The sequence below is a fragment of the Paraburkholderia sp. GAS206C genome, assembly GCF_050435645.1.
Taxonomy (GTDB): Bacteria; Pseudomonadota; Gammaproteobacteria; order Burkholderiales; family Burkholderiaceae; genus Paraburkholderia; species Paraburkholderia phenazinium_B.
On the sequence record NZ_JBNDKR010000007.1, the window covers coordinates 402,498 to 517,061 of the forward strand.

Sequence of the window (114,564 nt, forward strand, 5' to 3'; positions counted from 1 at the left end):
CCAGCTTGTTGCGATATGCCGGATCGATCAGCGTGGCGCCGAGCCGGTCTATCTGCGTCAGGCCATAAGGCGTTTGCACCGGCATCTGGAATTGGATGGCGGTGGGTTCGATGGTGGCCAGCGGGCGCACATAGTAATAAGGATGGCCACCGTCGTTTTTCTGCTCGCCCGGATCCGGCGCGAAGATCGCGTCAGGTTTGCCGAACTTGGCGGCGATTACCGCGGGCAACGCTAGCGCCCGGTTAAGACCTTGGCAATTGAGCTGACCGAGCCCTTGCGCGGGCTTCTCGCCGTGACGGACAAACACCAGCGTTTCAACGGCGGTGCCGGCCGCCTGGCTGCTGGCCGCATGCGCGGTGACGGGCAACATGGCGGTGCCACACGAGGCCGCGAGCCAGAATGCGACGCCTTGCAGGAATCGACGGGAACGGTTCATCGGGAGCCTCTTTGCGAGCCGTGTGAAAGTCGGACGATTCTAGCAGTGGCGCTACGCCTTGCCGCGCGCCGGGCTGCATCAGCGGTCGCTCGTCCGCAGGCCTGACCATAAAAGCAGAAGCGGGCGCCACAGCGCCCGCTTTGCAGATAGATTCGCCCTTTGGCGCTACGGATTCGTCAATCGGCCAGCGCAGAGCGCGACTCGAGCGGCGCACGGTTCGCCGCGACAACTGGATACACGAGACCGGCAATCACAGCGCCGAGGATCGGCGCGACCCAGAACAACCAGAGCTGGTCGACAGCTGCGCCACCCACGAACAGCGCCGGACCCGTCGAGCGGGCCGGGTTGACCGAGGTATTGGTGACTGGAATCGAGATCAGGTGGATCAGCGTCAGGCACAGTCCGATGGCGATCGGCGCGAAGCCAGCCGGCGCGCGCTTGTCGGTGGCGCCGAGAATCACGAACAGGAAGAAGCCAGTCATGACCACTTCGCAGATAAACGCCGCCATCAGCGAGTAGTGGCCGGGCGAGCGATCGCCGTAGCCATTGCTGGCGAAGCCGCTCGACACGAGGTCGAAGCCCGGTTTGCCGCTGGCAATCAACGACAGCACGAAGGCGCCGAGTACGGCGCCGACCACCTGGGCAACGATATACGGTACGAGGTCACGTGCCGGAAAGCGGCCCGCCACGGTCAGGCCGACGCTCACCGCCGGATTCAGGTGACAGCCCGAGATATGGCCGATGGCGTAGGCCATGGTCAGCACCGTGAGGCCGAATGCAAACGCGACACCGACAAAGCCGATGCCCAGCCCATGGACCGGACCGGCGAAGTTGGCGGCGAGGACCGCGCTGCCGCAGCCCCCGAGGACGAGCCAGAATGTGCCGAACAGCTCGGCAGCGAGGCGCTTTGACAACTGCATGATATGGAATCCTAAAAAGTTTGACTTGCTGGAGGCGGTACATGGGTATTCGGGTACCCACCTCCGAGCGCCAAATTCTAGGGAAATATCGGCGAATCAGGTGTCAAGAATTGTCAATGTCGCCGTAGGCAGTTTGGATTATTTACCGATAAAGTCCGAATCGATTTAACAATTCATCGCTCTTTAATAATTATCAGACGATACCTCAATTGTGAGTATTACTGTCCATTGCGAAATTCGGTAATTACGGCTAGTCTGCGTCACAATGAGTTCTACAAAAAGGGAGTAGGGAAATGTCGCAATATGCAGAACTTAAGGCGCAGATCGCCAGACTGCAGGCTCAGGCGGACGAAGCACGACGCACTGAACTCGGCAATGTAATCGAGGAGATCCGCGGCAAGATTGCCGAGTATGGATTGACTGCCCAGGACCTGGGTTTTGCGGTTGCCGCCCGGCGCGGACGCCCGCCCAAGAAGGCGCCGCTGCCGCCCAAGTATCAGGATCCGAAGTCCGGTAATACGTGGAGCGGACGAGGCAAGCCGCCCAAGTGGATTTCCGGCAAGAATCGCGAACGCTTTCTGATCGAACAGGTTTAGTCGCGGCGGTTAATTGTCACGGCGAAAGCTTCCTGAAGGTTAATGGCATTCGGGAAGCTTAAGCGGCGAAATATGTATCAGATTTGTGCTGGAATTGGGCGGTAAAAAAGCCGCCTTTGAGAGGCGGCTTTTATGAAGATGAGCGGCTAATCGACGCGGTTCCGCTCGCGCAAACGATTCACACGGTGGTTTTCGCGTATTTAGCGGGCATCAGATGCATAGGCCGTTCAGCCTACCGCTACCTGGCGCAACATCGGACGGCGTTCAGCTTCGATAAGCGCGGTATAGCCGTCGAGATAGTTCTGCGCCATTGTCTTCGCGCTGAAGCGGCGTTCGAACTGGGCGCGGATTTCCGTACGTGACAGGTCGCCCAGCCGCTGCAGCGCCGCGACCGCACCTTGCACGTCCTCGACCACGAAGCCGGTTACGCCGTGGTCGATCACTTCCGGCACCGAACCGCGGTTGAAGGCGATCACCGGCGTGCCGCAGGCCATCGATTCGATCATCACGAGACCAAACGGCTCCGACCAGTCGATCGGGAACAGCAGCGCCTTGGCGCCCGACAGAAACTCCGGCTTTTGCGCTTCGTTGATCTCACCGACGAATTCGACGTGCGCCTGCGACAGCAGCGGTTCGATTTCCGTCTTGAAGTATTCCTGGTCGACCTTATCCACCTTGGCGGCGATCTTCAGCGGCAGACCGCTTTGTGCAGCGATCTTGATGGCTGTATCGACGCGCTTCTCCGGACAGATACGGCCGAGGAACGCCAGATATTCAGGCTTCTTGTGCGTCTGCGGCGTGAGCAGATTCTCCGGCAGACCGTGGTAAATGGTGTTGAGCCAGTTGGCCTGCTTGAGCGGCAGACGCTGCGAGTCCGAAATCGACACCACCGGCGCCTGCGAGAACGTGTCGAAAATCGGCTGCAGTTCGGGCAGGTCGAGACGGCCGTGCAGGGTGGTCACGAACGGCGTGTCCATCGTCGAGAACAGCGGGAACGGCAGATAGTCGAGGTGGAAGTGCAGTACGTCGAACTCATGGGCGATGCTGCGCACCCGTTCCATCAGCAGGACGTGCGGCGCCATGGCGTCGCGCACCGTCGGGTCGAGGCGCAGCGCGCGCGGCCAGGCGGCCTCGAGTTTGGCGGAGGTGACCGAATCGCCGCTCGCGAACAGCGTCACGTCGTGACCGAGCTCGACCAGAGCCTCGGTCAGGTACGACACGACGCGCTCAGTGCCGCCATAGAACTTGGGCGGAACGGCTTCGTATAGGGGCGCTATTTGTGCGATTCGCATGCGTACTCTCCTGTGACGGCTGGAGTCGGCCCTTAAGAGCAAACACTCCAGCCCATGCAACATAAGTTGCGGTTCATAACGGCGTTCGCAAAATCTGCCCGGATCGGGCGAAGAGCGAATACCTTTCGGACGGACGGACGCGGTAGGCCGCCGCCCGGTGGCAACCCGGCACTGCATCGGGTTATCCCTTAAGGCCATTATCGGGATCGACCGGCGCAATTCGAGTTATTTTTCAAACGCTTAATGTTGTTACAGCGCGAAACACCGTGCGTAACAGGTGAGACCGGGGCGCAGCATAGCCGGCACGACACCCCTCAGCAAGCACCGTGCCGCGCCTTGTGCCCCGGCCTGAAAGGCGGCGCGATGCGTCGCGAATAGCAAGCGATTGTTGCCGCAGCGTGAAAAACATCTATAATTTGCTCGCACCTGTAACGGTGCAAAAAACCGCGCGGGGTCGCGCACCGATCGATCCCCAAAAGCTTTCTCCCGCCTTTCATTCCCTCCCCAATAGGCGTTTTGTAGGAAAAATTCCTACAGAATTTATGGAACATTCCGGCAATCAGACGGGGTGTCTGTCCGATTTCAGTCGCAGTTACATTTAGACACAATGCTTGCAAGACCATAAACGAGCCGTTCGTGCGGTGTGCGGTGCGCGCGTTCGAGCAAACGTTTCCGTAACGGCCTGACCAGCCAGATCGACTCGGGGGAATCATGAGCACCACTAGTGACATGCTCAATGAGATACGAGAAGTGAACCTCTCCTATCTCCTGCTCGCTCAGCGTCTGCTGCGTGAGGACAAGCCCATGGGGATGTTCCGCATGGGTATATCGGATCAGTTGGCCGATGTGATTGCCAATCTGTCTCTGGCACAGACCGTCAAGCTGGCTGCATCCAGCCAGGTTCTCTGCCGCTTTCGCTTCGACGATCACGCCGTCCTGTCCGCACTTGCGGACAAGGGCAAGACCAGCAGCGCCGTTGCTCAGGCGCATACCGCGATTTTGATGGCAAGCCAGCCCGTGGAACAGATCGGCTGAGGCCGGCATTCTACGGCGGCAAAACCGACCAGCAACACCAGGACGCGGGAAGCGCAGCGCATGGCCACTAAAAGCGTAGTACTCGAAGTCAGGGAAATTACCCTGGCGATCGAATTGATCGAACTCGGCGCGCGTCTGCAGTTGCTCGAGGCCGAGACCAGCCTGTCACGCGACCGGCTGATCAAGCTTTACAAGGAATTGAAGGGGGTTTCGCCACCCAAGGGCATGCTGCCGTTCTCGACGGACTGGTTCATGACCTGGCAGCCGAACTTTCACTCCTCGCTGTTCTATAACATCTACCGCTTCATGGCGGACCATGGCGGTTGCGAGACGATCCAGTCGATCGTCAAGAGCTACCGGCTGTATCAGGAACACGTCCATCTGCACGACGACGAGCCGGTCCTCAGCCTGACCCGCGCATGGACTCTGGTGCGCTTTTTCGACTCCGGCATGCTGCAGATGACCTCGTGCTGCCGCTGCGGCGGCCAGTTCGTCGCCCATGCGCACGATCCCCAGCACGGATTTGTCTGCGGACTGTGCCAGCCGCCGTCCCGCGCCGGTAAGACAAAGAAAGTTGCCGAAGCGAAAGTACGCGCGAACCAGCTCGCCGAACTGGACGCTGAACTGGAAGTTTGAGGCGCGGGCGGCCAGGCCCGCCCCGCTTGCATCGCAGCCCAGGCGTCCGCCTAGCGCTCGCGTCCCCCGCCTGTGGTTTACACCGGCTCGCCAACTTGCTTTTCCACCAAAGTTTTCCGCCCGGTTGCCGTAAACCAGTCTAACGACGGTCTCCGTCGCTTCCTTGTGAGGGCTCGGCTGTGCTGATTTTCGTGGGAACACTCGTGACGCTGTTGTCCGTTTTCGGCGGTTATGCGCTGGAAGGCGGACACTTGGGCGCGCTGATGCAGCCAGTCGAACTGCTGATGATCGGGGGCGCCGGCGTCGGCGCGTTCGTTCTCGGCAACGGGATGAAAACCATCAAGTCGACGCTGGGCGTGCTTCCGACCCTCTTCAAGGGGTCCAAATACAACAAGGACGTCTATATGGAGCTGATGGCGCTCCTCTACGTCCTGCTGGCGAAAGCGCGCAAGGAAGGCACGCTGACGCTTGAAGCCGATATCGACGATCCGTCGAAGAGCCCGATCTTCACGCAGTATCCGAAGATCCTCGCCGACAAGCACATCATCGAATTCCTGACCGACTACCTGCGTCTGATGGTGGGCGGCAACATGAACGCCTTCGAAATCGAAAGCCTGATGGACGAGGAAATCGAAACCCATCACACCGAAGGCGAAGCCCCGGCGCATGCACTTGCCAAGGTCGGCGACGCCATGCCGGCGTTCGGCATCGTCGCGGCGGTGATGGGCGTGGTGCACACCATGGCCTCCGCCGACAAACCGCCTGCGGTGCTCGGCGAGATGATTGCCCAGGCGCTGGTCGGCACCTTCCTCGGCATTCTGCTTTCGTACGGTCTGATCGGGCCGCTCTCGAGCGTCGCGGAACAGCGCGTCGCCGAGTCGACCAAGATGTTCCAGTGCATCAAGGTGACGATCCTCGCGAGCCTGAATGGCTACGCGCCGGCGATCGCCGTCGAATTCGGCCGCAAGGTGCTCTTCTCGACTGAACGCCCGTCGTTCAGCGAGCTGGAAGAGCACGTGCGCCGCGTGAAAGCCAAGTAACCGCGCGGACCAGGGGCTGACTCGATGAGCAAGGATAAAGACCGCGCAATTGTCGTCAAGCGTTCCGCGCCGAAGAAGGCGGGGCACCACGGCGGCGCCTGGAAACTCGCCTACGCGGACTTCATGACCGCGATGATGGCGTTCTTCCTGCTGATGTGGCTGCTCAGTTCGGCGACCACGGTGCAGTTGCGCGGTATCGCGGACTATTTCAACCAGCCGCTGAAGATCACGCTGTGGGGCGGTGACCGCAGCGCCGAAGATTCGAGCATCCTGAAGGGCGGCGGCCGCGATATTTCGACCGACTCGCAGGGCATCACGCGTCAGAGCGACGGCACGACCGCGCGCGCGCAGCATACCGTCGCGCATAGCGACGACGAAGCGGTGAACCAGGCGCAGGGGCAACTCGAGCGCCAGGAGCAGGCCCGCCTGCACGATCTGCAGGTCAAGCTGATGGCCGCGATCGAAGCCAATCCGGTGCTGCGTCAGTTCAAGCAGCAGATCCGTATCGATTCGACCTTGACGGGGCTGCGCATCGAGATCGTCGACTCGCAGAAGCGGCCGATGTTCGACACCGCCAGCGACGAGGTCCAGCCGTATATGCGCGACATCCTGCGCGCCATCGGCAACACGCTGAACGACGTGCCGAACCGCATCATCGTGCAAGGTCACACAGACGCCGTGCAGTACGCCGGCGGCGAGAAGGGTTACAGCAACTGGGAGTTGTCGGCGGACCGTGCGAACGCTTCGCGCCGCGAGCTGATCGCGGGCGGCATGGACGAAGCGAAGGTGATGCGCGTGATCGGCATGGCGTCGTCGCAGAACCTGAACAAGAGCGATCCGCTCGACCCCGAAAACCGCCGGATCAGCATTCTGGTTCTGAACAAGAAGTCCGAGGACGCCATGATGCACGACGACTCGACCACGACCACCTTGTCGGACGATGCCGCCGGTTCGGGGCAGGCGCCCCTGCTGCAACAGATTGCGCAACCGCCGACGGTTGCACCGAAGGCGCCCACCGTGGCGCCGCATTGAAAGACACGATGGCCTGACTGTGCCGCCGCGCATCCGCGGCACAGTCAGGCGATTCATAGTGAGCGCAGCGAGGATTTAATGATCAGGCACATTCTGGCAATCGACGACTCGGCATCGATGCGGCAGATTCTCTCCGCCACGCTGACGACGGCCGGCTATGAGGTGACGCTCGCCGCGGACGGCGAAGAGGGCCTCGAGAATGCGCTCGCGATGTCGTTTGACCTCGTATTGACGGACCAGCATATGCCGCGCAGAACTGGCCTCGATCTGATCGCCGCGCTGCGCGGCAACCCGGCTTACCAGGCGACGCCGATCCTCGTCCTTACGACGGAATCCGGCGAACCTTTCAAGGAGGCGGCGCGAGCGGCGGGGGCGACCGGCTGGATTGAAAAACCGCTCGACCCGGACATGTTGACCGAGCTGGTCGCGGCGCTTGCCGAGCCCGGCGAGGCCTGAGCCACACAACTTTTTAAACAGCGCCTTTAGACAAGCGGCACGGCTGCCAAAGCCCAGACAGGATCTCTCGCGGTGACCCAGGCATGACACTCGATATCACTCAGTTCTATCAGACGTTCTTCGACGAAGCGGACGAACTGCTCGCGCAGATGGAGCAGTTGCTGCTCAATCTGGACATTGGCCATCCGGATCCGGAAGACCTCGCGGCGATTTTCCGTGCGGCGCACTCGATCAAGGGCGGCGCAGCGACCTTCGGCTTTACGGCACTGACCGAAACGACCCACATCCTCGAATCGCTGCTCGATCGCGCGCGCAACAACGAACTCGTGCTGCGCAAGGACATGATCGACACGTTCCTCGAGACCAAGGACGTGCTGTCCGGCCAGCTCGCCGACTACCGCGCGAGCGCCGAGCCGGACGCGGCGGTGGCGAAAGCGATCTGCGCCAAGCTCGAACATCTCTACGCGGAAAGCATCCGCGGCGAGAGCGAGCCGGCACCGGCCGCTGCGGCAGCACCGGAAGTGGCTGCGTCGGCTCCGGCAGTCGTCGAGGCCGATGACGGCCCGCCGCCGGCGCACGTGGTCGATCAGGCCGTCGACGTGGCGAGCGAGATATCAGGCATTGAACCGGCCCAGACCGGCGTGACAACAACAGCAACAGCGACAACAGCAACAACCGGGACCGCCGCCGAAGACAGCGGCCCGCATCTGAAAATCACGCTACGGGGTGTAGGTGAGAAGGACCAGGAACTGCTGGCCGAAGAGCTCGGCAACCTGGGGCATATCGTTGGGCAGGTCAAGGCGGGCGGCGATTTCACGCTGTGGCTGCAGACCGATGTCACGTCCGACGACATCATCGCCGTGTGCTGTTTCGTGATCGACGACAGTCAGATCTCGATTGGCCGCGGCACAGCACCGGTGGATGAATCGCAGCAAGGCGAACCTGGAACGCCTGCCGCTGCGGAGCATGCACCGGCGCCTGCACCGGCACCGGCCCCCGCGCCGGTTGCCGCGCCGCAGGCAAGCACAGCAGCGCCGACGCACGGATTGTTCGAAGCGCCAGCGCAGGCAGCACCGGCTGCGGCTCCGGCGCCCACGCCGGCGGCGGTCGCACCGGCCCCTGCTCCCGCGCCGGCACCGGCCGCGGCAGCAGCGGGCGCAGGCGAATCCGACCGCAAGAGTGGGCGTCCGGCGGCTGCGGCCGCGGCCGAAGGCAGTTCGATCCGGGTCGGCGTCGAGAAGGTCGACCAGCTGATCAACCTGGTCGGCGAACTGGTGATCACCCAGGCCATGCTGGCCGAGACCACCAGCACCTTCGATCCGGCATTGCATGACCGTCTCTTCAACGGCATGGCGCAACTGGAGCGCAATGCCCGCGATCTGCAGGAAGCGGTGATGTCCATCCGCATGATGCCGATGGATTACGTGTTCAGCCGCTTCCCGCGTCTGGTGCGCGATCTGGCGGCGAAGCTCGGCAAGGAGGTCGAACTCGTCACCTTCGGTCAGGCGACCGAACTCGACAAGAGCCTTATCGAGCGGATCATCGACCCGTTGACCCACCTCGTGCGCAACAGTCTCGATCACGGTATCGAAACGGTGGAAGCACGGCGCGCGGCGGGCAAGGATTCGACCGGCCAGCTGGTGCTGTCGGCCGCGCATCACGGCGGCAACATCGTGATCGAAGTGAGCGACGACGGCGCCGGTCTGCGCCGCGACAAGATTCTCGCCAAGGCGGCCAAGCAGGGCATGCAGGTCAGCGAAAGCATGACTGACGACGAAGTCTGGAACCTGATTTTCCTGCCGGGCTTCTCGACCGCCGAACAGGTGACCGATGTGTCGGGCCGCGGCGTCGGCATGGACGTGGTGAAGCGCAACATCCAGGCGATGGGCGGTCACGTCGAGATCAGCTCGCAGGCAGGCAAGGGCAGCACCACGCGCATCGTGTTGCCGCTCACGCTGGCGATTCTCGACGGCATGTCGGTGAAGGTCGGCAACGAGATTTTCATTCTGCCGCTGAACTTCGTGATGGAGTCGCTGCAGCCGCAGGCAGAAGACATTTACACGGTGGCCGCCGGCGAACGCGTGGTGCGCGTGCGCGGTGAATACCTGCCGCTCGTCGCGCTGCACGAAGTGTTCTCGGTGGAAGACGCCAAGAAGGAGCCGACCCAAGGCATCGTCACGATCATGCAGACCGAAGGACGGCGCTTCGCCATGCTGATCGACGAACTGGTCGGCCAGCAGCAGGTGGTCGTGAAGAATCTGGAAACGAATTACCGCAAGGTGCACGGCATTTCCGCCGCGACCATTCTCGGCGACGGCAGTGTCGCGCTGATCGTGGACGTGGCGGCGCTGAACCGCGAGACGCGCAACGCGCACGGCGCAATGAGTCTCGCATAGGCCTCGGGCAACCTCGGGCAACTTTTTACTTAACTTATTTCATCCCAACCGTTTGGGGGCTAACGTGGCAGAAGTCCAATCCATCAATTCGAGCGTCAGCCGCCGCGATGCGTTGCAGGCAGACGCTGGCGGCCAGGAGTTTCTCGTCTTCACGCTCGGTGCCGAAGAGTACGGCATCGACATCCTGAAGGTGCAGGAAATTCGTGGCTATGACAGCGTGACGCGCATCGCGAACGCACCGGACTTCATCAAGGGCGTGATCAATCTGCGCGGCATCATCGTGCCGATCGTCGACATGCGCATCAAGTTTCATCTGGGCCGCGTAGAGTACGACCACCAGACGGTGGTGATCATCCTGAACGTCGCGCATCGCGTGGTCGGAATGGTGGTGGACGGCGTGTCGGACGTGCTGACGTTGCAGGTGGACCAGATCATGCCGGCTCCCGAATTCGGCGCGACGCTGACCACTGAATACCTGACGGGTCTCGGTACGGTCGACGGCCGCATGCTGATCCTGATGGACATCGAAAAGCTCATGACCAGCCGCGAAATGGCTTTGATCGAAACGATCGGCGGATAACCGCGATCGGCATGCATGTGACGGGACATTAGGGAGCATCAAGATGCTAAGCAGGTGGTCGATTCGAACCTCGTTAACCGTGGTCGGGATCGTTCTGGTGGCGCTCACGCTCGTAGTCGGCGCGCTCGGCCTGACCGCGCTCAGCCGCGCCAGCCAGTCGCTCGACGGCATTGCGCGCGGCGATCTGGTGGCTATTCACGCACTCGACGATGCCTCGTCGTATCTGTTGCGCTCGCGCGTTGCGGTCGACCGGTACAACACGCTCACTGCCGCCGGCAATGCCGACGAAGCGAAAAAGGTACTGGACCGTGGCCAGGAGCTGCTCGGCAAGGGCAATGAGAGCTGGCAGACGTTTCTCGATGCGCCCAAATCCGGCATCGATCAGGCCTTGCTCGACGACCTGCTGGCGCGCCGCGCAACCGTGATGCACGACGGCGTGGAGCCGGAGTTCGCAGCGCTGCACGCAGGCGACCAGGCCGCCTTTCACGCCATTGCCGATACGAAAATCAGCCCGCTCTTTATCGCCTACGACAACTCCGCCTCGGCGGTTGTGAAGGCACTGCAGCAACGCGCGGCCGATCAGCAGACGGCGGCGCAGTCGAACGTCACGCTGATGACCTCGCTGATCATCGCGGTGGGCGTGTTCGCGCTGGTGCTGGTGGTGGTGATCCGCATCGCGCTGCGCGGCCTGATCGTGCAGCCGCTCATGGACGCCACCGAGTGTTTCGAGCGGATCGCCGCAGGCGACCTGACGCACGCGGTAACGGTGTCCAGCACCAACGAAATCGGACGCCTGTTCCGCGGCATCAAGCAGATGCAGGACAGCCTCTCGACGATGCTCAAAGGCGTGCACGGCAGCACCGAATCGATCGACACCGGTGCGCGCGAAATTGCCATGGGCAACACGGATCTGTCGCAGCGCACCGAGCAGCAGGCCGCTTCGTTGCAGCAGACCGCATCGAGCATGGAGCAACTGACGGGCACCGTGCGGCAGAACGCCGAAAACGCCCGCCAGGCGAGCCAGCTCGCGGTCAACGCGTCGGACATCGCGACGCGTGGCGGCGACGTGGTGGGCCAGGTCGTGCATACGATGCAGGACATCGCCACCAGCTCGAACAAGGTGGTGGACATCATCAGCGTGATCGAAGGGATCGCCTTTCAGACCAACATCCTCGCGCTGAACGCTGCTGTGGAAGCAGCTCGCGCGGGTGAGCAGGGCCGCGGCTTCGCAGTGGTGGCCGGCGAAGTGCGCAACCTTGCGCAGCGCAGCGCCAGCGCCGCCAAGGAAATCAAGGAACTGATCGGCGACTCGGTCGACAAGGTGCAAAGCGGCTCGGCCCTGGTGGGCCGCGCAGGCTCGACCATGGAAGAGATCGTCCAGGCCGTGCGTCGCGTGACCGACATCATGGGCGAGATCAGCGCGGCGTCGGAAGAGCAGTCGACCGGCATCGAGCAGGTCAACCGCGCCGTGGTGCAGATGGACGAAGTCACGCAACAGAATGCAGCGCTCGTCGAACAGGCGGCCGCAGCGGCGGCGTCGCTCGAAGAGCAGACGCGGCAATTGCGCAGCGTGGTGGGCGGCTGGCGCGTGGAAGGCGGACAACGCGCCGCCGGCGCTGCCGCGGCACGCAGCAAAGCCGCGCCGCGCCCGGCAGCTCAACCTGTGGCAGCCGCACCGAAGGCGGCCGCAGCGTCAGGCCATGCGCCGGCAGCGGCAGCCAGACACGACGCGAAGCACGATACAAAGCACGACGCGAAGCAGGACATCAAGCACGACGCACCGCGCGCAAGCGCACCGGCACGTACCGAACCCGCGCTGCGGCCGAAGACCTCGGCCAGCGCCGCGGCGCCCGCAGCACGGCCGGCCGCAACAGGCGCATCCGCGGCAGGCCCGGATGCAGATTGGGAAACGTTCTAAGGGAAGATGGTTAGTTATGCAGGCTTTCGGCTCCTCGCCGCAGTACGGGCGATTCATTGAAGCACGCTCGCAAGGCGTGGTTCGAGCCGTCGGTCAGGAAACATTCGCGGGCAGGCGCGACCCCGCGATGCACATCACTCGCCCCGCAGGGAATTCTCCTGAGGCCGCGAGCGACGCTTCGTATCGCAGGCAGGAACTTTGATAATGGTAACGCGCGCACAGCTTCGTCCCGACAAGGCCGAACCGGCGAAAGCCGCTGACCCGGGACGTGATTTCGAATTCACCTCGGCGGATTTCGCTCGCATTCGCGAACTGATCCACCGCGGCGCCGGCATTTCGCTGTCGGACCATAAGCGCGACATGGCGTATAGCCGGCTCGCGCGTCGTTTGCGTGCGCGCGGTCTCGACAGCTTCCGCGAATACCTCGATCTGCTCGAATCGGAGAACGATCCGGCCGAGTGGGAAGCGTTCACCAATGCGTTGACCACCAACCTGACCGCGTTCTTTCGCGAGGCGCACCATTTCCCGATCCTCGCTGAATTCGTTGCACGCCGTCAGGCTCCCGTGTCGGTGTGGTGCTCGGCGGCTTCGACCGGCGAAGAGCCGTATTCGATCGCGATGACGCTGATCGAAGCGCTCGGCGACAGCGCCGCGCGCCAGGCCACGGTGCTCGCCACCGACATCGACACCCAGGTGCTCGCCAAGGGTGAAGCAGGCATGTACCAGTTCGATCAGGTCAAGCACCTCTCGCAGGAACGGCTCAAGCGTTTCTTCCTGAAGGGCACCGGCGCGCACGCGGGCATGGTGAAAGTGCGCCCTGAAGTGCGCGCGATGATCCGTTTCCAGCAGCTGAACCTGACCGACCGCGACTACGGTTTGCGCTCGCAGTTCGATGCGATCTTCTGCCGCAACGTGATGATCTACTTCGACAAGCCGACCCAGTCGCAGGTGCTGTCGCGCTTCGAGCCGCTCATGAAGGGCGGTGGCCTGCTGTTCGCCGGTCACTCGGAGAACTTCACCTACGTGACCCAGGCGTTCCGCCTGCGTGGCCAGACTGTTTACGAACTGACCCGCGACGGCGGCGCAGCGCGCGCCGGCCAACGCGGCCAGACCCAACCGGCTCACTCGTCGACTAGCGGGGTGACTGTATGAGTAGCGCCCTGCCGATCGCCACCAATCTGTACTTCGACAATCACTTCCAGCGCCCCGGCGTGAAGTTGTTGCCGAACGAGTTCTATACGACCCACGACGACATGGTGCTTGTTACCGTGCTCGGCTCGTGCGTGGCCGCCTGCATCCGCGACCACACGGCAGGCATCGGCGGCATGAATCACTTCATGCTGCCGGACGACGGCGCTGACGTCGGCCAGGCCGCCTCGGATTCGATGCGTTACGGCGCCTATGCGATGGAAGTGCTCATCAACGAGCTGATCAAGGCGGGCGGCCGGCGCGAACGTTTCGAAGCCAAGGTATTCGGCGGCGCCGCGGTGCTCGCCGGCATGACGACGATGAACATCGGCGATCGCAATTCGGAATTCGTGCGCCGCTATCTGGCGCTCGAAAAAATCCGCATCACCGCCGAGGATCTGCAAGGCGGCCATCCGCGCAAGGTCGCCTTCATGCCGCGCACCGGCCAGGTGATGGTGAAAAAACTGCGCCTGCAGCAGGAAGCCGGGGTGGCCGAGCGCGAACAGGCGCTCGCCCGGCAGACCTCCGAGCAGCGCGCCGAGCGTCTCGCAAAGGCCCGCGAACGCGTCGAGCTGTTTGCCGCGCCGGCTGGCGGCCGGCCAAAAATCGAGCTGTTTGGTGCAAGGGCCGCTGCTGGTTCAGGGACGGGCGCCCCGGCTGCGAAGCCGCGCATCGAGCTATTTGGCGCGAGCCCGCGTCCGAATAATTCAAACAACGCCAGAACTGCCGAGGAGGCGTGAGAGCTGTGCAAAAGATCAAGGTATTGTGCGTCGACGATTCGGCGCTGATCCGTAGCCTGATGACCGAAATCATCAATGGCCAGCCGGACATGACCGTCGTCGCAACCGCGCCCGACCCGCTGGTCGCGCGCGAACTCATCAAGCAGCACAACCCGGACGTGTTGACGCTCGACGTTGAAATGCCGCGCATGGACGGTCTCGACTTCCTCGAGAAGCTGATGCGTCTGCGGCCGATGCCAGTGGTGATGGTGTCGTCGCTGACCGAGCGCGGCAACGAAATCACGCTGCGCGCGCTGGAACTGGGCGCGGTCGATTTCGTGACCAAGCCGAAGGTCGGGATCCGCGACGGCATGCTCGACTACTCGGAGAAGCTTGCCGACAAGGTCCGCGCCGCTGCGCGCGCCCGCGTACGCCAGGCTGCCCCGGTGCATCACGCCGGCACGGCGGCCGGCCACGCGGCGGGTGCCCAGGCTGCGACGCCGGCGCCGAACTTCAACAACCCGCTGCTGAGTACGGAAAAGCTGATCATCGTCGGCGCCTCGACGGGTGGCACCGAAGCGATCCGCGAAGTGCTCGTGCCGCTGCCGCCAGACGCCCCCGCGGTGCTGATCGCACAGCATATGCCGCCAGGGTTTACAAAATCTTTTGCTCAACGCCTTAATGGCTTGTGCAGAATTACCGTTAAAGAGGCAGAGCACGGCGAACGTGTGCTGCCGGGACACGCGTATATTGCCCCCGGTCACGCTCACCTGTTGCTAGCACGTAGCGGCGCGAACTATATTGCACACCTCTCCGACGACCCGCCGGTAAACCGGCACCGTCCGTCTGTCGACGTGTTGTTCCGCTCCGCTGCGCAGCACGCCGGCAAGAATGCGGTGGGCGTGATTCTCACGGGAATGGGCCGCGACGGTGCGGCTGGACTGCTGGAGATGAAAAAAGCAGGCGCGTATACGCTTGCGCAGGACGAAGCGAGTTGCATTGTGTTCGGCATGCCGCGCGAGGCGATCGCACTCGGCGCTGCCGACGAAATCACCTCGCTGCCCGAGATGAGCCGGCGCGTCATGGCGCGTCTTTCGTCAATGGGTGAACGCGTCCAGCGGGTATGATGCGCGCCGGGTCAGAACGCAGGCGTCTTGCATGGGACCTGAGTCAGCGCTGAAACGCGGACTCCAGTCGACACACTCGCTGCACCATCTGGGATTAGGGAAAGGGAATTGAAATGGATAAGGGAATGAAGATTCTGGTCGTAGATGACTTTCCGACGATGCGCCGGATTGTCCGCAATCTGTTGAAGGAGCTGGGCTATTCGAACGTCGACGAGGCGGAAGATGGCCAGGCGGGTCTCGCGCGTCTGCGTAGCGGCAAGTACGACTTCGTGATCTCCGACTGGAACATGCCGAACCTCGACGGTCTGGCCATGCTCAAGGAAATCCGCGCGGATGCCAGCCTCACGCATTTGCCGGTGCTGATGGTGACGGCCGAGTCGAAGAAGGAAAACATCATCGCGGCGGCGCAGGCCGGCGCGAGCGGTTATGTGGTGAAGCCGTTCACAGCGGTAACCCTCGACGAGAAGCTCAACAAGATTCTCGAGAAGATGGCGAAAGCCGGGAGCTGACGTGAACCAGCCGACCAACGCGGCAGCCGTCGAAGCGCAAGACGGCGGCGACCTTGCAAGCGATCGCATCCTTGCCCGCATCGGGCAACTGACGCGCACACTGCGCGACTCGATGCGCGAGCTCGGCATCGACAAGCACGTCGAGCGCGCCGCCGAAGCGGTGCCCGACGCACGCGACCGTCTGAAGTACATTGCCAACATGACCGAGCAGGCAGCCGAAAAGGTACTGAGCTCGATCGAGGTCGCCAAGCCGTTGCAGGAGCAGTTGCAGCAGGACGCAGCGGTGCTCGACGCGCGTTGGGAGCAATGGTATGCGGCGCCGATCGAACGCGAGGAAGTGCGCGCGTTGATGAACGACACGCGGACCTTTCTGCGTGGCGTGCCCGAGGTGACGACGGCCACCAACCAGCAGCTGCTCGAGATCATGCTGGCGCAGGACTTCCAGGATCTGACCGGCCAGGTCATCAAGAAGATCACCGAGGTCGTGTATCTGATCGAGCAGCAACTGCTCGGCGTGCTGATCGAGAACATCGCGCTCGAACGGCGCGAGCAGTTCGCGGCAACGGCGGCGGCGCTGGCGGCCGAACCCTCGTCGACCGGCAGCCCGGAGAACCTGCTGAACGGGCCGCAGATCAACCCGGAAGGCAAGGCCGACGTGATGCAGGATCAAGGCGAAGTCGACGATCTGCTGGCGAGCCTTGGCTTCTGACACGGCTTTCGAACAGCTTTCCACATCTGAACCGCGCCGGCTCCCGGCGGTCGAACATGGCACGCGCCCCGCTCCACAGCGTTCGGCGCCGCCGTGTACCGTCCCGCACTCCGGGCGCAGGTTTCTTGCCGGCTAGCCATCGCGCATAGCGGATACCCCGGCCAGGCACCCTGGAGGAAACCTTCCTGCGGAGCAGTGGCCCGGTACCGTATGATCTTGGATAAATGCGAGCGCACGTGCGATGCACGGGCCGTATCGCAGTTGACCGGGAGGAGTGTGGCTATGCTGAGTCGTGTACGCCGCGCCGTCGTCATGACAGCGCTCGGATTGTCCTGCGTGGTGCCCGCCGTTCAGTCCGCTTACGCGGCGCTGGGCGGGAGTCCGATGACGCCGCCCGCCGGCGCGTCCGTCAGTTCCCAGACCGTTTCCCCTGTCGCCGTTCTACACGCCGCATCCGGCGCCGCCTCCGCAGCCAGCAGCAGTTCTTCATACACCGTACGGCAGACGACCTACGGCAGCGGTACGGTCGTGCGCGAGTATCTCGCCGCGGACGGCACCGTCTTCGGCCTCGGCTGGAACGGACCGCAAATGCCTGATCTGAACAATCTGCTGGGTACTTATTTCCCGCAATACCTGGCCGGTGTCGAGGCCGTGCGCGCGGTGCGCGGCGGCCACGGTCCGGTCGCGGTCGAGCAGAGCGGCCTGGTGGTCCATTCCGGTGGCCATATGGGCGCATTCTCGGGTGATGCATGGCTGCCGCAGGCGCTGCCTGCCGGCGTCAGCGGTTCCGACATCCACTGACAGTGACGGACGGGAGACGAGACATGCAATTTGCAGCAAAGCTCAGAGGGTGGGCGCAGGTCGCGGTGACGGTCGCGTTGGTGTCGCTGGTTGCCGCGTGCGGCGGAGGCGGTGGCAGCAACAACAGTTCCAGTTCGTCGAGTGCGAATAACGGCTCGTTGCCGGCCAGCCCGACCGCACAGCCGGTTGCGGCGACTGCGGCGAACACCGCCGCGATCACGGTGAGCACGGGCGTGGCGAACGTCATCAACATTCCGACGGTGAGCGTCACGGTTTGCGTGCCAGGGACGAGTACCTGTCAGACCATTCCAAATGTGCAGGTGGATACCGGTTCGTATGGGCTGCGGATCGCCAGCGGCGTGTTGAGCGTTGCGCTGCCTGACGCTGCTATCCCCAGCGGTGCGTCCGGCACGCTGGCTGAATGCACGAATTTCGCGGATGGCTTTTCGTGGGGCTCGGTACGCACGGCAACCGTAACAATTGGCGGCGAGACCACGACCGCCGGCATTCCGGTCCAGGTGCTGGGTGACCTGAACAACAGTGTGCCGACAGGCTGCGCCAACGGCTCCGAAGAGAACACTCCCAGCGCGCTTGGCGCCAATGGCATTCTTGGCATTGGCAACGCACCTTACGATTGCGGCGCGACCTGCGCGAGTTCGACGACCTTTGCCCAGTTCAGCAACTATTACGCGTGTACGACCTCAAGCTCGAGCTGCACGACCGCTCAGGTGCCGACGGGCGACCAGGTGGCGAACCCGGTCGCACACTTCCCCACCGACAACAACGGCGTGATTGTCGAGATGGCGCCCGTTTCGAACAACGGAGCCGGATCAGCCACCGGTACGCTGGTGTTCGGCATCGGCACGCAGTCGAACAACGCGCTCGCGGCGGCGAAGACCTTCACGACCGATGCCTTCGGTGACCTTAACAACAGCACGTTCAACGGCAGCACGTTGTCGGCCTTCTTCGATTCCGGCTCGAACGCTTACTTCTTCACCGACAGCACCCTGGCGTTGTGCGGCAGCAATTTCAGCGGCTTCTACTGCCCTTCGACGGCGCAGACGCGCACGGTCACCGTGGTTGGCCTGAACGGCGTCTCCGCTGCGGCTAACGTCGGGATCCTGAGCGCGTCGACGTTGTTCAGCAACGGCAACAACTACGCCTTCAACGATCTCGCTGGCCAGATCGGCACCTCGGGTAGCTTCGACATCGGCCTGCCGTTCTTCTACGGCCGTTATATGTACTTCGGCATCGACCAGACTGCGAGCGGCGGCCAGGCACCTTACGTCGGCTACTGATCCAGGGTCCACCGCGACCCGTTCCGCCCGTTCCACGCCTCCCGGCCCCGGAACGGGCGGCCCTCGGCGGCAGCGCGCCCGGCTCCTCGCCCGGCCCCTCCCGGTCCCGCCCGTAGCGGCCCCCCGCGCCGCTCCATCTCCCGAAATACCCCCGTTTCCCCGTCCTTATCCGCCGATCATGGCTTGAGTTCTGCAGGAATAATCGCTCTCACTGGAATTGGGCATGGTGCCTCGACCGTCTGGAGAGCTGCGTGGCAGGGGAAAGCGACCTCGAAAAAACAGAAGACGCCACCCCCCGGCGCCTGGAGAAGGCACGGGAGGAAGGGCAGATCGTTCGTTCGCGGGAACTGGTCTCGTTTGCCTTGCTGTCGGCCGGTTTCTATGGCGTCTGGGCGTTGTCGGGGAGCATCGGCGATCACCTCGGATCGATGCTGCGCGGCGCGCTCATGTTCAACCACGACAGCGTCTTCGAAACCCGGCGCATGCTGATCGGCGCAAGCGTCGACGGCATGCAGGCGCTCCGCGCGCTGGTGCCGATCCTCGCCCTGACCGGCGGCGCCGCGTTGCTCTCGCCGCTCGCGCTGGGCGGCTGGCACGTCTCCTCAGGGGCGCTCCAACCCAAATTCAGCCGGCTCGATCCGATGGCCGGCCTTGGCCGGATCTTTTCCATCAACGGGCCGATCCAGCTCGGCATGTCGCTCGCCAAGACCATCGTCGTGGGCGGGGTGGGGGGCGTCTCGGTCTGGAACCGCCGCGAGGAGATCCTCGCGCTCGCGACCCAGCCGCTCACCGTGGCGCTCGCCAATGCGGCGCACCTGATCGCCGTGTGCTGCGGCATGACGGTCGCCGGCATGTTCCTCGTGGCAGCGCTCGATGTCCCGTATCAGATCTGGAATTACCACAAGAAACTCCGGATGACGAAGGAAGAAGTGAAGCGCGAACACCGCGAAAACGAAGGCGATCCGCAACTCAAGGCCCGCATCCGGGCGCAGCAGCGCGCAGCCGCGCGGCGCCGGATGATGTCCAAGATACCGACGGCCGACGTGGTCGTGACCAACCCGACGCACTTCGCGGTCGCGCTGCAGTACAGCGACGGCGAGATGCGCGCGCCGCGCGTCGTCGCCAAAGGGGTGAACCTCGTCGCCGCGCGGATTCGCCAGCTTGCTGTGGAGAACAACGTGCCGCTGCTCGAAGCCCCGCCACTGGCGCGGGCGCTGTATCACAACGTCGACCTCGACCGCGAAATTCCGGGCCAGTTGTATGGCGCGGTCGCGGAAGTGCTCGCATGGGTCTATCAATTGCGCCGCTTCAAGACCGAAGGCGGCGTGGTGCCGGTTGCCCCGACCGAACTCGAAGTTCCCGCCGATCTGGACCAGGGTCCGGTATCCGACGAAGAGGCGGATCGGGAAGCCGCCGAAGCGCTTAACGAAGACGACAAGGCATCTGGAGCCTCCGCATGAACGCACGCGCCGGTTTCCTGTCCCGACGGCCGGACTCGCTGAGCAACACCAACCTGCGGGCACTCGCAGGGCCGGTGCTGATCTGCATGATCCTCGGCATGATGATCCTGCCGTTGCCGCCGTTCCTGCTGGATCTGCTGTTCACCTTCAACATCGCGCTGTCCGTGATGGTGCTGCTGGTGAGCATGTACACGATGAAGCCGCTCGACTTCGCCGCATTCCCGAGCGTGCTGCTGTTCTCGACGCTGCTGCGCCTCTCGCTGAACGTGGCCTCCACCCGGGTCGTGCTGCTCGAAGGCCACACCGGCCCGGCTGCCGCTGGACAGGTGATCGAGTCGTTCGGCCAGTTCCTCGTCGGCGGCAACTTCGCGGTCGGGATCGTGGTGTTCATCATCCTGATGGTGATCAACTTCATGGTGATCACCAAGGGTGCGGGCCGGATCGCCGAAGTGTCCGCGCGCTTCACACTCGATGCGATGCCCGGCAAGCAGATGGCGATCGACGCCGACCTGAACGCCGGCATCATCAACGAAGACGCGGCGCGCCGCCGCCGCCTCGAAGTCGCGCAGGAAGCCGAGTTCTACGGCTCGATGGATGGCGCCAGCAAGTTCGTGCGCGGCGATGCGATCGCCGGCCTGCTGATCATGGTGATCAACATCATCGGCGGGCTGATCGTCGGCGTGGTCCAGCACAACATGGACTTCGCCGCCGCCGCCAAGAACTACACGCTGCTAACCATCGGTGACGGCCTCGTCGCGCAGATCCCGTCGCTGGTGATCTCGACCGCCGCCGGCGTGATCGTGTCGCGCGTGGCCACCAACGAAGACATCGGCACACAGCTGACCGGGCAGTTGTTCACGAACCCGCGCGTGCTGATCATCACGGGCTGCATTCTGGTGCTGATGGGCTTGATCCCGGGCATGCCGCACTTCGCCTTCCTGCTGCTGGGCGGTGGTTTGATCCAGCTTGGCCGGATGATGAAGAAGCGCGCGACGGAAGCGAAGAGCACCGCGGCCCTCGCCACAGTGGCGCCGGCGGCGCTCACGCCGACCGAAAACACCGAGGCAAGCTGGGACGACGTGACGATGATCGACACGCTCGGTCTCGAAGTCGGCTACCGGCTGATTCCGCTCGTCGACAAGAATTCGGACGGCGAACTGCTCAAGCGGATCAAGAGCATCCGCAAGAAGTTCGCGCAGGAAATCGGCTTCCTGCCGCCGGTGATCCACATCCGCGACAACCTGGAACTGCGCCCCAATGGTTACCGGATTGCGCTGAAGGGAGTCGAGGTCGGCGTCGGCGAGGCCTATCCGGGCCAGTGGCTGGCCATCAATCCGGGGCAGGTGAGCGCGGCGCTGCCGGGCACGCCGACTCAGGATCCGGCGTTCGGCCTGCCGGCCATCTGGATCGACACCAATCTGCGCGAGCAGGCCCAGGTGTACGGCTATACCGTGGTGGATTCGAGCACCGTGGTCGCGACGCACCTGAATCACCTAGTGGTCACGCACGCCTCCGAGCTGCTCGGCCGCCGCGAAATCCAGGCGCTGATCGAGCGGATGCAGAAGGACACGCCGTCGCTGGTCGACGATCTGATTCCGAAGGCGCTTTCGCTCACCACGCTGCAGAAGGTGCTGCAGAACCTGCTGGAAGAAGGTGTGCCGATCCGCGACCTGCGCACGATCCTCGAAGCGCTGTCCGAGCACACGCCGAAGGTTACCGACGCGCACGAGCTGACGGCAGCCGTGCGTCTGGCGCTGGGCCGCGCGATCACGCAACAGTGGTTCCCAGGCACCGGCGACATGCAGGTCATGGGCCTCGACTCAAACCTCGAACGGGTGCTCTCGCAGGCGCTTTCGACTGGGGCAAACCCTGGTCTCGAACCGGGTCTCGCACACACCCTGATGACCGAGACGCAACAGGCCATGACGCGCCAGCAGAACCTCGGGCTCGCGCCGGTGTTGCTGGTGCAGCATGCGTTGCGGCCGATGCTGGCGCGCTTCCTGCGCCGCAACCTGCCGCAGCTGAAGGTGCTGTCGTATGCGGAGGTGCCCGACACCCGCAACGTCAAGGTGGTGAATCTGATAGGCGGGAAAGGCTAACCCGCTCACGCTTCAGACCGGCGCCTCAGGCGCCGGTTTTCATTTGGGGACCCTTGCAGCGCGGCCCCGGCGTACTACCCATCACGCGAATTGCCTGCTTTTCCCTGTCTTTATCAAGCGATGGTCTCTCGACATCTTTCGCAATAATCGATCTCAATGGAAAGCGGTATGTCGCCGGTCCGTCAACCTCATCGGGGGTCCAGCTTGAACATTCGTAAATTTGTCGGTGCTACCAGTCGTGACGCGCTACGCCTCGTTCGTGAGGCGTTGGGCCCAGACGCGGTCGTGCTGTCGAACCGCACGATCGAAGACGGCACCGTCGAGATCGTGGCGCTCGCCGATAGCGAGCTCGCGGCAATCGCTCCGAAGGCGCGTAACGGCGCGAACAACGGCAGCAGCGCAAACAGCGCGGCCCCTGCGATGAGCCCGGCAGCACCGGCACCGCGCAGCACGCCGATGATGCAGTCCAATCCGTACGCGAGCGGCATGCCGGACGTGTTTTCGTCGGTGTTCGGCGCAAGCCCGGAAGCCGGCACGGAGAGCATGTCGGTCAGCAACGCGCCGGCACAGGCCGCTGCACCCGCACAGGCAGCCGTAACGGAAGAGCCGGCCACGGCCTCGCCGTACGCTTCGTCGGCTCAGGCCGCACCGCTCGCGCCGCAGGCTCAAGCCGCTCACGCGCCGCAAAGCACACCTTCGATGCAAGCCGCACCGCAGGCGCAGATGCCGCAGATGCCGCGCTCGGGCGACGACATCCGCGCCGACGTGCTGAAAGCCGCCGGCGTCCCGGCGCCGCAGTTTATGCCGTTCACGCCGGCCACCCCGCGCACGATGGCGGAAACGAATCCCTGGCTGATCGACCACGCCCGCAATATCGCCGGCAAGCAACAAGGCGCCTACAGCGCACGGCCTTCGTCGATGACACCGGCCGCCGCGATGGCCAAGGGCCTCGGCGCACCGGTCGACATCCAGGTCGGCACGCGTCAGCCGTCGAACCTCGCCGACACGCCCGACTGGGCCCGCGAAGCTGCACAACTCGCCGCGCGCCGCGCTAGCAGGAAGCCGAGCCCGGCCACTCCAGCGGACGACGCACGTGCCGCAGCCAGCACCACCGCCAGCGTCACCGAAGCGATCAAGGCTCGCATGGAGCAGGTCGTCAACGAAACGGTGATGAGCGAGCTCTCCTCGATGCGCGGCATGATGGAGGAACACTTCGCCGGTCTCCTGTGGGCCGACCGCCAGCGTCGCAGCCCGACGCGCGCCTCGCTCACCAAGCACCTGTTCGCCGCCGGTTTCTCCGCGCAACTGGTGCAGATGATGGTCGACAACCTGCCGCCCGAGATCGACAACATGGAAGGCGGGATGGACTGGGTGCGCAACGTGCTCGAGTCGAACCTGCCGATCATGGAAAACGAAGACGCGCTGATGGAGCGCGGCGGCGTGTTCGCCCTGATGGGCCCGACGGGTGTCGGCAAGACCACGACCACGGCCAAGCTTGCCGCGCGTTGCGTGATGCGCTTCGGCGCCAGCAAGGTGGCACTCCTGACGACCGACAGCTACCGGATCGGCGGTCACGAACAACTGCGCATTTTCGGCAAGATCCTCGGCGTTTCGGTTCACGCGGTTAAGGACGGCGCTGATCTGCAACTGGCGCTCGCCGAGCTGCGCAACAAGCACATCGTGCTGATCGACACGATCGGCATGAGCCAGCGCGACCGCCTCGTCTCCGACCAGATCGCCATGCTGTGCCGCGCCGGACAACCGGTGCAGCGCCTGCTGCTGCTGAACGCAACGTGCCATGGCGACACGCTCAACGAAGTCGTGCAGGCCTACCAGCGCGGGCCGGATCAACAGCCGCTCGCCGGCTGCATCCTCACCAAGCTCGACGAAGCGACCAACCTGGGCGGCGTACTCGACACGGTGATCCGCTACAAGTTGCCGGTGCATTACGTCTCGACCGGGCAGAAGGTGCCCGAGAACCTGTACGTCGCAACCAAGAAATTCCTGATCAAGAGCGCTTTCTGCATTCCGCGCGACAGTTCGCCGTTCGTGCCGCAGGACGACGATATTCCGGCCTTGCTTTCGGCGCTCTCAGCACGCTCGACGGCCGAACTGCACGAGGTCCGCTTTGGATAAGGTCGTCTCGGATCAGGCAGAAGGACTGCGGCGCCTGCTGGCCCGCAGCGGTTCAAGAGTGCTGGCGGTAACGGGCGGTTCGACCAGCGTTGGATGTACCACGACCGTCGTCAATCTGGCGGCGGCACTCGTGGAGCAGGGCAAGGATGTACTCGTGATCGACGAGTGCCTTGGCGATTACTCGGTGGGCGCCATGCTCGGCGGCGTACAGGGGGCGGCCAACTTCGCCGCCGTGGTACGCGGCGAGATATCGCTCGACGCCGCCGTAGCGCGTCATGCACTGGGCTTTTCAGTGCTGAGCGCCTCGCGCAGCAATCGCGAAGGCTACACGGCGGCGCAACTGAGTGTGGTGCTGGACGGTCCCGCGGACATCGTGCTGATCGATGCGCAACTCGACCGGCTCGGTCAGCTCTCTGCGCTGGCGATGCAGGCGCACGACCTGTTGATCGTCACGCGCGTCGCTGCGCAGGCGATTACCGATGCGTATGCCTGCATGAAGCGGCTGCATTACGCGCACGGCATCGGGCAGTTCAGGGTGCTGGTGAACCATGTGCATAGCGTCACCGACGCGCACACCGCTTTTGAAAACCTCGCGGGGGTGGCGGGGCGTTATCTGACTGTGTCGCTGGAAGGCGCGGGCTGTATCGCCGCCGACCCGCGCATGGCCCGGGCGCTCGAACTGTCGCGCTGCGTGGTCGACGCGTTTCCGTCGACCCCTGCTGCGCGGGATTATCGGCACCTCGCCGCCGAATTGCAGTACTGGCCAATGCGGCCAGCGATGTCGTCACGTCACCAATGGGTGGCGCCGGCGGCAGTAACAGCGGCGCAACACGCCGACCAACCGTCTGTGCAGCACGCCTGAAGGGCGGGGCGCGGACAAGGGGAGCACGATGTACAACGCTCAGGGAAAGATTTCCCAAGCCGAGGTTCTGACCAAATACGCACCGCTGGTGCGGCGGCTCGGCTTGCAGCTGGTAGCGAAGATGCCGGCGAGTGTCGATCTCGACGATCTGATTCAGGCCGGCATGATCGGCCTGCTCGATGCTGCGAGTCGCTACAAGGAAGACCAGGGCGCGCAGTTCGAAACGTATGCGAGCCAGCGGATCCGCGGCGCGATGCTCGACGAGTTGCGCAGCAACGACTGGCTGCCGCGCAGCCTGCGCCGCACCTCGCGTGAGGTGGAGACGGCCGTGCATCAGGTCGAACAGACACTCGGCCGTTCGGCGAGCGAGACGGAGATTGCCGGTCACCTCAAGATGCCGCTCGACGAGTATCAGGCGATGCTGCAGGACCTGCATGGCAGCCAGCTGATCTACTACGAAGACTTCGATCGCTCCGCCGACGACGAGCCGTTCCTCGACCGCTACTGCGTCGATCATTCGGACCCGCTCTCGGCACTGCTCGACGAAAGCCTGCGCTCGGCGCTGGTCGAAGCGATCGAGCGTCTGCCGGAACGCGAAAAGCTGTTGATGTCGCTCTACTACGAACGCGGCATGAATCTGCGCGAGATCGGTGCGGTGATGGAAGTTAGCGAATCGCGGGTTTGCCAGCTGCATAGCCAGGCGGTTGCACGGCTGCGCACGCGCCTGCGCGAGATGGCCTGGGCCAAGGCTGAAGCGGAGTAACACCACGGCGGCCGGCGGTTCACCGTCGTTGCCCACCGCTCATGATTCAAGCGCAATGAACGCCGTCCCGATGTATAGGGACGGCGCTTTTTTTTGCTGAGAGGAAAGCAGGAAAAGCGCGGCAAGCGCAGGTGGCGGACAGGCGCCAAACGGCAGGCTGCGCCGAGTTGGTCTGAAAACGGTCAGACCGACTCAGCGAGCATTCAGGACAGACTGGATTGGAGTTCGATGAGCGGGGGAGCGTCCGGAATTACAGGCCGCCGAACCCTGGCACTCGTCCATCCGGCCCATACAGCGAGGGCTTTTTCGGACGCACCTGCAGCACCTCGAGGGCGCGCTGGTTGTATTCCATGCGGGTGCGGATCAGCACACCGTTGGTCTTGTTGGAGCGGCGTGCGCGCTCTACCGATTGCTGCAGCAACGACCACTGCTCGGCGAGCTTCGGGTCGCGCCCGGCGGCTAGCTCGATGCCGTTCCAGCCGGCCGGCAGACCCATTTCGGCGAGCTGCGCGTCGCGGATCTTCTCGAGCGAGGCCAGCTTGCCGACCAGTTCGGTTTTCTTTTCGACAACCGGCCGCAACATCTCGGCCGGTTCCACCTGGGTTAGCGCTTTCTGCTCGATAGCCAGAACAGAAGCAAATTCTTCGATGGTCGAGTACTCATCGATCACAGTGGCAAGCAGCGCGTCTTTCATCACAAGTCGCTCTCACGGCGCCCGCACAAAGCGTGCGGGCCGGGTTTCAAGGTGACGCCTCGCGGCGTCCAACCTCAATTGCCGGTCGCCGGGGCTCTCGTTTGCAACAAACTGCGCGTCGTGTCGAGCACGCCGTCAGCAATCTTGCCCGGATCGATCGTCAGCGTGCCGTTCTTGATGGCCTGCTTGATCGATTCGACGTGAGCGGTGTCGATGTCTGCCGAACCCGATGCTGCCAGGCTGCGCAGGCTGGACGACAGGCCCGACAGGCTCACATTCGCGTCGCCACCCGAGCCGGTGGCGGCTTGCGCGGCGGCTGCCGCGCTTTGGGCGGTCGAAGCCGCCGGGGCCGAGCTGTCCTGCTGGGTACGCGTTGCCGCGCTGCCCGTCAGACTGTCCGGCATGCTATTGGTGGTGGAATCGATTTTCACGATTGGCTTCCTGAACTATTTGATTCTTTTAACGGCATTCAAGAAACCAAACTTTAGCTCAATCGATGTATCCGTTTGTAACGGCCCCACCGGCCGCCTTCTTCCCCCAAAACCCTTTGAACGCCACTGTCACGGGCGCCATTTTCAGGTTCAGATCCCGGGTATCTACATCTGGATCTGGACCGTCGAACTGTCCTTCACGATTCCCATCAGGATCTGCCCGGTTGAGGTTTTCACCCTGACTGGTTGCCCTGGCGTCGCATTGCTGAGCGCGCTGCCTTCCGACGAAATCGAGAAGCCCTCGCCCTGCGCCACCACCCGCACACTCTGTCCGGCCGTCACCTGGGCGGCGCTCTTCAGCATGTCCTGACGCAGCGGAAAGCCCATACTCACGCGCATCAACGTGACCGAACCGACTGCCTGTGACGGCACGGTGACGATCGACGCCGGCAGCATGGTCAGGTCGCCGTCGCGGGGAACCAGATCGGCGTCGGAAATCACCTCGCCAGGCATCATTGCCCGCGCGGCGACGTAGTAAGTCGCATGGATCGAGACTTTCGCCTGCAGCCAGACCGTCCATGGGTGGCCACTCGTGCAGCGCACCGCCACCGTCGTGCGGCCCCACAGGCGCGCGCCGGGCGGCATGAACGCCTGCAGCGTGTCGCAGGCGGCAAGCCCGCGCGGGAAAGCCTGGGCAACGCTCAGTTCGACCTGGCCCGGCAGGCCATTGGCCTGCTGTTTGAGAAAGTCCAGCGCGGCGGTGTGGATCAGCTGGCCGTCTTCCTGACCTTCGGGCACGGGCTGGCTGGCCTGAGCCGGCTGCGATGCCTGAATTGCGGCAGCAGTCTGGACCGGTTGAACCCTGGAGGCGGCCACCACCGGCTTGGGCGCCGGTTGCGGCGTCTGCGCTCGCTGCAGCGCCTGAACGGCCTGAGCCGCCTGAGCCTGTTGCAGCGCCTGAATTGCCTGCGCGCGCTGCGCGGCTTCCGCCAGCGCCTGCGCCTGATTCTTTACGGGGAGTGTCGTTTGAGCCGGCGCGGCAGCAACGTGAGGCGCCGGATTGCGGCCTGCCGCGCTCGCGCCCAGTTCGGGCGGCTCGCCGCGCGAAGCGAGGCTGTCGATTTCGACGCTGCTCGCAGCGGTCACGGCGGGTGCCACGGCCGGTACGCCGACAGGTGCGGCAGCCGGGGCGGCATTCACGGGCCGCAGTGCGGCGCCGTACGTCGCACGCGCCGGCATCGACGTGACGACCACCGGCACGACCTGGCTCGCGGCGAGCGCGGGATTCATATTGACGCGGGTAAGGCTGGCCGTATTCGCCGGGCTGGCTTGCTGGATGACCGTCGTGTTCGCCGGAACATTTGGCGCGCCGGACGCGGATGCCTCATCGGTACCCGGAATCACAATGGCACCGCTCGCGTTCGACAGCCTGGTAAAGCGATCGGTCGCTTGCGGCGTCGAAGACTGCGCAGGCGGTGCGAGCGTCGCCGCGAACTGCGGGTTGATCGTCCGCGGGCTGGCATTGCTGGAAGTCGCCATCGCGGTCATGCGCGCGAGATCGGCGGGGTTCTGTTCGCCCGGACCGGGAATCACGATCGGGCCGCTGGCCTCCTGGGCCAATGCCGCAGACGCACACCACGCACCCGCCACGGCACACACCAGCCAGGCGGCAGTGTGTCGTGCAACGATGCGGCGCCGCGGCGGCAGCACATCGAGAGTGGATCGGGCCATCGTGCATCTCCAGCGTGAGGCAAGGGTACGAGTTGCATTCTAGTGACGCGGCTCCTGGCGCAAACGTTGAATAGAGGCGACCTTCCCCGGTTATTCAGAAGATTGCCGCTTGCCTGCCCCGCCTAAGATGCATCTCATGCAAAAAGCCCTTTTGGGTCGCCGCAGATGTTGTGCTCCCTGATCGAGCGCCAGACGCGGGAACGTTATCCGGAGATTTTTCATGCTAGATAAACTCGATGCCGAATTCGCCTTTGGCCGTCAGGCGCTCGATGTCCGCTCTTACCGGCAGGAACTGCTGTCGTCGAACATTGCGAACGCCGACACGCCGAACTACAAGGCGCGTGACGTCGATTTCTCGTCGACGCTCGCGGGCGCTCTGAGAAAGACGGACGGCAGCAGCACCGGCACCGGCGCATCGAACAACTCGACGCTGGCGATGGCGCAACCTGCTGGCGTGACGAGCGGCATGACGATGGCCTCGACCGAACCGGGCCATATGGCCGGCAAGGCAAGCCTGATTGCGACCGGCGGTCCGAGCGACGACTACGGCCAATTGCAGTACCGCATTCCGACGCAACCCTCGCTCGACGGCAACACGGTGGACCTCGACGCGGAACGCGTGCAGTTCGCCGATAACTCGCTGCACTTCGAGTCGGCCATGACGGAAGTTTCGAATCAGATCAAATCGATGCTGTCGGTGATCACGTCGGGCTCCTGATGGAGTCCAGACGCGACGACCGGCGCACATGCTGGATGTAACCGCTAAAAACCACGCCCACGGGAAACAATCAAGCCGGAACCTGCCGGCAGGAGAGGTCGGAGAAGCTATGCCATCCCTGATGAATATTTTCAATGTCGCCGGTTCGGCCATGTCGGCCGAATCGCAGCGGCTCAACGTGACGGCGTCGAACCTGGCGAACGCCGACAGCACGACGGGTCCTGACGGCCAGCCGTACAAGGCCAAGCAGGTCGTGTTCGCGGTCAACCCGATCGGCGGCGCGCGCACCGCATCCGGCCAGCAGGTGGGCGGCGTGCAGGTGACCGGGGTGGTCGACGATCCGACGCCGATGAAGCAGACCTACGACCCGGGCAACCCCGCGGCCGACGCGAACGGCTACGTCACGATGCCGAACGTCGATCCGGTGGAAGAAATGGTCAACATGATCTCGGCGTCGCGCGCTTACCAGGCGAACGTCGAAACCTTGAACACAGCGAAGCAGTTGATGCTGAAAACACTCACGATCGGAACCTGAGGAGCGCCTCCTTGACTACTTCAACCACCATCGGCGGCAGCGGGACCCAGGTCTCGCAGACGCTGCTCGATACCATGAACGGCACTGGCTCGGCGAGCAGTGCGTCGAGCAGCAGCTCGAGCAGCTCGGCGACCTCGGGTGCGAATCTGCAAAGCACCTTCCTGCAGCTGCTGATTACGCAGATGCAGAACCAGGATCCGACCAATCCGATGGACAGCTCGCAGATGACCTCGCAGCTCGCGCAGATCGACACCGTGACGGGCATCAGCCAGTTGAACACGTCGCTCAGCTCGCTGGCGACGCAGCTCAACGCAGGCCAGACCTCGCAGGCTGCACTGCTGATCGGTTCCAGCGTGCTGGCCCCAGGCAATTCCATTTCGGTGACCTCCGGCAAGGCGACCGAATTCGGCGTGCAGCTGGCCTCGGCGGCGTCGGACATGAAGGTCAACGTCGTGAACTCGGCAGGCCAGATCGTCAACACGCTCGATCTGGGCGCGCAACCGGCCGGTACTGTGCCGGTGACGTGGACCCCGGTCGATTCGACGGGTGCCGCACTGCCGACGGGCACCTACACGATCACCGCCACCGGCACGATCAACGGTGCTGCAGGCGTGGGCACGACCCTGACCCCGGGTACCGTGGAAAGCGTCGTACAGGGTACCGGCGGCGCACCGAGTCTCGTGCTGTCGAATGGCAATACGGTCGCCCTGACTTCGGTCGCGGCAGTCCTCTAAGCAATCAGTTCAACCAAATTTAGACATTTCCCGGAACGGAGAATACGTCATGGGTTATCAGCAGGGTTTGAGCGGCCTCGGGGCTGCATCGAGCGATCTCGACGTGATCGGCAACAACATTGCCAACTCGGATACGATCGGCTTCAAGAGCGGTACGGCAGTGTTCGCCGATATGTATGCGAACTCGGTTGCCACGGCCGTGAACAACCAGATCGGTATCGGCACGCAGCTCGCCGAAGTGCAGCAGCAGTTCTCGCAAGGCACGATCAACACGACCGGCCAGGCACTGGATGTCGCCATCAACGGCAACGGCTTTTTCCAGATGTCGAATAACGGCTCGCTCACGTATTCGCGCAACGGCGTGTTCCAGCTCAGCAACACGGGCAATATCGTGAACGCTCAAGGACTCGAGCTGATGGGCTATGCCGCGAATTCCAGCGGCATCATCAACAGCGCGCAAACGGTGCCGCTGACCGTGCCGACTACCAACATCGCACCGACGCAGACCACCACCATCACGGCGCAGCTCAACCTGGACGCTCAGGATTCGCTGATGCTCGGCACGCCGGCTGTGAATGTGACCACGACCGGGACGCTGGCGAGCAGCGGTGCGACGATTACGACCGCTTCGGCTGGATCGAATAACGACGACTACACGATTACCTTTACGAGCCCGACGGCGTACACGGTAACCGACGCCGACAACGCCGCTAACGACAGCAGCGGAACCTACACGGCAGGCACCGCCATTACCCTGGGCAATGGCCAGACGGTCACGCTGACGGGTACGGCAGCAGCCGGCGACACGGTAGCGGTTACGCCGACCCCAACCACTTTCGACGCAAGCAACTCGTCGACCTACAACTACTCGACTTCGACCCAGGTGTACGACTCGCTGGGCGGCTCGCAGACGGTCAACATGTACTTCGCCAAGACCGGCTCCGGCGCATGGGACGTCTACGCAGGCGTCGCAGGCGGCACGGCAAGTCTGGTCGGCACGGCAAGTTTCAACACCTCCGGCGCGCTGACCGGCATCACGAGTGTCGCGTCTACGACCGCGTCGGACTCAATCGCCTTCACGATTCCGAACACCGACGGTTCCGGCACGCCGCAGGCGCTGACGCTGGATCTCGCCGGCACGACCCAGTACGGCAGCACCGACGGCGTCAACAACCTGCAGCAGAACGGTTTTGCCGCCGGCCAGCTGACGAGCTTCACGGTCGGCACGACCGGCATTCTCACCGGCAACTATTCGAACGGTCAGACCGCTTCGCTCGGTCAGGTCGTACTCGCCAACTTCAACGATCCGAACGGCCTTGTCGACCTCGGCAACAACGAGTACGCACAGACCGCCGCGTCGGGCGCAGCGCAGATCTCGACGCCGGGCAGCACCAACCACGGCACGCTGCAAGGCGGCGCGGTGGAAGATTCGAACGTGGACCTGACCAACGAACTGGTCAACCTGATCACGGCGCAACGCGACTATCAGGCGAACGCGCAGACGATCAAGACGCAGCAGACCGTTGACCAGACCCTGATCAACATGTAAGGGCAACAGGAGCCGAACGAATGACCGACCGTCTGATTTATACCGCGATGTCGGGCGCCACCCAGGCGCTCGAGCAGCAGGCCATTGTCGCGAACAATCTCGCGAACACGTCGACCACCGGGTTTCGCGCCCAGCTCGAGACGTTTCGCGCGGTACCGATGTCGTTCGGCGACGGCAGCTCAGTCAACGACAGCACGACACGCACGTTCGTGTTGTCGTCGACACCGGGTGCGGACGAAACGCCCGGACCGATCCAGCAGACCGGCAACCCGCTCGACGTCGCGATCCAGGGCGACGGCTGGTTGAGCGTGCAGACCGCCGACGGTGGCGAGGCCTATACGCGTGCCGGCAATCTGCATATCGACCAGAACGGCCAGCTGGTGAATGCGACCAACCTGCCGGTAGTCGGCACGGGCGGTCCGATCTCGGTGCCGCCTGGCTCGCAGATCACGATCGGCAAGGACGGCACGGTTTCGGCGCTTGCGCCGGGAGACCCGGCCACGGCGATCGCGGTCATCGACCAGTTGAAGCTCGTGAAGCCCGCAGCGGGCACATTGAAGCGCGGCGACGACGGCATGTTCCGTACTGCTGACGGCAACCCTGCCGACGCCGATCCCACTGTCACGCTGGCACCCGAATCGCTCGAGGGCAGCAACGTGAGCCCGGTCAACGCAATGGTTTCGATGATCACCAATGCGCGGCAGTTCGACATGCAGACCAAGATGATCCAAAACGCCGATCAGAACGATCAGTCCGCCAACCAGTTGCTCAGCTTCAGCTAACGGGCGTCGCGCCAGACGTGCACCCAGGAGAACCAACACTGTGAACCGCTCACTTTATATCGCTGCGACCGGCATGAATGCGCAGCAGTCCCAGATGGACGTGATCTCGAACAACCTCGCCAACGTCAGCACCAATGGCTTCAAGGGCTCGCGCGCCGTGTTCGAAGATCTGCTTTATCAGACCGTGCGTCAGCCGGGCGCCGACTCGACCCAGCAGACCCAGGTGCCCTCGGGCATCCAGCTCGGCACCGGCGTGCAGCAGGTCGCGACCGAACGTCTGTACACGCAGGGCAACCTGCAGCAAACGGGCAACTCGAAGGACGTGGCGATCAACGGCAACGGTTTCTTCCAGGTGCAGATGCCGGACGGCACGACCGCCTATACCCGCGACGGCTCGTTCCAGACCAATGCGCAGGGCCAGCTGGTGACCTCGAGCGGCTATCCGGTCATTCCGGCGATCACGGTACCGGTGACCGCGACTTCGCTCACGATCGGCAGCGACGGTTCGGTGTCGATCACGCAGCCCAACAGCTCGAACTCGACGCAGATCGGCACCATGCAGCTCGCCACCTTCATCAACCCGGCCGGTCTCGACGCGCAAGGCGAAAACCTGTTTTCGGAAACCAGTTCCTCGGGTACGCCGAACATCAGCGCGCCGGGTTCGAACGGTTCGGGTTCGCTGGAACAGGGTTATGTCGAAACGTCGAACGTGAACGTCGTGCAGGAACTGGTCAACATGATCCAGACCCAGCGCGCGTACGAAATCAACAGCAAGGCGGTCACCACGTCCGATCAGATGTTGCAGACCCTGTCGCAGATGTCGATTTAAGGGTTCGGAACCAGAGGCGGTAGGCAAATACGATGTCGCAATCCAATCTCAAACCGGTCAAGAGCGACGCGCGCAGCGCGTTCGTCGCTACTGCCAGCGTGCTTGCACTGGCGCTGGCCGGCTGCGCGCAGATACCGAAGCAGCCCATCGTGCAGCAGCCGATGACCGCGGTGCCGCCGGTGCCGCCGCACACGCAGTCGCCGGGTTCGATTTTCAATCCGGGCTACGCCGGACGGCCGCTTTTCGAAGACCAGCGGCCGCGCAATATTGGCGACATCCTGACCATCGTCATTCAGGAAAACATCAACGCAACGAAGTCCTCGGGTGCGAACACCAACCGCAGTTCGACCACCCAGTTCTCGACCACGAGCGCCAGTTTTCTCGCCGGTCTGTTCGGCAAGGCCAATCTCAGTGCCCAGGGCGGCAATACGTTCTCGGGGACCGGCGGCGCGAACGCCTCGAACACTTTTAGCGGCGTGATCACCGTCACGGTGACCAATGTGCTGCCCAACGGCAACCTCCAGGTGAGCGGCGAAAAGCAGATGCTCATCAACCAGGGTAACGAGTTCGTGCGTTTCTCAGGCGTAGTCAACCCGAATACGATTTCCGGCCTGAATGCCGTGTACTCGACCCAGGTGGCTGACGCCAAGATCGAATACTCGGCGAAGGGCTATATCGACGAGGCAGAAACCATGGGTTGGCTACAACGCTTCTTCCTTAACGTGGCGCCGTGGTGATCATGAAACTCGGACCTCTCCACCGTTTTGGCCATGCCTGTCTGGTGTTCGCGCTCGCGTGCGGGGCACTGCCGCCTGTTACACCCGCGGCCCACGCCGAACGGCTGAAGGATCTGGTCGCGATCCAGGGCGTGCGCGACAACCCGCTGATCGGCTACGGCCTTGTCGTCGGTCTCGACGGCACGGGCGATCAGACCACCCAGACTCCGTTCACGACGCAAACGCTCGCGAACATGCTCGCGAACCTCGGCATCTCGATCAACAACCAGTCGGCCGGTTCGTCGAACAGCAGCACCTCGGCACTGACCAGCATCCAGTTGAAGAACGTCGCCGCGGTGATGGTGACGGCGGTGCTGCCGCCGTTCGCCCGGCCGGGCGAGGCGATCGACGTGACGGTATCGTCGCTCGGTAACGCCAAGAGCCTGCGCGGCGGCACGCTGCTGCTCACGCCGATGAAGGGCGCTGACGGCTCCGTCTATGCGCTTGCCCAGGGCAACCTGGCGGTGGGCGGCGCGGGCGCCAGCGCGAACGGCAGCCGCGTGCAGGTGAACCAGCTCGCAGCGGGACGCATCGCCGCCGGCGGGATCGTCGAGCGCGCGGTGCAGACCAGCATCACGCAGGACGGCACCATGCAGCTCGAGCTGAACGACATGGATTACGACACCAACCAGCGCATCGTGTCGGCGGTCAACAATGCCTTCGGCCAGGGCACCGCCACACCGCTCGATGGCCGCACGATCCAGTTGCGCGCTCCGGCCGATCCGGCCCAGCAGGTCTCGTTCATGGCGCAACTCGAAGACCTCGATGTGAAGCCGGCGGCGGGCGCTGCAAAGGTCGTGCTGAATGCGCGCACTGGCTCGATCGTGATGAACCAGATGGTGACGCTCGAGAATTGCGCCGTCGCACACGGCAATCTCTCGGTGGTGGTCAACACACAACCCGTGGTCAGCCAGCCCGGCGCGTTCTCGAATGGCCGCACGGTGGTTGCCCAGCAGTCCCAGATCCAGTTGAAGCAGGACGACGGCGCGCTGAAATACGTCAAAGCCGGCGCCAATCTGGCCGATGTCGTAAAGGCGCTCAACGCGCTGGGTGCGACGCCCGCCGATTTGATGTCGATCCTGCAGGCGATGAAGGCAGCAGGGGCCTTGCGCGCCGAACTTGAAATCATCTAAGGAGCCGCCATGACGATGGATTCCACCTCAGGAACGCCCGATCTGACGCAGCGCTTTGCGCTCGACGTCCAGGGGTTCGACGGCCTGCGCGCCAAGGCCGCCGCATCGCCGCAGCAGGGTGTCCAGATGGCCGCCAAGCAGTTCGACGCGACCTTCATCACGATGATGCTCAAAAGCATGCGCGATGCGACGCCGCAGGACGGTCCGCTCGACTCGCGCGACGGCGCCCAGTTCACCTCGATGATGGACGAGCAGATGGCGCAACAGATGTCGAACAAGGGCATCGGCGTGGCCGACGCGATGCTCAAGCAGTTGATGAACAACTCGGGCATGCAGACGGGCGAAGCCGGCGAAGGCAATAGCGCCGCGCTGAACGCGCTCGCCAAGGCGTACGGCAATGCGCAGGCAAACGGGTCGCTGGCGAGCGGCGTCGGTTATTCGCGCAACAGCGCGTTGACGCCGCCGCTGCGTGGTGACGGCACGACCAATGTCGACGCGTTTGTCGACAAGCTCGCTGCCTCCGCGCAGGCCGCGAGCGAAACCACGGGCGTGCCGGCACGTTTCATCATCGGCCAGGCGGCGCTCGAATCGGGCTGGGGCAAGCGCGAGATCCTGAAGGCGAACGGCGAGACCAGCCACAACGTATTCGGCATCAAGGCGACCAAGGACTGGACCGGCAAGACCGTGTCCACCGTCACGACCGAATACCGCAACGGCCGGCCGGAGCGCGTCGTCGAAAAATTCCGCTCTTACGACTCGTATGACGAAGCGATGGCCGACTATGCGCAAATGCTCAAGGGCAATCCGCGCTATGCGCAGGTGCTGAACGGCTCGCATGACGCAGCGGGTTTTGCCGTCGGCATGCAGCGCGCGGGGTACGCGACCGATCCGCATTACGCGAAGAAACTGATGTCGATCATGAGCCGGATGAGCTGAGCGGCTCGAGCAGTTCAGGCGGCTTAGGAAAGCGACAAGCAGGATGAAATGCAGGGCGACGGGGCCATGTCGCAAAACAAGACGGTGGGGCCGGACGGTACGCGAGTGCCGCCGGCCGAACCGCACGGTGGATCTTGCGGATTGATGCGAACTGCATACGGGGCGATGCGGGTGGCTAAAGGGGGTGGGACGTGACCGGTTTAACGTTTGCGCCAAATATTTCCCTCGGTTACCCTAAACTTTGGGTCCAGACTGCCGCTATTCAGTCAGACCTTAATACCGGGGTCATGTTTCTCCCGGTCAACGCACGTGTCACGGGCCCCGGCACTGGACCTCGGGCACGGGCACGTACGAACCCGCATATCGGCAAGCCCATGGATACCACTGAGACGAATGGCCAGACGGACGGCTCTTCAGAGACCGGCAACGATTTCGGTCGCCGCAATCCGCTCGAGATCGGTGTCCAGTTACGCAATCTGGTCAACCGCGGCGATTTTCTGACCGCGCAATACAAGGGCGGCCAGCTCGTCACGCGGATTCTCGACGTGAACGTGCCCAGCCGGACGTTTACCTTCGACTGGGGCGCGCTCGCCGACCAGAACCGCGGTCTGATCGCTGCGCCCCGCTGCCTCTTCCACGCTCAACCCGATGGCGTGCGCGTCGAATTCGTCACAGGCACGCCGCGCGAGAGCAGTTTCGAGGGACGGCCGGCGTTTGAAGCCGACTTCCCCGAAGTGCTGTTTTACGTGCAGCGTCGCGAGTATTTCCGCGTCGACGCGCCGGTGCTCGACCCCTACACGTGTACGGGCCGGTTGCCCGACGGTGAGCGCTTCCGTTTCGAAGTGCATGACCTGTCGCTTGGCGGGGTCGGCATGCGCAGCACAGACACGCGCGTGGTGGATCTGCCCATGGGCTGTGTGCTGGAAGATTGCGAGCTGAGCCTCGGTGCGCCGGGCAAGCTCTCGGTGGATCTGCAACTCGTGTCGTTTCGCGCCGTAGACCTGCCGAACGGCACCCAGCGTTACCAGCTCGGAATGCGCTTTGTGGCGCTGCCGGGCAGCGCCGAGAACACGTTGCAACGGTTGATTACCCAGCTTGAAATGAAGCGTCGCTCGCTGGTGCGAACCTGATTTTTCTCGCGTGCCGCCGCGCTTCTCGCGGTACGCGTTTTAATGCGGGTTGCCCCCTCAATTTTGTCGCCAGTGCGCCGATATACAGAGAGTCTTGGCAACTCGGTGGGCGCGTTGCCAGCCCTTCAGGATGACGCATGTCCAGCAACCTAATCAATATCGGTCTCAGTGGACTCAACGCAGCCCAATGGGGGTTGACGACAACCAGTGAGAACATCAGCAATTCGACGACGCCCGGCTATGACGTCGAAAGTCCCGTCTATGCGGAAAGCTCCGGCGAATACACCGGCTCCGGCTATCTGCCGCAGGGCGTGGCCACCTCGACGGTCACGCGCGCGTACAGCCAGTATCTGACGACCCAGCTGAACAACGCGCAGTCGGGCAGCGGCTCGCTGACCGCCAACTACACGATGCTCGCGCAGCTGAACAACATGATCGGCAGCCCGACCTCGGGTATCTCGACGGCGATCACCAGCTTTTTCACCGGTTTGCAGAATGTCGCAAACGGCGCAGCGAGCTCCGCTACGCGGGGCACTGCCATCAGCGATGCACAGACGCTCGCAAGCGAGATCAACCAGGCCGGTCAGGAGTACGACGCGTTGGGCCAGAGCGTCAACACCCAGTTGTCCTCCACGGTGTCGCAGATCAACACCTACACCGCGCAGATCGCTTCGCTCAATCAGGAGATCACCGCTGCCAGCGCGGGCGGCCAGCCGCCTAACCAGCTGCTCGACCAGCGCGATGAGGCGGTGTCCAACCTGTCGCAGCTCGTCGGCGTGCAGGTGGTGTCGAATTCCAACGGTGAAAGCATATTCCTGCCGAGCGGTCAGGCGCTGGTCACCGGGTCGACCAGTTACAACCTGGGCACTGCACCCTCGCCGTCGGATTCATCCGAGGACTCGATTACCTACCTGGGCGCTGCCGGTACGACGCCCACGGCCGCGACCACCCAGTACCTGTCGAACACCACCATGCAGAATGCAGGCGGCACGCTCGGCGGTCTGATCCAGTTCCGCACGCAGACGCTCGATCCTTCAGAGGCGCAACTGGGTGCGATCGCAACCAGTTTCGCGGCGCAGGTCAACAATCAGAACGAGCTCGGTCTCAACCTGTCCGGCACGGCCGGGGGGCCACTGTTCTCGGTCGCGGCGCCGCAAGCGACACCCAATGCGAACAACACGGGCGGCGCGTCTCTCAGCGTTTCGTTTGTCGACGCGACGCAACCGACCACCGGCAACTACACGCTTTCGTATAACGGTTCCACCTATACGCTGACCGACAACTCGACGGGTTCGACCGTTGCCACGGCTTCGAGCCTGGCGAATCCGATCGACGGCCTGAACTTCTCGATGACCGGCACGATGAACGCGGGCGATTCGTTCTCGGTGTCGCCGACCAGTGGCGCGCTCGACAGCTTTGCGCTTGCGACGACCAGCGGTTCCGCGATTGCCGCGGCCTCGCCGGTGCTCGCCACGGCCACTTCGAGCAATGCCGGCACAGCGACGATTACGGAAGGAACGGTTGCGGCCGGTTATTCGCTGCCCAGTTCCACCACCACGCTGACCTATAGCTCCGCATCGGGCGGCCTGACCGGCTTTCCGGCGGGTTCGGTCGTGACCATCGGCACGACGCCGCCCAGCACGGTCAACATTACGTCGACCTCGACGGTGGTGCCGTACACACCGGCGGACGGCGCGACGCTGACCATCAATAGCGCGACCACGCCGGCACCCAGCGGTTCGATGAACGGCGTCACGGTTACGTTGAGCGGCACGCCGAGCGACGGCGACACCTTTACCATCGCGTCGAACGTCGGTGCGCAAAGCGACGGCCGCAATGCCACGCTGATGTCGAATATCGTTTCGGCAAAGGTATTGAACGGCGGCACGACTACCCTGACTGACGCGTACGCGAGCTACGTCAACACGATCGGCAACACGACCAATGAGGTCAACGCTTCGAATACGACGCAGACGGCGCTCGTGACGCAGATTACGTCGGCGCAGCAGTCGGTATCCGGTGTGAACATCAACGAAGAAGCAGCGAACCTGTTGCAGTACCAGCAACTGTACCAGGCCAACAGCAAGGTCATTCAGACCGCTGACACGCTGTTCCAGACCATTCTCGGCATCTTCCAGTGAGGCGTTGAACGATGCGCATCTCTACTTCCCAATATCTCGGCATGAACGTCCAGGCGATGGACAATCAGCAGAGCGAGCTGTCCCAGCTGTACGCGGAAATCTCGAGCGGCCAGGCGCTTACCACGCCGGCGTCCAATCCGCTTGGCGCAGCTCAGGCCGTGCAGTTGAGCATGCAGGGCGCGACCCTGTCGCAGTACTCGACCAACCAGAGTTCGGCGCAGACCTCGCTGGAGTCGGAGGACTCCACGTTGTCGAGCGTCATCCAGGCCCTGCAAAGCGTGAATACGCAGTTGGAAAGCGCAGGCGGTGGCACGCTCAACGACACGGATCGCAGCGGGATTGCCGCGACGCTGACGCAGTTGAACAACCAGTTGGTGACGCTCTCGAACACGACGTCGCCATCGGGCGGCTATCTGTTTGGCGGCTTCCAGTCGTCCACGCAGCCGTTCACGCAGAATTCAGCGGGCGCAGTGGTCTACAACGGCGACAACGGGGTGTCGAGCGCGCAGATTTCGTCGACGACGTCGATCGCGACCGGCGACACGGGTGCATCGGTTTTCCTGAGCGTGACGCCGGAAACGGCGACACCGGTGGCCTACGCATCGTCCGCGAACACCGGTACGGGAGTGCTCGGCACGATCAGCACGAGCAATGGACCGACGTCGGCGGACGGCGACACTTACTCGATCGCTTTCCAGGTAACGGGCGGCGTGACCACCTATACGGTCACGGACACCAACAGTACGGGAACGACGACGGGTACGGCACAGCCTTACACGTCGGGCTCGGCAATCGCGCTGGGAACGGGCGGCGAGAGTGTGGTTATCAGCGGCACGCCCGCGGACGGTGACACGTTCAACGTGGCGCCGGCTACGCAGGTGCCGGCCGCGCAGGGCGGCACGAACATCTTCTCGACGATCCAGAACATGATCACGGCGCTGCAGACGCCGGCGGATACGACGACGGCTTTGGCGGCATTGCAGAACACGCTGGCAACGGGGATGAGCCAGGTGCAGAACTCGATCAACAACGTCACGTCGGTACAGGCGACGGTGGGTGGCCGCGAGCAGCAGATTACCGCGATGCAGGCTGTAAACCAGAACCAGACGCTGGCGAATACGAACTCGCTGGATGACCTGACTTCGATCGATATGCCTTCGACTATCAGCAAGTACACGCAGACGCAGTACTCACTGCAGGCCTCGCAGGAAGCTTTCGTGCAGGTTCAGCAGATGTCGTTGTTCCAGTATCTGAATCAGTAAGCGGTAGGCGAAGGATTCGATTCGGTAAAAGGTGGGAGGCGCTTAGGCGACGGGTCTACCGCGCCTACCGCAACCCCGCCGCCACCCGCCCCATCTGGTCAATCCCCAGATCGAACATCCGCGCGAAGAACGGGATCATGTTGGGTACCATCAACTGCAGCAGCAGCATGCCGACCAGCATCGTCAGCGGAAAGCCGATCTGGAACACGCCGATTTGCGGCGCCGCGCGGTTGAGAATGCCAAGCGAGAGGTTGGCGATCAGCAGTGCAGCGACCACCGGCAGCGACAACAGCAGCCCCATCGAAAAGATCGTCCCGCCCCATCCTGCCAGCGTGCGCCAGCCAGCCGAGCCAAGCAGGTCAGCTGAGATCGGCAGTGTCTGGAAGGTGACGACCAGCGCGCTTATCATCTGCAGGTGCCCATCGAGCACCAGAAACACCAGCATCGAGAAGACGTTCATGTAACTCGAGAGCACCGCGCTCGAGCCGCTCGCCTCCTGATCGAAGAACGTCGCGAAGCCGAGACCCATGCCGAGTCCGACGAATTCGCCGGTCGCCTGAATCGCGGTGAAGACGATCTGCATGGTCAGGCCGAGGGCGGCGCCGATCACGAACTGGTTCACGATAATCCACACGCCCATCGCCGAGAAGACGGTGACTTGCGGCAGCGGGGCGAGCGTCGGCACGACGATAAGTGTGATAAAGCTCGACAGGCCGATCTTCACCGGCGTCGAGAGCGCTGCGTTACCGAACACCGGCGCGGTTGCCACCAACGCGAGAATGCGCACGAGCGGCCACAGAAACGAGGCCATCCATGTGTTCAGTTGCGCATAGGTGACGGAAAACATGATGGGCGCCTGATGTTCAGTGGGCTCAGCAGGCTCAGTTGGCGAGCGTCGGGATGTTGGTCAGCATCTGGCGCAGATAGTCGAGCATGGTCGACAGCATCCACGGGCCGGCAATCACGAGCGTGACGGCGATCGCCAGCAGCTTGGGAATGAACGACAGCGTCGCTTCGTTGATCTGCGTGGCGGCCTGGAACAGGCTGATCACCAGACCGACGACGAGCGCCACGAGCAGGAGCGGTGCGGCCAGCAGCACGGCGACGTACATCGCCTGGTGCGCCAGTGCCATGACTGATTCGGGTGTCATGATGAATAGGCCGGAAGCGGTGAGGGTTAGGCGGGTGCGCCGGGTTAGCTGAAGCTCTGCGCGAGCGAGCCGATCAGCAATTGCCAGCCGTCGACCAGCACGAACAGCATCAGCTTGAACGGCAACGAGATCGTCGCGGGCGACACCATCATCATCCCCATCGACATCAGCACGCTGGCCACCACCATGTCGATGATGAGGAACGGAATGAAGATGGTGAAGCCGATCTGGAAGCCGGTTTTCAGCTCGCTCGTCACGAACGCCGGCACGAGCAGGGGCAACGGCACGTCTTCGGGACCCTGCATCGGCGGTGCATGCGAAATGCGGGCGAATAGCGCCAGATCCGATTCGCGTGTCTGCCGCAGCATGAAGGTCTTGAACGGCGCGAGGCCGCGGTTGACCGCCTGATCCATCGGCAACGTGCCGTCCGAGAAAGGCTTGTAGCCGTCGGTGTAGGCCTTGTTCAGCACCGGCGACATGATGAACAGCGTAAGAAACAGCGCGAGTCCGACCAACACCTGGTTAGGCGGCGTGGTGGTGGTGCCGAGTGCCTGGCGCAGCAGCGACAGCACGATGATGATGCGCGTGAAGCTCGTCATCATCAGCACCATGGCCGGCAGGAACGACAGCATCGTGAGCAGCAGCATCGTCTGCACACTCAGCGAATAGGTCGTGCCGCCGTTCGGCCCCGGGCTGGTATTGAAGGCGGGCAGGCCGGCGGTCTGCGCGCAGGTGAGCGACGGCATGGCGATCAGCAGGATCGGCAGCACCGGTATCGCGAGCGCGAAGCAGCGCCGCAGCGTGGCGAACAGCGTCGAAAGGAAACTGCGCTGGCTGGGAGCGGATGCGCGGCTCGAGGCTGCGTGCTCGCGGCGCGCTGACTGTTGACTGGACTGCATTTACTGATCCCCGCCGTTCGGCCGGTTGAAACGTTTGCCCACTTCGCCTTTCAAGGCGTCGCGAAAGCGTTGTCCGAAGGTGCCCGGCAGTGCGCCGCCAGCGTCTGGCTGCAGCGGATCGCCTGAGGCTGCCGTGCTCAAACCCACACCTGCACCGGCAGCCGAGCCGGCCGGCATGGTGTGCAGCAGGCGCACATTGCCGGGCGCCGCGCCGAGTACGAGCCATGTATCGCCGATCTCGACGACCGCGACGCGCTCCTTGCCGCCCAGCGAGGCGCCGCCGATGGTCTTCACGAGACCGCCGCGGCTGCCCGGTTGCAGGCCGAAGCGGCGTGCGAGCCAGGCACAGGCGAACACCAGGCCGATCACGACCAGCAGGCCGAGAATGGTTTGCAGCACCGCGCCGACCCCGAGCGAAGGCACCGCAGCACCCGCGCCGACGCCGGAGGCGACCTGGGCGGGATGATTGACCGCATTCATGTCTGCCGCAGCGGCGCTCGCCGGAACGAGCGCAAGCGGCGTGCTCAGGAGGAAGGCGAGGGCCGTGGCTGCGGCGCCGAAGCCGCGAGCGGCCGCAGGTGCCGCGACGCCGTTACCGGCGTGACTGGCTGACCGCCGGTGCGCACCGTTGCGCCCACTAGGGCGCGCACTGCGCCCGGCAAGGCGTTTCATCGATTCAGCTTCCGGATGCGTTCGGACGGCGTGATGATGTCGGTCAGGCGGATGCCGAACTTGTCGTTGACGACCACGACTTCACCCTGCGCGATCAGACAGCCGTTCACCAGCACGTCCATTGGCTCGCCGGCGAGGCCGTCGAGCTCCACCACAGAACCCTGCGCGAGTTGCAGCAGGTTGCGGATAGCGATCTTGGTGCGGCCGAGTTCGACAGTCATCTGGACCGGAATGTCCAGGATCATGTCGATGTCGTTGCGCGTCGTGTTCGGTTCAACTTTCGAGAGCGGCTGGAACACGCCGGCGGTCGTCGCGTTGACGGCGCTGTTGTCGTTCTGCTCGGCGAGCGCGCTGGCCCAGTCGTCGAGCGCATTGTCGTCGGAGACGGCTTCCATGCCCGCCAGTTGCGCCTCGCTTGCCGGCAATTCCTTCTCCGGCGATGCATTCAGCTCAGTCATATCCACCATCCTTAATCGTGTCCGCTGCGCTGATCATTTTCTGGACCCGCAACGCATATTGACCATTGAAAATACCGTAGCCGCATTCCATCACCGGCACTCCATCCACCTTCGCGGTGATGTGTTCGGGGATATTGATCGGCAGCACATCGCCTTTGCGCATGTTCAGGATCTGCTCGAACGTGATCGGGATCTGCGCGAGATCGGCACTCAGTTCGACTTCCGCGGCTTGCACCTGCTGCGACAGCACACGCACCCAGCGGCGGTCGACGTCGACAGCTTCACCCTGGATCGGCGACGACAGGACGTCGCGGATCGGCTCGATCATCGAGTACGGCATGCAGATGTGCAGCGTGCCGCCGGTGGTGCCGAACTCGATCGAGAACTGCGTGACGATGACGATTTCGTTCGGCGTCGCGACGTTGGCGAACTGCGTGTGCATTTCGGAGCGCACAAACTCGAACTGCAGCTGGCGAACGCTCTTCCATGAATTCGTGTAGTGCTCGAACACGAGGTTGAGCAGCTTGCTGATGATGCGCTGTTCGGTGGCCGTGAAATCGCGGCCTTCGACGCGGGTGTGGAAGCGCCCGTCACCGCCGAACAGGTTGTCGACCACGAAGAACACCAGATTCGGGTCGAACACGAAGAGCGAGGTGCCGCGCAACGGCTTCACGTGGACCAGGTTCAGGTTGGTCGGGATCGGCAGATTGCGGGTGAATTCGCTGTACTTCACCACCTTCACCGGGCCGACGGAAATTTCCGCGGTACGGCGCATGAAGTTGAAGATACCCACGCGCAACAGACGCGCGAAGCGGTCGTTGATGATTTCGAGGCCGGGCATCCGGCCGCGGACGATGCGTTCCTGCGTGGCGATGTTGTACGGCCGGACACCTGAGCGATCTGACTGCTCGGCTTCCGAGTCGGACTCGCCGGTTACGCCCTTGAGGAGTGCATCGACCTCCTCCTGGGACATGAACTCTTCGTGGCCCATTCCTATTCCTCGTGCGTCCCTTGGCGGTTGATGATGGCAGCAGCGTTACGCGGCGTCACTGCACGACGAATTCGGTGAACAGCACGTCATCGATCGAGATGGGCGCAGCGCCCTTATCGTTCGGCTGTTCGATCAGCGTCTTGAGTTCGGTTGCGAGCGCGCGCTTGCCTTCGAGGGGCGCGAGATCGTCCGGGTGTTTGTTCGACAGCGCGAGCAGGACGCGGCTGCGGACTTCCGGCATATGGTCGGTGAGCTGTTGCTGGACCTTGGGGTCATTCAGCTTGAGCGTGAGACCGATGCGCAGATAGTGTTGCTGGCCGTCATCCGATTGAAGGTTGACGGTCATGGGTTCGAGCGGGAAGAACACCGGCACGGCCTGGGCCGCGGGTGCCGCTGCGGCGGCTTGAGCTGGAGCGGGGGCGGCTTCCCGATGGGCCATGAAGAACCATGTGCCGCCGGCGGCCGCGCCTGCGGCGATAAGCGCGATCAGCACGATCAGGATGATGCGTTTCATCGGGCCAGGAGTGGCCGGCTGAACAGTGCCTTGCTGGTTTGCGGTCGTCGATGCCATGGGTGCTTGCTTGCCTCAGTGCTGGTATGGTGAATTGTTGTTCAGGTGCGCTTCGCGCGATGGGTCGAAAAGAAGGGGGTTTGGGGGGTATTCCTTCGGTTTGTGGTTTTGCGGTGTTTTTTTGCCTGCGCGGCGCTTTGGTGGTTGTTCTTGCTGCTTTGGCCTTTCCTTGCTGTCTTATCGGTCTATTAGCTTCGCCCCTGTGCGGGGCGGCACTTACTTTCTTTGCCGCCGCAAAGAAAGTAAGCAAAGAAAGCGGGCTTCCAACCGCTAGCCTGTAGGTGTCCACCACTGGCATCAAGCCGGAGTGGTCCGCGCACGCATTGCGCTCTCGCACCACACCCGTCAGCGACACAGCACTCATCCGCTCCAGCGTTGCGCTACGCGCCCGCCGTCGGGCATAACTTCCGTCTGCGGGGCACAGCGGTTGGCGCACTGCGCCGCCACGGCCGAAAAACCAACACCCGTGATACGTGCCCCGCCTTCCCAGGCAGACCCATCCGCGACGCACGTCGTGCGGAGTGGGGTGGATGAATGCCTTGTCACTGACGGGGGTGGTGCGAGCGCACATTTCGTGCGCGGACCACTCCGGCTTGATGCCAGTGGTGGACACCTACAAGCTGGCGGTTGGAAGCCCGCTTTCTTTGCTTACTTTCTTTGCGGCGGCAAAGAAAGTAAGTGCCGCCCCGCACAGGGGCGAAGCTAATAGACCGATAAGACAGCAAGGAAAGGCCAAAGCAGCAAGAACAACCACCAAAGCGCCGCGCAGGCAAACCCAAACCCCAAACATCAAGCAAACGTATCCACAAGCCCCACAGTCCGCCGAACGGCAACATTAGCGACAGCAGTGGAATCTCCGTCATCATCCCCGCCGGAGGCAACCCCACTGGCAGAGCCATTCCTCGCCCCATTGGCCGACGACTGCCCCTGCTGCCCAGTCTGCCTGGCAAACCCATCAGTGACGGAGGCACTCCCCAACCCTATACCGTTCTGCTCCATCGCCTCCCGCAACTTCGGCAACGCCGCCTCAACGGCCTCCCGTACCTGCGGATGCTGCGAAACAAACAACGCATGTGCATGGTTATCGGCAACCTGCAACACCACCTGAAGTGGTCCCAGGTCCTTCGGGTTCAGTGTCAACTCAGCACTCTGTTGATGTGCGTTCGACAAAAACACCACCTTCTGTCCCAAAGCTTCTTCCCAATCCGACGTGCCCACCTCCGGTCCCAACGTGCTCGCGGCCGCCGCGGTCGTTGCCGGGTTCGTGCCCTGGGTGGCCGTCGTTGCCGTCGATGCGCTCGCCGCAGCCTGGCTCGCGGCCAGCGCCACGTTCGCTGCGTCCGCCGTGCCCTTCAAACTCGACAGGCTGTCCTGTGTGTTCGCCATGCCCGTCAATGCCAGCGCATCGGCTGCATCCCTGGCCGCTGTGTCCGTCGGGCTCGTCGTCGTGACCGCAGTCGGATCGGTCTTGTCGCCCTGCTTGAGCTTCGCATCGCCCAGAAGCGTGTTGCTTGCCGAGTTCTTGTCGCTCTTCGAGGTGCTCACCGACAGGTCGGTGTCGTCGTTCGATCCCGCTGCGCCCGTCGCCGCATTGCCGGCGTTCGTGGCCTGGGCCGGCACTGCACCCTGCGTGCCGTTGAGTGCCGCCAGCGCCGCCTGCAGCGCGTCGTTGGCCGTCTTTCCGTCTGCCGAGGCCAGGCGCTTGCCGTGGTGCGTGCCGTCCGCCTTGTCGCTGTCTTTCGCGCCCTGCGCGGTCGTGCCATCCGTCAACGTCGTGCCGGCGTCGTCGGTTGTCTGTGTGTTCGTGCCGCCGGCGCTCGCGTTGGCGCTGGCCTGAAGCTGTGCCTGCAACTGCGCCAGTACCGACGACGCTGTCGTCGTGCTCGCGGCATCGTTCGATCCGTCGCCGTCCTGCTGTGCCGTCGTGCCCTTCGCGTTGCCGTTGCCGCTCGCCTGCTGCGTGTTGCTCGAGGAGCTCGCCGAGTTCGTGCCGCTGCTGTTGGCACCGTTCGCACCGTTGGCATTGCTGGTACTGGAACTGCCGCTTGTACCGCTGGCGCCGCTTGTGCTGCTCGAGCCGTCGGCGCTAGTGGTGCTGCTGGCGCTGCTCGAACTATTGCTGGTGTTGCTTGCGTCGCTCGTGCTGTCGCTGCTGTCATCCGCGCTGTCCGGTGCCTGGGCGTCCGGCTGCGAGGCGCTCTGCGTGCTCGCAGAATACGACGGGTCCGACGGCGTCGGCGGTGAATAGGGTGTCGCGGGTGTCGGCGTCGGCTGGTTCTGCGCGTCGCTTGCGTTCTGCGCGGCTTCGGTCTGCGCCTCCATGCTCTGTTGCAGGGTCTGCGAGAACAGTTGCGCGCTCGCAGAGTCCGACGGCGAACTGCCCGGCGTGCTGTTCGACGAGCCGAATAGCGAACTGATATATGAAAGTGGCGACATGGTTGATCCTGTCTATCCGGTAAATCCGGTCAAGTTCCGGCTGCTCCCGGTCGAGCTGTCGTGCTCGCTTGCGGGTTATGCACCCTCGGCGCGCATCCTGAGAATGCGCGCGGCGTGTTCGTCTGCATCGCGTTGTTCGCGGCGCGCCGTTTGCTGCGCTTCCGCTGCTTCGCCGCGTGCCTGCAGTACTTCGTAAGAGCCTAGCTTCTGTTTGTGACGCTGCCACTCCGGCTTCGCCGCTTCGACGCGCGCGTTCGCTGCGTTCAACAGCTTGCGCTGCTGTTCGATGGCGGCGTCGAGCGTATCGATGAAAGCCTGGAAGTTGCGCATGTTGCCGGCCGGCATCCCGCTTTGGGCGGTCGTCGTGAAGCGGGAGTGGTATTCGTCGCGGTAGCGCACCAGGGCGTCGAGCTGCGCCTGCACTTCACTTGCCTCACGTTGGGCTCGGCCAAGGCGCTGCGCGGCGGCGTCCACATCGTCCTGGGCGAGGCCAATAAGCGTCTTGATCGGAAAGTGTTTCGCCATCGTCAGCCTCCTTGGGCAAACAGCGCATCGAGTCTCTTCAGACTCGCGTCAAATTCCGCACATTCGCGGAAACCTTGTTGCAAAAACGCTTCAATACGCGGATACAGTGCGATCGCGCGATCGAGTAACTGGTCGCGCCCCGTCGAATAGGCGCCCACATTGATCAGGTCGCGGTTACGCTGGTAACGCGACAGCATCTGTTTGAAGAGCCGCGTCTTCTCCAGGTGCGGCTCGTCGATCAGCGCAGTCATCGCGCGGCTGATCGAGGCTTCGATGTCGATTGCTGGATAGTGCCCGGCCTCGGCCAGCGAACGCGACAGCACGATGTGGCCGTCCAGAATCGCGCGCGCCGAGTCGGCGATCGGGTCCTGCTGGTCGTCGCCTTCGGTCAGCACCGTGTAGAACGCCGTAATCGATCCGCCGCCTGCCGGGCCATTGCCGGTGCGCTCGACGAGCGCCGGCAGCTTGGCGAACACGGACGGCGGATAGCCCTTGGTGGCCGGCGGTTCGCCGACCGCCAGGGCGATCTCGCGCTGGGCCATTGCGTAGCGGGTCAGCGAGTCCATCAGCAGCAGCACGTGCTTGCCCTGATCGCGGAAGTATTCGGCGAGCGAGGTCGAGTAGGCAGCGGCCTGCATCCGCAGAAGCGGCGAGACGTCCGCTGGCGCGGCCACCACCACCGAGCGCGCGAGGCCATCCTCACCGAGAATCTGTTCGATGAATTCCTTCACTTCGCGGCCGCGTTCGCCGATCAGGCCGATCACGATTACCTCGGCGCTGGTGTAGCGCGCCATCGTGCCGAGCAGCACCGATTTACCGACACCGGACCCGGCGAACAGGCCCATGCGCTGGCCGCGGCCCACCGTCAGCAGCGCGTTGATCGCGCGCACGCCGACGTCGAGCACCTTGTGAATCGGCTCGCGGTTAAGCGGATTGATGGTCGGGGCGGAGAGTGGGGCATCCATTTTCGTGCCGAGCGGACCGAGCCCGTCGAGCGGCCGGCCGGAGGCATCGAGTACGCGGCCGAGCAGTTCCCAGCCCACCGGCAGACGCTTCGCGCCCGCCATCGGATCGGCGATCGGTGCGCTTTCCAGCGGATAGACGCGTGCGCCCGGCAGGAGGCCGATCACTTCGGTGGTCGGCATCAGGAACAGCTTGTCGCCGGCGAAGCCCACGACTTCGGCTTCCGCCATCGGCCGCGAGCTGCCCAGCGGCAGTTCGATCATCACTTCGGCGCCGACCGACAGGCGCAGCCCGACCGCTTCGAGCACGAGGCCCGCGGCCCGTGTCAGGCGTCCGCAGGCGCGCATTGGCCGCGCAATCGCGTTACGGGCGCGCAGTCCATCGAGATGGTCACGCCAGGCGTTCATGTGCGGGTTGTTGGCGAGCGCCGGGTTCGGTGCCGGGCGAGCGGCGGCTTTCGCTGAAGACGGCGCGGCATCGCGGCTCGCGGCGGCGAACGCGCTGGCCGAATGACCATGGCGAGGATCGTGCGGGGCGGCCGTCCGTGGCGCGGGCTGCGCACTCGGCAACTCCATCGGCTCGGGCGGCAGCGCGTGCATGCCGAACGAGGCCAGCGCCAGCTCCTGTTCGAGCGGCGTCAGATCGCTGGCGCGGATTTCCTCGATGGTCGGCTTTACCATGTGCTTGCCTTGCCGAGAGCGGCAGCAACCCGCTCCCAGCGTGTGTCGATACCGGCATCCACTTCGCCGGTGCTGGCGTGGGCGCGGCAACCGCCGCGTTCCACGGCCGGATCGGTTCGCACGGACCAGCCGCGCGCCTGTAGTTCTTCCATCAGATACGCTTCGACCACCGGCAGGTCCGCCGGGCTCACTACCAGGTGCGGCGCGCCGGTCAAGGCCGGCTCCGCTGCGATGACTTCGCGGGCTACGGCAATCAGTGCGGCCGGATCATGCTGCACATGCTGGCGTACCACCTGCTGCGCGATGTCCAGCGCGAGCGCCACCAGGTTCTCTGCAATTTCGTGTTGCGCGCCGTCCAGTGCGACCTTGAAGGTTTCCGCCAGGGCGGCAAGGCGCGCGGCTTCTTCGCGTGCTTCGGTTTGCCCCTGCGTGAAGCCTTGCGCGTGACCCTGATCGTAGCCCGCCTGGTAGCCGAGCGCCTGCCCGGCCACGTGACCGGAGGCGAGGCCCTGGGCGTGCGCGGCGTCGCGCAGGCGCTGCAGCTCCGCTTCGAAGGCGCCGCTGTCGTCGGCCGGCTCCTCGGGCGGTGCCGGCGGCACCGGGTCGAACGAGGCCATCTCCCAGCGCTGGTAGGCCGAGAGGCTGCCTTTGCGCGCGGGATCCTGATCAGACATATGCATCTTCCGCCTTGCCGCCTATCGCGATCTGACCACTTTCTGCCAGGTTGCGCACGATCTGCAAAATGCGGCGTTGCTGCGTCTCCACTTCGGAGACGCGAACCGGACCGCGGGCGTCGAGGTCTTCGGCGAGCAGTTCGGCCGCACGCTGCGACATGTTCGAGAGGAACTTCTGGCGCAGCGCAGGTGGCGCGCCCTTCAGCGAAATAATCAGTGCTTCCGACTCGACTTCCTTCAGCAGCAACTGGATCGCGCGGTCTTCCAGGTCGAGCAGGTTCTCGAACACGAACATCTGATCGACGATCTTCTGCGCGAGTTCCGCGTCGTACTGGCGGACGTTTTCGAGCACGCCTTCTTCGTGGTTGCTCGACATGAAGTTGAGAATTTCCGCTGCGGTGCGAATGCCGCCCATCGGGCTGCGCTTGAGGTTGTCGCTGCCGGACAGCAGGCCCGTCAGCACGTCGTCCAGTTCGCGCAGCGCGGCCGGCTGGATGCCGTCGAGCGTGGCGATCCGCAGCAGCACGTCGTTACGCAGACGTTCGCTGAAGCAGGCGACGATTTCGGAAGCCTGATCGCGGTCGAGGTGGACGAGGATGGTCGCGATGATCTGCGGGTGCTCGTTCTTGATCAGCTCGGCCACGGCCGACGAATCCATCCACTTGAGGCCTTCGATACCGCTCGTATCGCTGCCCTGCAGGATCCGGTCGATGATCGCGCCGGCCTTGTCGTCGCCGAGCGCTTTGGTCAGCACCGAGCGGATGTAGTCGCTCGAATCGAGCGACAGCGCGGTGTGCTGCTCGGCCTCGCGGACGAACTCGTGCAGCACTTCGTCGACCTGTTCGCGCGTCACGTTCTTCAGCGCCGCCATGGCGACACCGATCTTCTGGACCTCGCGCGGCCCCAGAAACTTGAATACCTGCGCCGCTTCTTCCTCACCGATCGACATCAGGAGGAGCGCGCTTTTCACTACGCCTTCAGCGCTCATCGGACACCCAGCTCTTAACGACGGTTGCAACGATCTTCGGATCCTGGCGCGCAATGTTGCGGGCGTATTCCAGGTTCCGCTCGAATTTGTGTTTATCGCTCTCGAGCGACATCAGGTCGGATTCGCCGTCGTCGTCGTTCGCCTTGCTGCCGCTGCGCTCGCTAGCCGGCAGGCCGTCGAGCAGCATCGGCTCGTCCGGCGAGGGCAGTGAGGCGGCGGTAACCGGCGTGGGCGGCGGGAAGGCGCGGCGCAGGGCCGGCTTGACCATCACGAAGTAGAGGAACAGGGCGACAGCGCCGATGCCCAGGTACGTCGCGAGCTGCTTGGCCAGCGCGATCATGTCCGGCGTGCGCCACCACGGCAGATTGGCGTTCGGGTCGACCTCGGTCTCGAAGGCGCTGTTGACCACGTTCACCGAGTCGCCGCGCTGGGCGTCGAAGCCCATCGCATCCTTCACCAGCTGGTTGACCTGGGCGAGCTTGTCGGCGGTGAGCGGCTGCATGGTCGAGTGGCCCTTCGCATCCACCACCGGCAGGTAGTTCACCACCACCGCCACCGACAGCCGCTTGATGTTGCCCATTGCCTGCTGGACGTGGCGCACGGTCTTGTCGAGTTCGTAGTTGGTGGTCGCATCCTTGCGGTCGCTGATCGGCGTCGTGGTCACACCGCTCGCGCCATTCGGCGCGTTGATCGGCGCGGAGGCCGGCTGCGGCGGCTGGTTCGACAAGGCGCCCGGCACACCGGAGGCGCCGCCTTGCGACATTTCCGTGTCGGTACTGGTCTGCTGGCTGCGAATCGCGGCCTGCTGCGGATTGGCGTTCGGACCGTAGTTTTCCGAGGTCTGCTCGACCTGCGAGAAATTGACGTCGGCGCTCACCTGCGAGTGAGCATTGCCGGCGCCGAACAACGGAGCCAGGATCGCGTCGATGCGCTGCTGCGTGTTGTGTTCGATCTGCTGCACATATTTGAGCTGGGTGGCGTCCAGACCTGCGCCGGAAGGCGGCTGGGTCAGCAGGTTGCCGTCCTGGTCGACGATCGTCACGCCGCGCGGCGGCATTTCGGGCACCGCCGAGGCCACCATATGGGTGATCGCGTTGACCTGGCCTTCGTCGAGCATACGGCCCGGATACAGATTCACCAGCACCGCGGCCGAGGGCGCTTCCTTGTCGCGTACGAACACGGAAGGCTTCGGAATAGCCAGATGGACACGGGCCGTTTTCACGCTCGAAACCGATTCGATGGTGCGTTCGAGTTCACCTTCCAGCGCGCGCTGATAGTTGACCTGCTCGGCAAACTGGCTGATGCCGAACTTCTCGTTGTCCATCAGTTCGAAACCGACCGAGCCGCTCTTCGGCAGGCCCTGGGAGGCGAGACGCAGACGCATTTCATGCACCTGGTCGGACGGCACGAGAATCGCGCCACCGCCGTCGGAGAACTTGTAGGGGATGTTGGCGGCCTGCAGCGCGGTGATGATCGAGCCACCGTCCTGATCCGACAGGTTGCTATACAGCACCTTATAGTCAGGAGCGCGCGACCAGAGCCACAGACCGACCACGACCGCAACCAGCACGGCGACCGCGAAGATCAGCGGTGCACGCGGATTGCCGCGCATCTGTGTCAGGCCGGACAGGCGCTGGCTAAAGTTACCGCCGAGGCCCCCACCGCCCAGGTCCGCGGCGCCGCCGGGCTGGCTGGCGCCGGGTGCGGCGCCGCCTGGCGGTTGCGCGCCGGCGAGGCCCATACGGGCGTCGGGGTTAATCAACGAGTTGGCTGACGAATCCATGCGTCGGGTATCTCCGGGGATGCCTGGGTCCTGCCGCCGCTGCCACGCCGGGGTCGGCAGGGGCACGGACAGAGACTTTCACGATTGGAATTATGCGCAGGCGCGGCGAACCCGATTGCTCGAATAGAGCAGGGTTTTCCCCCCAGTTTCGAGGCTTTCGAACCAGGCCCGCTGATATTCTCTCGCTCAGATCGGTAGGATTTGCTATGCCGTTCGACCTTCCTCAGGAGAGAACATGACAATGTCCGTGAACGCGCTCTCGTCGGCGCTGCAGCAAATGCAGGCCATGGCCGCACAGGCTGCCGGCGGCACCGAGCCAGTGGCCGATCAGACCGCTGCGGCCGGTTCGGGCGGTTTTGCGTCGGCGCTCAAGGCGTCGATCGACAAGATCAGCGACGATCAGAAAACCGCGGCCGGCGAGGCGAAGGCGTTCGAAGTCGGCGCACCCAATGTATCGCTGAACGATGTGATGATCGACGGGCAGAAGGCCAACCTGGGCCTGCAGTTCGGCCTGCAGGTGCGCAACAAGCTGGTGTCCGCCTACAACGACATCATGCAGATGTCGGTTTGACAGCGTAGCGGCTGGTCTGGCAAACGCTGCACCGCACCCGGTCCGCGAGCGGAAGTTCGTGGCCGTGGCTGGTGGCGCCGCGCGGCTACGTCTGTGCCTGCCCAAGCTTGCAGCCATTCGCCTTAAACCTCCTTACCGCGTCCTAAAGCTTTTCGGTTGCCGATCCGATAACCAGGTACAGGCATCAATCCGCAAGTGGCGAAGTGCCCCGTGCAGCCGTCTGATACTTTCCGTTTCCGTAGCAAAGGAGGAGCGCCGATGTTTTCCCCAGGACACGCTGGAGCCAACGCATACGCACGTGTCGGCGTCGAGACAGGAGTGATGGGTTCAAGCCCGCACCGTCTGATCGTACTGCTGTACCAGGGGGCCCGGCGGGCAATCTCTCAGGCGCGTATGCATCTGCAGCAAGGAAACATCGCGGAGCGGGGCGTGGCGATCAGCAAGGCGATCCGGATTATCGAAGGCGGATTGCAGCAGTCGCTTAACGTCGAAGCGGGTGGTGAGATCGCGCAACGCCTGCACGCGCTGTACAGCTATATGGCACGGCGGTTGTTCGAAGCTAACTTGAAGAAGAGCGAGGCGATGCTGGTCGAAGTGGACGGCTTGCTGGCCACGCTCGAAGAAGCCTGGATGGGGATTGCCCCGGAGATAGCGCGGATGGCGACACAGCCAACCGCGGAAAGCATGAGATGACTTCGAACACAGAATATTTTGCCCGCTACGAGGCCATCGCAGCGATCTCCGCACGCATGCTGACCGCAGCGCGCCGCGCCCTTTGGACCGATCTGATGCCGTTGCAGGAAGAGTACCGGCATATGGTCGACGCGTTGAAGGACGCGGAAACCGGGGTGAAGCTCGACGAAGTGGAACGCGCACGTAAATACGACCTGATCCGCCAGATTCTCGCGGACGACGCCGCTATCCGGGATCTCGCGAATCCCCGCATGGCGACGCTGTCGGCGCTGTTTGCCGGCCGTCCGGCCCGCGTGCTCAAGGAGCTGTACGGCGCACGCTGAACTTTTTTGACTGCGATAAATTGATTGCGAAATTGACTGCGTTAGCCGCGCGCAGCCAGTAGGTACTCCAAAGGAACCGGCATGAACGGAATCGACACGGCCATCGCTTCGCTGCTCGCGAGCCGGGTCGACAGTCTGCTCAATATCGCACCCGGCGCGCCAAATGCAGCGCAAACGGGTGCGTCTGCGCTGAGCACGGATACGCCGGTGACGCCGGGTACGCCCGAGGTGCCGGCGCCGCCGCCTGCCTCTGCGCAGACTGTCCTGTCCGCGGTGGCTTTGACTCTCAACGCGATTGCCCTGTCCGGCGGTGAAGCCACCCCGGCGATTCTCGGCCAGTTGCCGATCTGGCCTGCGGCTCCTGCGCTCGATCCCGAGATAACCGAACTGCCGCTCTTCGAAATACTCGACGCGCAGACGGCGGATGCCGTTGTTGCTACTGTATTGGCCGATGCCGGCGTGGCCGACCCAGCCAGTGCGGCAAACGCAGCGAATGCGGCAAGCACCGCCACGACCTCCAACACCACCAGCACCGCCAATCCGGCAGGCGCATCCGCGACGACGGCCGCCACTAGCGTTGCCCCAGGGGACCTCCCGGTGGCAGCGCTCGCGGCGGCGCTCGAACAGACCGTCGCCGGTAGCGGCCTCTTTTACGAGGCGCACCTCGCGCAATGGCTGGCGGGTCAGCTCTCGCCCGCCGACCTCGCCAGCGAACCGCAAAACCGTCTTCTCGATAGCGCCGCGCAATTACCGCTCGACTGGGCGTCCGATCTCGACGCAAGCGCGCCGCCGGGCTCGAGCGCGGCGCAGCAGACCCGCTCCGGTTCGACGCAGGCAACCCAGAGCGGCAATGACGGCCCCGAGGCGAGTGCTGCCACGCGCGCGGCGTCGATCCAGTCGCCACAGGCCGCGCGTTTCGCCGCCGGGGAAGTGCTGGCGAATTCGCTTTCCGACCTGGCCGGTCAACCGGTGCACGCTGCGCTGCATGCCGCCGCGTCCCAGCTGGGCGACACGCCGACGCAAACCGCGCAATCGATGGCGGGCGCCGTCAACGTGGCGACCATCCCGCTGGTGCGCCAGCAACTCGATATGCTCGCCACGGGCCAGTTCCGCTGGAGCGGCGAAGCGTGGCCGGGCGCGAAAATCGACTGGACCATCCAGCAGGACGGCGACGAGTGGGAGCGCGGCGGCGGCGGTGCCGGCGCGGAAGAGGACTATCCGTGGCGCACGCGTCTGACGCTGTCGTTGCCGCTGCTCGGCACGGTGGATGCCGAACTGACGCTCACCGGCAACCGGCTGGCGGCGCGGGTCGCGGCGAGCCCCCTGGGCGCGGCTCGGCTCGCCGAGCAAAGCGACAACTTCCGCGAGCGGCTTGCTGCCGCCGGAATCGAACTGAGTGCGCTGGCGATTCGCGAGATCGGCGGCGGGGTGCCGGGTGCGGCCTCGGGCGCGGCAGCCGCCGCGGCCGCCCAGGCGGCGGCTTCCGCGTACGCGCGTGCTGCGCCGGCCGTCGATCCTGAGGTGGTCGCGGCGGGTACGCCACGCCGCGGCGGGCCCAGGGCCGCCGAGCGGCCCCAGCGCCCCGAGCGGTCGGAGTGGCCTCAGCGCGGTGCGCGACAGACTCGTCCCGAACGCGCGCAATGGCCGACCACGACGTCCGACACCGATTTCGACTGGGACATGTGATGAGCCGCAGGAATCGCAAAAGCGCCGCTGCGCTCGTCTACGACGCCCAAGGCGGCGACCACGCGCCACGCATGATCGCGAAGGGCTACGGCCTCGTCGCGGAAATGATCGTGCAGCGCGCCAAGGAGGCGGGCCTGTATGTGCACGAGGCGCCCGAGATGGTGGCGCTGCTGATGCAGGTCGATCTCGATTCGCGCATTCCGCCGCAGCTGTATCAGGCGGTGGCGGAGTTGCTGGCGTGGCTGCACCGGCTGGAAAGCGGCGTGGCGGACGAGCCGGAGCAGCCGTCCACTACGCTTGAGCCGGTCGCAGTCAAGGGCCGCTAAAGCCGCAGCATCAGCTTGAGCAGCGCATTGACGCGCTTGCCGTACGGCGGCGCGATCAGCCCGCGTGTATTCCAGCGCGCCTGGGTGAGCACCGGCTTCATCTTCGAGAAGGTCACAAAGCCTTCGTAGCCGTGATACGCGCCCATCCCGCTCGCACCCACGCCGCCGAACGGAAGGCTTTCGCAAGCCAGCTGCATCAGCGTTTCGTTGACCGCCATGCCGCCCGCGATGGTTTCCTGCTCGACGCGGCGGATCGTCGTTGCATCCTCGTCGTAAAGATACAGCGCCAAGGGCCGCGGCCGGGCGTTGACCCAGGCGATGGCGTCGTCGAGCGTGTCGTACGGGACGATCGGCAGCAGCGGCCCGAAAATCTCCTCCTGCATCAGCGCGGTTTCATCCGGCGCGTTCGTCACGGCGATCAGCGGGAAGCGGCGCGTGAGTGGATCCGCGGCGCCGTCGGCAAGCGCATGGAGTTGCGCACCGCTGGCTTTCGCTTCGTCGAGAAGACGCTGCAAACGCTCGAAATGACGCGCCGAAATGATGGACGTGTAGTCGCGATTGCGCGAGAAATCCGGATACATCGCGCTCATGCGCGCCCGCGCCCGCTCGATGAAAGCCTGCTCCTTGCCGCGCGGCACCAGCACATAGTCCGGCGCGATACAGGTTTGCCCGGCATTCATCGTCTTGCCGGCGACGAGGTTATCGACCGCATTGTCGAAGCGCGCATGCGGGCCGACGATGGCGGGTGATTTGCCGCCCAGTTCGAGCGTGACCGGCGTCAGATGCTCGGCGGCCGCGCGCATCACTTCATGGCCTACTTTGGTCGAACCGGTGAACAGCAGATGATCGAACGGCTGCGCGCTGAAGGCGGCAGCGAGCGTAGCGTCGCCATTGACCACGGTGACGTGGTCATGCGCGAAGGTCTGCGCGATCAGTTGTTCGAACAAAGCCGACGTGCGCGGCGTGAGTTCGGACATCTTGATGATGGCGCGGTTGCCGGCTGTGAGAGCGCTCACGAGCGGGCCGCCTGCCAGCAGGATCGGATAGTTCCACGGCACGATAATGCCGACCACGCCGAGTGGTTGCGGAATCACCTTGGCGCGCGCGGGCAACAGCCACTTGTTGGTGCTGCGCCGTTGCGATCTCATCCAGCGTTTGCCGTGTCTGAGCGCGCCGTCGATTTCCTCTTTCAGGAGCAGAAATTCCGCGAGCAGGATCTCCTCTTTGGCGCGGTTGCCGAAGTCCGCGTTCATGGCTTCGGCGAGCGCGTCGCGGTTGTCGAGCAGCATCGCCCGCAATGCCTTCAGATGCGCCGCGCGCGTTTCCCATGAGGGATAGGGCGCGCGCAGATACGCCTGGCGCTGTTCGCGCAACAGCGCTTCGAGCGCGGCAATCTCCGGCAGATCGTTCTTCATGTCCACTCCCTTTTATGGTTATTCGTTATCGTCGTGTGCAGATCACGCGGCAAACGCCCGCTCGATAATCGCCGCGTGATCGAACGTGGCGGGCAGCGTGCCGTACACGCGACCGCTTTCGCCGCAGCCGTCGGCGAGGCGTGTCGCGATGAACGCGTCGGCCACGGCCGCCGGTGCGTGCTGCACGAGTAGCGTGGCCTGCGCGATCAGCACGATCTGCTGGGCGATGCGCCGCGCCGACGCTTCGCGCGTTTCTGGCGCGTTCTTGAGCGTCGCTGCCAGACGTCCGAGCGCAGCGGTGAGCGCCGGGTGTCCCTGCGCAGTTGCGTGCCACGCGGCGAAGAGCGCTTGTGCTGCGTCGGCCTCGCGTTCCATGGCGCGCAACACGTCGAGGCACATCACGTTGCCGGAGCCTTCCCAGATCGAATTGACCGGCGCCTCACGGTAGAAACGCGCCATCGGCCCTTCTTCGACATAACCGTTGCCGCCCCAGACTTCCATGGCTTCGCCGGTGAATTCCAGCGTGCGCTTGCAGACCCAGTACTTTGCGGCCGGCGTAACGATGCGCCGCCACGCGCGCTCTTCCGGCGCGCTCGCGGCGTCTTCGAACGCGCGCGCTAAACGCATGAACAGCACCGTCGCGGCTTCGGATTCCAGTGCGAGATCGGCGAGCACGTTTTGCATCAGTGGCTGCTCGGCCAGATGCCGGCCGAACGCGCTGCGATGCCGGGCATGGTGGATGGCCTGCACCAGCGCCGCGCGCATCAATGCGGCGCTGCCGATCACGCAATCGAGTCGCGTGTAGTTGGCCATTTCGATGATGGTCGGTACGCCCCGTCCTTCTTCGCCGATCAGAACGCCGTACGCGTCGAGGAATTCGACTTCGCTGCTGGCGTTCGAGCGGTTACCGAGCTTGTCTTTCAGGCGCTGGATCTGCACGGCGTTCTTGCTGCCGTCGGGCGCGAAACGCGGCACGAAGAAACACGACAGGCCTTCGTGATCGTCGGTGCGGGCGAGTACCAGGTGGGCGTCGCATTGCGGTGCGGAAAAGAACCACTTGTGGCCGACCAGCCGGTATTCGCCGCCACGCCCGCTGCCTGCGCCGCCGCCCGTTGCGTAAGCACGCGTCTGGTTGCTGCGCACGTCCGAGCCGCCTTGTTTCTCGGTCATGCCCATGCCGATCATCGCCGAGGTTTTCTGGCTGAGCGGCAGATCGCGCGGATCGTGTTCGCGCGCATAGAGTTTGTCGCGCAGCGTCTCGAACAGCGTGGGTTCGCGCTGCAGCACCGGAATGCTGGCGAACGTCATGGTCATCGGACACAACGACCCGGACTCGATCTGCGCATGCAGGAAATAACCGGCGCAGCGCGCCGCCATGGCGCCGCGCTGTGGATCGGAAAACGGCAGCGCGTGCAGTCCTTCACGCCGCAGTAATGACAGCAGCGTGTGCCACGCAGGATGAAATTCCAGCGCGTCGATGCGCTCGCCACGCGGGCTGTAAGTGTGCAGCTCCGGCGTGTGGCGGTTCGCCAGCTCGGCAAGCGCGAGCGTGTCCGGGGTGGTCAGTGCTGCGCCGTGCCGCTGCAGCGCGTCGTGATGCCACGACGCGCCGTCGCGTTCCAGTGCGGCGGCGAGGGCGGTATCGCTGGTAAAAAGGTTGTAATCCGCCAGTGGCGGAACCTGATTCGTGACGTCGTGCGTTGTTCCGGGGCCATGCCGTTCCATCTGCTGTCTCCGTTTGACGGATGCGCGCCGGGGTTCGATCAGGAGGCGCTGTTTTATCAGTGTATGCGGGCCGCGTGCCCATGGGGCAGTGCGCATTGCGCGGTGTTTTAATACCGCGCGGATACGTGCAGCGCAGGCCTTCAAGGGCCGCCGGCGCTGCCTGATCGCCATGGCGCTGTCCTCGGCGCTGCACCTTTCATCATAGGGTCGCGGTGCGGGTTTCGTTTAGAGGGAACGCTCTGGCGCGAACCCGCCGCACCGTGGCAACGCTCCCTACAATGCGCAGGAAACACACGTAGACAAGTGTGCACGAGACAGCTTTGCTCGGGTTCGCGCAGCACGCGGCCCACATCAGGAGGAGCGCATGCAATACGACTACATCATCGTAGGGGCGGGTTCGGGCGGCTGTTCGCTGGCGGCACGGCTCGCGGACGCCTGTCCCGACGCCACGATCGCGCTGATCGAAGCAGGTCCGCATACGGAGCGCAATCTGTTCGTCAACATGCCGGTCGGCGTCGCGGCGGTCGTGCCCAACAAGCTCAAGACCAACTATGGCTACGAGACCACGCCGCAACCGGCCCTCGCCGGACGCCGCGGCTATCAACCTCGCGGGCGCGGCTTCGGTGGTTCGAGCGCAATCAACGCCATGATCTACACGCGTGGCCACCCGCTCGATTACGACGAATGGGCGCGGCTCGGCTGCGACGGATGGGCGTGGGACGACGTGCTGCCGTACTTCCGGCGTGCCGAGGGTAACGAGCGCGGCGCCGATGCGTGGCATGGCGCGGATGGCCCGCTCACCGTCAGCGATCTGCGCTATCGCAATCCGTTCTCGCAACGCTTCGTGCAGGCGGCGCTGGAAGCAGGGCATCGGCTCAATACCGACTTCAACGGCGCCGATCAGGAAGGCGTCGGTTTCTATCAGGTCACGCAGCGCGACGGCAGACGCTGCAGCGTCGCGCGGGCGTATATCTACGGTCGCAACCGGAGCAATCTGCATACGCTGGCTGATGCCACCGTGCTGCGCGTGACCTTCGACGGCAAGCGCGCAAGCGGTGTCGAAATCGTACGCGGCGGACGCACCGAGACGCTCGAAGCGCGTGGCGAGGTGGTGCTCGCAGCGGGTGCGTTCAATTCGCCGCAACTGTTGATGTGCTCGGGGATCGGTCCGGCCGCGCAACTGCAATCGTTCGGTGTGCCAGTGATTCACGACGCGCCGCAAGTGGGCCGCAACCTGATCGACCATGTCGACTTTACGATCAACAAGCGCGTGGCGTCGATCGAGCCAACCGGCTTTTCGCTGCGCGGAATTGCGCGGATGTTGCCGCAGTTCGTCACCTTCATGCGGCACGGTACGGGCATGCTGTCGAGCAATGTCGCCGAGGCGGGCGGTTTCCTGAAGAGCCGGCCCACGCTCGAGCGTCCCGATCTGCAATTGCATTTCTGCGCCGCGCTCGTCGATGATCACAACCGGCATATGCACTGGGGGCACGGCTATTCGCTGCACGTGTGCGTGCTGCGTCCGCATAGTCGCGGCACGGTGGCGCTCGCGAGCGCCGACGCGCGTGAGGCGCCGGTGATCGATCCGCGTTTCCTGAGCGACCCGCGCGACCTGGAGTTATTGCTGGAAGGCGCATATATGGCGAGGCGGATTCTCGATGCGCCTTCGCTTGCGGTGCACGGTGGCAAGGAGTTGTACACGCATGTGGGGCAGACGCGCGCCGAGTTGCTTGAAACCATCGCGGCGCACGCCGATACGATTTATCACCCGGTTGCTACCTGCCGGATGGGCAGCGACGCCGGCTCGGTGGTCGACCCGCAGCTGCGCGTGCGTGGCGTGACGGGATTGCGGATTGTGGACGCCTCGGTGATGCCGACGCTGATTGGCGGCAACACCAATGCGCCGACCGTGATGATCGGCGAGCGGGCCGCGGATCTCATCGCGACCGCGCGCCGCACCGCACAGTCGACTCAGGTTGGAGTCTGCGCCGGGGCGGTGGTTTGAATCGCCGCCGCCACGCGCTCACTGAATATCTGGCGGCCCGGATGACGGGGCGAGTCTCTTAAAATCAGACTGCTAGTTAGGAATATTGATGGATTTCTACAAAGATATGTAATTAATCTTCTCGCCTCGTTTTTGAGATTTTCAGGCCTCTATACTCTCGCCGCGAAAGAGCGTGTCAGGTGGCGCGTTCGCCCTCTCAAGGAAGCGAGTCGATGAGTATCAACGTAATTCAACTGATTCAGTCCGCGCTGTCTGACAGCGTGGTGCGGCAACTGTCGGAGCGCTTCGGGCTGCCACCGGCCGTCACCGACAAAGTCATCGGCGCCGCTGCTCCTGCACTCGTCGCAGCATTGATGCATAAGGGCGCCACGCTCGAAGGCGCACGCTCGCTGTTCACCACGATCATGGCGCCGGAGGTCAATGCGCACATCGGCGAACAACTGCCGCAATTGCTCGCGAGCACGGCTGGCTTGAGTCTGCTCGAAGGTGCCGGCCGTCAATTGCTGGCTCGCGTGACCGATCGCCGGCTCGACGGCGTGAGCGATACGGTTGCCGCACAAACCGGCGTGCCGGCGCAGTCTGCGCATGCTTTGACGGGTATCGTCGGCGCCACGCTGCTTGGCGTCCTGAAGCGTCATTTCCTCGAAGCGCAAGGCAGCGTCGGGCAGTTGCCGACGCTGCTCGGTCATCAGTTGCCCGCTATCGCCCCGTTTCTGAATGACGGACTGTTGTCGGCGCTCGGGCTCGGCGGTGTGGCAACGTTCATGGGCAGTGTCCTGCCGCAACTGAAGGCGGTGTCCGCGCATATCGAGCATCCGGTTGCACCTGCTGCGCCGGTCAATCCTTCGGTGCACACCACGCAGGCCCCGCAGGCTGCGCCGCGCGTACCGGTCGACGCCGTTTTGCGCGAGGGGCGTCGCTCTCACAGTTGGCTGTGGTGGCTGCTCGCCGCGCTCGCCGCGGTGCTGGCGTTCGTGTTCCTGCGCGGCTGCCAGCATGAGCAGACGGCGGACGTCACGGGCTCGACCTCGCAGGCAGCTTCCGTGGTTGCCGCTGCCTCGGCTCCGGCTGTGGAACTTGCAAGCGATGTCGCGGCGTCGACGGTGGCGGCTTCGGATGTCGTTGCTTCTGCGCCTGCTGCTTCTGCGCCTGCCGCATCAGCGGAGCGCGCTGCGAGCGCAAGCGAGGCGTCGCAGGCTGCCGCTGCTCCGGCACCTACCAAAGATAGTCAGCTGACCTTCAAGGTCGATCCGGCCGGCAAGCCGACGTTGACGGCGACGGTCGGCAGCGAAGCCGAAAAGGCTGCGTTGATCGATGCGTTGACGAAGAAGTTCGGCGCCGACCACGTGGCCGCCAATATCACTGTCGATCCGGACACGAAGCCGGCCGACTGGCTCTCACATCTCGACGCGTTGCTGCCGTTGATGGCGCTACCCGGCGCGGAAGTGAAGCTGGACGGCACGCGTATCGAACTGAGCGGCACAGCAGCCAACGCGAAGCTCGGCTGGCTCGAGCGCCTGAAGTCTCTGTTTGGTGGGTCGTATCAGATTGGCGCATTCAACGCGGAGCAGGCCGTGGCCGACGCAACGCAATCGTTCCGTAGTGCGATCAAAGATCTGCTCGCGCCGGATAGCTCATGCGTCGTCGCTGATGTGGTCAAGGTGCTGAACCTGCAGGTGATCAACTTTACAAGCGCGAGCGCGCGTGTGCCGGCGTCGGCGGTCGACGATCTGCGTCAGTCGGCCCAGGTACTGATGGCCTGCTCGCACAACGGCAAGGCCGCGAAGCTCGAAGTGGCAGGCTATTCGGACAACGTCGGCGGCGATCAGCAGAATCTGCTGCTGTCGAAGAAACGCGCCGAATCGGTTCGTGCATTCCTCGTCAGGACCGGTGTGCCGGCTGACTCGCTGACGGCGCAAGGCTACGGCGATGCGCGTCCGGTGGCGAGCAACGACACCGAGAGCGGCCGCTTTGCGAATCGACGGATTGAGTTCGTCGAGGCGCAGCAGTAAGTACGGTATTGACCGGGCATTCGCCTTGGCATCAACCCGGACGATTACCCTTGGAATCATCTCGGGACCCACCTCGGAGGTCGCCCCGGGGGACACCCCAGCGATCACCCAGGCCATAACCTAGGCGCCGGCCGGCCCGCTGTCGGTCGGCGCAAGCCCGGTGATGCCGATGTCGGGCCAATGCATCAGATCGTCGCCGGGCTGGGAGGGCAGGATTTCGCGCGCCACTTCGAGCCATGCGCGCGCGGCGTGCGAGAGGTAGCCGTTGCGCCGCCAGCCGACCGCCATTTCCCACGGAATCTCGGGGTCGACCACTGGGCGGCAGGTGAATTGCGTCGCGTCGAGGCGCCGGCAGTAGGGCGCGGGCAACAGCGCAATGCCGACGCCTGCCAGCACGAGCGCCGCCATGAAATCCCAGTGACCGCTGCGCCCGACGATAGTCGGCGCAAAGCCTGCTGCGCGGCACGCGTTCAGCACGACGTCGTTGAGCGCGAGGCTTTCGCCGTAGAAGACGAACGGCTCGCTCGCCAGGTCCGCGAGCGGCACCCGTTGCAGGCGGTCCCAGCGCGAGCCGCGGCGCGCGACGAGCCACAGCAACTGGCGCGTCATTGGAAGCACGTCGATGTGTTCGGGGTCGACCGGCTGCAGCACGCCCCCCAGTTCGAGCTCGCCATTGATCAGTGCCGCTTCGATGGCCCGCGAGCCTTGTTCGAACAGTTTCAGCTCGATCTTCGGATATTGCTGCCGGAAGGCGGCGATTGCGGGCGTAAAGAGGGATCCGCCCATTGGCGGAATCCCGATGGTCAGTTCACCACGGCCCAGCGTGTCCAGGTCGTTGAGTTCGGCCTGCAACTGCGCGTGCGCGGCGAGCACATCCTGGCCGCGCTGATAGACGATGCGACCGGCGTCAGTCAGCACCATCTGACGGCCGTCGCGTAGCAATAGCGGCGAGCCGATTTCGTCTTCCAGCGACTTCACCATCTTGCTGATGGTGGGCTGGGTGACAAACATCTGCTCGGCGGCCACGGTAAAACTTTGCTGGCGCACGACTTCGACGAAATAGCGCAGGGCACGAAGTTCCACGATTCCAGGCTCCAGAATTCCAATGTGGAATGAGTATGGCGAGTGCGAGTCATTATATTTATGTTGCGGTGCAATCAGTGCGGGCTTTCGTGTGAAGTCAGCTGGAAATCGCCATAAGCATGCGATTTCCCCGTTGTTTTTCCTTGCATGGACGGCCGCCGCTTTTCAGGATGAATCGGCGCAGGACGGCGCTATGATCATCAACTCCCTTTGTGCTTACCCCTTCGCGCCGTCCTCTCCGAACGCCATGCTGCCCATTTCGATCATCATTCCCTGCTACAACGCGGCGGCGACCCTCGCCCGTACGCTCGACAGCTGCGTCATCCAGCCCGAAGCGGCGCAGATTATCGTCGTGGATGACGGCTCGACCGATCGCTCGATCGAGATCGCGCGCTACTACGGCGAGCGCGATCCGCGCATCGGTCTGCTGCAGATGCCAGCGAACGGCGGCGCCGCGCGGGCACGCAACTGGGCCGCGCTACATGCCACGCAACCTTTGCTGGCCTTTATCGACGCGGACGACGAGTATCTCCCCGGCGCGTTGGCAGCCGCGAGCGGCTATCTGGAGCAGAACCCCACGGAAGCCTCGATCCGGCTCGACGTTGAATACGCCGGCTTCCCGGCGGAAGTCACCGCGCATCCGGATTTCGCGGAGCACGCCGCAACGCTGAGCAACACGGTGCCGAGCAGCCTGATCATCCGGCGGGCGGTCTATGCGGCGCTGGGCGGTTTTCCAATGGACGCCTTTTTCCGCCGCAATGGCGGAGAAGACGGCGCGTTTTCATGGGCCCTGCGCGAGCTGTTCGGCAACCGGCGCCTGGGCGACGCCAGGCGCGTGCGGATGCATTACCACCCGCGCATCCATGCGGAACGCTATTTCCGCATTTGCTTCGGGATGCAGGCGCCGGTCGCGGCCGATGTCGAGGAGTCGTTCCGGCTGTCCGGCCAGTTCGTCGAGGCCGCCAGAGCAAACATCGCGCAACTGCGCTCGCTGAGCGGCCCGGCCGGTACGCCGGCTTAGGCTCTACCCACGTGTTGGACCGCGCTTTCCGGACCGACACCCCGAAGCCATCTCTATTTGCTACAATCGCCGTTCGTCTTCGAGGAGCGTTGCGACGGGTACCGCGAATCTGCATTCGCTGGCCGCCCGCCAGGCTCGGAGGCTTTCAATCGGACGGCTTGAATGCGCGCTGCGCGTTCCAATCCACCGCATCGAACCGCGCTCACGTCAAATTTCTAGTCAATTTCTTAGAAAGGAGGGCGTGATGAACGCCGCAGTCATCGATTCCAAAAATTCCCAGGATTTCGTCGTTGCCGACCTGTCGCTTGCCGACTGGGGCCGCAAGGAACTGAACATCGCCGAGACCGAAATGCCCGGTCTCATGCAAACGCGTGAAGAGTACAAGGCGCAGCAACCGCTGAAGGGCGCGCGCATCGCCGGTTCGCTGCACATGACCATCCAGACGGCCGTGCTGATCGAAACGCTGACGGCACTTGGCGCCGAGGTTCGCTGGGCTTCGTGCAACATCTTCTCGACGCAGGATCACGCTGCCGCGGCAATCGCCAAATCGGGCACGCCGGTGTTCGCGCTCAAGGGCGAATCGCTCGACGAATACTGGGAGTTCTCGCACCGCATTTTCGAATGGCCGAACGGCGAATTCGCCAACATGATCCTCGACGACGGCGGCGACGCCACGTTGCTGCTGATCCTTGGTTCGAAGGCTGAAAAGGACCGTTCGGTCATCGCCAAGCCGAACAACGAGGAAGAAATCGCGCTGTACAAGTCGATCGCTTCGCACCTCGACGCAGACCCGACGTGGTACTCCACGCGCCTGAAGCACATCAAGGGCGTGACGGAAGAAACCACCACGGGCGTGCACCGTCTGTATCAGATGGAAACGGAAGGCCGCCTGCCGTTCCCGGCGATCAACGTCAACGACTCGGTCACCAAGTCGAAGTTCGACAACCTGTATGGCTGCCGCGAATCGCTGGTCGACGGTATCAAGCGCGCCACCGACGTGATGATCGCCGGCAAGATCGCGCTGGTCGCAGGTTACGGCGACGTGGGTAAGGGCTGCGCGCAATCGCTGCGCGGTCTGGGCGCAACCGTGTGGGTTACGGAAATCGATCCGATCTGTGCACTGCAGGCGGCGATGGAAGGCTACCGTGTCGTGACGATGGAATACGCCGCCGACAAGGCCGACATCTTCGTGACGGCCACCGGTAACTACCACGTGATCGGCCACGACCACCTGAAGGCGATGCGCCACAACGCGATTGTCTGCAACATCGGCCACTTCGACTCGGAAATCGACATTGCGTCGACCCGTCAGTACCAGTGGGAAAACATCAAGCCGCAAGTCGACCACATCATTTTCCCGGACGGCAAGCGCGTTATCCTGCTGGCTGAAGGCCGCCTCGTGAACCTCGGTTGCGCCACCGGCCACCCGTCGTTCGTGATGTCGAACTCGTTCACCAACCAGACGCTCGCGCAGATCGAACTGTTCACCCAGGGCGGCAAGTACGAGAACAAGGTGTACGTGCTGCCGAAGCATCTGGACGAGAAGGTCGCACGCCTGCATCTGGCGCGCATCGGCGCGAACCTGACCGTTCTGTCGGACGAGCAGGCGGGCTACCTCGGTGTCGACAAGAACGGTCCGTTCAAGCCGAACCACTACCGTTACTAAGCAGGCACGGTAGCGCAACAGGCAGGTCAGACAGCACGTGAGTCCCCGCCGGTCGCCGTACAGGCAACCTGGCGGGCGGCACACGATAAAGGCGGCGCCAGACCGGCAAGCCGTCTTTACCGCCTGGCCGGCCCGTTCCATTCCGCTCAACCCGGATTTTCAGCCAAGAAGGAGCTCTACATGACCGTGCTGCTGACCTGGGTGATCAATGCGCTCGCGCTTCTGATCATCACTTACCTCGTCCCTTCGATCCACATCCGCAGCTTCGGCACCGCGCTGATCGTCGCCGTGGTGCTCGGGTTGATCAACACCGTGCTGCGCCCAGTGCTGATCCTGCTGACGCTGCCCGTGACGATCATCACGCTCGGCCTCTTCATTCTGGTGGTCAACGCACTGTGCTTCTGGCTGTGTGCATCGCTGCTGAAGGGCTTCGAAGTGTCGGGCTTCTGGTCGGCGTTTATCGGCTCGATCCTGTACAGCATCGTTTCATGGCTGCTGTCCGCGCTTATCCTCGGCAACCGCAGTTTCGGCTGAGGTGAGCTTTACTTCTAGAACGGCGACTGAGTCATGAATCCGCTCGAACTTTCATTCGAATTCTTCCCGCCGAAGACGCCGGACGGTGTCGAGAAGCTGCGTGCCACGCGCGCGCAGCTCGCGCCGCTCAAGCCGAAGTTCGTCTCGGTCACCTTCGGCGCCGGCGGCTCGACACAGCGCGGCACGCTCGATACCGTCGTCGATATGGCGAAGGAAGGGCTGGCAGCGGCGCCGCATCTGTCGTGTATCGGCTCGTCGAAAGAGAGCCTGCGCGCGATCCTCACCGAGTACCGTTCGCATGGCATTCGCCATATCGTCGCGCTGCGCGGCGACCTGCCGTCCGGTATGGGCGAGGTCGGCGAGTTTCGCTATGCGTCGGAACTGGTGAGCTTCATTCGCGCCGAGTTCGGCGACTGGTTCTGGATCGAGGTGGCCGGTTATCCGGAGTACCACCCGCAGGCGCGCTCGCCGCGTCACGATCTGGAAAACTTCGCTCGCAAGGTGAAGGCCGGCGCCAATTCGGCGATCACGCAGTACTTCTTCAACGCGGATGCGTATTTCCGCTTTGTGGACGATGCGCGCAAGCTCGGCGTCGACGTGCCGATCGTGCCCGGCATCATGCCGATCACGAACTTTTCGCAGCTGATGCGCTTCTCCGAGATGTGCGGAGCGGAAGTGCCGCGCTGGGTGGCGCGCCGGCTGGAGAGCTACGGCGACGACCGCGAAGCGATTCGCGCGTTCGGGCTCGATGTGGTCACGGACCTGTGTCAGCGTCTGATCGACGCGCGCGTGCCGGGGCTGCATTTCTACACGCTCAACAACGCAGCGGCCACCAAGGCCATCTGCGACCGCCTGGGCGCTTAGTACTGCCCAAGCTTCACACCGCGCGGCCAGCTGGCTGCGCGGTTCAATTCCCGCCTGTTCCCGCCAGTCCCCCTCTTCACCTGTCCGTTCCCGCCACATTTGGTGCGTTGCCGCAGACACGTGCCAAACGCCCACGCTCGCGGGTAGAACCCAGGATTGAACCCGAATATTGTGCTGTCTATGATCGAGGCGCAGCCAAGCCGGTTGCAGTCCGGAGAACGTCATGACAGTGTCATCCATGCTGTTCGCAGTTCGCCAGTATTGCCTGCCCGCCCTGACAACCCTGGCCGTTGCCACGGCATGCTTCACACCGCTCACCGCCCCCGCTGCCTCCTTGCCCGATAAAACCCTCGTGTTCTGCTCGGAGGGCAGCCCCGCGGGCTTCGATACCGCTCAGTACACCACCAGCGTCGAATTCACAGCCGGCTCCTACACGGTCTATAACCGGCTGGTCGAGTTCGTTCAGGGCGGCACCGACATCGAGCCGGGCCTCGCCGAGAAGTGGGACGTTTCCGCTGACGGTCTGCAATACACGTTTCACCTGCGCCATGGGGTGAAGTTCCAGACCACCTCGTTCTTCAAGCCGACCCGCGAATTCAACGCGGACGATGTCGTGTTTACCTTCCAGCGCATGCTGGATCCGGACCAGCCGTTTCATAAGGCATACCCGGTGCCGTTCCCGTACTTCAGCGATCTGGGGCTTGCCAAGAACGTCGAAAAGATCGAGGCGCTCGACCCGTACACGGTACGCTTCACGCTTAAAACGGTGGACGCGCCGTTCCTGCAGCAGATTGCGATGCCGTTCGCGTCGATTTTGTCGGCGGAATATACCGATCAGCTGCTGAAGGCGGGCAAGGCCTCCGATATCAATCTGTTTCCAGTGGGTACCGGGCCATTCATCTTCCGCAGCTATACCAAGGACGACACCATTCGCTTCGACGGCAATCCGGACTACTGGAAGCCCGGTATCGTGAAGGTGAGCAAACTGATCTTCGCGATCACCGTCGACCCGGCGGTGCGGCTGCAGAAGCTGAAGCGCGGCGAATGCCAGGTGATGGCCTATCCGCGTCCGGCGGACATCCCGGCAGTCAAGGCCGACTCCTCGCTGGCGATGCCGAGCGAAGTGGGCTTCAATCTCGGCATTCTTGGCTATAACACGACCAAAAAGCCGCTCGACGACGTGCAGGTGCGCCGCGCGCTGGATATGTCGATCAACAAGAAGGCGATCATCGATTCGGTGTACCAGGGCGCCGGCCAGATTGCGACCAATCCGATGCCGCCCACCCAGTGGGGCTACAACAAGAGCCTCAAGGACGCCCCGTATGACGTCGACAAAGCCAAGGCATTGCTCAAGCAGGCCGGCTACCCAGACGGCTTCGACCTGACGTTGTGGGCGATGCCAGTGCAACGCCCCTACAACCCCAACGCGCGCCTGATGGCGGAAATGCTGCAGTCCGACTGGGCGAAGATCGGCGTAAAGGTGAATATCGTCACCTTCGAGTGGGGTGAATACATCCGTCGCGCTCACGCTGGTGAGCACCAGGCAATCCTGATCGGCTGGACCGGCGACTACGGCGACCCGGATAACTGGCTCGGCGTCCTGCTGGGTTGCGACTCGGTGAAGGGCAGCAACTTCTCGAAGTGGTGCTACAAACCGTTCGATGACCTGATTACCGCGGCCCGTAGCACGACGGATCTCTCGCAGCGCACCAAGGACTACATGGAGGCGCAGGTCATCTTCAAGGACCAGGTGCCGTTCACGCCGATTGCCCACTCCACAGTCTATCAACCTATCTCGAAAGACGTGACAGGCTTCAAGATCGACCCGTTCGGCCCGACCCAATTCCTCGGAGTCGGCCTGAAATAGGGGGAGACAGACGCTTTTGCTTCCCTTTGGCGCGGCTTGAGGCGTCGCGAGGCCCGTCGACCAGGAATTTGACGGGCCTCAATCTTTACTTAACAAGTGTTTCCGCTTCTGGGCACAAGGAATTTCCTCCGCTTGTTGACGCACGGCATGCTCAAGTAAGATCGCGCTACGCTGGTGTAAGCCAGCCCCGAACCTGGAGGAAACATGAAGCAAAACAACCTGTTGCGCGCCGCGCGGATTACCACGCTCGTCGCCGCTGCAGCGGTATCGATGGTGGGCGCCAATGTCGCGCGTGCCGAGATCCCGAATAAAACCCTGGTCTACTGCTCAGAAGGCAGCCCTGCGGGTTTTGACCCAGCCCAATACACCACGGGCACTGACTTCACGGCCAACACGTTCACCGTCTACAACCGCCTCGTCGAGTTCGAGCGCGGCGGCACCAAGGTCGAGCCGGGCCTCGCCGAAAGCTGGGATGTCTCGCCCGACGGCAAGACCTACACCTTCCATCTGCGCCACGGCGTCAAGTTCCAGACCACCACTTACTTCAAACCGGGCCGCGAGTTCAATGCGGACGACGTCGTCTTCACGTTCACGCGCATGCTCGATCCGACCATGCCGTTCAACAAGGCGTATCCGGCACAGTTTCCGTACTTCACGGACATGGGCCTCGACAAGCTGATCGCGAAGGTCGAAAAGGTCGATCCGTACACCGTACGTTTCACGCTGAAGGAAGTGAATGCCCCGTTCATCCAGAACATGGCAATGGAGTTCGCATCGATCCAGTCGGCTGAGTACGCGGATTCGCTGTTCAAGGCCGGCAAGGCCCCTGATCTCAACCAGAAGCCGGTTGGCACAGGCCCGTTCATTTTCCGCAGCTATACGAAGGACGCGACGATCCGCTTCGACGGCAATCCTGATTACTGGAAGCCGAACGAGGTGAAGATTTCGAAGCTGATCTTCGCAATCACGCCGGATGCCGGCGTGCGCGTGCAGAAACTGAAGCGTGACGAATGCCAGGTGATGAGCTATCCGCGTCCGGCGGATATCGCGCCGCTGAAGACGGAAGCCACTCTCGCGATGCCGTCGCAGCCGGGCTTCAATCTCGGTTACCTGTCGTACAACGTTCAGCACAAGCCGCTCGACAAGGTCGAAGTGCGCGAGGCGCTCGACATGGCGATCAACAAGAAGGCGATCATCGATTCCGTCTACCAGGGCGCCGGCCAGTCGGCCACGAATCCGATGCCGCCGACCCAATGGTCGTACGACAAGAACCTGCCGAGCCAGTCGTATGACCCGGAGAAGGCCAAGGCGCTGCTCGCCAAGGCGGGTCTCGCGAGCGGTTTCGACATCACGCTGTGGGCGATGCCGGTGCAGCGTCCGTACAACCCGAACGCGCGTCTGATGTCGGAAATGATCCAGGCGGACTGGGCCAAGATCGGCGTGCGGGCGAAGATCGTCACGTACGAATGGGGCGAGTACATCAAGCGCGCTCACGCGGGTGAGGACGACACGATGCTGATTGGCTGGACCGGCGACAACGGCGATCCGGACAACTGGCTCGGCACGTTGCTCGGTTGCGAAGCGATTAACGGCAACAACTTCGGCAAGTGGTGCTACAAGCCGTTCGACGATCTGGTCCAGAAGGGCCGCACGACGATCGATCAGGGCGAACGCACGAAGATCTACACGCAGGCACAGCAGATTTTCGCGCAGCAACTGCCGTTCTCGCCGATCGCGCACTCGACGGTGTACCAGCCGGTCAGCAAGAAGGTGATCGACATGCGCATCGAGCCGCTCGGTTACGTGCGCTTCGACGGTGTTGGCGTGCAATGAGTCTTGACGTAAGGTGCGCTATAACGTGAGCCATTAGGTGAGCCGTGCGACGAACCGTAAGGTAAATCGCAGGGCTTGCTGTAAAACTGACGCAGTCCGCTTTTCGCCTGGTTAGAAAACTGGTCGAAATGTTCCGGCGACCGGGGTGACAAGCCCTCGTCGCCGGTTGTGTTTTTCCGTTCATCAAGACCATAGGGACGAACCATGTTCCGCTTCGTTTTGCGCCGCATTGGCATGGTGATTCCGACTTTCATCGGCATCACGATCCTTGCGTTTGCGCTCATTCACCTGATACCCGGCGATCCCATCGAAGTGATGATGGGCGAACGCGGTGTCGACCCGGCCATGCACGCGGCCGCCATGCATCGGCTGGGGCTCGACGAACCGTTGCCGCTGCAATACATCCACTATCTTGGGCGCGCGCTGCACGGCGATCTGGGAATGTCGATCATCACCAACACCAGCGTGATGGACGAGTTCCTCGCGCGCTTTCCCGCCACCGTTGAACTGTCGATCTGCGCCATGCTGTTCGCGCTGATCGTCGGCCTGCCGGCGGGTGTGTTTGCTGCGCTGAAGCGCGGTACGGCCGTCGATCACGGTGTGATGGGTACCGCGTTGACCGGCTATTCGATGCCGATCTTCTGGTGGGGTTTGATTCTCATCATGCTGTTTTCGGTGAAGCTCGGCTGGACGCCGGTGTCGGGCCGCATCGCGGTGGAGTTCGACATTCCGCACGTGACGGGCTTCATGTTGATCGATTCACTGCTGCCAGGTACCGATGAAGGTTCGTTCAAGTCGGCGTTGAGCCATCTGATTTTGCCGGCCATTGTGCTCGGCACGATTCCTTTGGCGGTCGTTGCGCGCATGACGCGCTCGTCGATGCTCGAAGTGCTGCGCGAGGACTATATCCGCACCGCTCGCGCCAAGGGCTTGCCGCCGGGACGCGTGATCGTCGTGCATGCGCTGCGTAATGCGTTGATTCCGGTGGTGACCGTGATCGGCCTGCAGGTGGGCACGCTGCTAGCCGGCGCGGTGCTGACCGAGACGCTGTTCTCCTGGCCGGGTATCGGCAAATGGCTGATCGACGCAATCAGCCGGCGCGACTATCCCGTCGTGCAGGGCGGTATCCTCCTGATTGCCACACTCGTGATCGTCGTGAATCTGATCGTCGATCTGTTGTACGGCGTGTTGAATCCGCGCATTCGCCATACGAGGTAAAACCGTGGCAGATATTCAAAACACAGTCCCCCAGTCAGTGACCCCGCCAAGCGGCCGGGCGCTGGCCGCCCGTGAGTTCTGGGCAAACTTTTCGCGCAACCGCGGCGCGGTATCGGCCGGTGTCGTGGTGCTGTTGCTGATCTTCGTGGCGATCTTCGCTCCGTTGATCGCCCCGCACAGCCCGATCGAGCAGTACCGCGACTACGTGAAAATCCCTCCCGCCTGGCTCGACGGCGGCAACTGGAAGTTCATTCTCGGTACCGACGAAGCGGGCCGGGACATCCTGTCCCGCCTGATGTACGGTGCGCGCCTGTCGTTCTGGATCGGCTTCGTCTCGGTCGTGCTGGCGCTGATCCCAGGCATCGTGCTCGGGTTGATCGCCGCGTTTTTCGAGAAATGGGCCGATACGCCGATCATGCGCATCATGGACGTGCTGCTTGCGCTGCCGTCACTGCTGCTTGCGGTGGCGGTGGTGGCGATCATCGGTCCGGGGCTCCTCAATACGATGTTCGCTATCGCGATCGTCGCGTTGCCGGGTTATGTGCGTCTGACGCGGGCGTCTACGCTCGGCGAGTTGCAGAAGGAGTACGTGACGGCTTCGCGCGTGGCGGGCGCCGGCACCTTCCGGTTGATGTTCTCGCAAGTGCTCCCGAACTGCACTGCGCCGCTGATCGTGCAAGCTACACTCGGCTTTTCGTCGGCGATTCTCGATGCCGCCGCGCTCGGCTTTCTCGGCCTCGGCGTGCAACCGCCGGCGGCGGAGTGGGGGGCGATGCTGGCGTCGGCGCGTGATTACATCGATAACGCCTGGTGGATCGTGACCTTGCCTGGCTTGTCGATCGTGATCTCGGTGCTGGCGATCAATCTGCTCGGCGACGGCCTGCGCGATGCGCTCGACCCCAAACTGAAACGGATGGCCTAAATGAGTAACTTATTGACCATCCGAAATCTCGCGGTGAACTTCAACGGCCTCCCGGCTGTCGACCGGATTGACCTGGACGTGGCGCCGGGCGAAGTCGTCGGCGTAGTGGGCGAATCTGGCTCGGGCAAGAGCGTGACGATGATGGCGCTGATGGGCCTGATCGACGCACCGGGCAAGGTCAGTGCCGACGAGATCCGCTTCGACGGCAAGGATCTGCTGAATGCCTCGCCGAAGGAGCGCCGCAAGATCATCGGCAAAGACATCGCGATGGTGTTCCAGGATGCGCTCACCAGTCTGAATCCGAGCTACACCGTCGGCTATCAGATCAAGGAAGTGCTGAAGCTGCATGAAGGCTTGCGCGGCGCCGCGTTGCATCAGCGGACGATCGAACTGCTCGACCAGGTTGGCATCCCCGATGCGAAAAACCGCATCACTTCGTTTCCGCATCAGATGTCGGGCGGGATGAATCAGCGTGTGATGATCGCCATGGCGGTCGCCTGCAATCCGAAGCTGCTGATCGCCGACGAGCCGACCACCGCGCTCGACGTGACGATCCAGGCGCAGATCATGGAACTGCTGGTGAAGCTGCAGAAGGAACGCGGCATGGCGCTCGTACTCATTTCGCACGATCTTGCCGTGGTCTCCGAAGTCGCGCAGCGCGTGGCGGTGATGTACGCGGGCGAGGTGATCGAGACCAACAAGGTGCCCGATATTTTCGCCGCGCCTCATCATCCGTACACAGAAGCGCTGCTGGCGGCGATTCCCGAGCACAATGTCGGCGCGGTGCGGCTGGCCGCGTTGCCGGGGATGGTGCCGGGCCGCGACGACCGGCCCAAGGGGTGTCTGTTCGCGCCACGCTGCAAGTATGTGGTGGACGATTGCACCAAGGCGCGCCCGGCGCTTGGACCGTTGCAAGGTCATACAGAGGTAACCAGGGTACGCTGTATCAAGCCGTTGAACCTCACCGGCGATGCCAACATCCACACTCACGGAGGCGCACGATGAATGCAGTACCCGAAACGCGCCGCCCGACGGGTCAGACGGGCGATCACGTGCTGGTTGCCGATCAGCTGGCGCGGCATTACTCGGTGAAGCGCGGCATGTTCGGCCGCGGCACGGTGAAGGCGTTGAACGGCGTGTCGTTTTCGCTCGACCGCGGCAAGACGCTGGCGGTAGTCGGTGAGTCCGGTTGCGGCAAGTCGACGCTCGCGCGCCAGCTCACGATGATCGAAGGACCGACCGCCGGCCGACTGATGATCGACGGTGAAGACGTTGCTGGCGCCGATCACGCGAAGGTCGCGGCATTGCGCCGGCGCGTGCAGATGGTGTTCCAGAACCCGTTTGCGTCGTTGAATCCGCGCAAGACCGTCGAGCAGACGCTCGGCGAGCCGCTCGCCATCAATACGCAGTTGAGCGCGAGCGATCGCGCCGAGCGTATTGCACAGATGATGCGCACGGTGGGCCTGCGGCCGGAGCACGCCAAACGCTATCCGCATATGTTCTCGGGTGGCCAGCGTCAGCGCGTGGCGATTGCGCGCGCGATGATTCTCGATCCGCAGATCGTCGTGGCCGATGAACCGGTGTCCGCGCTTGATGTCTCGATCCAGGCGCAGATTCTCAATCTGTTCATGGATCTGCAGGAGCAGTTCAAGACCAGCTATGTGTTTATCTCGCACAACCTGTCGGTGGTGGAGCATATCGCCGACGATGTGATGGTGATGTACTTCGGCGGTGTGGTCGAACTGGGCGACAAGAAACGCGTCTTTACGAATCCGCGTCATCCGTACACGCGGGCGCTGATGTCGGCGACGCCGTCGATCTTCGAGGCGGATCGCACGATCAAGATCAAGCTGCAAGGTGAGATGCCGTCGCCGCTCAATCCGCCCTCGGGTTGCACGTTCCATCAACGCTGTCCGTATGCGATCGAGCGTTGCCGCAGTGAAGAACCGAAGCTGCGCGAAGTGGATGGGCGTCAGGTGTCGTGTCACCGGGCTGAGGAGGTGGGGGACGTGGATGCCTGAAACGTTGGCGGCGCGTCGTCCTGCGCGCCGTCTGCGTGAAGGCGGCTGTGACGCCGTTTTCGCGCGGCGTTGGCGAGCGTGGCTGCTGGGTTGTGCCACGCTTGCTGGCGTCTCACTCGTTTCTGCTTGGCCGGCCGCCACGGCATCTGCTGCGGGCGCGGCTGCGACTTCCCCGGCGCAAAACGGACGGCCGAACCTGCCGGTCCCCGCAGCCCCTGCTTCGCCCGGGCAGCCGCGGGCGACACTGCCCGGTTTTAATCCGCCGCCAGCATCCAGTACGACGACCGGCGGCGCGGTCCGCGCGCAACCGGCGCGCATGCCGTTCTACGTCGCCACGCGCGGCTCCACTACGATCTATCTGCTCGGAACGCTGCACGTCGGCGACCCGGCCGACTATCCGCCGGGCAAGCCGTTCCGGCCGCAGATTCTGGCTGCGCTGGCCGCTTCCCCGACGCTGGCGCTGGAGTTGTCGCCGGACGATCTGCTGGTGTCGCAGGATGACGTGTCGAAGTACGGTGTGTGCCGCAGCGCGTGCCTGCCGAAGTATTTGCCGGAATCGCTCTGGCACAAGCTCGAAGTCCGCTTGCGCGGCAACCCGGCGGCGCTCGATGAGATCAAGAGAATGCGGCCGTGGCTCGCTTCGCTGCTGGTCGAAACCTACGATTCCCTGAGTGCGGGGCTGCAGACCGAATACGGTACCGAGGCGCAGTTGCAGAATGTTTATCTGCGCACGCGCGGCAAGATTGTCGGACTGGAGACGCTTGGGGAACAGATGCGCTCGTTCACCAGTTTGTCGTCCGCGCAGCAGCGCGAGATGCTGGCGCAGGACCTGGTGCAGACGCCGGCCGAAAATCTCGCCGATGTGCAAACGTTACACAGGCTCTGGCAGGTGGGCGATGCGGACGCGATTGCCGCGTGGCAGGCGGCCAAGTCGGAAGTGCTGGCGCGTGACAAGCGCGTGTCCGATTCGATTGACAACAGGATTGTGTACGAACGGAACCGGCGTTTCGTTGCGAGGATGTTGTTGATTGCCGGACCGAACAAGCCGGTGTTCGTGGCGATCGGGGCGTTGCATCTGGGCGGCCCGAAGGGCGTGCTGCAGTTGTTGCGGCAGCACGGGTTTGTGGTGGAGGCGGGGTGAGGAGGCGAACGTGACGCGATCGTTTGTCTGGTTTATCGCAGCGCTTCAACCACGCTTGCCACCACCGGCGTCCAGTCCCCCAGCACTGCTTGCCTGAACAACCGCGCGCCCGGATACCACGGTGAGTCGCTGCGATTTTCCAGCCAGCGCCAGTCCGAGTTCGCTGGCAGCATTACCCACACCGGTTTGCCCAATGCGCCCGTCAGATGCGCGACGCCGGTATCGACTGCGATCACTTGATCCAGGTTCATGATCAGCGCGGCGGTTTCGGTGAAATCGCGCAGGTCAGCGGCGAAGTTGTGCGGCCGGAGTGTTTCCGGCGCGTCGACGAGTTGCGCTTCAGCCGGTCCCTTCTGCAACGAGAACCAGGCGATGTCCTTCAGTTCACCGAGTGGCGCGAAATCTTCGAGGCGCATCGACCGATAGCGATCATTGCCGAAGGTCGGACTGCCAGCCCACACCAGCCCGATCTTGCGACGCGAGCCAGCCACAGCTTCTACGCGCTCACGCCACGCTTCGATCTTCGTCTGCTCAGCGAAAACATACGGCACGTCAGCGGGAATCGTCGCGATCTCGGTGCCAACGCATGATGGCACGCTCATCAGCGGCGCCCAGAAGTCGTAACGTCCGTCGGCTCTGCCGCTCCACGCGCGATGGACTCCCGGCACGCGCTCCGCAAGCGGCACTAGCGGTTCGCGCACGCAAACATCGACTGTGGCGCCAAGCTCTTCAAGCACGCGCGCGAAACGCAAAAACTGCAGTTGATCGCCGAAGCCCTGGTCGCCGACCAGCAGCACGCTACGGCCATCGAGCGCTTCACCTTGCCATTCCGGCACGCCGTCCACTGCGATCGCCGCGTAATCTTGCGGGCGCCAACGTTTCGCGAATTCCACCCAGCCTTGCTTGTAGTCGCCGCGCTTGAGCAGCAGCCATGCGAGATTCTGATGAGCGTCGACGTAGCCGGGATCGATTGCGAGCGCGTGGCGATAAAACACTTCCTCTTCGTCGAGGCGTCCTTGCGCACCGAGCGATCCGCCGAGGCACACCAGATTGGTCGGGTTCGGCTGCAGAGCAACCGCGTGGCGGTACTGCTGCTCAGCCTCGGCGTAGTTTCCCAGCTTGCCGGTCGCACTGCCCAGATTCACGTGCGCCTGCGCAAAGGCGGGTCGCAGTTCGATCGCACGTCGAAAGCGCGCAATAGCTGCCGCGCTGTTGCCCTTTGCGGTCAGCGCGTTGCCAGCATTGAAATGAGCGTCGGCGGAATACGGATCGAGCGCGAGGGCCTGTTCGTAGCACGCGAGCGCTTCGTCATAGTGCTCGAGTCTGGCGAGCGCGGTGCCAAGATTCAGGCGAGCGTCTACGAGCGACGGATTGAGCGCCACGGCCTCGCGATACTGACGCACCGCGGCTTCATGCTCGCGTTGCGCCTGCAGCGTAACGCCGAGGTTATTGCGTGCGTCGGCGAAGTCAGGCTGCAGTTGCAGCGCCTGCCAGTAGCATCGTTGTGCCTCGTCGTAGCGACCGAGCGCAGCGGCGATGAGACCGCGGTTGCTCCAGCACGCCGCATTAGCAGGTTCGATTTCGAGCGCATGATCCAGCAGTGCGGCCGCCGCTGCGTGATCGCGCCGTTGATGATGCAGGACGCCGAAGTAATGCAGCGCGTTGGCGTGAACCGGGTTGATTGTCAGCGCTTCCTGATACAAAGGTGCGGCCTGATCGAGACGACCCGCCTGATGGGCATCGAGCGCGGCGGCGAGCAGAGCGTCGATGTAGGTCGGTGCAGCCGCTTCGGGGCGCGCGTCACCCAGATGGAGATGCTGTTCCATGAGAACCTGCTTGAGAGCGCCGGCGCCCGCATGTTGCGCGCGCCGGCTGGTTGATGAGAGAACATCGACCAGCTTATGTCTCAAGCTTTTCCGATTCGATCAGACGCATCCTAATTTGCCGCGACAAGGCGTTGCGGCATAGGTTGGCGCGGCGTCTTGCTGTCGCAAAATTGCCGCGCCAGGTCGCTTGCGGAGTCACCTCGCCTCGCTGCGGGCGCGGCGAGTCCTACAGAAACATCAGGTAGTTCAGCAACAGGATATTCACCACCAGCAGCGACAATGCCGTGGGCACCTGCACCTTGATCACCGCGTTCTTGTCCGGCAGTTCGAGCAACGCGACCGGCACCATGTTGAAGTTCGCGGCCATCGGCGTCATCAGTGTGCCGCAGTAGCCCGAGAACATGCCGATTGCAACCATTACCGCCGGATTGCCGTGGAACACGCCGACCAGAATCGGCACGCCCACTCCGCCGGTCATCACCGGGAAAGCGGCGAAGCCGTTGCCCATCACCATCGTGAACACCGCCATGCCGATGCAGTACACGGCCACCGCGACGAAGCGGTAGTCGAGGTTGATATAGGCCGTCGTCACATGCGCGACGGCCTTGCCGACGCCCGCGTCGGAGAACACGAGGCCGAGCATGCCCAGCATCTGCGGCAGGACCGCGGCCCACGAGAGCGCATCGACGAGGCGGCGTGCTTCCTTCATCGACTGGCCGACCGTATCGCGCGTCATCACGCATGCAACTGCAAGGGCGATCACGCAGCCAATACCGAAGCCGATCAGCGTGACGTTCTTCGGGTCGATCAGGGGCTTGCCGCCGAAGATCAGATAGCTCGCCGCCAGCGTGATCACGACGGTGACGACCGGAATCGTCAGCGCGGGAATGAACAGCTTGTTGCCGAGGCGCGCTGCACTGGCCTGACGGGCTTCGGGCGACAGCACCTTGGGCTTGGCCGCCGTCACGCCACCGAACCCCGCGACCAGCGCCATCACGATCACCAGCACACCGACGATCGACGGCGGAATCAGGTCGCCAATCAGGAAGATCAGCGCGTACAGGATCCAGAAACCGCCGCTGCTAAAACGGCGCGGGTGTTCCTTGTCGGTGAGGATCATGCCGCCGACGATCAGCAGCACGATGCCGACCAGCCAGAACAGATAGTTGATGGTGAGTGTCATGCCTCGTCTCCCTTCGCAGACGGGGTTTGCGCAGCGGCGTTCGACGCTGCGTTGCGGCCCAGTTCACGCTCGAGGCTGCGATCGAGCAGATACAGCCGGAAGCCGTGAATCAGGAATGCGCAGATGGCGGTGGGGATGCCCCATACGGCAACGTGCATCGGCGCGACTTCGATGCCGGCTTCACGCAGGAAAGTGGTCATCAGCACGATCGCACCGAACGCAACAAAGACGTCCTCGCCGAAAAACAGGCCGACGTTGTCGGTGGCGGCCGCGAACGCACGCAGGCGGTAGCGCACTGCGTCGGTGAGCTTGCCGTAGCGGGTTTCGGCGGCGCCCTCGGTCATCGGCGCGATCAGCGGACGCACCATCTGCGGATGCCCGCCGAGGCCGGTCAGACCGACGGCCGCCGTCAGTTCGCGCACCAGCAGATAGACGATCAGCAGGCGTCCGGCCGTGGCCGCGCGGATGCCCGCGATCCACGTTTGCGCCCGTTCGCGCAGACCGTGCCGTTCGAGCAGGCCGATCACCGCCAACGGCAGCAGCAGGATCACGGGGATATTGCGGGTCTTGATAAAGCCCGTGCCGATGGCGGCAAGGATTTTCTCGGGTGGAAAGTGCGCGGCCAGCGCGGTGACGATAGCGGCGGCGGCCACGATCAGCATCGGATTAAAGCGCAACACAAAACCGACAATGATCACGGCCACGCCAATAAGCGGCCATAAGTTGACTGCTGTCTGCATCAGGATCTCCAAACGGGGTTGCTAACCTTGCCGCTGATCGCGGCTAACGTGGGGAGGCGCGTGCATATCCCCTGCGCCGTCTTGCTGTGCGCCGCTCTGGCTGGCGGCGTCACTGACTTGCTGCTGTCATTTACTGCTTTGGGTACTGCACCTGGCAAACGCCCCGCGCGAGGCGGGGCGTTACGGACTCTTCAGTCGCTGTGGCTTCAGCCGCTCGGGCTCACGCGCGTACGGCGTTGGCCGCGTGAACCTCGATGCCGGCGCTTTCGAGCGCGCTGCGGATGCGACGCGCAAACGCCAGCGCATGCGGACCGTCGCCGTGCAGGCAGATGGTCTGTGCATTGAGCGGCACCCAGTGGCCATCCACGGCCTGCACGCGTTGCTCGCGCACCATCGTGAGGGTGCGTTCGAGCACTTCCTCTTCGTCATCGAGCAGCGCACCTGGCTCCTTGCGCGGAACGAGGGAGCCGTCGGCGCGATAGCCGCGGTCGGCGAACACTTCCTCAATGGCGACGAGGCCTGCTTCGCGGGCGGCCGTCACGAGGCCGCTATTGGCAAGCGCGAACACGGCCACGGACGGATCGAAATCGTGCACCGCCGAGACGATCGCATCGGCGATCTTCGGGTCGCGCGCGGCCTGGTTGTAGAGCGCGCCGTGCGGCTTGACGTGCGCGATGCGCCCACCTTCGGCCTGAGCAATCGCCGAGAGCGCGCCGAGCTGGTACAGCACGCCCGCGTAGATCTCGTTGGCGGGCAAGTCCATTTCCTTGCGGCCGAAGTTTTCCGGATCGTTGAAGCTCGGATGCGCGCCAATCGACACGCCTTTCGCGACGGCCCACCGAACGCAGTCATGCATCGCATTGGCACCGCCCGCGTGCCAACCGCACGCAATATTGGCCGAACTGACGAGGTCGAGCAGCGCCTCATCGGAGCCGCAGCCCTCGCCGAGATCGGCATTCAAATCGATTTCCATAATTTCCTCTACTTGGTCTCACGACACTGCCAGCGCCGGCTGGCGTGCGCAGCGTTCCTCATGCATTGCGATCGCGGCATCGATCTGCCGCAGATACGCCCGTTCTTCGAGTAAAGCGTGACGTGCCTCCTGAGGCGTCGTCGGGATGAAACGGATCGCGCTGTTCAGGCGCACCTGAGCGAGCTTCCACAGATCGGCCTGGATGACCGCGCCGATCTTCGGATAACCGCCGGTGGTCTGCGCATCGCTCAGTAACACGATCGGCTGGCCGTTCGGCGGCACCTGGATCGTCCCCGGCATCACCGCATGCGACAGCAGATCGGTCTTGTGCGTGCGCTTGAGTTCGGTGCCGGAAAGCCGGTAGCCCATGCGATTGCTGTTGGGCGTCACAAGCCATTCGTCCGACCAGAACGCCTCGTGAGCGCTGGCGGGAAATTGATCGTACTCGGGTCCATGCAGCACGCGAATCGGTACTGCCCACGCCACACCAGATGGATGCCGGCCGCGACGCAAAGGTTCATGGACCAGCACGAATTTGCACCAGCTGGGCGCCTTGACGCCGAATTCGGGGGCTTGCGGACTAAAGCTCGCGCCAGCGCGTGACGAGGGCACGCCGACCGGCAGCCGGTCGCCGTCGCGCAATGCACGGCCACCGAGGCCGCCAAAATGACCGGCGAGGTCGGTGCTGCGCGAGCCAAGCATCGGCAGCACGTCGATTCCGCCAGCGATGCAGACGTAGCCGCGCATGCCGCGCCTGGCCGCTTGCAACGTCAATTCCTGACCGGCCTGGACCGGCAGGCTCCACCATGAATAGACGGGCTTGCCGTCGAGCGTGGCGCCGAACTCGGTACCGGTAATCGCGACCCGGGTGGCACGCGGAAAGCGTAGCACGGTCGGTCCAAAGGTGACCTCGAGGCCTGCAGCGTCGGGCCGGTTGCCGACGAGGCGGTTGCCCACTTCCAGCGAGAGCCGGTCGAGCGCGCCGCCCATGGCCACGCCGAGATGCCGGTAGCCATGCCGTCCGAGATCCTGAACCGTGGTCAGAAGACCCGCGCGAATCACGTCGATCATGCTGTGATCCCCGCCACGGTGAAGCGCACCCGGTCGCCCGGTTGCAGCAAGGTGGGCGGCGAGCGCGCCGGATCGAACAGGGGCACGGAGGTGCGGCCGATCAGTTGCCAGCCGCCAGGCGATGTAGCCGGATAGATGCCGGTCTGCTCGCCGCCAATCCCCACCGACCCCGCCGGCACCTCAACCCGCGGCGACGAGCGGCGCGGTGTGTGCAGCGCCTTCTCGAGACCGCCCATATAGGCGAAGCCGGGTTGGAAGCCGAGGAAAAACACCACGTATTCGCCGGCCGTATGACGTGCGACCACCTCTTTCGCCGACAGCCCTGTGTGATTCGCCACCGCCTGCAGGTCAGGGCCGAATTCGCCGCCGTACTGCACTGGAATCTCGACCTCGCGGCCGGCGGAAGGCGCCTCACCCGGGGCGTCCCAGGCCGCTTCCAGCAACCTGGTGAGTGCGGCGCGGTCTGCTTCCAGCGGATCGAACATGATGGTCAGGTTGTTCATGCCGGGCACGACCTCGAGCACATGCGGCCAGCCGCGTGCGGCCTCGGCCACCGCCCAGACGCGCTGCTGGCAATCGAGCGTCGCGGGAGCGTGGGCCTCGCAGACTAGCGCGGCGTCGCCGAACTGGAAGATTCGTGGTTGCGTCATTGCGGATTCATTCGGGTTGGAGCGGAAGCCTTGCAACATTGGAATCGGTAGAAGCAGTGAAAGCGCACCGCCCTATGACTGGATAACGGCACCAGGAGCATCAACCATAACAACTAGGCTACATTATCAATAAGATATCGACAATTTATCAATAAGCGTTTGTGCCAGGCACCCATGATGAGGCGCTCGTCGTACACTTCGAGCACTTCCTTTCATGTATCGAGAGCACCCGTCATGTCGCGTCAACCGACCAAAATCGTCTCTTCGGAACACCTTGTGTCTGAAGCTAGCGCGGAGTTGTCCGAGCTGGAGTACGGGCTCATCATGGCGAGCAACGCGTTCAACCGCTGGATGGTGCGTTGCATGTCGGCGGCGGGAGAAAAGGATATGACCGCCATCGAGGTGTCGCTGCTGCATCACGTGAGCCATCGCGAGCGGCGCAAGAAACTCGCGGACATCTGCTTCGTGCTGAACATCGAAGACACCCATGTTGCCACCTACGCATTGAAGAAGCTGGTAGCTAGAGGGTATGTAAAAAGCGAAAAGACCGGCAAGGAAGTGTTCTTCTCCGCCACGGAATCCGGGCGTGCCCTCTGCATGAAGTACCGCGAGGTGCGCGAAAGCTGCCTGATTGCCACGCTCAGGGAGAGCGGTTTGACCAACGAACAGATTGGCGAGGCTGCGCAATTGATGCGCAACGCCTCCGGCCTTTACGACACGGCGGCGCGGGCGGCGGCTTCGCTGTGAGGCCGGATGGACTCGGCGGCCTCTAGCGATCTTGACTGGCTTCAGGCGGTTTGCTAAATCTGACTTTTACTGAGCCGGGTTGGGTTGCTGCTGCGGATAGCAGGCCGCTTCGGTGATGATCAGGTCCAGCGCGATGTCGTGGGCTTCGTGCTGCAGCGCGTCCGTGCGGCAGGCTTCGCAGGCTATGCCGACCGTGACCGGACGCGTCGCGCCGGGCCATGCCGCCAGCGTGCGATCGTAATAGCCGCCGCCATAGCCGAGCCGGTAGCCTTCGACGTCGAAGCCGACGCACGGCACGAACAGCAGATCGGGTGTGACGACCCGCTCGGTGGCGGGCTCGGGGATCCGGTGATGACCGACTTTCATCGGTGTGTCCGGCGCCCAGGCCCGGAATTGCAGCGCCTCGCCATGGTTCGTAATGACGGGCAGGCTCGCCTGACGATGCGCGCCGAGCGCGAGCCAGATAGCGATCGCCGCACGCGCGTCGAACTCGCCCGGCAGCGGCCAGTAAAAGCCGACACACGCGGGTTCATGGTGTTTCAATGTATCGAGCATGCGGCGGCTCAACGCCTCCTGGGCGGCAGGCTCGAGGGCCGCATCCAGCCGTGTTTTCAGCAACATTTTACGGAGCGCGTTTTTCGATTCCGGCAGGGGGTTGCGTGCTATGCTTTGGCTCAATTCGCGCTCCAGAAACAACGATGTCAAAACGCCTCTTTCGAGTATATCGCGCGGTCGGTCTTGCGCTGGCCGCGGCGGCACTCGTCGCGTGCAGCACTGCTTCCGCGGTCAAGCCTGTACCGGTATCGCAACTCTCCAACGACGATCAGATTTTCGTGCAGTTGCGCGAAGCGGCGCGCAATAACGATGTTGCGCGCGCAGCGCAACTGGCGGCGATGATTCCGGATTATCCGGCGCCGGGCTATGTGGAGTACTTCCAGCTCAAGCCGCAACTGTTCGATTCGAGCGGACATCCGAGTCTCACTGTGCCGGACGCCGAGGTGTTGTCGTTCCTGCAAAAGTACGACGGCCAGGCGATCGCCGACCGGCTGCGCAACGACTACCTGGTGGTGCTCGGTTCGCGCCACGACTGGAACAACTTCGACCAGCAATACGCGCGCTTCGTGCTGAACGACGACACGCAGGTCAAGTGCTACGCGCTCGAATCGCGCGCGGCGCACGGTGAGAACGTCGCGGACGCGGCGCGCGCGCTGCTCGTCGACCCGAAGTGGTATGGCGACGGCTGCGTCGACCTGGTGACGGCGCTCGCCACGAACCAGCAGTTCAGCGCCGACGACGTCTGGCAGCAGATTCGTCTCGCTTACGAACAGAACTACCCCAACACCGGCAACAAGCTGGTCGATGCGCTCGGCAACCAGCGCCCCGATCCGGCGCTGTTCGATCAGGCGTCGAGCGCGCCGCCGCTATTGCTGGCGCGCGGCGTCGGGCCCGATCCGCAGTCGCATCAGCTGGCCTTGCTGGCCATCACGCGGATGGCGCGCAACGACCCGGCCATGGCCGCGGCCACCTTCGCGTCGGTGGCGCCGTCGCTGAGTTCGCCGGAGCGTGCGATCGGCTGGGGCACGATTGCCTACGAGGCGGCCGCCAAGCAGATGTCGACGGCGGTGGACTGGTACCGGCTGTCGGCGAATGCGCCGCTGCTGTCGAATCCGGCTTACGAGTGGCGCACCCGCAGCGCGCTGCTGGCGGGTGACTGGACGATGGTGCGCTGGTCGATCGAACAGATGCCGGCTGCGCTGCGCAGCCAGCCGTCGTGGGTGTACTGGCACGCTCGTGCGCTCAAGGAGGCGGGTCAGACAGACCAGGCCAACCAGGAATTCGCAACGATCTCGTCGGGCTATAACTTCTACGGACAACTCGCGCTGGAAGAACTGGGCCAGAAGATCACGGTGCCGGCGAAGACCGCGGTGAGCGACGCCGAAGTGCAGCAGGCGGCGAATACGCCGGGCCTGGCACTCGCGCAACGCTTCTATCAGCTCAATTTGCGCCTCGAAGGCAACCGCGAATGGAACTGGCCGCTGCGCACCATGTCCGATCGCCAACTGCTTGCCGTTGCGGAATACGCGCGCCGCATCGAGTTGTATGACCGCACTGTCAACACCGCGGATCGCACCAAGACCGAACACGATTTCTCGCTGCGCTACCTGTCGCCGTTCCGCGACATCGTCGAGCGCGATGCCCAGTCGAACGGGCTGGATGTCGAGTGGGCGTATGGTCTGATCCGTCAGGAATCGCGCTTCATCATGAATGCGCGCTCCGAAGTGGGCGCCAGCGGCCTGATGCAGCTGATGCCGGGCACCGCGCAACTGGTGGCGAAGAAGATCGGTCTGGGTCCGATTTCGCGTGAGCAGATGAACGATATCGACACGAACATCCTGCTCGGTACCAACTACCTTTCGATGATCTACAATCAGTTCGACGCATCCGCCGTGCTCGCTACCGCCGGCTACAACGCCGGGCCGGGCCGGCCAAAGGCGTGGCGGGAAGGGCTGTCGCATCCGGTCGAAGGAGCCGTCTTTGCGGAGACGATTCCGTTCACCGAGACGCGCGACTACGTCAAGAACGTGCTGTCCAATACGGTCTACTATGCGGCGTTGTTCGAAGGCCGTCCGCAATCGCTGAAGGCGCGTCTAGGTTATATCGCGCCGTAAGCGTCGTGCCGCCGCGCGTCCCGCGGCGGCGCCTCACTCCAGCCGTTGCCGCGGCTCCACCGGGGAGTCGGAAATGCGACATCAAGCCATTGCGATTATCGGCGGCTCCGGTTTTATCGGCAGCCATCTTGTCAACGCGCTCGTCGAGCTCGGCAAAGACGTGCGCATTGCCACCCGTCGTCGCTACAACGCCCGTCACCTCACTCTGTTGCCCATCGATGTGATCGAAGCCGACGTGTTCGATCCGGTGCAGCTTGCGCGCTTCCTGGAAGGCGCCGACGCGGTGATCAACCTGGTCGGCACATTGCATGGCGGGCGCGGCACACCGTACGGCCCCGAGTTCGCGAGGATGCACGTCGAGTTGCCGACCAGAATCGTGGCCGCCTGCGAAGGCAAGGGTGCGCACCGGCTGATCCATGTCAGTGCGCTAGGCGCGGACCCGAACGGGCCGAGTATGTACCTGCGCTCCAAGGGTGACGGGGAAAAGGCGGTGCATGCGTCGACGCTGGCAACGACGATTTTCCGGCCCTCTGTGGTATTCGGTCCGGAGGACAGGTTCCTCAATCAGTTCGCGTTCCTGCAACGCGTGTTCCCGGTGATTCCGCTGGCGTCGCCGGACGCGCAGTTCCAGCCGGTGTTTGTCGGCGACGTCGCGAAGGCGATTCTCAACGTGCTCGATCTCGATGCCGCCACCGGCCGCACTTATGAACTCGGTGGCCCGACCGTCTATACGCTGGAGCAACTGGTGCAGTATTGCGGCGATGTGATCGGCCGCCACGCGCGAATCATGCGGCTGCCGAGCGCGCTGGCGCGGCTGCAGGCGTTGAGCTTCGAAATGGCGCCGGGTGAGCCACTGATCTCGCGCGACAATCTCGATTCGATGAAAGTGCCGAGCGTGCTGAGCGGCCCGCTCGCGCCGGAGTTGGGGATCGAGCCGGCTGCCATCGAGACGATTGCGCCCGTGTATCTGACGGGCGCGTCCTTGCGCTCGCGCTTCAACACATTCCGCGCGAGCGCGGGGCGTTAAACGTTTCTTTTGTTCCTTTACCTGAAGCATGAAACTTCTGATCGGTGACAAGAACTATTCCTCGTGGTCGATGCGTCCGTGGGTGTTGCTGAAGCACTTCGGCATTCCATTCGACGAGGTGTGTATCGAGTTGTTTGAAGCCGGCGCGCGGGCGGCGATCCTCGAGCATTCGCCGTCGGGCAGAGTGCCTTGTCTGGTGGGCGACGATGGTCTGTCGGTGTGGGACTCGCTGGCGATTGCCGAGACGCTCGCCGAGCGCTTTCCGCAGCACGCGATGTGGCCGCGCGATGCGGCGCAGCGTGCCGAGGCGCGCAGCATCAGCGCCGAGATGCATTCGGGCTTTGGCGATCTGCGCTCGAACATGTGGATGAACATACGCGCGTCGTTTGCTGGCAAGGGCGCGACACCGGGCGCATTGGCGGATATCGCGCGCGTCGACGCGATCTGGAGCAGTTGCATCGAGCGTCATGGCGGCCCGTTTCTGTTCGGCGAGTTCGGCATTGCGGACGCAATGTACGCGCCGGTCGTGATGCGCTTCAACACGTGGCAGCCAGCGCTGTCCGACACAGCGGCGGCGTACGCGCGGCGCGTGACGCAACAGCCGGCGGTGCGCGCCTGGATTGAAGACGCGCAGCGCGAGACCCACGTGATCCCTGTTTACGAAATACCCGAATGAATATCTACGCAGTAGGCGGTGCGATTCGCGACGAGTTGCTGGACGTGCCGGTCCAGGACCGCGACTACGTGGTGGTGGGCGCGACGCCGGAGCAGATGGTGTCGCAGGGCTACCGTCCGGTCGGCAAGGACTTCCCGGTGTTCCTGCATCCGCAGACGCACGAGGAGTACGCGCTTGCGCGCACCGAACGGAAAACGGCGGCCGGCTACCACGGTTTCCAGTTTTTCTACGCACCGGACGTAACGCTCGAAGAGGACCTGGCGCGACGCGATCTGACGATCAACGCGATGGCACGCGAAGTGCGCCCGGACGGCGTACTGACCGGACCAGTGATCGACCCGTTCAACGGTCAGGCGGATTTGCAGGCGCGCGTGTTTCGGCATGTGAGCGATGCGTTCCTGGAAGACCCTGTGCGGATCTTGCGGGTGGCGCGCTTTGCGGCGCGTTTCACCGATTTCACGGTGGCGCCGGAAACGATGACGCTGATGCGCAAGATGGTGGAGGCGGGTGAGGTGGACGCGCTGGTGGCCGAGCGGGTGTGGCAGGAAGTGTCACGCGGTCTGATGGAGAAGCGACCATCGCGGATGTTTGAGGTGTTGCGCGAATGCGGGGCACTCGCGCGGATATTGCCGGAGATCGAGGCGTTGTACGGCGTACCGCAGCGGGCGGATTACCACCCTGAGGTGGATACGGGGGTGCATGTGATGATGGTGGTGGATCATGCTGCAGCGCAGGGGTACGCGTTGGCGGTGCGGTTTGCTGCGTTGACGCATGATCTGGGGAAGGCGACGACGCCTGAGGATGTTTTGCCACGGCATATTGGGCATGAAGGGCGGAGTGTGGATTTGCTCAAGCCGTTGTGCGAGCGGATGCGGGTGCCGAATGAGTGTCGGGATCTGGCGCTTCTCGTTGCCCGGGAGCATGGGAATATTCATCGGGTCATGGAGACGGGTGCTGCTGGGGTTGTGCGGCTGCTCGAGCGGTGTGATGCGATTCGGAAACCTGGGCGGTTTGCTGAGGCTTTGCAGGCATGTGAGTCGGATGCCCGCGGGCGGCTTGGGTTTGAGGCTCGGGGTTATCCTCAGGCTGAACGCTTAAGAGTAGCTCTTGTCGCTGCGCGGGCTGTTGATGCTGGGGCTATTGCTAAGGGGGTTGGGGATCGGACTGAGCTTATTAGGGAGGCTGTGCAGAGGGAGAGGGTTCGGGTTGTGGCTGTTGCTCTTGGGGAGTAGGTTTTTTTTTGCCTGCGCGGCGCTTTGGTAGTTTTACTATGGTGTTGGCCTTTCCTTGCATTGTTATCGGTCTATTAGCTTCGCCCCTGTGCGGGGCGGCACTTACTTTCTTTGCCGCCGCAAAGAAAGTAAGCAAAGAAAGCGGGCTTCACACCGCTAGCTCGTAGGTGTCTCCCACTGCCACCCACGACAGAGTGGTCCGCGCACGCAATGTGCCCTCGCACCACCCGCGCTTGTGACAAGGCAGTCATCCGTTCCAGCGTCGCGCTGCGCGCCCCGCCGCGGGACATAAACCTTCTGCAAGCTCGGTAGGTATGCTAACTATATCGGTCTGTCATTCCACTGGTTAAAGCGGAAACCTCTGAGGCTAGATAGGATTTCTAACTATACTGCGCGACCTTTCTCTTCTCCGAAATGTAGGGTAGCTCGCACGCGCAACCCACGCTTTCCCTTGCAGACCGATCCGCGACGCACGTAGTGCGGAGTGGGGTGGATGATTGCTTTGTCACTAGGTTTGGAGGTGCGAGGGCACGGTGCGTGCGCGGACCACTTCGGGATAGCTTAAGTGGTGGACACCTAAAGGCTAGCGGTTGGAAGCCCGCTTTCTTTGCTTACTTTCTTTGCGGCGGCAAAGAAAGTAAGTGCCGCCCCGCACAGGGGCGAAGCTAATAGACCGATAACAAAGCAAGGAAAGGCCAACACCCCAGTAAAACCAAAAAAACCAAGGCGCCGCAGGCAACCCCCCCGGGGGCACTACAAAACCTTAACAACCAAAGACAAAACCATAGTCAAAAGCAGCGTGGACATAAACGGAAACGGATACTCCTTCCCAAACATCCTGAGCGTCACATCCCCGGGCATCCGCCCAATCCCAATCTTCCTGAGCCACGGCCAGGAGCCCGACAAAATCGCCACGGCGATAAACATAGTCAACAACCACCGGATCATCGTGAGCCCCTAACGGAAATGCAATTCACCACGAACGCGGTCAAAGAGTATGCGTCCGATCCCCGCTCGCAAACGCATCGAGCGTCTCCTCGATCCCCCGCGAAAACGCAATCACCTTGAACAACTCACCCATCTCCGCCTCGGACAATAACTTCTGCACCGCATTCGCCGCAGGCAAAAACCGCGTCGTGTCCGCTGGGTCAATCTCCCCCAATACCTCAGTAATCCCGGCATTCAGAAGAAACCGCGCCTGCGATGTGTACCCCAGCAAGTCAGCTCCCGTATCCACGCCCGCCTCGGCGATGCCCGTAAACTCTACGTGCGCCGTGATGTCCTGCAAACCCGGATACAAGAACGGATCGCCGTGCGCCCGGTGCCGGTAGTGGCACATCAACGTGCCCTGCGCTCGCTGTGCATGGTAGTACTCGTGTCGCGGAAAACCATAGTCGATCAGCAACGCCGCGCCTCGCGTCAGCATCGTGCAGATCGTCCGCGTGAACGCTCGCGCCGCCTCGTGCGTCTCCGCAATGTAATCGCCGTCCACTTCAAGACTCGTCAGAAACTCCATGTCCTGCGGTGCGCTCACCGGCCGGTCGGCGAAGGCGAACTCGTCGTTGCGTAACGTCACGCCGCGCTCGTGCCACACGCCGTCGGTATGAGCGAAGAGACGCACCGGCATCGCGTCCAGCACCTCGTTGCCGATCACCACGCCCTCGAACTGCTCTGGTAACGCATCCAGCCAGCGGACCCGCGCTGCCAGTGCAGGCGCTTGCGCTTCGATCATTGAGCGTTGCCGTTCACGCAGTTCGCCGGATAGGTCCACGATCGAGTAAGTTTCGACGGCGGCGCCCAGTTCCTCCAGCGCGTTCAGCAGGCCGGCTGCCAGTTTGCCGGTCCCGGCGCCGAATTCCATCACGTGGCGTGTGCCGCTCGCCTCCAGCGCCTGGGCGACCGGTCGCGCCAGCGTCGCGGCGAACAACGGTGACAGTTCCGGGGCCGTCACGAAGTCGCTGCCATCCTCCGGACGGCGGCCAAATTTGATCGATCCGCCGCCGTAGTAGCCCAGGCCCGGCGCGTATAGCGCCTGCTCCATGTAGCGGTCGAACGGCAGCCATCCATCCGCCGCCGCGATCGCCGAGCGGATCTGCGCGGACAGCGCTTCGGACTGCGCAAGCGCGCTCGGGCCGGGAGCAGGTAAACTATCGGGTTGGTGAGCTATCGGATTCATCCCCGTATTGTAAATGACCGTCCCTTCCGACACTTCCGCCGTCCTCGGCCGTCCGTCCGCCGTTCCGCGTGTCGTCCTGATCACCGGCGCTGCCCGGCGGATCGGCCGCGAACTGGCGCTCGGCTTTGCTGGGCGGGGCTGGGACGTCGCCGTCCATTACGGGAAGTCGAAGCCGGAAGCCGACGAGGTGGTCGCCGAAATCGTCGCGCTCGGCCGCCGGGCGGTCGCGCTGCAGGCGGATCTGGTCGTCGAGGCGGAAGTCGCCCGGCTCGTGCCCGACTGTATGGCGGCGTTGGGGCGGCCAGTGTGTATCGTCAACAATGCGTCCCAGTTCGACGAAGATACCGCCCAGAGCATAGGCTACGACCAACTGCTCAGCCATATGGCCGCGAATGTCGGCGCGCCGCTCGTGCTGGCGCGTATGCTGTATGAGGCCACGCCCGAAGCCGCCCGTAGCGACGAGGCGCAGCGCGCGGTCGTCATCAATGTGCTGGACCAGAAGCTGTACAACATGAATCCGGATTACCTGTCCTACACGCTGTCCAAGGCGGCGTTGCAGACAGCTACCGTCGCGCTCGCCCAGGCGCTGGCGCCGAAACTGCGTGTGGTGGGTCTCGCGCCCGGGCTGACGCTGCAGTCGGGCGATCAGACACCGGAAGGTTTTGCCGAAGCTCACCGCGTCACCCCGCTCGGCCGTGCGTCGCGGCCCGAGGATATCGTTGCCGCCGCGCTGTATCTGGCCGAGGCGGCGGGTGTGACCGGGACGACGCTGGTTGTCGACGGCGGTCAGCACCTCGTGCCGTCCCCGCGTGACGTGATGTTTTTGACGGGCGCCTGAATGCGCACGACCTCTACACTTTAATTGAGGGCCGTGGTGCGTTGAAGCGCCCCCTTGCGTGCCCCGCACGCTTTTTTTGACTGGAACGACCATGTTTGCCGCTCTTTCGCATCCCCGGCTAGCCGATTGCCGCCGGCTTTTTCTGCGCAACTACGAAGTGCACATCAATATCGGCGTGCATGACTTCGAAAAGCGCGGCGAGCAACGCGTCGTGATCAACGTCGAACTGTACGTGCCGCTCGCGCTGTCGACCCCCGTCGAGGACAAACTGCGCGAAGTCGTCGACTACGACTTCATGCGCGCTACCATCGCACGCCGCGTCGAACGCGGTCACATTCACCTGCAGGAAACGCTTTGCGACGACCTGCTGACCGCGCTGCTCGCTCATCCGCAGGTGCGCGCGGCCCGCGTGTCCACCGAAAAGCCGGACGTGTATCCGGACTGCGATGCCGTCGGCATCGAAGTCTTCCGCATCAAAGAGGATTGAGTCATGAACGCTCCTGAGATCCTGAGCGCCGAAACGACGCGCGAGGCAGCGCCGGCTGAAATGACGGGCGCCGCGGCGACTGCCGAACGGTCCGCCAAGCCTGCGCTTACGCGCCGCGAGCAGAAAGAGGCGTACGAGAACAACAAGCTGTTCAAGCGGCTTGCGCGCCTCGTCGGTCAGGCGATCGGCGATTTCAACATGATCGAGGAAGGCGACAAGGTGATGGTCTGCCTGTCGGGCGGCAAAGACAGCTACGCCATGCTCGACGTGCTGATGCGCCTGCGCGAGCGCGCGCCGATCCACTTCGACATCGTCGCGGTGAATCTCGACCAGAAGCAGCCGGGCTTCCCGGAACACGTGCTGCCCGAGTATCTGAAGCAGCTGGACATCCCGTTCCATATCGAGAATCAGGACACCTACAGCATCGTCAAGCGGCTAGTGCCGGAAGGCAAGACCACCTGCTCGCTGTGTTCGCGGCTGCGTCGCGGCATCCTGTACCGTGTGGCCGGTGAGCTGGGCGCCACCAAGATCGCGCTTGGCCACCATCGTGACGACATCCTGCAGACGCTGCTGCTGAACCTGTTCTACGGCGGCAAGTTGAAGGGCATGCCGCCGAAGCTGCAGTCGGATGACGGCAAGAACATCGTGATCCGGCCGCTCGCCTACGTGAAGGAAACCGATCTGGAGAAATACGCGGAGTTGCGCGAATTTCCGATCATTCCGTGCAACCTGTGCGGCAGTCAGCCGAACCTGAAGCGCGCGGAAATGAAGGCGCTGATCCGCGATTGGGACAAGCGCTTCCCGGGCCGCGTCGAGAATATGTTCAATGCATTGTCGAATATCGTGCCGTCGCATCTGATGGATCACAAGCTGTTCCCGTTCGCCGGCCTGCGCGCGACGGGTGAAGCCGATCCGCACGGCGATATCGCCTTCGACGAAGAGCCGTGCTCGACCGATTCCATCGAGGGCGCGACGCTCAACGGATCGAAGCCGATTTCGATCGTGCAGTTCGACGATCTGTGAAGCAGTACGCATTGTTTTGAAGTTGCTCTAAACGCCCCGGAAGCCCCGTGCTTCCGGGATTGCGAACCTCCGTAGTAAATCCGCCCGCGAGCGTCTCTGTCATGGGCCGCATGCTAGAATCATCGGCTCCAAACTCGTCCCCTCGCCGACGCCATGAACATCGTGATTTTGGCGGCAGGCACCGGTAAGCGCATGCGTTCCGCGCTGCCCAAGGTGCTGCATCCCCTGGCCGGCCGGCCACTTCTGTCTCACGTTATCGACACCGCTCGTACGCTCGAGCCCAGCCGCCTCGTCGTGGTGATCGGCCATGGCGGTGAAGCCGTGCGTGCTGCGGTAGCCGCGCCCGATGTGCTGTTCGCCGTCCAGGAACAGCAGCTCGGCACAGGCCACGCCGTGAAGCAGGCTTTGCCGTTACTCGATCCCGGCGTGCCGACGCTGGTGCTGTACGGTGACGTGCCGCTCACGCGGGCGAGCACGCTCAAGCGCCTCGTCGACAGTGCCGCCGAGGGCTGTTACGGCGTCCTCACGGTGATGCTCGACGATCCCACGGGGTACGGTCGCATCGTGCGCGACCAGACCGGCTGCGTGGTGCGGATCGTCGAGCAGAAGGATGCGACGCCGGAACAGCTGCGTATCGCCGAAATCAATACGGGCATTGTCGTGACGCCGACCGCGCAGCTCGGCATGTGGCTCGCCGCGCTGAAGAACGACAACGCGCAGGGCGAGTACTACCTCACCGATGTGGTCGAGCGCGCAACCGAAGCCGGTTTTGAGGTTGTCACGGCCCAGCCCGATGAAGAGTGGGAGACGCTTGGCGTCAACAGCAAGCAACAGTTGGCCGAGCTGGAGCGGATTCACCAGCAAAACGTCGCGGAAACCCTGCTGGTAGCGGGCGTGACCCTGGCCGACCCGGCGCGTATCGACGTGCGCGGCACGCTCGAATGCGGGCGCGATGTGTCGATCGACGTGAACTGCGTGTTCGAAGGGCATGTGACGCTCGCAGACAACGTGACGATCGGGCCCAACTGCGTAATCCGCGATGCCACGATTGGTGCGGGTAGCCACGTCGAAGCGTTCACGCATATCGAAGGCGCCGAAATCGGTGCGAACGTGGGGCTTGGACCGTATGCCCGGCTACGGCCAGGGGCGACGCTGCGGGACGAATCGCATGTGGGCAACTTCGTCGAAGTGAAGAATGCCGTGCTGGGCCATGGCTCGAAGGCGGGGCATCTCACCTATATCGGCGACGCGGATGTCGGCGCGCGGGTGAACATCGGCGCGGGCACCATCACCTGCAATTACGACGGTGCGAACAAGCACCGCACGGTCATCGAGGACGATGTGTTTGTCGGCTCGGATACGCAGTTTGTCGCGCCGGTACGCGTCGGCCGCGGCGTGACGATTGCCGCGGGCACGACGATCTGGAAAGACGTCGGGGACAATGTGCTGGTGCTGAACGACAAGACCCAGACGAGCAAGACGGGTTTCGTACGCCCGACCAAAAAGAAAAGCTGAAGCTCACCCGGCGTGCGTGCAGTGCACGCCTTGAAACCGAACCCCTGCAAAGGACTCAGAATCTATGTGCGGCATTGTCGGCGCGGTTGCGCAACGTAATATCGTCCCCGTCCTGATCGAAGGATTGCGTCGTCTCGAATATCGCGGCTACGACTCGTGCGGCGTCGCCGTGCTGGCCAACGGTGAACCGCTGCGCGCGCGTAGCGTCGCCCGGGTGGCGGATCTCGACGATCAGGTGCGCGAGACTCACCTTGAAGGGATCACGGGGATTGCGCACACACGCTGGGCCACGCACGGCGCGCCGGTCACGGACAACGCTCATCCGATCTTCTCGCGAAACGCGCTCGCGCTAGTTCACAACGGCATCATCGAGAACTATGAAGCACTGCGTGAAATGCTGCGCGGCAAGGGCTACGAGTTCGTCTCGCAGACCGATACGGAAGTGATCGCGCATCTGGTGCATAGCCTGTATCAGGGCGATCTGTTCGCTGCGGTGCGTTCCGCGGTGAAGCAGTTGCATGGCGCGTATGCGATTGCCGTGCTGCATAAGGATCAACCGCATACGGTGGTGGGTGCGCGTCAGGGTTCGCCGCTGGTCGTTGGATTGGGCGATGGTGAGAACTTCCTCGCTTCGGATGCGCTGGCGCTTGCTGGCAGCACTGAGCGCTTCATCTTCCTCGAGGAAGGCGACGTGTGCGAGCTGGCGCTCGAACAGGTGCGAATTGCGGACCGCGATGGCAACATTGTCGAGCGCGAAGTGCGTCAGGTGGCGGCGTATGGTGGCGCGGTCGAGCTTGGCCCGTATCGGCACTTCATGCAGAAGGAAATCTTCGAGCAGCCGCGCGCGATTACTGACACGATTCCGCAAGCCGAGACCTTCGATGCAGCGCTGTTTGGTGACGGTGCGCAGAAGGTGTTTGAGGGTATCGACAGCCTGCTGATTCTCGCGTGCGGCACGAGCTATTACTCGGGACTGACGGCGAAGTACTGGCTGGAATCGGTGGCGAAGATTCCGACCCAGGTAGAGATTGCGAGCGAGTATCGCTATCGCGAGTCGGTGCCGAATCCCAAGGCGCTGGTGGTGGTGATCTCGCAGTCGGGCGAAACGGCGGATACGCTCGCGGCGTTGAAGCATGCGCAGTCACTTGGGCATCAGCATACGCTGGCGGTGTGCAACGTCGGCACGAGTGCGATGGTACGGCAGACGGAGTTTTCGTTCCTCACGCATGCAGGACGCGAGATTGGTGTGGCGTCGACCAAGGCTTTTACTACGCAACTCGTGGCGTTGTTTGTGCTGGCGGTTACGCTGGGCAAGCTGCGCGGGCATGTGAATGCGTCGCAGGAAGCGGATTACATCAAGCAGTTGCGTCACTTGCCGGCGGCGCTCAATAGCGTGCTGGCGCTTGAGCCGCAGATCATCGCCTGGTCGGAGGAGTTTTCACGCAAGGAAAATGCGCTGTTCCTCGGGCGTGGGCTGCATTATCCGATCGCGCTTGAGGGTGCGCTGAAGCTCAAGGAGATTTCGTATATTCATGCTGAGGCTTATCCGGCAGGTGAGTTGAAACATGGGCCGCTGGCGCTGGTGACCGAGGCAATGCCGGTGGTAACGGTGGCGCCGAACGACGCGCTGCTTGAAAAGCTAAAGTCGAATATTCAGGAAGTGCGGGCGCGCGGTGGTCAGCTTTATGTGTTCGCGGATGCGGATACACGGATCGTCAATGACGAAGGTCTGCATGTGATTCGGATGCCTGAGCATTATGGGTTGCTGTCGCCGATTCTTCATGTGGTGCCGCTGCAGTTGCTGGCTTATCACACGGCGTGTGCGAGAGGGACGGATGTGGACAAGCCGCGGAATCTGGCTAAGTCGGTGACGGTGGAGTGAGGGCAGGGGGGGCGAGCCGTATATCGGAGCGCGCGCTGACCTCGGTCGGCGTGCTCCTAAGCCGGCCCAAAAACCACCGCCCCTACGCCTGCAACATGCGTAAAACTCCGAACAAACCGATACACCTGATCCCCGACCTCTAGCCTGTTAACCCCAGCCCGCGTCAGTTCAAGTATCTCGTCGGCCACGCCTACTGCGATAGTTCCCTGGCGACCCAACGGATTCTCCTCATCCGCCGGGTCACCAACATAAACTGAACACACCCCGGCCTCGTGCCGCATCATCACGACGGACTTCCCTTTGTCCAGCGCGAGGTCGAGGTATTTGATCAGAGCCAGCAGCGACTCCGGCGTCGCGTCCTGCGGACTGTTCACCAGCTCGGAAGAAGTAGTCATTTCGCTGTCCCTGTCGAAGGTGCCTGTCCTGAAGAAGGAAGCTCGCACGGCTCCACTATAAGCAGCCATCCGCAGATTCGGAACATGTTTGCGCGGACATTTGCCGTGAGACGGGCTGCCGCCAGCTGAGTCGTCAACCGGCAAGCACCCACCCGCGCCCCGTCGAAAATCCTCGTCATCGTTCAGAAAGGTTGCATCCAATTTACTTTCAAACGATAATGATTCGCATTAATATTTGTAATATTTCCGGCGCACCACGGTCCAAACCGGTCCGTATCGCGCCGAGCTGGCGTTCGGTACGGGGAAAATCTTCATGCATGGCGGTATGCGGTACAACCTTTTGGCAACTCGACGTAGGCGAAACTGGATCGGCACACTACTCGCGGCGAGCGTGATCACCACTTCCGCGCAGGCGGCGGACACGGCCGAGGTGCCCGACAGCACCGCGAAAGCAAACGCAGACAGCAGCGTCAAAAGTGGCGCGAAAGCCACCGCAAGCACCACCGCGGACAACGCCAGCCAACTCGCCCCGGTGAAAGTCATCAGCGAGAAGTCCAAACACTTCGCTCCCTCGAGCATCGAAACCGGCCCCTACAAGGGCCTCGACGCGCTCGACGTGCCCGCAACCGTCAACGTGGTGACGCGCGATGTGATGGACGCCCAAGGCGATACCGGTCTCTACGACGCGCTGCGCAACGTAGCCGGCGTAACTCGCCTGCAGTTGAACGGTCTGGCGTACGACAACCTCGCGATCCGCGGCATCGCGCTCGACAACCGCTCGAGCTACTACATCGACGGCATCCTGCCGATCGACAACAACGTCTGGATGCCAATGGAAGACAAGGAGCGCGTCGAAGTCCTGAAGGGCGCGTCGGCGCTCTACTACGGCTTCACCGTCCCAGCCGGCGTCGTCAATATGGTCATGAAGCGGGCGGGCGCCGAGCCCGTCACGAGCGTGACGGCGCTCGCCGACTCGAACGGTTCGTACGGCGTCGCGGTCGATCTCTCCCGGCGCTTCGGACAGGACAACCAGTTCGGCATTCGCGTCAACGCGATGGACGAACACGTCGAGACGCCGATCGACGGCGATCGTGGCTACCGCAAGTTTGTCAGTGCCGCGCTCGACTGGAAACTGAACAGCAAGCTCAAGCTGCAATACGACTTCGAGCACGTCGAATCGAGCATCGTTGAACAGGCGGGTATCGTGCCGCTCACCGCAAAGAACGGCGTTATCACGCTGCCGGCGATCCCCGATCCGTCGAAGCTGCTGGTCAGCAACGCGCATCCGACCAGATCGAGCGCCGATACCCAGCTGCTGCGCGCCGACTACGCGCTGTCCGAAAACTGGAACGTGGACTTCTCGATCGGCCAGTCGATCACACGGCGCGACCGTTGGGCCTGGGTGTTCCAGAAGTACAGCGTTGCGACGGGCGCCGGCCGCTTGCAAGCCAGCGAGCAGAACGGCCAGATGTACGAGAACAAAAACGTGCGGCTCGAAACGACCGGTGCGTTCAAGACAGGCCCGATCGGTCACACGCTGACGGCCGGCGTCATGCAGAACTGGTTGTTCCAGCCGGACTTCACGACCTACTTCTACACAGCGAGCCAGAATCTCTACGACCCCGTGTCGATCACGAAGCTGACCGCGAGCGGCACGCCGAAGCAGTTCTACGCGCAGCACATCCGCAACAGCGGCGTGTACCTGTTCGACCAGGTCGACCTGACCTCGCGTCTGCAATTCATCGCTGGCGTGCGCCGCTCCGAATATATGAGTTCGCAGCTGGGCACGCCGAGCCAGGACATCAACAGGACGTCGCCGTCCGGCAGCCTCAGCTATCGCCTCACGCCCAACACGAGCGTCTATGCGAGCTACGTCGAGGCGCTCGAGTCGGCCGGCAGCGCACCGTCCACGGCTGCAAACGCCAATCAGATCCTGCCAGCGGCCGTGAGCCGGCAGGAGGAAGTGGGCGTTCGTACCCGGCTGGCGGACCGTGCGCTGGTGTCGCTCGCGCTCTTCAATCTGCGTCAGCCCTCGGCCGATACGAATGCCGACAACGTCTACGTCATGGACGGCAACGCACGTTTTCGCGGCATCGAGTTTTCGGTGCAGGGCGATGTGACGAAGGACATTTCGTTGACGGCGTCGACGGTCTATCTCGACGCGAAGCAACTCGACTCGTCGGATTTGACGCTGGTCGGCAAGACGCCGGAAAACACACCGCACGTCACGGCGAGTCTGTTCGCCGAATATCGCGTGCCGATGCTCGCAGGCCTGTCGGTCAACGGCGGGATGTACTACGTGGGGCCGCGTCCGGTGAACAGCGCCGATCAGGCGTGGATCGGCGGCGCCACGATTTACACCGCGGGCTTGCGTTACGCGACGCGTGTGTACGGCAAGCGCGTGTCGTTCCAGGCGAATCTGGAAAACGCCACCAACAAGCGCTACTGGAGCGCGGCGGGTTCGAATCAGCTCGCAGTCGGCCTCGGCCGCACGCTCGAACTCACATCCACCATCGACTTTTGATCAACAGGTATCCGATGAACGACCTCGCGACCCGTACCGGCGCAGATACGGAATTCAAAGACCGGCCTCGATCCCGCGCCAGCGGCTCGCGTTCGTTTCGCAGCACCTTTCTCAAATGGCTGCGCAAGGTGCACGGCTGGATCGGTCTGTGGGGTGCGGTGCTGGGTCTGCTGTTCGGGGTGACCGGTTTTTTGCAGAATCATCGCGCGACGATGAAGATCAAGGTCGGCGGTCCGGTCGTTTCGACCGTACAGATGCCTGTGGATGCGGCGCAGTTCAGGACGCCGCGCGAACTGGCCGGCTGGCTGCGTACCGAACTGAAACTCGACCGGCCCGCGGAGCGCGTCACGCGTGATCCGTCCGGCCCAGTCACGTGGGGCGATCAGTCGGTCATTCAACCGGAGCATTGGGAGGTGCGCTTCAACGCGCCGAACTATCTCGTCAGTGCGGACTACTGGAAGGGCGGCACGTTTGTTAGCGTCGAACGGCGCGATCAAGGCCTCGTTGCGACGCTCGAAGGTTTGCATCGCTCGACGGGGGCGGGCGTCGGCTGGATTCTGCTTGCCGATTCGATGGCCGGTAGCATGATTCTGCTGTCGTTGACCGGTGTGATTTTGTGGACCGAACTGAACCGCAGACGCACGATCGGAGCGGTGATTTTCATGTCCTCGATCGCTGCAGTGATTATCCTGGGCATTCAGACGCTTTAGCGTCTGAGCGAGCCGCACTGGGCTGATGAGCCCTGCGGGCTTGTCGCCTGGACCGGCGCAGACGGCGCGCCCGGTCCAGGTCGGACTCTTCAAAAAGCCGTTACTAGAGCGAACTCGCTCGGCCGCGACTGAAAAGACGAATAATGAAGAGCAAGATAACTGCGCCAATGAGCGCCGTTATCAGCGAGCCGATAATGCCGCCGCCCAGATGCAGGCCGAGCGCTCCGCCAAGCCATCCACCTATGAAGGCGCCGACAATCCCGACAATGATGTCGACGACGATGCCGAAGCCGCCACCGTCGACGATGCGCCCCGCCAAGGCACCAGCAATGCCTCCGATAATTAGCCAGAAAATGATGCCATGTGAGACCGGGTCCATATTTACCTCCTGATGGGCAGAATCCGCGCTAGCGGCGAACAAGCATTCCGGTCGTGAGACCGCCCGTTCAGACGGGCACAAAGCGTGAACCGGACGGATTCCTTAAGGATCTCCAGCCGGTTTGCCGGGAATGGGTTACTGCTAAGCAAGTGGCGTGCCTCGCCGTTACCCTCAGGCAGGCCGGGTAGTGACCGGACGCCGAAACGCGACTGAAACACAGTGAACACCGGCTTCAAGCCCTTTTTTATTTATTTTTTTGCTGTTGCGCCCGCCTTGCGCGGAGCCGGATACTGAATCTGCCCGTGTTGTCTCCTCTGCGGGTGCATCAATTTGGCCCGCGCCATGCGGGCCTCTTTTGAGCGAAGTAAGCAGACGCTAGCCAGTGGATTGGTCATTTGATTCCGGAGGCGCCATGGAAGTCTGCGAAAGATGTGCCGACATTGACGGATGCCCGGTTGATACTCAACGTCAGGATGGTGTGACGTTGATCGGCGTGGCCGAGTGCAACGGTACGCTCGCACTTGAGCACTACCGCTGCGATGAATGTCAGGCTGTTATCGCCAGACGATTCATGGGTGCCACCGAGGAACGTATCTGGAGCGTCATTGAAGGCGGTCGCCGCCCATCGTTACCGCATTGCAGCGCGTGAAGCGGGATACAAGGCAGCGCGAATGTCAGCTGTCCGAGCTATCCGGCGCACCACGGCGCGCCGCATCCGCAAACATCTCCTGAAAAGCCTGACGTTGCTCATCTGTTAAATGCGTCGCGGCCGTGGGCATGGCAAGCGCGATGCGAAGCCGCAGATCGCCCTGATTTCCTGCCTTGTCCGATAATCCGCGCGCCGGGAGACGGATAATGCTTCCTTGCTGCGAGTTCGGCAGAACCGTAATGCGCAGATCGCGCCCGAGCACCTTTGCTTCGATGGACCCTCCAAGCGTCGCAGTCACAAAATCGACCTGCAGTTCTCCGCTCAGGTTCAGTCCTTCACGCGTAAAGTCGGCGCCACATACAACCGCGATCGAGAAGATCGCGTCGCCGGCAGCGCCACCGTTCACACCTGGAAATCCGCCGCCCGCCACGACGAGTCTCTGACCATCCCATGCGCCAGGAGGGACTGCGACGGTGTCCGAGTTCCAGTAGCTTTGCGTCCCCGTGCCGTCGCACGACGGGCACGAATGCTTGCTCGTAGTACGTCCTCCACCGGAGCAGGTGCCGCAACGCATGCCGTCGCCTGTCTGACCCCACCCGCCGCAGCCTGAACACAGCGCGACCGTGGACTGGAAGCCTTTGCCCCGGCATCGATGGCAGGTTTTAGTGACTTCATAGCGGGTCGCGGCTTCGCCACCGTTCAACGCCACTTCGACAGGTACGTATAGCTGGGTGAGCCGGTTTGCTCCGCGCATGGGCAGCGGTCCGCGATTCGGCCCATACGCGCCCGCTCGCCCCGATGCAGACCTCGCGGTCCGTTCGTTGTGTCCTGCCCCTGCCGTGTGTTCCTGCTGTTGATGAGCTGCATTGCGAGCCGCGTCATGTGCGCGCGTGCGCATGTGCGGTGGCGCTTCGCGCTCGCCCGTGAGAATCTCGAACGCCTCCTGAACCAGCTTGAATGCCGGCTCGACGTTGGACTCCGCGCCTTTGTTGCGGTCGGGGTGGTACTTCGCCCGCAAGCGCCGATGCGCCCGCTTTATCTCCGCAGGCGAGGCAGTATTTGGCAAGCCCAGTCGTCCGTAGTATTCGTCAAGGCTCACGCGTGTGTTCCTTCGTTTTCTTGCAGAAACAAGACGATCCCCAACGTCAGAAAGAAAGGCGAAGCTGCCGCCAAAATACACGAAACCGAAAGTCTGCGAAATGGGGAGCGGGTACGTCAAAAACAGCAAATCCCTAGGTTATTTTCAATACATCCCTACACCAACCCGCTTTGGCATTCGTGGAAGACGATGCACTCTATTCACCGAAGCGCACTGGGGCAAGTTTGGCTGTTTGTCGCCAGCGTAGCGGTCACTTCGCCAATTTTTTGTCCCGTAGAATGTGTCCCGGTAACTTGCCCGTCGGAGAGAACCTTGCAGAGAGCCTTCAGTGACGCTGTTCCCAGCAGCGAAACGCTTCTCGCGATCGTCAGAGCGCAGACAGAGATCGCCAAACTGGGACTCGATCTTGGCGGCGTCATGAGTTTCGTCACCGAGCGGGTTCAGCAACTGACGCACGCCGACGGCGCCGTCCTCGAGCTTGCTGAGGGCGATGAAATGGTCTACCGGGCGAGCTCGGGCATCGCTGCCACGCTGCTGGGTTTGCGGCTCAAGCGTAATGGCAGCCTGTCCGGTCTGTGCGTCGAGAGCGGCGAGATCCTACGATGTGTCGACTCGGAAATCGACGCGCGCGTCGACCGGGAGGCTTGCCGGCGAGTCGGCCTGCGCTCGATGATCGTCACGCCGCTCAGGCATATGGATACGACGGTGGGTGTGCTGAAGGTTGTGGGCGCAGCGGCGGACGCGTTCACTGACGGCGACATTCGCGCGCTCGAACTGATGTCCGAACTGATTGCCGCCGCGATGTTTCATGCGGCGAAGCACGAGACCAGCGAGCTTTATCTTCTGGCTACGCGTGACGCGCTGACAGGGTTGCCGAACCGTGCGCTGTTTTACGACCGGCTGCGGCAGGCGATTCATCTCGCTCAACGTTCTTCGGAACCGCTCGGCATTCTGAATCTCGACCTCAACGACCTGAAACCCATCAACGACCGTTACGGCCACCGGGCAGGCGATGCGGCGATCAAGGCAGCCGCCGATCGCATGCACATGACGGCGCGGCGTTCGGACACGGTGGCGCGCGTGGGCGGCGACGAATTCGCCGTCATCTTGCCCGGTATCCATTCGAAGGCCGACGCCGAGCGGCTTGGCATGCGCATGGTTGAACAGGTGCGTGAGCCGTTCGAGTTCGAGGGGCGCGTGCTCGACCTCGATATCAGTGTCGGCGCAGCCGTACTTCCAGATGACGGCGTCGAGATGACTACCCTCATCGATCGGGCCGATCAGGCCATGTACGAAGCCAAGCGGATGCGAAAAGAAGGGCGGACGTGACGTGGGGCCATGCACGCTCTTCGGTAGTCTGCGTAAAGGCCGACCCCTCGTCGAGCACTGAGCGGTTGAAATGGCTCAAAGCGCTTCGTAACACAGCGCCATCATCCTTTGCACCATGGTGCTCGCCTCGTTGAGTTCCATCTCGCTGGTGAACAGCGCATTCACGCTCGACAGGCGAACCGCGACACCTGCATCCAGCAGGTCTTTGCTGGCGATCTTCAGTGCCAGCTGGCCGATCCGCACCCGGTCGAGCCAGTGCATTTTCAGCCGGTTCTTGTCGAGCCACTGACGGCAGCATTGGACCACATGGTCCACGCGCCATTCGTTAGTCAACGCGTACGACGCGGCAGCAATCGCGACCAGGAAGCACAACAGGTCGGGACGCGCGCTATCAGGCTCGGAGAATTCGGGTTTGTTCATGCCTCTCTGATTGCCGTCGTTGATCAACACCAACACATAGGGCCGTGGCCCCGAGAATCAATACCGCTGCAATATCTACCGGATCTGGCGCTGCACGTTCCGGCCCGGATTAGTATTTTTCCGTATGTTCTGAAGATTTGCTGCCTCTTTTTCGAGCATCGGTATAATACGACCTTCTCCTCTCGAACGTTATCCGCTCATGAGCCGACTACTTTGTCTGATCATGCTGTCGCTTTGTTTCATGCAGAGCACGATGGCCGAAGAGAGCGACCACGACCGTATCTCGGAATATCTGACGCAAAAGTTCGGCCTCGCCAAGGCGAAGGCCGAGCAAATCTCTTCCGCCGTTCAGTCTGCCGCAGCCAAGTACTCGCTGCCGCCGGCGCTTCTGCTGGCGATCATCTCGATCGAATCCCGGTTTAAGGAAAAAGCCAAAGGCCCGCGCGGCGCCACCGGCCTGATGCAGGTCGTACCGGCCGCCCACCGCGGGCTACTGCGCAACGTCAAAGACCTGACCGAGCCGACCGCCAATATCGAGGCGGGCTCTGCCATTCTGCACGGTTACATGCAATCGGCCGGCGGCAATATGAGTCTCGCGTTGAAGAGCTACGGCGGTTCGATGGCTTACGCGCAGATGGTGAGCACACGGGTCGAGACGTTTGCGCCGGTTGTCGCCGAACAGGGCGGAGCGGTGCGTTCGGCCGTGGACGACGCAGCATGCGACGGCCACGCGGCCGACTGCGCCACATCCGTTGGTGGTGCTCGCACGTTCTACATTCCTTCGGCAAGCGCGGTGCCGGGTTCGTCTTCGATCGGTCTGTCGGCCGCTGGCACGGCTTCGGCGGCGCCCTGATCCGATGACCTGACCTTACCGGTCGGGCAAGCCGCGTCGCCCCGAGGCGCACGAGGCATTCCGATGACCGCGCGGCCACCTCGGTCGGACCACTGGTCATTCTGACATCGCCCCGAGCGGCACGCGCCGCACACCGCGCTGACGGAAAGCCTACAAACCTTTTTGTTTCAACGTGTTACGCGCTTTGCCGGTTGTTTTCGCTCTGTCAGGCAACCGCTCTACAATGCATGCCATTCGACGTTAAGTAGTCTGCCTTCCGGAATCATGCGTACCTCATTTTCTAAAGCTACCGTAGCCTCGCTGTTTGGGCTGCTCGGGCTTGCCGCCTGTTCAAGCTCGTCACAACCGAAATTCCAGCAGGAACAGTTCGATACGGGCGCGAGCCCCTTCGCCCGCAATTTCAACGCTAGCACCGCCGACACCTGCGAAGCCGCGCGTCGCGCGCTGCTGAGCCAGGGCTACATGACGACATTGACGCATCCCGATACCGTCGACGGCACCAAGAACTTCCAGCCCACCGGCGATTCGCACGTGATGGTGGAGTTTCACGTCGTTTGCACGCCGGGTGAAGAAGCCAGCGACACGAGCATCGTCTACGTGAATGCGGTCCAGGACGGCTTTGCGATGAAGAAAAGCGATACGTCGGCGAGCGTCGGCCTGAGCATCATCGGTTCGGTGTCGTTGCCGATCCGCTCGAACAACGACGAGATGGTGAAAATCTCCAGCGAGACGATTCCGTCGGGCAAGTTCTACGATCGCTTCTTCGGGCTCGTCGATCACTATCTGAAGACGGTCGTGCGCACTGACCCTGTCAAGTCGAGCGTGGTGACAAGCACGCCGCTTCCCGCCGCCTCGACGGTGACCACGGCTGCGCCCGTACCGATCGTGCCGGCGCCAATGATGGCGGCCAACCGGGTGGTGGCCCCGCCTGCGAGCGCATTGAACACGCCGGGTGCATCTGGCACGCCGGTGGCTCCTGTATCGTCTGTGGAACCGGACATTCTGGGCCGCCCGGATTTGACGCCGCCAGCCAGTGCGCCGAGCGTCAGCCCATAAGAACGCGCGGTGCTGGTAATCGGTTGATCGGGGCTGAGTTTTTTGCCCCGCGCGCTTTTTCCTGGCGCGTACGGCCGCAGAGTCCCGGGCACCACTCCGTATTTCTCCCCCTTCAAGATTGTCGCCGGCGCGCCGTTTAACCGGTGTCACTGCGGTGCGGTTCCGAATCAGGTGCCGCCCGGCCAGTCGCCAGTCCCATCAACGCGTTGCGGTCGCCAGCGCACATACCGCACTGCGCCAATGCGCGCACATTGAGGTCGGGCGGCGCAGACGCCCGGCGCGCACGAGTTTGATCGTGACTGTTGCTATTTAGTCAAAAACCTCACAGCGGTGCGCCATCGAGGCATAAAGTTAAAGTGCTTTCTCAAGTTACTGGTGCAGTGCGGGGGTGTTCGATGAAACGCAGATCAGCACGACAGCTTGTCCGTCTACTCTCGGACATCAGACACGCTACTCATTGCAGTACGCTGCGGGCCGCGGCGACCAGCCGGGCCATCGAACTGGCCGCTGCTGAAGCCGACGAGCCGTCCACGGAAGACAGCGATAGTGTCGACGACACGCGGGACGCCGCCCAGGACGAACGCTCGTGGAGACGGTCATGAGAGCTGCCTGCGAACAATCCCTGCGCTTTCTGGTCGAGAAGTGGCTGGCGCCGGCTCCGTCGAATCCCATTCGTGTCACCGAATTCAGCCGCACGCGCGCGGGCGGCAGACGCTATGTACGCGTCGAAACTGCCTTGGCGGAGGGTGACCGGAGTCTGTTTTTCTTCCGGCACGATGACGGTTGCTGGTGCGTGTTTCCGCCTACTGCCGACAACCGGAAGGCCGCGCAGGAGAACCTGGCCGAGCGGTTCGGATTCGCCCAATCCTGGTGAGTGAAAGCCTGGGATTTTCAAACAGCCGTTACTGGATGTCTCGCGCGATAATCGCGCAATCGCGTTGACCTGTTTGCAGGACGGCGCCCGGCGGACATCAGGCGGAAACCATGGATGACAAGGACTGGATCGCCGGCGCGGCCAAAGCGCTGGCGATCATCGAAGCGTTTGACGAGGAACATGCGCGCATGACGCCAACGATGGTCGCAGCGCGCGCGGGCCTGTCGCGAACGGCGGCGCGCCGCTACCTGCTGACGCTGCGCGAACTCGGCTACGTGGATACCGACGGCAAGCTGTTCTGGCTTGCGCCGCGCGTGCTGCGCCTCGGTCAATCCTATCTGGACTCGGCGCGCTTGCCGCGCACCGTGCAGCCGTTCCTGCAGCGGATCACGGCGACGCTGCAGGAAACCGCGCTGGTCGCGATTCTCGACGAACACGATGTGGTCTACGTGGCCCGTAATGGCGTGAACCGGGCGATGGCGGTCGGCTTCGTGCTGGGGTCGCGGGCGGCGGCGCCGTTGTCGTCGGCGGGCCTGGTGCTGCTCGCGTTTCAGACGCCGGAGGTCATCGAACGATGGCTCGCGTCGTACGAAATCAAGGTTTTCACGCCACAAACCTACTCCACCATCGAGCAGCTTCGCGAGGTGCTGGGCGAGGTGCGCCGCAACGGCTACGTCGTCACGGATCAACAGCTCGAGCTGGGTATGCGCGGAGTCGCGGTGCCGTTGCGCGACCGGCACGGCTCGGTGGTGGCGGCGATCAGCGTCAGCATGCCGATCGGCCAGGAGTCGGCCAATGCCGCTTTGCATCGGGTCTTGCCGACGCTCCAGGAAACCGCCAGCCTGCTACGCAACCTGGTTTAGGTAGCGGCATGAACGGGCGTTTTTCAGGGATGTCGCGGATCTTGTCCTGCGCGGTTCAGTTGCTGAAATGAAATGAACTGAACTGAACTCAGCGCAGCAGACCGGTGAGATTTTACGACGCGTCTGCTGGCAGACCGCGGCGGATCACTTCGGTCAGGAGGCCCGTCATGCCTTCCGGATGCGTAGCTGCGCGTTCCTTCAGTTGCTCGACGAGTTCCGCGTTGAGCTTGCACGCAAAAGGCACGAGTCCCTGCGCCTGGTCGAGCTTGCGTTGTTCGCGGCGATCGAGCACGGGCGTAGCGGCGGAGCCTTTGTCGAAGCGGTCGGCGGTCGCCAGCTTCATGGAATTGGTCAGTTTGAGGGCCTTGTTCTTCTCAAGGTCGGTTTTTTTCATCGGCATTCGGAAAGCCTCAGCAGGGTAGGGAATCCCGCATTGTACGCATCCGCGCTGGCCTGCCAGCCGGACACGGGTTCCAGCGGAGTCGAACGTCGTGGGTCAGCTCAGGCGCGCTCATTCGCCATGCTGTCCATTAACGCTCGCATGCGCTGCCAATGAGTGCCCTCCCAGAACACGCGCCGGCATACGTCGCAGGTGACGAACTGGCTGTGGCGTTCGAGCACGCCTTCGGGCGCGCGGCCTGCCACCTCATCTTTGGGAATACGCCGCAGCGGAACGTTGCAGGTCAGGCACAAGCGAAACGGACGGGCGCTGCCGGCCAGATCGAGCCGGTCGAAAATCTCGCGCAATTGCGCCTTGGGTTTGAGCGTGCGGACATAGCAGCCGTGGGTGATCGTGCGCCGCTTGAGCAATTCGCGGTCACGGGTCAGCACGATGCGCTGTTCGGCGGCGGCCAGCACTTCGATGTCGGCGTCGGGGTAGTGGTTGTCGTAGAGCGTGTCGAAGCCGGCTAGCCGCAGCAGTTGCGCGAGGCCGCCGAGGTGAGCATCGGCGATAAAGCGCGTCACACGCAATGGGTGTTCGCGCACGCGCAGCAGCGGCTGGATGTCGAGTGCCTCGAACTTCGGATAAACCGCCACGCGGTCGCCGTCCGCCAGCTGACGCTCGAAGCCAACCGATTCGCCGTTCACCAGGATCAATTCGACTTCCGTATGCGGCACACCGAGCGCTTCGATCATGTGCTTGGCCGTGGCGGCATCCGCGCAGGCGCAACTGAACGCGCGCCGGCGCAGCGGCCGGGCGAGGAAGTCGTTCAGCTCCTCATAGAAGCGGAATGTCGCGGTGACCATCGCGTCAGTATGGCACCGGGGGGGCATTGCGCGCTGGCTGCACGTCTCGCGGCGCTGTGCTCTACTTTCACCTCTTCGAGAGAGTGGAGCGAGAGATGGACATCGGTTTTATCGGTCTCGGCGAGATGGGCGTCGCCATGGTGCGCAACATGCTGAAAGCGGGTCACACGGTGCGGGTCTGGAACCGTTCGCCGGAGCGCGCGCAACCGCTGGTCGCGGAGGGTGCGGCGGTGGTCGGTTCGCCCGCCGAGGCATTTACCGGCGACGCCGTGTTTTCGATGCTCGCCGACGATACGGCGCTGCGCGAGGTGATCGACGCGACGTTGCTGGAACACGCGCCGCGCGGGCTGATTCACGTGAACATGGCGACGATTTCCGTGGCGCTGGCTGAAGAGCTGGCTCATGCCCATGCAACGCGTGGACTGCACTATGTCGCCGCGCCCGTACTGGGACGCCCCGACGTGGCGGCGGCAGGCAAGCTGACCATCGTCGCGGGTGGCCCGGCTGAAGCGATCGAGCGTGTGCAGCCGGTGCTCGACGTGATTGGCCAGAAGACCTGGCGCATCGGTTCGCAGCCACAACAGGCGAACGTCATGAAGCTCGCTGCCAATTTCATGCTCGCCTCGGCGGTCGAAACGCTCGGCGAGGCGGCGAGCCTCGTCACAGCGCACGGCGTGGCGATGCAGGATTTTCTCGACGTGATCACCGCGGGCCTGTTCACGGGCCCGGTCTATCAGGGCTACGGCAAGCTGATTGCGGAGCGGCGCTATGAGCCGGCGCTGTTCAAGGCGCGTCTTGGACTGAAGGACGTGCGTCTGGCGCTGGCCGCCGCCGATGCGGTATCGACGCCAATGCCGGTGGGGAGTCTGGTGCGCGATAACCTGATCGATGCCATCGCGCACGGTGACGGTGAGAAGGACTTCGCGGTGCTGGGAGAGGTGTCGGCCCGCCGCGCCGGGCGCTGAGCGCGCGAAGCGGGCGTAGTAACGCGGTCGCAACGGAAGTCCCCTGCACCTTGCGGCCGCAGGGGCAGGCATAATGCCTGTCCCGCTGATTTTTTACCGTGCCATTCATTCATTCATGAACCTGCATACCTGGTGTCTGTACGTTGCCACCGTCTTCGTCGTTTCCGCCATTCCCGGTCCGAACATGCTGCTCGTCATGACACATGGCGCACAGCACGGGCTGCGCCGCTCGGGTGCGACGATGGCCGGTTGTCTGTCGGCGCTCGTTTTGATGCTGTCGGTCTCGGCGGCGGGACTGGGCGTGTTCCTCGAAGCGTGGCCAGCCATGTTCAACGCGCTGCGGATGATTGGCGCGGCCTACCTGGTCTATCTCGGCATCAAGGCCTGGCGGGCCCCTGCCGACGAGGGCGTGGCTCACCGCGCAGATGAACTCGCCGCGAAACCGGCGCGTTCGCGTTTTGCGTTGTTCCGCAACGGCTTTCTGGTGGCGGGCAGCAATCCGAAGGCGATTCTGTTCGCCGCGGCTTTGCTGCCGCAGTTCATCGACGCCAGCCGCCCGACGCTTCCGCAATTCGGCGTTCTGGTTGCCACTTTCGCGGTGATCGAGGTGAGCTGGTATCTGGTCTACGCAGGCTTTGGCACCCACATCGGCGCGCGGCTGAAGAGCCGCAACGTGGCGCGGGCGTTCAACCGTCTGACGGGCGGCGTGTTCGTGGGCTTCGGCGCGATGATGGCGCTGGTGCGCCGCTAGGAGGGACTTCGTACGGACTGGCAGGGTGTGGCAGGGGCGTCGCCGTAGCTACCGGGATTTCGTGCGATGTTGCATAAACGCAACATCGAGGGTCAACCCTAATTCCGATGTTGCGTCGCACCAAACGCTTTGCTATGATTTGCCTTGTCTCCTCCATGTCTCCTCTGATATGGATTCAGCCCGCCCACGTAGGCGGGCTTTTTTTCGTCCTGCGTTTTGGTGCAGCGGCGTTTCCTCCGTGCCAACTAGAACTTATACGAAACGGCGAGGAACGAGATGATTGGATCTGCCTTCAGCGTGGCCCGGCTTACCGCGAGTTCGGTGCCGTCGGCTGCCTTGACGATCACCGACGAGGTCGTCTTCAGCGGGATGTATGTGATCGAAGCCAGCAGTCCCCAGTGATCCGTGATGTTGTACTCTGCGCCCGCATTGAACACCGGTTGCCATGACGACGACGCCTTGGCCGACACCTGCGTAGTCCCCGGCTTGCCGGCGCCCGCGGCGAGCACCGAGCCAAGGTTGTTCTGCGTCGAGGTGACGAAGTTCGGATTCAACTGAATGTCCGAGAACCAGTTGTAGGACACCCCGAGACCGAGGAACGGCCGGAACTTCGAGGTGGGCTGGCCGA

At 63.3% G+C, this 114,564-nt stretch carries 110 protein-coding genes and 1 riboswitch (2 of these 111 running past the window's edge); of the genes, 72 read left to right on the forward strand and 38 right to left on the reverse strand.

Translation table 11 applies throughout. The annotated features are described in order from the left end of the window. Together P3T20_RS21525 and aqpZ are read right to left on the reverse strand one after the other, a co-directional pair. Window positions 1-436 carry the 5' portion of a histidine phosphatase family protein gene (locus tag P3T20_RS21525; protein ID WP_429287753.1) on the reverse strand. It extends 254 nt beyond the left edge of the window, so only the first 436 of its 690 coding nucleotides appear in the window; the start codon lies at window positions 434-436; the stop codon falls past the left edge of the window. 176 nt (window positions 437-612) lie between these two features. Continuing rightward, entirely contained in the window at window positions 613-1,356 is a 744-nt protein-coding gene (gene aqpZ / locus P3T20_RS21530) for an aquaporin Z (protein ID WP_429287754.1), read from the reverse strand. A 293-nt stretch (window positions 1,357-1,649) separates the two neighbouring features. Between aqpZ and P3T20_RS21535 the strand changes: the two genes are divergently transcribed. Then, window positions 1,650-1,952 (forward strand): H-NS histone family protein, encoded by a 303-nt coding sequence (locus P3T20_RS21535; RefSeq protein WP_074262884.1) that lies wholly within the window; start codon window positions 1,650-1,652, stop codon window positions 1,950-1,952. 227 nt (window positions 1,953-2,179) lie between these two features. Here the strand turns inward: P3T20_RS21535 and P3T20_RS21540 are convergent, their stop codons facing one another. Beyond that, window positions 2,180-3,244, reverse strand: a complete 1,065-nt coding sequence (locus P3T20_RS21540) for a glycosyltransferase family 4 protein (protein WP_074262883.1) — start codon at window positions 3,242-3,244, stop codon at window positions 2,180-2,182. Window positions 3,245-3,955: 711 nt separating this feature from the next. Between P3T20_RS21540 and flhD the strand changes: the two genes are divergently transcribed. The 20 genes from flhD to P3T20_RS21640 all read left to right on the forward strand — a co-directional run bounded on the left by flhD (window position 3,956) and on the right by P3T20_RS21640 (window position 26,008). Then, window positions 3,956-4,279, forward strand: coding sequence for a flagellar transcriptional regulator FlhD (gene flhD, locus P3T20_RS21545; protein WP_074262882.1), 324 nt, complete (start codon window positions 3,956-3,958; stop codon window positions 4,277-4,279). A 60-nt stretch (window positions 4,280-4,339) separates the two neighbouring features. Continuing rightward, a complete protein-coding gene (gene flhC / locus P3T20_RS21550; RefSeq protein ID WP_074262881.1) occupies window positions 4,340-4,915 on the forward strand; it encodes a flagellar transcriptional regulator FlhC in 576 nt (191 codons plus the stop codon). A 179-nt stretch (window positions 4,916-5,094) separates the two neighbouring features. Next, the gene (gene motA, locus P3T20_RS21555; RefSeq protein WP_074262880.1) at window positions 5,095-5,955 is read left to right on the forward strand and encodes a flagellar motor stator protein MotA; all 861 of its coding nucleotides are present in this window, start codon (window positions 5,095-5,097) and stop codon (window positions 5,953-5,955) included. 24 nt (window positions 5,956-5,979) lie between these two features. Beyond that, window positions 5,980-6,987, forward strand: a complete 1,008-nt coding sequence (gene motB, locus P3T20_RS21560) for a flagellar motor protein MotB (RefSeq protein WP_429287755.1) — start codon at window positions 5,980-5,982, stop codon at window positions 6,985-6,987. A 78-nt stretch (window positions 6,988-7,065) separates the two neighbouring features. Continuing rightward, window positions 7,066-7,443, forward strand: a complete 378-nt coding sequence (locus P3T20_RS21565) for a response regulator (RefSeq protein WP_074262878.1) — start codon at window positions 7,066-7,068, stop codon at window positions 7,441-7,443. Between the two features lie 83 nt (window positions 7,444-7,526). After that, window positions 7,527-9,839 (forward strand): chemotaxis protein CheA, encoded by a 2,313-nt coding sequence (cheA, locus tag P3T20_RS21570; protein WP_429287756.1) that lies wholly within the window; start codon window positions 7,527-7,529, stop codon window positions 9,837-9,839. Between the two features lie 64 nt (window positions 9,840-9,903). Further along, window positions 9,904-10,419 (forward strand): chemotaxis protein CheW, encoded by a 516-nt coding sequence (cheW, locus tag P3T20_RS21575; protein WP_074262876.1) that lies wholly within the window; start codon window positions 9,904-9,906, stop codon window positions 10,417-10,419. 43 nt (window positions 10,420-10,462) lie between these two features. Beyond that, a complete protein-coding gene (locus P3T20_RS21580) occupies window positions 10,463-12,337 on the forward strand; it encodes a methyl-accepting chemotaxis protein (protein ID WP_429287757.1) in 1,875 nt (624 codons plus the stop codon). 201 nt (window positions 12,338-12,538) lie between these two features. Then, window positions 12,539-13,489 carry a CheR family methyltransferase gene (locus P3T20_RS21585; protein WP_429287821.1) on the forward strand — a complete coding sequence of 317 codons (951 nt, stop codon included), beginning with the start codon at window positions 12,539-12,541 and terminating at the stop codon, window positions 13,487-13,489. Beyond that, the gene (cheD, locus tag P3T20_RS21590) at window positions 13,486-14,265 is read left to right on the forward strand and encodes a chemoreceptor glutamine deamidase CheD (RefSeq protein ID WP_074262874.1); all 780 of its coding nucleotides are present in this window, start codon (window positions 13,486-13,488) and stop codon (window positions 14,263-14,265) included. The genes P3T20_RS21585 and cheD overlap by 4 nt, the downstream gene beginning before the upstream one ends. A 5-nt stretch (window positions 14,266-14,270) precedes the next feature. After that, complete coding sequence (locus P3T20_RS21595; RefSeq protein ID WP_074262873.1) at window positions 14,271-15,371, forward strand: protein-glutamate methylesterase/protein-glutamine glutaminase; 1,101 nt, start codon at window positions 14,271-14,273, stop codon at window positions 15,369-15,371. A gap of 113 nt (window positions 15,372-15,484) precedes the next feature. Beyond that, a complete protein-coding gene (gene cheY, locus P3T20_RS21600) occupies window positions 15,485-15,880 on the forward strand; it encodes a chemotaxis response regulator CheY (protein WP_074262872.1) in 396 nt (131 codons plus the stop codon). A gap of 1 nt (window position 15,881) precedes the next feature. Continuing rightward, window positions 15,882-16,589, forward strand: a complete 708-nt coding sequence (cheZ, locus tag P3T20_RS21605) for a protein phosphatase CheZ (protein ID WP_074262871.1) — start codon at window positions 15,882-15,884, stop codon at window positions 16,587-16,589. A gap of 282 nt (window positions 16,590-16,871) precedes the next feature. Then, complete coding sequence (locus P3T20_RS21610) at window positions 16,872-17,390, forward strand: DUF2844 domain-containing protein (RefSeq protein ID WP_429287758.1); 519 nt, start codon at window positions 16,872-16,874, stop codon at window positions 17,388-17,390. A 23-nt stretch (window positions 17,391-17,413) separates the two neighbouring features. After that, on the forward strand, window positions 17,414-18,688 hold the full coding sequence (locus tag P3T20_RS21615; RefSeq protein ID WP_429287759.1) for a DUF3443 domain-containing protein: 1,275 nt from the start codon (window positions 17,414-17,416) through the stop codon (window positions 18,686-18,688). 251 nt (window positions 18,689-18,939) lie between these two features. Then, on the forward strand, window positions 18,940-20,148 hold the full coding sequence (flhB, locus tag P3T20_RS21620) for a flagellar biosynthesis protein FlhB (RefSeq protein ID WP_429287760.1): 1,209 nt from the start codon (window positions 18,940-18,942) through the stop codon (window positions 20,146-20,148). Next, window positions 20,145-22,247 (forward strand): flagellar biosynthesis protein FlhA, encoded by a 2,103-nt coding sequence (flhA, locus tag P3T20_RS21625; protein WP_074262867.1) that lies wholly within the window; start codon window positions 20,145-20,147, stop codon window positions 22,245-22,247. Before flhB ends, flhA begins: the two co-directional genes overlap by 4 nt. A gap of 204 nt (window positions 22,248-22,451) precedes the next feature. Next, window positions 22,452-24,383, forward strand: a complete 1,932-nt coding sequence (flhF, locus tag P3T20_RS21630; RefSeq protein ID WP_429287761.1) for a flagellar biosynthesis protein FlhF — start codon at window positions 22,452-22,454, stop codon at window positions 24,381-24,383. Beyond that, window positions 24,376-25,245, forward strand: a complete 870-nt coding sequence (locus P3T20_RS21635; protein ID WP_074262866.1) for a MinD/ParA family ATP-binding protein — start codon at window positions 24,376-24,378, stop codon at window positions 25,243-25,245. The genes flhF and P3T20_RS21635 overlap by 8 nt, the downstream gene beginning before the upstream one ends. Window positions 25,246-25,273: 28 nt before the next feature. After that, window positions 25,274-26,008 (forward strand): RNA polymerase sigma factor FliA, encoded by a 735-nt coding sequence (locus P3T20_RS21640; protein ID WP_074262865.1) that lies wholly within the window; start codon window positions 25,274-25,276, stop codon window positions 26,006-26,008. A gap of 250 nt (window positions 26,009-26,258) precedes the next feature. Here the strand turns inward: P3T20_RS21640 and P3T20_RS21645 are convergent, their stop codons facing one another. The 3 genes from P3T20_RS21645 to flgA form a co-directional block, all read right to left on the reverse strand. Next, on the reverse strand, window positions 26,259-26,702 hold the full coding sequence (locus P3T20_RS21645) for a flagella synthesis protein FlgN (protein ID WP_074262864.1): 444 nt from the start codon (window positions 26,700-26,702) through the stop codon (window positions 26,259-26,261). Window positions 26,703-26,776: 74 nt separating this feature from the next. Then, a complete protein-coding gene (gene flgM / locus P3T20_RS21650) occupies window positions 26,777-27,133 on the reverse strand; it encodes a flagellar biosynthesis anti-sigma factor FlgM (protein WP_074262863.1) in 357 nt (118 codons plus the stop codon). A 165-nt stretch (window positions 27,134-27,298) separates the two neighbouring features. Beyond that, a complete protein-coding gene (gene flgA / locus P3T20_RS21655; RefSeq protein WP_429287762.1) occupies window positions 27,299-28,864 on the reverse strand; it encodes a flagellar basal body P-ring formation chaperone FlgA in 1,566 nt (521 codons plus the stop codon). Window positions 28,865-29,084: 220 nt separating this feature from the next. Here flgA and flgB point away from each other — a divergent pair, with 220 nt between their 5' ends. The 12 genes from flgB to flgL all read left to right on the forward strand — a co-directional run bounded on the left by flgB (window position 29,085) and on the right by flgL (window position 41,389). Further along, complete coding sequence (flgB, locus tag P3T20_RS21660; RefSeq protein ID WP_074262861.1) at window positions 29,085-29,582, forward strand: flagellar basal body rod protein FlgB; 498 nt, start codon at window positions 29,085-29,087, stop codon at window positions 29,580-29,582. Window positions 29,583-29,691: 109 nt separating this feature from the next. Beyond that, on the forward strand, window positions 29,692-30,117 hold the full coding sequence (gene flgC / locus P3T20_RS21665; RefSeq protein WP_074262860.1) for a flagellar basal body rod protein FlgC: 426 nt from the start codon (window positions 29,692-29,694) through the stop codon (window positions 30,115-30,117). A gap of 11 nt (window positions 30,118-30,128) precedes the next feature. Further along, window positions 30,129-30,851, forward strand: a complete 723-nt coding sequence (locus P3T20_RS21670; protein ID WP_074262859.1) for a flagellar hook assembly protein FlgD — start codon at window positions 30,129-30,131, stop codon at window positions 30,849-30,851. A 49-nt stretch (window positions 30,852-30,900) separates the two neighbouring features. Next, on the forward strand, window positions 30,901-32,400 hold the full coding sequence (locus tag P3T20_RS21675; protein ID WP_074262858.1) for a flagellar hook protein FlgE: 1,500 nt from the start codon (window positions 30,901-30,903) through the stop codon (window positions 32,398-32,400). 20 nt (window positions 32,401-32,420) lie between these two features. Further along, entirely contained in the window at window positions 32,421-33,182 is a 762-nt protein-coding gene (gene flgF / locus P3T20_RS21680) for a flagellar basal-body rod protein FlgF (RefSeq protein ID WP_074262857.1), read from the forward strand. Between the two features lie 40 nt (window positions 33,183-33,222). After that, entirely contained in the window at window positions 33,223-34,011 is a 789-nt protein-coding gene (gene flgG, locus P3T20_RS21685) for a flagellar basal-body rod protein FlgG (protein ID WP_074262856.1), read from the forward strand. 32 nt (window positions 34,012-34,043) lie between these two features. Continuing rightward, entirely contained in the window at window positions 34,044-34,748 is a 705-nt protein-coding gene (gene flgH / locus P3T20_RS21690; RefSeq protein WP_074262855.1) for a flagellar basal body L-ring protein FlgH, read from the forward strand. Between the two features lie 2 nt (window positions 34,749-34,750). Then, the gene (locus P3T20_RS21695) at window positions 34,751-35,920 is read left to right on the forward strand and encodes a flagellar basal body P-ring protein FlgI (protein ID WP_429287763.1); all 1,170 of its coding nucleotides are present in this window, start codon (window positions 34,751-34,753) and stop codon (window positions 35,918-35,920) included. Between the two features lie 9 nt (window positions 35,921-35,929). Further along, window positions 35,930-36,856, forward strand: coding sequence for a flagellar assembly peptidoglycan hydrolase FlgJ (gene flgJ, locus P3T20_RS21700; protein ID WP_074262853.1), 927 nt, complete (start codon window positions 35,930-35,932; stop codon window positions 36,854-36,856). 374 nt (window positions 36,857-37,230) lie between these two features. After that, entirely contained in the window at window positions 37,231-37,986 is a 756-nt protein-coding gene (locus P3T20_RS21705; protein WP_074262852.1) for a flagellar brake protein, read from the forward strand. A gap of 137 nt (window positions 37,987-38,123) precedes the next feature. Continuing rightward, complete coding sequence (gene flgK / locus P3T20_RS21710; protein ID WP_429287764.1) at window positions 38,124-40,127, forward strand: flagellar hook-associated protein FlgK; 2,004 nt, start codon at window positions 38,124-38,126, stop codon at window positions 40,125-40,127. Between the two features lie 11 nt (window positions 40,128-40,138). Further along, window positions 40,139-41,389, forward strand: a complete 1,251-nt coding sequence (gene flgL / locus P3T20_RS21715; protein ID WP_074262850.1) for a flagellar hook-associated protein FlgL — start codon at window positions 40,139-40,141, stop codon at window positions 41,387-41,389. 64 nt (window positions 41,390-41,453) lie between these two features. On the opposite strand, the gene fliR is transcribed toward flgL, so the two are convergent. The 13 genes from fliR to fliF form a co-directional block, all read right to left on the reverse strand. After that, the gene (gene fliR, locus P3T20_RS21720; protein WP_429287765.1) at window positions 41,454-42,236 is read right to left on the reverse strand and encodes a flagellar biosynthetic protein FliR; all 783 of its coding nucleotides are present in this window, start codon (window positions 42,234-42,236) and stop codon (window positions 41,454-41,456) included. Window positions 42,237-42,270: 34 nt separating this feature from the next. Continuing rightward, window positions 42,271-42,540: a flagellar biosynthesis protein FliQ gene (gene fliQ / locus P3T20_RS21725; protein WP_074262846.1), complete on the reverse strand. Its 270-nt coding sequence runs from the start codon at window positions 42,538-42,540 to the stop codon at window positions 42,271-42,273. 44 nt (window positions 42,541-42,584) lie between these two features. Beyond that, window positions 42,585-43,439, reverse strand: coding sequence for a flagellar type III secretion system pore protein FliP (fliP, locus tag P3T20_RS21730; protein WP_074262845.1), 855 nt, complete (start codon window positions 43,437-43,439; stop codon window positions 42,585-42,587). After that, the gene (gene fliO / locus P3T20_RS21735) at window positions 43,440-44,111 is read right to left on the reverse strand and encodes a flagellar biosynthetic protein FliO (RefSeq protein WP_429287766.1); all 672 of its coding nucleotides are present in this window, start codon (window positions 44,109-44,111) and stop codon (window positions 43,440-43,442) included. Beyond that, complete coding sequence (gene fliN, locus P3T20_RS21740) at window positions 44,108-44,569, reverse strand: flagellar motor switch protein FliN (RefSeq protein ID WP_074262844.1); 462 nt, start codon at window positions 44,567-44,569, stop codon at window positions 44,108-44,110. The genes fliO and fliN overlap by 4 nt, the downstream gene beginning before the upstream one ends. Beyond that, window positions 44,562-45,560, reverse strand: coding sequence for a flagellar motor switch protein FliM (gene fliM / locus P3T20_RS21745; RefSeq protein ID WP_074262843.1), 999 nt, complete (start codon window positions 45,558-45,560; stop codon window positions 44,562-44,564). The genes fliN and fliM overlap by 8 nt, the downstream gene beginning before the upstream one ends. A gap of 55 nt (window positions 45,561-45,615) precedes the next feature. Next, on the reverse strand, window positions 45,616-46,131 hold the full coding sequence (gene fliL / locus P3T20_RS21750; RefSeq protein WP_074262842.1) for a flagellar basal body-associated protein FliL: 516 nt from the start codon (window positions 46,129-46,131) through the stop codon (window positions 45,616-45,618). 789 nt (window positions 46,132-46,920) lie between these two features. Further along, window positions 46,921-48,567, reverse strand: coding sequence for a flagellar hook-length control protein FliK (locus tag P3T20_RS21755; RefSeq protein ID WP_429287767.1), 1,647 nt, complete (start codon window positions 48,565-48,567; stop codon window positions 46,921-46,923). 75 nt (window positions 48,568-48,642) lie between these two features. After that, window positions 48,643-49,092 carry a flagellar export protein FliJ gene (gene fliJ / locus P3T20_RS21760; RefSeq protein WP_074262840.1) on the reverse strand — a complete coding sequence of 150 codons (450 nt, stop codon included), beginning with the start codon at window positions 49,090-49,092 and terminating at the stop codon, window positions 48,643-48,645. A gap of 2 nt (window positions 49,093-49,094) precedes the next feature. Then, the gene (fliI, locus tag P3T20_RS21765) at window positions 49,095-50,735 is read right to left on the reverse strand and encodes a flagellar protein export ATPase FliI (protein WP_074262839.1); all 1,641 of its coding nucleotides are present in this window, start codon (window positions 50,733-50,735) and stop codon (window positions 49,095-49,097) included. Next, window positions 50,729-51,415 carry a flagellar assembly protein FliH gene (gene fliH / locus P3T20_RS21770; RefSeq protein WP_429287768.1) on the reverse strand — a complete coding sequence of 229 codons (687 nt, stop codon included), beginning with the start codon at window positions 51,413-51,415 and terminating at the stop codon, window positions 50,729-50,731. Before fliH ends, fliI begins: the two co-directional genes overlap by 7 nt. Further along, window positions 51,402-52,397: a flagellar motor switch protein FliG gene (gene fliG / locus P3T20_RS21775; protein WP_074262837.1), complete on the reverse strand. Its 996-nt coding sequence runs from the start codon at window positions 52,395-52,397 to the stop codon at window positions 51,402-51,404. Before fliG ends, fliH begins: the two co-directional genes overlap by 14 nt. Continuing rightward, a complete protein-coding gene (gene fliF / locus P3T20_RS21780) occupies window positions 52,387-54,180 on the reverse strand; it encodes a flagellar basal-body MS-ring/collar protein FliF (protein ID WP_429287769.1) in 1,794 nt (597 codons plus the stop codon). The genes fliG and fliF overlap by 11 nt, the downstream gene beginning before the upstream one ends. 235 nt (window positions 54,181-54,415) lie before the next feature. Here fliF and fliE point away from each other — a divergent pair, with 235 nt between their 5' ends. From fliE to P3T20_RS21805, 5 genes are all read left to right on the forward strand, one after another. Next, on the forward strand, window positions 54,416-54,751 hold the full coding sequence (gene fliE, locus P3T20_RS21785) for a flagellar hook-basal body complex protein FliE (RefSeq protein WP_429287770.1): 336 nt from the start codon (window positions 54,416-54,418) through the stop codon (window positions 54,749-54,751). A 258-nt stretch (window positions 54,752-55,009) separates the two neighbouring features. Continuing rightward, window positions 55,010-55,444 carry a flagellar export chaperone FliS gene (gene fliS, locus P3T20_RS21790; RefSeq protein WP_074262834.1) on the forward strand — a complete coding sequence of 145 codons (435 nt, stop codon included), beginning with the start codon at window positions 55,010-55,012 and terminating at the stop codon, window positions 55,442-55,444. After that, the gene (locus tag P3T20_RS21795) at window positions 55,441-55,767 is read left to right on the forward strand and encodes a flagellar protein FliT (RefSeq protein WP_074262833.1); all 327 of its coding nucleotides are present in this window, start codon (window positions 55,441-55,443) and stop codon (window positions 55,765-55,767) included. Before fliS ends, P3T20_RS21795 begins: the two co-directional genes overlap by 4 nt. Before the next feature lie 81 nt (window positions 55,768-55,848). Beyond that, window positions 55,849-57,453 carry a flagellar hook-length control protein FliK gene (locus tag P3T20_RS21800; protein WP_429287771.1) on the forward strand — a complete coding sequence of 535 codons (1,605 nt, stop codon included), beginning with the start codon at window positions 55,849-55,851 and terminating at the stop codon, window positions 57,451-57,453. After that, window positions 57,453-57,779: an EscU/YscU/HrcU family type III secretion system export apparatus switch protein gene (locus P3T20_RS21805; protein ID WP_074262831.1), complete on the forward strand. Its 327-nt coding sequence runs from the start codon at window positions 57,453-57,455 to the stop codon at window positions 57,777-57,779. The genes P3T20_RS21800 and P3T20_RS21805 overlap by 1 nt, the downstream gene beginning before the upstream one ends. Here P3T20_RS21805 and P3T20_RS21810 read toward each other — a convergent pair. Both P3T20_RS21810 and P3T20_RS21815 read right to left on the reverse strand, forming a co-directional pair. Beyond that, entirely contained in the window at window positions 57,776-59,194 is a 1,419-nt protein-coding gene (locus P3T20_RS21810) for a coniferyl aldehyde dehydrogenase (RefSeq protein ID WP_429287772.1), read from the reverse strand. The genes P3T20_RS21805 and P3T20_RS21810 overlap by 4 nt on opposite strands. Window positions 59,195-59,236: 42 nt before the next feature. Next, window positions 59,237-60,919: an isovaleryl-CoA dehydrogenase gene (locus P3T20_RS21815; RefSeq protein WP_429287773.1), complete on the reverse strand. Its 1,683-nt coding sequence runs from the start codon at window positions 60,917-60,919 to the stop codon at window positions 59,237-59,239. 364 nt (window positions 60,920-61,283) lie between these two features. Between P3T20_RS21815 and P3T20_RS21820 the strand changes: the two genes are divergently transcribed. Both P3T20_RS21820 and P3T20_RS21825 read left to right on the forward strand, forming a co-directional pair. Then, window positions 61,284-62,924, forward strand: coding sequence for a GMC family oxidoreductase (locus P3T20_RS21820; RefSeq protein ID WP_429287774.1), 1,641 nt, complete (start codon window positions 61,284-61,286; stop codon window positions 62,922-62,924). 212 nt (window positions 62,925-63,136) lie between these two features. Then, entirely contained in the window at window positions 63,137-64,936 is a 1,800-nt protein-coding gene (locus P3T20_RS21825) for an OmpA family protein (protein ID WP_429287775.1), read from the forward strand. Window positions 64,937-65,056: 120 nt separating this feature from the next. Here the strand turns inward: P3T20_RS21825 and P3T20_RS21830 are convergent, their stop codons facing one another. Then, the gene (locus tag P3T20_RS21830; protein ID WP_429287776.1) at window positions 65,057-66,019 is read right to left on the reverse strand and encodes a LysR substrate-binding domain-containing protein; all 963 of its coding nucleotides are present in this window, start codon (window positions 66,017-66,019) and stop codon (window positions 65,057-65,059) included. A 247-nt stretch (window positions 66,020-66,266) separates the two neighbouring features. Between P3T20_RS21830 and P3T20_RS21835 the strand changes: the two genes are divergently transcribed. The 11 genes from P3T20_RS21835 to P3T20_RS21885 all read left to right on the forward strand — a co-directional run bounded on the left by P3T20_RS21835 (window position 66,267) and on the right by P3T20_RS21885 (window position 79,106). Continuing rightward, complete coding sequence (locus tag P3T20_RS21835) at window positions 66,267-67,040, forward strand: glycosyltransferase family 2 protein (protein WP_429287822.1); 774 nt, start codon at window positions 66,267-66,269, stop codon at window positions 67,038-67,040. A 75-nt stretch (window positions 67,041-67,115) separates the two neighbouring features. Beyond that, a riboswitch (S-adenosyl-L-homocysteine riboswitch) is annotated at window positions 67,116-67,251 on the forward strand. Window positions 67,252-67,284: 33 nt separating this feature from the next. Continuing rightward, window positions 67,285-68,706: an adenosylhomocysteinase gene (gene ahcY, locus P3T20_RS21840; RefSeq protein ID WP_429287777.1), complete on the forward strand. Its 1,422-nt coding sequence runs from the start codon at window positions 67,285-67,287 to the stop codon at window positions 68,704-68,706. Window positions 68,707-68,886: 180 nt separating this feature from the next. Next, complete coding sequence (locus P3T20_RS21845) at window positions 68,887-69,240, forward strand: phage holin family protein (protein ID WP_074262823.1); 354 nt, start codon at window positions 68,887-68,889, stop codon at window positions 69,238-69,240. 33 nt (window positions 69,241-69,273) lie between these two features. Then, entirely contained in the window at window positions 69,274-70,104 is an 831-nt protein-coding gene (metF, locus tag P3T20_RS21850) for a methylenetetrahydrofolate reductase [NAD(P)H] (protein ID WP_074262822.1), read from the forward strand. A gap of 223 nt (window positions 70,105-70,327) precedes the next feature. Next, on the forward strand, window positions 70,328-71,971 hold the full coding sequence (locus tag P3T20_RS21855) for an ABC transporter substrate-binding protein (protein ID WP_429287778.1): 1,644 nt from the start codon (window positions 70,328-70,330) through the stop codon (window positions 71,969-71,971). Window positions 71,972-72,175: 204 nt separating this feature from the next. Next, window positions 72,176-73,804, forward strand: coding sequence for an ABC transporter substrate-binding protein (locus P3T20_RS21860; protein ID WP_429287779.1), 1,629 nt, complete (start codon window positions 72,176-72,178; stop codon window positions 73,802-73,804). 204 nt (window positions 73,805-74,008) lie between these two features. Continuing rightward, the gene (locus tag P3T20_RS21865; RefSeq protein ID WP_074262819.1) at window positions 74,009-75,022 is read left to right on the forward strand and encodes an ABC transporter permease subunit; all 1,014 of its coding nucleotides are present in this window, start codon (window positions 74,009-74,011) and stop codon (window positions 75,020-75,022) included. Between the two features lie 4 nt (window positions 75,023-75,026). Further along, window positions 75,027-75,944 (forward strand): ABC transporter permease subunit, encoded by a 918-nt coding sequence (locus P3T20_RS21870; RefSeq protein ID WP_429287780.1) that lies wholly within the window; start codon window positions 75,027-75,029, stop codon window positions 75,942-75,944. Then, window positions 75,945-76,949: an ABC transporter ATP-binding protein gene (locus P3T20_RS21875; protein ID WP_074262817.1), complete on the forward strand. Its 1,005-nt coding sequence runs from the start codon at window positions 75,945-75,947 to the stop codon at window positions 76,947-76,949. Beyond that, window positions 76,946-77,965 (forward strand): peptide ABC transporter ATP-binding protein, encoded by a 1,020-nt coding sequence (locus tag P3T20_RS21880; RefSeq protein WP_429287781.1) that lies wholly within the window; start codon window positions 76,946-76,948, stop codon window positions 77,963-77,965. Before P3T20_RS21875 ends, P3T20_RS21880 begins: the two co-directional genes overlap by 4 nt. After that, on the forward strand, window positions 77,958-79,106 hold the full coding sequence (locus P3T20_RS21885) for a TraB/GumN family protein (RefSeq protein WP_429287782.1): 1,149 nt from the start codon (window positions 77,958-77,960) through the stop codon (window positions 79,104-79,106). Before P3T20_RS21880 ends, P3T20_RS21885 begins: the two co-directional genes overlap by 8 nt. Before the next feature lie 32 nt (window positions 79,107-79,138). On the opposite strand, the gene P3T20_RS21890 is transcribed toward P3T20_RS21885, so the two are convergent. The 6 genes from P3T20_RS21890 to pxpB all read right to left on the reverse strand — a co-directional run bounded on the left by P3T20_RS21890 (window position 79,139) and on the right by pxpB (window position 85,549). Continuing rightward, window positions 79,139-80,932, reverse strand: a complete 1,794-nt coding sequence (locus P3T20_RS21890; RefSeq protein ID WP_429287783.1) for a tetratricopeptide repeat protein — start codon at window positions 80,930-80,932, stop codon at window positions 79,139-79,141. 226 nt (window positions 80,933-81,158) lie between these two features. Beyond that, window positions 81,159-82,115, reverse strand: a complete 957-nt coding sequence (locus P3T20_RS21895) for a DUF979 domain-containing protein (protein ID WP_429287784.1) — start codon at window positions 82,113-82,115, stop codon at window positions 81,159-81,161. Continuing rightward, the gene (locus tag P3T20_RS21900) at window positions 82,112-82,855 is read right to left on the reverse strand and encodes a DUF969 domain-containing protein (RefSeq protein ID WP_074262812.1); all 744 of its coding nucleotides are present in this window, start codon (window positions 82,853-82,855) and stop codon (window positions 82,112-82,114) included. Before P3T20_RS21900 ends, P3T20_RS21895 begins: the two co-directional genes overlap by 4 nt. A 220-nt stretch (window positions 82,856-83,075) precedes the next feature. Continuing rightward, complete coding sequence (pxpA, locus tag P3T20_RS21905) at window positions 83,076-83,828, reverse strand: 5-oxoprolinase subunit PxpA (protein ID WP_074262811.1); 753 nt, start codon at window positions 83,826-83,828, stop codon at window positions 83,076-83,078. Between the two features lie 18 nt (window positions 83,829-83,846). After that, the gene (locus P3T20_RS21910; RefSeq protein ID WP_429287785.1) at window positions 83,847-84,899 is read right to left on the reverse strand and encodes a biotin-dependent carboxyltransferase family protein; all 1,053 of its coding nucleotides are present in this window, start codon (window positions 84,897-84,899) and stop codon (window positions 83,847-83,849) included. Next, complete coding sequence (gene pxpB, locus P3T20_RS21915) at window positions 84,896-85,549, reverse strand: 5-oxoprolinase subunit PxpB (RefSeq protein ID WP_074262809.1); 654 nt, start codon at window positions 85,547-85,549, stop codon at window positions 84,896-84,898. The genes P3T20_RS21910 and pxpB overlap by 4 nt, the downstream gene beginning before the upstream one ends. A 234-nt stretch (window positions 85,550-85,783) precedes the next feature. Between pxpB and P3T20_RS21920 the strand changes: the two genes are divergently transcribed. After that, window positions 85,784-86,296, forward strand: a complete 513-nt coding sequence (locus tag P3T20_RS21920) for a winged helix DNA-binding protein (protein WP_074262808.1) — start codon at window positions 85,784-85,786, stop codon at window positions 86,294-86,296. A 66-nt stretch (window positions 86,297-86,362) separates the two neighbouring features. Here the strand turns inward: P3T20_RS21920 and P3T20_RS21925 are convergent, their stop codons facing one another. After that, window positions 86,363-86,986 carry a 5-formyltetrahydrofolate cyclo-ligase gene (locus P3T20_RS21925; RefSeq protein WP_429287823.1) on the reverse strand — a complete coding sequence of 208 codons (624 nt, stop codon included), beginning with the start codon at window positions 86,984-86,986 and terminating at the stop codon, window positions 86,363-86,365. A gap of 8 nt (window positions 86,987-86,994) precedes the next feature. Between P3T20_RS21925 and P3T20_RS21930 the strand changes: the two genes are divergently transcribed. The 4 genes from P3T20_RS21930 (at window position 86,995) to P3T20_RS21945 (ending at window position 91,900) form a co-directional block, all read left to right on the forward strand. Then, window positions 86,995-88,965, forward strand: a complete 1,971-nt coding sequence (locus P3T20_RS21930; RefSeq protein ID WP_074262807.1) for a lytic transglycosylase domain-containing protein — start codon at window positions 86,995-86,997, stop codon at window positions 88,963-88,965. Window positions 88,966-89,038: 73 nt separating this feature from the next. Then, entirely contained in the window at window positions 89,039-89,992 is a 954-nt protein-coding gene (locus tag P3T20_RS21935) for a complex I NDUFA9 subunit family protein (RefSeq protein WP_429287786.1), read from the forward strand. A 28-nt stretch (window positions 89,993-90,020) separates the two neighbouring features. Continuing rightward, the gene (locus P3T20_RS21940) at window positions 90,021-90,668 is read left to right on the forward strand and encodes a glutathione S-transferase family protein (protein ID WP_429287787.1); all 648 of its coding nucleotides are present in this window, start codon (window positions 90,021-90,023) and stop codon (window positions 90,666-90,668) included. Next, window positions 90,665-91,900, forward strand: a complete 1,236-nt coding sequence (locus P3T20_RS21945) for a multifunctional CCA addition/repair protein (RefSeq protein ID WP_429287788.1) — start codon at window positions 90,665-90,667, stop codon at window positions 91,898-91,900. The genes P3T20_RS21940 and P3T20_RS21945 overlap by 4 nt, the downstream gene beginning before the upstream one ends. A 753-nt stretch (window positions 91,901-92,653) precedes the next feature. On the opposite strand, the gene P3T20_RS21950 is transcribed toward P3T20_RS21945, so the two are convergent. After that, window positions 92,654-92,848 carry a DUF2905 domain-containing protein gene (locus P3T20_RS21950; protein WP_074262803.1) on the reverse strand — a complete coding sequence of 65 codons (195 nt, stop codon included), beginning with the start codon at window positions 92,846-92,848 and terminating at the stop codon, window positions 92,654-92,656. Between the two features lie 40 nt (window positions 92,849-92,888). After that, a complete protein-coding gene (locus P3T20_RS21955) occupies window positions 92,889-94,076 on the reverse strand; it encodes a class I SAM-dependent methyltransferase (protein WP_429287789.1) in 1,188 nt (395 codons plus the stop codon). A gap of 13 nt (window positions 94,077-94,089) precedes the next feature. Between P3T20_RS21955 and P3T20_RS21960 the strand changes: the two genes are divergently transcribed. The 5 genes from P3T20_RS21960 (at window position 94,090) to glmS (ending at window position 99,821) form a co-directional block, all read left to right on the forward strand. Beyond that, window positions 94,090-94,914, forward strand: coding sequence for an SDR family oxidoreductase (locus P3T20_RS21960; protein WP_429287790.1), 825 nt, complete (start codon window positions 94,090-94,092; stop codon window positions 94,912-94,914). A 91-nt stretch (window positions 94,915-95,005) separates the two neighbouring features. After that, entirely contained in the window at window positions 95,006-95,401 is a 396-nt protein-coding gene (locus P3T20_RS21965; RefSeq protein WP_074262800.1) for a dihydroneopterin aldolase, read from the forward strand. A 3-nt stretch (window positions 95,402-95,404) separates the two neighbouring features. Beyond that, on the forward strand, window positions 95,405-96,424 hold the full coding sequence (ttcA, locus tag P3T20_RS21970) for a tRNA 2-thiocytidine(32) synthetase TtcA (RefSeq protein ID WP_429287791.1): 1,020 nt from the start codon (window positions 95,405-95,407) through the stop codon (window positions 96,422-96,424). Between the two features lie 153 nt (window positions 96,425-96,577). Next, on the forward strand, window positions 96,578-97,939 hold the full coding sequence (gene glmU, locus P3T20_RS21975) for a bifunctional UDP-N-acetylglucosamine diphosphorylase/glucosamine-1-phosphate N-acetyltransferase GlmU (RefSeq protein WP_429287792.1): 1,362 nt from the start codon (window positions 96,578-96,580) through the stop codon (window positions 97,937-97,939). 64 nt (window positions 97,940-98,003) lie between these two features. Next, on the forward strand, window positions 98,004-99,821 hold the full coding sequence (glmS, locus tag P3T20_RS21980; protein ID WP_429287793.1) for a glutamine--fructose-6-phosphate transaminase (isomerizing): 1,818 nt from the start codon (window positions 98,004-98,006) through the stop codon (window positions 99,819-99,821). 56 nt (window positions 99,822-99,877) lie between these two features. Here the strand turns inward: glmS and P3T20_RS21985 are convergent, their stop codons facing one another. Next, on the reverse strand, window positions 99,878-100,216 hold the full coding sequence (locus tag P3T20_RS21985; RefSeq protein WP_429287794.1) for a hypothetical protein: 339 nt from the start codon (window positions 100,214-100,216) through the stop codon (window positions 99,878-99,880). Between the two features lie 391 nt (window positions 100,217-100,607). Between P3T20_RS21985 and P3T20_RS21990 the strand changes: the two genes are divergently transcribed. After that, entirely contained in the window at window positions 100,608-102,740 is a 2,133-nt protein-coding gene (locus tag P3T20_RS21990; protein WP_429287795.1) for a TonB-dependent receptor, read from the forward strand. 14 nt (window positions 102,741-102,754) lie between these two features. Then, a complete protein-coding gene (locus P3T20_RS21995; RefSeq protein WP_429287796.1) occupies window positions 102,755-103,450 on the forward strand; it encodes a PepSY-associated TM helix domain-containing protein in 696 nt (231 codons plus the stop codon). A gap of 103 nt (window positions 103,451-103,553) precedes the next feature. Here the strand turns inward: P3T20_RS21995 and P3T20_RS22000 are convergent, their stop codons facing one another. Beyond that, on the reverse strand, window positions 103,554-103,829 hold the full coding sequence (locus P3T20_RS22000; RefSeq protein WP_074262751.1) for a GlsB/YeaQ/YmgE family stress response membrane protein: 276 nt from the start codon (window positions 103,827-103,829) through the stop codon (window positions 103,554-103,556). Between the two features lie 412 nt (window positions 103,830-104,241). On the opposite strand from P3T20_RS22000, the gene P3T20_RS22005 reads away from it, so the two are divergent. Then, window positions 104,242-104,478, forward strand: coding sequence for a hypothetical protein (locus P3T20_RS22005; protein ID WP_074262750.1), 237 nt, complete (start codon window positions 104,242-104,244; stop codon window positions 104,476-104,478). Between the two features lie 25 nt (window positions 104,479-104,503). Here the strand turns inward: P3T20_RS22005 and P3T20_RS22010 are convergent, their stop codons facing one another. Continuing rightward, window positions 104,504-105,577, reverse strand: coding sequence for a DnaJ C-terminal domain-containing protein (locus tag P3T20_RS22010; RefSeq protein ID WP_429287797.1), 1,074 nt, complete (start codon window positions 105,575-105,577; stop codon window positions 104,504-104,506). 312 nt (window positions 105,578-105,889) lie between these two features. Between P3T20_RS22010 and P3T20_RS22015 the strand changes: the two genes are divergently transcribed. Next, a complete protein-coding gene (locus tag P3T20_RS22015; protein WP_254368718.1) occupies window positions 105,890-106,906 on the forward strand; it encodes a sensor domain-containing diguanylate cyclase in 1,017 nt (338 codons plus the stop codon). 75 nt (window positions 106,907-106,981) lie between these two features. On the opposite strand, the gene P3T20_RS22020 is transcribed toward P3T20_RS22015, so the two are convergent. Beyond that, window positions 106,982-107,326, reverse strand: a complete 345-nt coding sequence (locus P3T20_RS22020; RefSeq protein ID WP_429287798.1) for a hypothetical protein — start codon at window positions 107,324-107,326, stop codon at window positions 106,982-106,984. Between the two features lie 199 nt (window positions 107,327-107,525). On the opposite strand from P3T20_RS22020, the gene P3T20_RS22025 reads away from it, so the two are divergent. The 5 genes from P3T20_RS22025 (at window position 107,526) to P3T20_RS22045 (ending at window position 110,972) form a co-directional block, all read left to right on the forward strand. Then, window positions 107,526-108,179 (forward strand): lytic transglycosylase domain-containing protein, encoded by a 654-nt coding sequence (locus tag P3T20_RS22025; protein ID WP_429287799.1) that lies wholly within the window; start codon window positions 107,526-107,528, stop codon window positions 108,177-108,179. Between the two features lie 264 nt (window positions 108,180-108,443). Next, complete coding sequence (locus P3T20_RS22030) at window positions 108,444-109,235, forward strand: DUF2242 domain-containing protein (RefSeq protein ID WP_429287800.1); 792 nt, start codon at window positions 108,444-108,446, stop codon at window positions 109,233-109,235. 395 nt (window positions 109,236-109,630) lie between these two features. After that, window positions 109,631-109,837 carry a hypothetical protein gene (locus P3T20_RS22035; RefSeq protein WP_429287801.1) on the forward strand — a complete coding sequence of 69 codons (207 nt, stop codon included), beginning with the start codon at window positions 109,631-109,633 and terminating at the stop codon, window positions 109,835-109,837. Beyond that, on the forward strand, window positions 109,834-110,109 hold the full coding sequence (locus tag P3T20_RS22040; protein ID WP_074262746.1) for a hypothetical protein: 276 nt from the start codon (window positions 109,834-109,836) through the stop codon (window positions 110,107-110,109). Before P3T20_RS22035 ends, P3T20_RS22040 begins: the two co-directional genes overlap by 4 nt. Window positions 110,110-110,219: 110 nt before the next feature. Continuing rightward, on the forward strand, window positions 110,220-110,972 hold the full coding sequence (locus P3T20_RS22045) for an IclR family transcriptional regulator domain-containing protein (protein WP_074262745.1): 753 nt from the start codon (window positions 110,220-110,222) through the stop codon (window positions 110,970-110,972). 112 nt (window positions 110,973-111,084) lie between these two features. Here P3T20_RS22045 and P3T20_RS22050 read toward each other — a convergent pair whose 3' ends face one another. Then, window positions 111,085-111,372 carry a hypothetical protein gene (locus tag P3T20_RS22050; protein ID WP_429287802.1) on the reverse strand — a complete coding sequence of 96 codons (288 nt, stop codon included), beginning with the start codon at window positions 111,370-111,372 and terminating at the stop codon, window positions 111,085-111,087. Between the two features lie 101 nt (window positions 111,373-111,473). Further along, entirely contained in the window at window positions 111,474-112,220 is a 747-nt protein-coding gene (locus P3T20_RS22055) for a Mut7-C RNAse domain-containing protein (RefSeq protein ID WP_429287803.1), read from the reverse strand. A gap of 95 nt (window positions 112,221-112,315) precedes the next feature. On the opposite strand from P3T20_RS22055, the gene P3T20_RS22060 reads away from it, so the two are divergent. Further along, the gene (locus tag P3T20_RS22060; protein WP_429287804.1) at window positions 112,316-113,185 is read left to right on the forward strand and encodes an NAD(P)-dependent oxidoreductase; all 870 of its coding nucleotides are present in this window, start codon (window positions 112,316-112,318) and stop codon (window positions 113,183-113,185) included. A 115-nt stretch (window positions 113,186-113,300) separates the two neighbouring features. Beyond that, window positions 113,301-113,936: a LysE family translocator gene (locus P3T20_RS22065; protein ID WP_429287805.1), complete on the forward strand. Its 636-nt coding sequence runs from the start codon at window positions 113,301-113,303 to the stop codon at window positions 113,934-113,936. 245 nt (window positions 113,937-114,181) lie between these two features. On the opposite strand, the gene P3T20_RS22070 is transcribed toward P3T20_RS22065, so the two are convergent. Then, window positions 114,182-114,564 carry the 3' end of an OmpW/AlkL family protein gene (locus tag P3T20_RS22070; protein ID WP_074262740.1) on the reverse strand. It continues 442 nt past the right edge of the window, so 383 of the gene's 825 nt are visible here — the last part of the coding sequence; its start codon lies off the right edge, out of view; the stop codon is at window positions 114,182-114,184.

Coding starts and splice junctions, on each gene's coding strand:
- aqpZ (WP_429287754.1), bottom strand. CDS start 1,356: ATGCAGTTGTCAAAGCGCCTCGCTGCCGAGCTGTTCGGCACATTCTGG.
- P3T20_RS21535 (WP_074262884.1), top strand. CDS start 1,650: ATGTCGCAATATGCAGAACTTAAGGCGCAGATCGCCAGACTGCAGGCT.
- P3T20_RS21540 (WP_074262883.1), bottom strand. CDS start 3,244: ATGCGAATCGCACAAATAGCGCCCCTATACGAAGCCGTTCCGCCCAAG.
- flhD (WP_074262882.1), top strand. CDS start 3,956: ATGAGCACCACTAGTGACATGCTCAATGAGATACGAGAAGTGAACCTC.
- flhC (WP_074262881.1), top strand. CDS start 4,340: ATGGCCACTAAAAGCGTAGTACTCGAAGTCAGGGAAATTACCCTGGCG.
- motB (WP_429287755.1), top strand. CDS start 5,980: ATGAGCAAGGATAAAGACCGCGCAATTGTCGTCAAGCGTTCCGCGCCG.
- P3T20_RS21565 (WP_074262878.1), top strand. CDS start 7,066: ATGATCAGGCACATTCTGGCAATCGACGACTCGGCATCGATGCGGCAG.
- cheA (WP_429287756.1), top strand. CDS start 7,527: ATGACACTCGATATCACTCAGTTCTATCAGACGTTCTTCGACGAAGCG.
- P3T20_RS21580 (WP_429287757.1), top strand. CDS start 10,463: ATGCTAAGCAGGTGGTCGATTCGAACCTCGTTAACCGTGGTCGGGATC.
- cheD (WP_074262874.1), top strand. CDS start 13,486: ATGAGTAGCGCCCTGCCGATCGCCACCAATCTGTACTTCGACAATCAC.
- cheY (WP_074262872.1), top strand. CDS start 15,485: ATGGATAAGGGAATGAAGATTCTGGTCGTAGATGACTTTCCGACGATG.
- P3T20_RS21610 (WP_429287758.1), top strand. CDS start 16,872: ATGCTGAGTCGTGTACGCCGCGCCGTCGTCATGACAGCGCTCGGATTG.
- P3T20_RS21615 (WP_429287759.1), top strand. CDS start 17,414: ATGCAATTTGCAGCAAAGCTCAGAGGGTGGGCGCAGGTCGCGGTGACG.
- flhA (WP_074262867.1), top strand. CDS start 20,145: ATGAACGCACGCGCCGGTTTCCTGTCCCGACGGCCGGACTCGCTGAGC.
- P3T20_RS21640 (WP_074262865.1), top strand. CDS start 25,274: ATGTACAACGCTCAGGGAAAGATTTCCCAAGCCGAGGTTCTGACCAAA.
- P3T20_RS21645 (WP_074262864.1), bottom strand. CDS start 26,702: ATGAAAGACGCGCTGCTTGCCACTGTGATCGATGAGTACTCGACCATC.
- flgA (WP_429287762.1), bottom strand. CDS start 28,864: ATGGCCCGATCCACTCTCGATGTGCTGCCGCCGCGGCGCCGCATCGTT.
- flgB (WP_074262861.1), top strand. CDS start 29,085: ATGCTAGATAAACTCGATGCCGAATTCGCCTTTGGCCGTCAGGCGCTC.
- flgC (WP_074262860.1), top strand. CDS start 29,692: ATGCCATCCCTGATGAATATTTTCAATGTCGCCGGTTCGGCCATGTCG.
- P3T20_RS21675 (WP_074262858.1), top strand. CDS start 30,901: ATGGGTTATCAGCAGGGTTTGAGCGGCCTCGGGGCTGCATCGAGCGAT.
- flgF (WP_074262857.1), top strand. CDS start 32,421: ATGACCGACCGTCTGATTTATACCGCGATGTCGGGCGCCACCCAGGCG.
- flgH (WP_074262855.1), top strand. CDS start 34,044: ATGTCGCAATCCAATCTCAAACCGGTCAAGAGCGACGCGCGCAGCGCG.
- P3T20_RS21695 (WP_429287763.1), top strand. CDS start 34,751: ATGAAACTCGGACCTCTCCACCGTTTTGGCCATGCCTGTCTGGTGTTC.
- flgJ (WP_074262853.1), top strand. CDS start 35,930: ATGACGATGGATTCCACCTCAGGAACGCCCGATCTGACGCAGCGCTTT.
- P3T20_RS21705 (WP_074262852.1), top strand. CDS start 37,231: ATGGATACCACTGAGACGAATGGCCAGACGGACGGCTCTTCAGAGACC.
- flgK (WP_429287764.1), top strand. CDS start 38,124: ATGTCCAGCAACCTAATCAATATCGGTCTCAGTGGACTCAACGCAGCC.
- flgL (WP_074262850.1), top strand. CDS start 40,139: ATGCGCATCTCTACTTCCCAATATCTCGGCATGAACGTCCAGGCGATG.
- fliR (WP_429287765.1), bottom strand. CDS start 42,236: ATGTTTTCCGTCACCTATGCGCAACTGAACACATGGATGGCCTCGTTT.
- fliQ (WP_074262846.1), bottom strand. CDS start 42,540: ATGACACCCGAATCAGTCATGGCACTGGCGCACCAGGCGATGTACGTC.
- fliP (WP_074262845.1), bottom strand. CDS start 43,439: ATGCAGTCCAGTCAACAGTCAGCGCGCCGCGAGCACGCAGCCTCGAGC.
- fliO (WP_429287766.1), bottom strand. CDS start 44,111: ATGAAACGCCTTGCCGGGCGCAGTGCGCGCCCTAGTGGGCGCAACGGT.
- fliN (WP_074262844.1), bottom strand. CDS start 44,569: ATGACTGAGCTGAATGCATCGCCGGAGAAGGAATTGCCGGCAAGCGAG.
- fliM (WP_074262843.1), bottom strand. CDS start 45,560: ATGGGCCACGAAGAGTTCATGTCCCAGGAGGAGGTCGATGCACTCCTC.
- fliL (WP_074262842.1), bottom strand. CDS start 46,131: ATGGCATCGACGACCGCAAACCAGCAAGGCACTGTTCAGCCGGCCACT.
- P3T20_RS21755 (WP_429287767.1), bottom strand. CDS start 48,567: ATGTCGCCACTTTCATATATCAGTTCGCTATTCGGCTCGTCGAACAGC.
- fliJ (WP_074262840.1), bottom strand. CDS start 49,092: ATGGCGAAACACTTTCCGATCAAGACGCTTATTGGCCTCGCCCAGGAC.
- fliI (WP_074262839.1), bottom strand. CDS start 50,735: ATGGTAAAGCCGACCATCGAGGAAATCCGCGCCAGCGATCTGACGCCG.
- fliH (WP_429287768.1), bottom strand. CDS start 51,415: ATGCATATGTCTGATCAGGATCCCGCGCGCAAAGGCAGCCTCTCGGCC.
- fliG (WP_074262837.1), bottom strand. CDS start 52,397: ATGAGCGCTGAAGGCGTAGTGAAAAGCGCGCTCCTCCTGATGTCGATC.
- fliF (WP_429287769.1), bottom strand. CDS start 54,180: ATGGATTCGTCAGCCAACTCGTTGATTAACCCCGACGCCCGTATGGGC.
- fliE (WP_429287770.1), top strand. CDS start 54,416: ATGACAATGTCCGTGAACGCGCTCTCGTCGGCGCTGCAGCAAATGCAG.
- fliS (WP_074262834.1), top strand. CDS start 55,010: ATGTTTTCCCCAGGACACGCTGGAGCCAACGCATACGCACGTGTCGGC.
- P3T20_RS21795 (WP_074262833.1), top strand. CDS start 55,441: ATGACTTCGAACACAGAATATTTTGCCCGCTACGAGGCCATCGCAGCG.
- P3T20_RS21800 (WP_429287771.1), top strand. CDS start 55,849: ATGAACGGAATCGACACGGCCATCGCTTCGCTGCTCGCGAGCCGGGTC.
- P3T20_RS21805 (WP_074262831.1), top strand. CDS start 57,453: ATGAGCCGCAGGAATCGCAAAAGCGCCGCTGCGCTCGTCTACGACGCC.
- P3T20_RS21810 (WP_429287772.1), bottom strand. CDS start 59,194: ATGAAGAACGATCTGCCGGAGATTGCCGCGCTCGAAGCGCTGTTGCGC.
- P3T20_RS21815 (WP_429287773.1), bottom strand. CDS start 60,919: ATGGAACGGCATGGCCCCGGAACAACGCACGACGTCACGAATCAGGTT.
- P3T20_RS21820 (WP_429287774.1), top strand. CDS start 61,284: ATGCAATACGACTACATCATCGTAGGGGCGGGTTCGGGCGGCTGTTCG.
- P3T20_RS21825 (WP_429287775.1), top strand. CDS start 63,137: ATGAGTATCAACGTAATTCAACTGATTCAGTCCGCGCTGTCTGACAGC.
- P3T20_RS21835 (WP_429287822.1), top strand. CDS start 66,267: ATGCTGCCCATTTCGATCATCATTCCCTGCTACAACGCGGCGGCGACC.
- ahcY (WP_429287777.1), top strand. CDS start 67,285: ATGAACGCCGCAGTCATCGATTCCAAAAATTCCCAGGATTTCGTCGTT.
- P3T20_RS21845 (WP_074262823.1), top strand. CDS start 68,887: ATGACCGTGCTGCTGACCTGGGTGATCAATGCGCTCGCGCTTCTGATC.
- metF (WP_074262822.1), top strand. CDS start 69,274: ATGAATCCGCTCGAACTTTCATTCGAATTCTTCCCGCCGAAGACGCCG.
- P3T20_RS21855 (WP_429287778.1), top strand. CDS start 70,328: ATGACAGTGTCATCCATGCTGTTCGCAGTTCGCCAGTATTGCCTGCCC.
- P3T20_RS21860 (WP_429287779.1), top strand. CDS start 72,176: ATGAAGCAAAACAACCTGTTGCGCGCCGCGCGGATTACCACGCTCGTC.
- P3T20_RS21865 (WP_074262819.1), top strand. CDS start 74,009: ATGTTCCGCTTCGTTTTGCGCCGCATTGGCATGGTGATTCCGACTTTC.
- P3T20_RS21875 (WP_074262817.1), top strand. CDS start 75,945: ATGAGTAACTTATTGACCATCCGAAATCTCGCGGTGAACTTCAACGGC.
- P3T20_RS21880 (WP_429287781.1), top strand. CDS start 76,946: ATGAATGCAGTACCCGAAACGCGCCGCCCGACGGGTCAGACGGGCGAT.
- P3T20_RS21885 (WP_429287782.1), top strand. CDS start 77,958: ATGCCTGAAACGTTGGCGGCGCGTCGTCCTGCGCGCCGTCTGCGTGAA.
- P3T20_RS21890 (WP_429287783.1), bottom strand. CDS start 80,932: ATGGAACAGCATCTCCATCTGGGTGACGCGCGCCCCGAAGCGGCTGCA.
- P3T20_RS21895 (WP_429287784.1), bottom strand. CDS start 82,115: ATGACACTCACCATCAACTATCTGTTCTGGCTGGTCGGCATCGTGCTG.
- P3T20_RS21900 (WP_074262812.1), bottom strand. CDS start 82,855: ATGCAGACAGCAGTCAACTTATGGCCGCTTATTGGCGTGGCCGTGATC.
- pxpA (WP_074262811.1), bottom strand. CDS start 83,828: ATGGAAATCGATTTGAATGCCGATCTCGGCGAGGGCTGCGGCTCCGAT.
- P3T20_RS21910 (WP_429287785.1), bottom strand. CDS start 84,899: ATGATCGACGTGATTCGCGCGGGTCTTCTGACCACGGTTCAGGATCTC.
- pxpB (WP_074262809.1), bottom strand. CDS start 85,549: ATGACGCAACCACGAATCTTCCAGTTCGGCGACGCCGCGCTAGTCTGC.
- P3T20_RS21920 (WP_074262808.1), top strand. CDS start 85,784: ATGTCGCGTCAACCGACCAAAATCGTCTCTTCGGAACACCTTGTGTCT.
- P3T20_RS21930 (WP_074262807.1), top strand. CDS start 86,995: ATGTCAAAACGCCTCTTTCGAGTATATCGCGCGGTCGGTCTTGCGCTG.
- P3T20_RS21935 (WP_429287786.1), top strand. CDS start 89,039: ATGCGACATCAAGCCATTGCGATTATCGGCGGCTCCGGTTTTATCGGC.
- P3T20_RS21940 (WP_429287787.1), top strand. CDS start 90,021: ATGAAACTTCTGATCGGTGACAAGAACTATTCCTCGTGGTCGATGCGT.
- P3T20_RS21945 (WP_429287788.1), top strand. CDS start 90,665: ATGAATATCTACGCAGTAGGCGGTGCGATTCGCGACGAGTTGCTGGAC.
- P3T20_RS21950 (WP_074262803.1), bottom strand. CDS start 92,848: ATGATCCGGTGGTTGTTGACTATGTTTATCGCCGTGGCGATTTTGTCG.
- P3T20_RS21955 (WP_429287789.1), bottom strand. CDS start 94,076: ATGAATCCGATAGCTCACCAACCCGATAGTTTACCTGCTCCCGGCCCG.
- P3T20_RS21960 (WP_429287790.1), top strand. CDS start 94,090: ATGACCGTCCCTTCCGACACTTCCGCCGTCCTCGGCCGTCCGTCCGCC.
- P3T20_RS21965 (WP_074262800.1), top strand. CDS start 95,006: ATGTTTGCCGCTCTTTCGCATCCCCGGCTAGCCGATTGCCGCCGGCTT.
- ttcA (WP_429287791.1), top strand. CDS start 95,405: ATGAACGCTCCTGAGATCCTGAGCGCCGAAACGACGCGCGAGGCAGCG.
- glmU (WP_429287792.1), top strand. CDS start 96,578: ATGAACATCGTGATTTTGGCGGCAGGCACCGGTAAGCGCATGCGTTCC.
- glmS (WP_429287793.1), top strand. CDS start 98,004: ATGTGCGGCATTGTCGGCGCGGTTGCGCAACGTAATATCGTCCCCGTC.
- P3T20_RS21985 (WP_429287794.1), bottom strand. CDS start 100,216: ATGACTACTTCTTCCGAGCTGGTGAACAGTCCGCAGGACGCGACGCCG.
- P3T20_RS21995 (WP_429287796.1), top strand. CDS start 102,755: ATGAACGACCTCGCGACCCGTACCGGCGCAGATACGGAATTCAAAGAC.
- P3T20_RS22000 (WP_074262751.1), bottom strand. CDS start 103,829: ATGGACCCGGTCTCACATGGCATCATTTTCTGGCTAATTATCGGAGGC.
- P3T20_RS22005 (WP_074262750.1), top strand. CDS start 104,242: ATGGAAGTCTGCGAAAGATGTGCCGACATTGACGGATGCCCGGTTGAT.
- P3T20_RS22020 (WP_429287798.1), bottom strand. CDS start 107,326: ATGAACAAACCCGAATTCTCCGAGCCTGATAGCGCGCGTCCCGACCTG.
- P3T20_RS22025 (WP_429287799.1), top strand. CDS start 107,526: ATGAGCCGACTACTTTGTCTGATCATGCTGTCGCTTTGTTTCATGCAG.
- P3T20_RS22030 (WP_429287800.1), top strand. CDS start 108,444: ATGCGTACCTCATTTTCTAAAGCTACCGTAGCCTCGCTGTTTGGGCTG.
- P3T20_RS22035 (WP_429287801.1), top strand. CDS start 109,631: ATGAAACGCAGATCAGCACGACAGCTTGTCCGTCTACTCTCGGACATC.
- P3T20_RS22040 (WP_074262746.1), top strand. CDS start 109,834: ATGAGAGCTGCCTGCGAACAATCCCTGCGCTTTCTGGTCGAGAAGTGG.
- P3T20_RS22045 (WP_074262745.1), top strand. CDS start 110,220: ATGGATGACAAGGACTGGATCGCCGGCGCGGCCAAAGCGCTGGCGATC.
- P3T20_RS22050 (WP_429287802.1), bottom strand. CDS start 111,372: ATGCCGATGAAAAAAACCGACCTTGAGAAGAACAAGGCCCTCAAACTG.
- P3T20_RS22055 (WP_429287803.1), bottom strand. CDS start 112,220: ATGGTCACCGCGACATTCCGCTTCTATGAGGAGCTGAACGACTTCCTC.
- P3T20_RS22060 (WP_429287804.1), top strand. CDS start 112,316: ATGGACATCGGTTTTATCGGTCTCGGCGAGATGGGCGTCGCCATGGTG.
- P3T20_RS22065 (WP_429287805.1), top strand. CDS start 113,301: ATGAACCTGCATACCTGGTGTCTGTACGTTGCCACCGTCTTCGTCGTT.